General features: G+C 39.1%; 104 protein-coding genes and 5 tRNA genes (2 of these 109 only partly in view). 35 read left to right on the plus strand and 74 right to left on the minus strand.

Annotated elements, in window-relative coordinates:
* Window positions 1-96, minus strand: the 5' portion of a protein-coding gene (gene dapA / locus GJS41_RS02800) for a 4-hydroxy-tetrahydrodipicolinate synthase (protein WP_154245807.1). The gene continues 789 nt to the left of window position 1, outside the view; the window shows 96 of its 885 coding nt (coding positions 1-96); the start codon lies at window positions 94-96; the stop codon falls past the left edge of the window.
* Window positions 97-352: 256 nt separating this feature from the next.
* Between dapA and GJS41_RS02805 the strand changes: the two genes are divergently transcribed.
* Window positions 353-823: a peroxiredoxin gene (locus GJS41_RS02805; protein ID WP_370515606.1), complete on the plus strand. Its 471-nt coding sequence runs from the start codon at window positions 353-355 to the stop codon at window positions 821-823.
* A gap of 86 nt (window positions 824-909) precedes the next feature.
* Window positions 910-2,334, plus strand: coding sequence for a PhoH family protein (locus tag GJS41_RS02810; protein WP_154245808.1), 1,425 nt, complete (start codon window positions 910-912; stop codon window positions 2,332-2,334).
* Window positions 2,335-2,455: 121 nt separating this feature from the next.
* Here the strand turns inward: GJS41_RS02810 and GJS41_RS02815 are convergent, their stop codons facing one another.
* The gene (locus GJS41_RS02815) at window positions 2,456-3,550 is read right to left on the minus strand and encodes an AI-2E family transporter (RefSeq protein WP_154245809.1); all 1,095 of its coding nucleotides are present in this window, start codon (window positions 3,548-3,550) and stop codon (window positions 2,456-2,458) included.
* A gap of 269 nt (window positions 3,551-3,819) precedes the next feature.
* Here GJS41_RS02815 and GJS41_RS02820 point away from each other — a divergent pair, with 269 nt between their 5' ends.
* Window positions 3,820-5,274 carry a M48 family metalloprotease gene (locus GJS41_RS02820; protein WP_154245810.1) on the plus strand — a complete coding sequence of 485 codons (1,455 nt, stop codon included), beginning with the start codon at window positions 3,820-3,822 and terminating at the stop codon, window positions 5,272-5,274.
* 6 nt (window positions 5,275-5,280) lie between these two features.
* On the opposite strand, the gene GJS41_RS02825 is transcribed toward GJS41_RS02820, so the two are convergent.
* Entirely contained in the window at window positions 5,281-5,763 is a 483-nt protein-coding gene (locus GJS41_RS02825; protein WP_154245811.1) for a TlpA disulfide reductase family protein, read from the minus strand.
* 141 nt (window positions 5,764-5,904) lie between these two features.
* Here GJS41_RS02825 and GJS41_RS02830 point away from each other — a divergent pair, with 141 nt between their 5' ends.
* Entirely contained in the window at window positions 5,905-7,479 is a 1,575-nt protein-coding gene (locus tag GJS41_RS02830) for a hypothetical protein (RefSeq protein WP_154245812.1), read from the plus strand.
* A 23-nt stretch (window positions 7,480-7,502) separates the two neighbouring features.
* On the opposite strand, the gene GJS41_RS02835 is transcribed toward GJS41_RS02830, so the two are convergent.
* The gene (locus tag GJS41_RS02835; protein WP_154245813.1) at window positions 7,503-8,690 is read right to left on the minus strand and encodes a YihY family inner membrane protein; all 1,188 of its coding nucleotides are present in this window, start codon (window positions 8,688-8,690) and stop codon (window positions 7,503-7,505) included.
* Between the two features lie 68 nt (window positions 8,691-8,758).
* On the opposite strand from GJS41_RS02835, the gene arsC reads away from it, so the two are divergent.
* Genes arsC through GJS41_RS02855 form a run of 4 tightly spaced genes read left to right on the plus strand, consistent with a single transcriptional unit; the run spans window position 8,759 to window position 10,347 of the window.
* Window positions 8,759-9,112: an arsenate reductase (glutaredoxin) gene (gene arsC, locus GJS41_RS02840; RefSeq protein WP_154245814.1), complete on the plus strand. Its 354-nt coding sequence runs from the start codon at window positions 8,759-8,761 to the stop codon at window positions 9,110-9,112.
* 16 nt (window positions 9,113-9,128) lie between these two features.
* Complete coding sequence (wrbA, locus tag GJS41_RS02845; RefSeq protein ID WP_154245815.1) at window positions 9,129-9,722, plus strand: NAD(P)H:quinone oxidoreductase; 594 nt, start codon at window positions 9,129-9,131, stop codon at window positions 9,720-9,722.
* Window positions 9,723-9,733: 11 nt separating this feature from the next.
* Window positions 9,734-10,135 carry a DUF2069 domain-containing protein gene (locus GJS41_RS02850; RefSeq protein WP_154245816.1) on the plus strand — a complete coding sequence of 134 codons (402 nt, stop codon included), beginning with the start codon at window positions 9,734-9,736 and terminating at the stop codon, window positions 10,133-10,135.
* Window positions 10,132-10,347: a hypothetical protein gene (locus tag GJS41_RS02855; protein WP_154245817.1), complete on the plus strand. Its 216-nt coding sequence runs from the start codon at window positions 10,132-10,134 to the stop codon at window positions 10,345-10,347. Before GJS41_RS02850 ends, GJS41_RS02855 begins: the two co-directional genes overlap by 4 nt.
* On the opposite strand, the gene aroC is transcribed toward GJS41_RS02855, so the two are convergent.
* The 22 genes from aroC to ribF form a co-directional block, all read right to left on the minus strand.
* The gene (gene aroC / locus GJS41_RS02860) at window positions 10,344-11,444 is read right to left on the minus strand and encodes a chorismate synthase (protein WP_154245818.1); all 1,101 of its coding nucleotides are present in this window, start codon (window positions 11,442-11,444) and stop codon (window positions 10,344-10,346) included. The two genes, GJS41_RS02855 and aroC, sit on opposite strands and share 4 nt — an antisense overlap.
* A gap of 23 nt (window positions 11,445-11,467) precedes the next feature.
* The gene (gene aroA, locus GJS41_RS02865) at window positions 11,468-12,745 is read right to left on the minus strand and encodes a 3-phosphoshikimate 1-carboxyvinyltransferase (protein WP_154245819.1); all 1,278 of its coding nucleotides are present in this window, start codon (window positions 12,743-12,745) and stop codon (window positions 11,468-11,470) included.
* 44 nt (window positions 12,746-12,789) lie between these two features.
* Window positions 12,790-13,041: a hypothetical protein gene (locus GJS41_RS02870; RefSeq protein ID WP_154245820.1), complete on the minus strand. Its 252-nt coding sequence runs from the start codon at window positions 13,039-13,041 to the stop codon at window positions 12,790-12,792.
* Window positions 12,986-13,873, minus strand: a complete 888-nt coding sequence (trpA, locus tag GJS41_RS02875; RefSeq protein WP_154245821.1) for a tryptophan synthase subunit alpha — start codon at window positions 13,871-13,873, stop codon at window positions 12,986-12,988. Before trpA ends, GJS41_RS02870 begins: the two co-directional genes overlap by 56 nt.
* Window positions 13,873-15,084: a tryptophan synthase subunit beta gene (gene trpB / locus GJS41_RS02880; protein ID WP_154245822.1), complete on the minus strand. Its 1,212-nt coding sequence runs from the start codon at window positions 15,082-15,084 to the stop codon at window positions 13,873-13,875. Before trpB ends, trpA begins: the two co-directional genes overlap by 1 nt.
* Window positions 15,081-16,439, minus strand: a complete 1,359-nt coding sequence (trpCF, locus tag GJS41_RS02885) for a bifunctional indole-3-glycerol-phosphate synthase TrpC/phosphoribosylanthranilate isomerase TrpF (protein WP_154245823.1) — start codon at window positions 16,437-16,439, stop codon at window positions 15,081-15,083. Before trpCF ends, trpB begins: the two co-directional genes overlap by 4 nt.
* Window positions 16,432-17,439: an anthranilate phosphoribosyltransferase gene (trpD, locus tag GJS41_RS02890; protein WP_154245824.1), complete on the minus strand. Its 1,008-nt coding sequence runs from the start codon at window positions 17,437-17,439 to the stop codon at window positions 16,432-16,434. The genes trpCF and trpD overlap by 8 nt, the downstream gene beginning before the upstream one ends.
* Complete coding sequence (locus GJS41_RS02895) at window positions 17,423-18,034, minus strand: aminodeoxychorismate/anthranilate synthase component II (RefSeq protein WP_154245825.1); 612 nt, start codon at window positions 18,032-18,034, stop codon at window positions 17,423-17,425. Before GJS41_RS02895 ends, trpD begins: the two co-directional genes overlap by 17 nt.
* The gene (locus tag GJS41_RS02900) at window positions 18,031-19,596 is read right to left on the minus strand and encodes an anthranilate synthase component 1 (RefSeq protein WP_154245826.1); all 1,566 of its coding nucleotides are present in this window, start codon (window positions 19,594-19,596) and stop codon (window positions 18,031-18,033) included. Before GJS41_RS02900 ends, GJS41_RS02895 begins: the two co-directional genes overlap by 4 nt.
* A gap of 7 nt (window positions 19,597-19,603) precedes the next feature.
* Entirely contained in the window at window positions 19,604-20,638 is a 1,035-nt protein-coding gene (gene aroF / locus GJS41_RS02905; protein ID WP_154245827.1) for a 3-deoxy-7-phosphoheptulonate synthase, read from the minus strand.
* A gap of 425 nt (window positions 20,639-21,063) precedes the next feature.
* The gene (locus GJS41_RS02910; protein WP_154245828.1) at window positions 21,064-21,777 is read right to left on the minus strand and encodes a ParA family protein; all 714 of its coding nucleotides are present in this window, start codon (window positions 21,775-21,777) and stop codon (window positions 21,064-21,066) included.
* A 152-nt stretch (window positions 21,778-21,929) separates the two neighbouring features.
* On the minus strand, window positions 21,930-22,361 hold the full coding sequence (locus tag GJS41_RS02915; protein ID WP_154245829.1) for a type IV pilin protein: 432 nt from the start codon (window positions 22,359-22,361) through the stop codon (window positions 21,930-21,932).
* Window positions 22,361-25,591, minus strand: coding sequence for a pilus assembly protein (locus tag GJS41_RS02920; protein ID WP_195758321.1), 3,231 nt, complete (start codon window positions 25,589-25,591; stop codon window positions 22,361-22,363). Before GJS41_RS02920 ends, GJS41_RS02915 begins: the two co-directional genes overlap by 1 nt.
* A gap of 20 nt (window positions 25,592-25,611) precedes the next feature.
* Entirely contained in the window at window positions 25,612-26,157 is a 546-nt protein-coding gene (locus GJS41_RS02925; RefSeq protein WP_154245831.1) for a PilX N-terminal domain-containing pilus assembly protein, read from the minus strand.
* Between the two features lie 2 nt (window positions 26,158-26,159).
* Window positions 26,160-26,927, minus strand: coding sequence for a PilW family protein (locus tag GJS41_RS02930; RefSeq protein ID WP_154245832.1), 768 nt, complete (start codon window positions 26,925-26,927; stop codon window positions 26,160-26,162).
* 1 nt (window position 26,928) lies between these two features.
* Window positions 26,929-27,591: a type IV pilus modification protein PilV gene (gene pilV / locus GJS41_RS02935; protein ID WP_154245833.1), complete on the minus strand. Its 663-nt coding sequence runs from the start codon at window positions 27,589-27,591 to the stop codon at window positions 26,929-26,931.
* Window positions 27,588-28,067, minus strand: a complete 480-nt coding sequence (locus GJS41_RS02940) for a GspH/FimT family pseudopilin (protein ID WP_195758322.1) — start codon at window positions 28,065-28,067, stop codon at window positions 27,588-27,590. Before GJS41_RS02940 ends, pilV begins: the two co-directional genes overlap by 4 nt.
* A gap of 236 nt (window positions 28,068-28,303) precedes the next feature.
* Window positions 28,304-29,233, minus strand: a complete 930-nt coding sequence (ispH, locus tag GJS41_RS02945) for a 4-hydroxy-3-methylbut-2-enyl diphosphate reductase (RefSeq protein WP_154245835.1) — start codon at window positions 29,231-29,233, stop codon at window positions 28,304-28,306.
* A gap of 38 nt (window positions 29,234-29,271) precedes the next feature.
* Window positions 29,272-29,700: an FKBP-type peptidyl-prolyl cis-trans isomerase gene (fkpB, locus tag GJS41_RS02950; protein WP_154245836.1), complete on the minus strand. Its 429-nt coding sequence runs from the start codon at window positions 29,698-29,700 to the stop codon at window positions 29,272-29,274.
* Window positions 29,701-29,750: 50 nt separating this feature from the next.
* Window positions 29,751-30,287, minus strand: a complete 537-nt coding sequence (lspA, locus tag GJS41_RS02955; protein ID WP_154245837.1) for a signal peptidase II — start codon at window positions 30,285-30,287, stop codon at window positions 29,751-29,753.
* On the minus strand, window positions 30,287-33,100 hold the full coding sequence (ileS, locus tag GJS41_RS02960) for an isoleucine--tRNA ligase (RefSeq protein ID WP_154245838.1): 2,814 nt from the start codon (window positions 33,098-33,100) through the stop codon (window positions 30,287-30,289). The genes lspA and ileS overlap by 1 nt, the downstream gene beginning before the upstream one ends.
* Window positions 33,101-33,122: 22 nt before the next feature.
* Window positions 33,123-34,085: a bifunctional riboflavin kinase/FAD synthetase gene (ribF, locus tag GJS41_RS02965; RefSeq protein WP_154245839.1), complete on the minus strand. Its 963-nt coding sequence runs from the start codon at window positions 34,083-34,085 to the stop codon at window positions 33,123-33,125.
* A gap of 164 nt (window positions 34,086-34,249) precedes the next feature.
* On the opposite strand from ribF, the gene GJS41_RS02970 reads away from it, so the two are divergent.
* Complete coding sequence (locus GJS41_RS02970; protein WP_154245840.1) at window positions 34,250-35,062, plus strand: crotonase/enoyl-CoA hydratase family protein; 813 nt, start codon at window positions 34,250-34,252, stop codon at window positions 35,060-35,062.
* 40 nt (window positions 35,063-35,102) lie between these two features.
* A complete protein-coding gene (locus GJS41_RS02975) occupies window positions 35,103-35,723 on the plus strand; it encodes a hypothetical protein (RefSeq protein WP_154245841.1) in 621 nt (206 codons plus the stop codon).
* On the opposite strand, the gene murJ is transcribed toward GJS41_RS02975, so the two are convergent.
* Complete coding sequence (murJ, locus tag GJS41_RS02980; protein ID WP_154245842.1) at window positions 35,710-37,251, minus strand: murein biosynthesis integral membrane protein MurJ; 1,542 nt, start codon at window positions 37,249-37,251, stop codon at window positions 35,710-35,712. The genes GJS41_RS02975 and murJ overlap by 14 nt on opposite strands.
* 258 nt (window positions 37,252-37,509) lie before the next feature.
* Between murJ and rpsT the strand changes: the two genes are divergently transcribed.
* Both rpsT and GJS41_RS02990 read left to right on the plus strand, forming a co-directional pair.
* Window positions 37,510-37,770, plus strand: a complete 261-nt coding sequence (gene rpsT, locus GJS41_RS02985; RefSeq protein WP_154245843.1) for a 30S ribosomal protein S20 — start codon at window positions 37,510-37,512, stop codon at window positions 37,768-37,770.
* 126 nt (window positions 37,771-37,896) lie between these two features.
* Window positions 37,897-38,454, plus strand: coding sequence for a DUF2937 family protein (locus GJS41_RS02990; protein WP_154245844.1), 558 nt, complete (start codon window positions 37,897-37,899; stop codon window positions 38,452-38,454).
* On the opposite strand, the gene GJS41_RS02995 is transcribed toward GJS41_RS02990, so the two are convergent.
* Entirely contained in the window at window positions 38,446-38,886 is a 441-nt protein-coding gene (locus GJS41_RS02995) for a MarR family winged helix-turn-helix transcriptional regulator (RefSeq protein WP_227551236.1), read from the minus strand. The two genes, GJS41_RS02990 and GJS41_RS02995, sit on opposite strands and share 9 nt — an antisense overlap.
* A gap of 67 nt (window positions 38,887-38,953) precedes the next feature.
* Between GJS41_RS02995 and GJS41_RS03000 the strand changes: the two genes are divergently transcribed.
* Entirely contained in the window at window positions 38,954-39,316 is a 363-nt protein-coding gene (locus tag GJS41_RS03000; protein ID WP_154245845.1) for a VOC family protein, read from the plus strand.
* A 17-nt stretch (window positions 39,317-39,333) separates the two neighbouring features.
* Here GJS41_RS03000 and GJS41_RS03005 read toward each other — a convergent pair whose 3' ends face one another.
* Complete coding sequence (locus tag GJS41_RS03005) at window positions 39,334-40,449, minus strand: diguanylate cyclase (protein ID WP_154245846.1); 1,116 nt, start codon at window positions 40,447-40,449, stop codon at window positions 39,334-39,336.
* A 257-nt stretch (window positions 40,450-40,706) separates the two neighbouring features.
* On the opposite strand from GJS41_RS03005, the gene GJS41_RS03010 reads away from it, so the two are divergent.
* The gene (locus GJS41_RS03010; protein WP_154245847.1) at window positions 40,707-42,053 is read left to right on the plus strand and encodes a DUF1329 domain-containing protein; all 1,347 of its coding nucleotides are present in this window, start codon (window positions 40,707-40,709) and stop codon (window positions 42,051-42,053) included.
* A gap of 78 nt (window positions 42,054-42,131) precedes the next feature.
* Here GJS41_RS03010 and cgtA read toward each other — a convergent pair whose 3' ends face one another.
* From cgtA to rplU, 3 genes are all read right to left on the minus strand, one after another.
* Window positions 42,132-43,355, minus strand: a complete 1,224-nt coding sequence (cgtA, locus tag GJS41_RS03015; protein ID WP_154245848.1) for an Obg family GTPase CgtA — start codon at window positions 43,353-43,355, stop codon at window positions 42,132-42,134.
* A 191-nt stretch (window positions 43,356-43,546) separates the two neighbouring features.
* Window positions 43,547-43,801 carry a 50S ribosomal protein L27 gene (rpmA, locus tag GJS41_RS03020; RefSeq protein WP_154245849.1) on the minus strand — a complete coding sequence of 85 codons (255 nt, stop codon included), beginning with the start codon at window positions 43,799-43,801 and terminating at the stop codon, window positions 43,547-43,549.
* 3 nt (window positions 43,802-43,804) lie between these two features.
* A complete protein-coding gene (gene rplU, locus GJS41_RS11635; protein ID WP_154245850.1) occupies window positions 43,805-44,377 on the minus strand; it encodes a 50S ribosomal protein L21 in 573 nt (190 codons plus the stop codon).
* Window positions 44,378-44,717: 340 nt separating this feature from the next.
* On the opposite strand from rplU, the gene GJS41_RS03030 reads away from it, so the two are divergent.
* Together GJS41_RS03030 and pckA are read left to right on the plus strand one after the other, a co-directional pair.
* Complete coding sequence (locus GJS41_RS03030) at window positions 44,718-45,698, plus strand: polyprenyl synthetase family protein (protein ID WP_154245851.1); 981 nt, start codon at window positions 44,718-44,720, stop codon at window positions 45,696-45,698.
* 250 nt (window positions 45,699-45,948) lie between these two features.
* Window positions 45,949-47,544 (plus strand): phosphoenolpyruvate carboxykinase (ATP), encoded by a 1,596-nt coding sequence (gene pckA / locus GJS41_RS03035; protein ID WP_154245852.1) that lies wholly within the window; start codon window positions 45,949-45,951, stop codon window positions 47,542-47,544.
* A gap of 62 nt (window positions 47,545-47,606) precedes the next feature.
* On the opposite strand, the gene GJS41_RS03040 is transcribed toward pckA, so the two are convergent.
* Together GJS41_RS03040 and GJS41_RS03045 are read right to left on the minus strand one after the other, a co-directional pair.
* A complete protein-coding gene (locus tag GJS41_RS03040) occupies window positions 47,607-48,494 on the minus strand; it encodes a PD40 domain-containing protein (RefSeq protein ID WP_154245853.1) in 888 nt (295 codons plus the stop codon).
* Window positions 48,494-50,284, minus strand: coding sequence for a pentapeptide repeat-containing protein (locus tag GJS41_RS03045; protein ID WP_154245854.1), 1,791 nt, complete (start codon window positions 50,282-50,284; stop codon window positions 48,494-48,496). The genes GJS41_RS03040 and GJS41_RS03045 overlap by 1 nt, the downstream gene beginning before the upstream one ends.
* 154 nt (window positions 50,285-50,438) lie before the next feature.
* Here GJS41_RS03045 and GJS41_RS03050 point away from each other — a divergent pair, with 154 nt between their 5' ends.
* The gene (locus tag GJS41_RS03050) at window positions 50,439-51,602 is read left to right on the plus strand and encodes a bifunctional chorismate mutase/prephenate dehydratase (RefSeq protein WP_154245855.1); all 1,164 of its coding nucleotides are present in this window, start codon (window positions 50,439-50,441) and stop codon (window positions 51,600-51,602) included.
* A 112-nt stretch (window positions 51,603-51,714) separates the two neighbouring features.
* Window positions 51,715-52,074, plus strand: coding sequence for a carboxymuconolactone decarboxylase family protein (locus tag GJS41_RS03055; RefSeq protein ID WP_154245856.1), 360 nt, complete (start codon window positions 51,715-51,717; stop codon window positions 52,072-52,074).
* A gap of 15 nt (window positions 52,075-52,089) precedes the next feature.
* On the opposite strand, the gene hda is transcribed toward GJS41_RS03055, so the two are convergent.
* Genes hda through GJS41_RS03070 form a run of 3 tightly spaced genes read right to left on the minus strand, consistent with a single transcriptional unit; the run spans window position 52,090 to window position 54,475 of the window.
* On the minus strand, window positions 52,090-52,785 hold the full coding sequence (gene hda, locus GJS41_RS03060) for a DnaA regulatory inactivator Hda (protein ID WP_154245857.1): 696 nt from the start codon (window positions 52,783-52,785) through the stop codon (window positions 52,090-52,092).
* A gap of 3 nt (window positions 52,786-52,788) precedes the next feature.
* Window positions 52,789-53,358, minus strand: a complete 570-nt coding sequence (locus GJS41_RS03065) for a CDP-alcohol phosphatidyltransferase family protein (RefSeq protein ID WP_154245858.1) — start codon at window positions 53,356-53,358, stop codon at window positions 52,789-52,791.
* A 34-nt stretch (window positions 53,359-53,392) separates the two neighbouring features.
* Window positions 53,393-54,475 (minus strand): DUF2066 domain-containing protein, encoded by a 1,083-nt coding sequence (locus GJS41_RS03070; RefSeq protein ID WP_154245859.1) that lies wholly within the window; start codon window positions 54,473-54,475, stop codon window positions 53,393-53,395.
* Window positions 54,476-54,713: 238 nt separating this feature from the next.
* On the opposite strand from GJS41_RS03070, the gene GJS41_RS03075 reads away from it, so the two are divergent.
* The 4 genes from GJS41_RS03075 (at window position 54,714) to GJS41_RS03090 (ending at window position 58,006) form a co-directional block, all read left to right on the plus strand.
* Window positions 54,714-55,388: an OmpA family protein gene (locus GJS41_RS03075; protein ID WP_154245860.1), complete on the plus strand. Its 675-nt coding sequence runs from the start codon at window positions 54,714-54,716 to the stop codon at window positions 55,386-55,388.
* A 188-nt stretch (window positions 55,389-55,576) separates the two neighbouring features.
* Window positions 55,577-56,614 carry a phosphoribosylformylglycinamidine cyclo-ligase gene (gene purM / locus GJS41_RS03080; protein WP_154245861.1) on the plus strand — a complete coding sequence of 346 codons (1,038 nt, stop codon included), beginning with the start codon at window positions 55,577-55,579 and terminating at the stop codon, window positions 56,612-56,614.
* A gap of 32 nt (window positions 56,615-56,646) precedes the next feature.
* On the plus strand, window positions 56,647-57,294 hold the full coding sequence (gene purN / locus GJS41_RS03085; protein WP_154245862.1) for a phosphoribosylglycinamide formyltransferase: 648 nt from the start codon (window positions 56,647-56,649) through the stop codon (window positions 57,292-57,294).
* A complete protein-coding gene (locus GJS41_RS03090; protein ID WP_195758323.1) occupies window positions 57,278-58,006 on the plus strand; it encodes a DUF3108 domain-containing protein in 729 nt (242 codons plus the stop codon). The genes purN and GJS41_RS03090 overlap by 17 nt, the downstream gene beginning before the upstream one ends.
* 87 nt (window positions 58,007-58,093) lie before the next feature.
* Here GJS41_RS03090 and dcd read toward each other — a convergent pair whose 3' ends face one another.
* From dcd to apbC, 3 genes are read right to left on the minus strand one after another with little or no spacing between them, the layout of a single operon-like run.
* Window positions 58,094-58,660 carry a dCTP deaminase gene (gene dcd, locus GJS41_RS03095; protein WP_154245864.1) on the minus strand — a complete coding sequence of 189 codons (567 nt, stop codon included), beginning with the start codon at window positions 58,658-58,660 and terminating at the stop codon, window positions 58,094-58,096.
* 40 nt (window positions 58,661-58,700) lie between these two features.
* Window positions 58,701-59,012: a hypothetical protein gene (locus GJS41_RS03100; RefSeq protein ID WP_154245865.1), complete on the minus strand. Its 312-nt coding sequence runs from the start codon at window positions 59,010-59,012 to the stop codon at window positions 58,701-58,703.
* Window positions 59,013-59,019: 7 nt separating this feature from the next.
* Window positions 59,020-60,108 (minus strand): iron-sulfur cluster carrier protein ApbC, encoded by a 1,089-nt coding sequence (apbC, locus tag GJS41_RS03105; RefSeq protein ID WP_154245866.1) that lies wholly within the window; start codon window positions 60,106-60,108, stop codon window positions 59,020-59,022.
* Window positions 60,109-60,282: 174 nt separating this feature from the next.
* Here apbC and metG point away from each other — a divergent pair, with 174 nt between their 5' ends.
* Complete coding sequence (metG, locus tag GJS41_RS03110; RefSeq protein WP_154245867.1) at window positions 60,283-62,319, plus strand: methionine--tRNA ligase; 2,037 nt, start codon at window positions 60,283-60,285, stop codon at window positions 62,317-62,319.
* 30 nt (window positions 62,320-62,349) lie between these two features.
* A complete protein-coding gene (locus GJS41_RS03115; protein ID WP_154245868.1) occupies window positions 62,350-62,835 on the plus strand; it encodes a hypothetical protein in 486 nt (161 codons plus the stop codon).
* Here the strand turns inward: GJS41_RS03115 and GJS41_RS03120 are convergent.
* Genes GJS41_RS03120 through GJS41_RS03135 form a run of 4 tightly spaced genes read right to left on the minus strand, consistent with a single transcriptional unit; the run spans window position 62,832 to window position 67,512 of the window.
* Window positions 62,832-63,395 carry a hypothetical protein gene (locus GJS41_RS03120; protein WP_154245869.1) on the minus strand — a complete coding sequence of 188 codons (564 nt, stop codon included), beginning with the start codon at window positions 63,393-63,395 and terminating at the stop codon, window positions 62,832-62,834. The two genes, GJS41_RS03115 and GJS41_RS03120, sit on opposite strands and share 4 nt — an antisense overlap.
* 12 nt (window positions 63,396-63,407) lie before the next feature.
* Window positions 63,408-64,091, minus strand: a complete 684-nt coding sequence (locus GJS41_RS03125) for a HupE/UreJ family protein (protein ID WP_154245870.1) — start codon at window positions 64,089-64,091, stop codon at window positions 63,408-63,410.
* Window positions 64,091-65,803 carry a gamma-glutamyltransferase gene (gene ggt, locus GJS41_RS03130; RefSeq protein ID WP_154245871.1) on the minus strand — a complete coding sequence of 571 codons (1,713 nt, stop codon included), beginning with the start codon at window positions 65,801-65,803 and terminating at the stop codon, window positions 64,091-64,093. The genes GJS41_RS03125 and ggt overlap by 1 nt, the downstream gene beginning before the upstream one ends.
* On the minus strand, window positions 65,803-67,512 hold the full coding sequence (locus GJS41_RS03135; protein ID WP_154245872.1) for a bifunctional sulfate adenylyltransferase/adenylylsulfate kinase: 1,710 nt from the start codon (window positions 67,510-67,512) through the stop codon (window positions 65,803-65,805). Before GJS41_RS03135 ends, ggt begins: the two co-directional genes overlap by 1 nt.
* A 199-nt stretch (window positions 67,513-67,711) precedes the next feature.
* Between GJS41_RS03135 and rsxA the strand changes: the two genes are divergently transcribed.
* From rsxA to GJS41_RS03175, 8 genes are all read left to right on the plus strand, one after another.
* Window positions 67,712-68,293 carry an electron transport complex subunit RsxA gene (gene rsxA, locus GJS41_RS03140; protein ID WP_154245873.1) on the plus strand — a complete coding sequence of 194 codons (582 nt, stop codon included), beginning with the start codon at window positions 67,712-67,714 and terminating at the stop codon, window positions 68,291-68,293.
* Between the two features lie 8 nt (window positions 68,294-68,301).
* Window positions 68,302-68,862 carry an electron transport complex subunit RsxB gene (gene rsxB, locus GJS41_RS03145; protein ID WP_370515607.1) on the plus strand — a complete coding sequence of 187 codons (561 nt, stop codon included), beginning with the start codon at window positions 68,302-68,304 and terminating at the stop codon, window positions 68,860-68,862.
* On the plus strand, window positions 68,862-70,457 hold the full coding sequence (rsxC, locus tag GJS41_RS03150) for an electron transport complex subunit RsxC (protein ID WP_154245874.1): 1,596 nt from the start codon (window positions 68,862-68,864) through the stop codon (window positions 70,455-70,457). Before rsxB ends, rsxC begins: the two co-directional genes overlap by 1 nt.
* Window positions 70,454-71,518 carry an electron transport complex subunit RsxD gene (rsxD, locus tag GJS41_RS03155; RefSeq protein ID WP_370515608.1) on the plus strand — a complete coding sequence of 355 codons (1,065 nt, stop codon included), beginning with the start codon at window positions 70,454-70,456 and terminating at the stop codon, window positions 71,516-71,518. Before rsxC ends, rsxD begins: the two co-directional genes overlap by 4 nt.
* Window positions 71,511-72,170 carry an electron transport complex subunit RsxG gene (rsxG, locus tag GJS41_RS03160; protein ID WP_195758324.1) on the plus strand — a complete coding sequence of 220 codons (660 nt, stop codon included), beginning with the start codon at window positions 71,511-71,513 and terminating at the stop codon, window positions 72,168-72,170. Before rsxD ends, rsxG begins: the two co-directional genes overlap by 8 nt.
* Window positions 72,167-72,868 carry an electron transport complex subunit E gene (locus GJS41_RS03165; RefSeq protein WP_154245875.1) on the plus strand — a complete coding sequence of 234 codons (702 nt, stop codon included), beginning with the start codon at window positions 72,167-72,169 and terminating at the stop codon, window positions 72,866-72,868. Before rsxG ends, GJS41_RS03165 begins: the two co-directional genes overlap by 4 nt.
* A complete protein-coding gene (gene nth / locus GJS41_RS03170) occupies window positions 72,861-73,496 on the plus strand; it encodes an endonuclease III (RefSeq protein WP_154245876.1) in 636 nt (211 codons plus the stop codon). Before GJS41_RS03165 ends, nth begins: the two co-directional genes overlap by 8 nt.
* A gap of 109 nt (window positions 73,497-73,605) precedes the next feature.
* Window positions 73,606-73,800 carry a hypothetical protein gene (locus GJS41_RS03175; protein WP_154245877.1) on the plus strand — a complete coding sequence of 65 codons (195 nt, stop codon included), beginning with the start codon at window positions 73,606-73,608 and terminating at the stop codon, window positions 73,798-73,800.
* Window positions 73,801-73,860: 60 nt separating this feature from the next.
* On the opposite strand, the gene GJS41_RS03180 is transcribed toward GJS41_RS03175, so the two are convergent.
* The 19 genes from GJS41_RS03180 to uvrB all read right to left on the minus strand — a co-directional run bounded on the left by GJS41_RS03180 (window position 73,861) and on the right by uvrB (window position 98,048).
* Window positions 73,861-73,937, minus strand: a tRNA-Val gene (locus GJS41_RS03180).
* Window positions 73,938-73,985: 48 nt separating this feature from the next.
* On the minus strand, window positions 73,986-75,206 hold the full coding sequence (locus GJS41_RS03185) for a glycosyltransferase family 4 protein (protein WP_370515609.1): 1,221 nt from the start codon (window positions 75,204-75,206) through the stop codon (window positions 73,986-73,988).
* Window position 75,207: 1 nt separating this feature from the next.
* Window positions 75,208-76,719 (minus strand): heparinase II/III family protein, encoded by a 1,512-nt coding sequence (locus GJS41_RS03190; protein WP_195758325.1) that lies wholly within the window; start codon window positions 76,717-76,719, stop codon window positions 75,208-75,210.
* A 155-nt stretch (window positions 76,720-76,874) separates the two neighbouring features.
* On the minus strand, window positions 76,875-78,980 hold the full coding sequence (locus GJS41_RS03195) for a bi-domain-containing oxidoreductase (protein ID WP_154245879.1): 2,106 nt from the start codon (window positions 78,978-78,980) through the stop codon (window positions 76,875-76,877).
* Complete coding sequence (locus GJS41_RS03200; RefSeq protein ID WP_154245880.1) at window positions 78,980-80,119, minus strand: Gfo/Idh/MocA family protein; 1,140 nt, start codon at window positions 80,117-80,119, stop codon at window positions 78,980-78,982. Before GJS41_RS03200 ends, GJS41_RS03195 begins: the two co-directional genes overlap by 1 nt.
* 9 nt (window positions 80,120-80,128) lie before the next feature.
* Window positions 80,129-81,232 (minus strand): glycosyltransferase, encoded by a 1,104-nt coding sequence (locus GJS41_RS03205; protein WP_154245881.1) that lies wholly within the window; start codon window positions 81,230-81,232, stop codon window positions 80,129-80,131.
* A complete protein-coding gene (locus GJS41_RS03210; RefSeq protein WP_154245882.1) occupies window positions 81,229-82,365 on the minus strand; it encodes a hypothetical protein in 1,137 nt (378 codons plus the stop codon). Before GJS41_RS03210 ends, GJS41_RS03205 begins: the two co-directional genes overlap by 4 nt.
* A gap of 63 nt (window positions 82,366-82,428) precedes the next feature.
* Window positions 82,429-83,712: an O-antigen polymerase gene (locus GJS41_RS03215; protein WP_154245883.1), complete on the minus strand. Its 1,284-nt coding sequence runs from the start codon at window positions 83,710-83,712 to the stop codon at window positions 82,429-82,431.
* Window positions 83,699-85,462 carry a heparinase II/III family protein gene (locus GJS41_RS11640; RefSeq protein WP_154245884.1) on the minus strand — a complete coding sequence of 588 codons (1,764 nt, stop codon included), beginning with the start codon at window positions 85,460-85,462 and terminating at the stop codon, window positions 83,699-83,701. Before GJS41_RS11640 ends, GJS41_RS03215 begins: the two co-directional genes overlap by 14 nt.
* A 21-nt stretch (window positions 85,463-85,483) precedes the next feature.
* Window positions 85,484-86,746 (minus strand): UDP-N-acetyl-D-mannosamine dehydrogenase, encoded by a 1,263-nt coding sequence (gene wecC, locus GJS41_RS03225; RefSeq protein ID WP_154245885.1) that lies wholly within the window; start codon window positions 86,744-86,746, stop codon window positions 85,484-85,486.
* A gap of 10 nt (window positions 86,747-86,756) precedes the next feature.
* The gene (wecB, locus tag GJS41_RS03230) at window positions 86,757-87,878 is read right to left on the minus strand and encodes a non-hydrolyzing UDP-N-acetylglucosamine 2-epimerase (protein WP_154245886.1); all 1,122 of its coding nucleotides are present in this window, start codon (window positions 87,876-87,878) and stop codon (window positions 86,757-86,759) included.
* 9 nt (window positions 87,879-87,887) lie between these two features.
* On the minus strand, window positions 87,888-88,892 hold the full coding sequence (locus GJS41_RS03235; RefSeq protein WP_195758326.1) for an undecaprenyl-phosphate alpha-N-acetylglucosaminyl 1-phosphate transferase: 1,005 nt from the start codon (window positions 88,890-88,892) through the stop codon (window positions 87,888-87,890).
* 28 nt (window positions 88,893-88,920) lie between these two features.
* Window positions 88,921-89,880, minus strand: a complete 960-nt coding sequence (locus GJS41_RS03240; RefSeq protein ID WP_154245888.1) for a Wzz/FepE/Etk N-terminal domain-containing protein — start codon at window positions 89,878-89,880, stop codon at window positions 88,921-88,923.
* A gap of 10 nt (window positions 89,881-89,890) precedes the next feature.
* On the minus strand, window positions 89,891-91,339 hold the full coding sequence (locus GJS41_RS03245; RefSeq protein ID WP_154245889.1) for a capsule assembly Wzi family protein: 1,449 nt from the start codon (window positions 91,337-91,339) through the stop codon (window positions 89,891-89,893).
* Window positions 91,339-93,936 carry an SLBB domain-containing protein gene (locus GJS41_RS03250; RefSeq protein ID WP_195758327.1) on the minus strand — a complete coding sequence of 866 codons (2,598 nt, stop codon included), beginning with the start codon at window positions 93,934-93,936 and terminating at the stop codon, window positions 91,339-91,341. Before GJS41_RS03250 ends, GJS41_RS03245 begins: the two co-directional genes overlap by 1 nt.
* A gap of 13 nt (window positions 93,937-93,949) precedes the next feature.
* Window positions 93,950-94,747, minus strand: coding sequence for a 3'(2'),5'-bisphosphate nucleotidase CysQ (gene cysQ, locus GJS41_RS03255; protein WP_154245891.1), 798 nt, complete (start codon window positions 94,745-94,747; stop codon window positions 93,950-93,952).
* A gap of 159 nt (window positions 94,748-94,906) precedes the next feature.
* Complete coding sequence (gene rfaH, locus GJS41_RS03260) at window positions 94,907-95,410, minus strand: transcription/translation regulatory transformer protein RfaH (protein ID WP_370515610.1); 504 nt, start codon at window positions 95,408-95,410, stop codon at window positions 94,907-94,909.
* Entirely contained in the window at window positions 95,407-96,054 is a 648-nt protein-coding gene (locus GJS41_RS03265) for an ABC transporter substrate-binding protein (RefSeq protein WP_195758328.1), read from the minus strand. The genes rfaH and GJS41_RS03265 overlap by 4 nt, the downstream gene beginning before the upstream one ends.
* Complete coding sequence (gene uvrB / locus GJS41_RS03270; RefSeq protein ID WP_154245893.1) at window positions 96,054-98,048, minus strand: excinuclease ABC subunit UvrB; 1,995 nt, start codon at window positions 98,046-98,048, stop codon at window positions 96,054-96,056. Before uvrB ends, GJS41_RS03265 begins: the two co-directional genes overlap by 1 nt.
* Before the next feature lie 124 nt (window positions 98,049-98,172).
* Between uvrB and GJS41_RS03275 the strand changes: the two genes are divergently transcribed.
* On the plus strand, window positions 98,173-99,351 hold the full coding sequence (locus GJS41_RS03275; protein ID WP_370515611.1) for a pyridoxal phosphate-dependent aminotransferase: 1,179 nt from the start codon (window positions 98,173-98,175) through the stop codon (window positions 99,349-99,351).
* Between the two features lie 111 nt (window positions 99,352-99,462).
* Window positions 99,463-99,538, plus strand: a tRNA-Asn gene (locus tag GJS41_RS03280).
* A gap of 75 nt (window positions 99,539-99,613) precedes the next feature.
* On the opposite strand, the gene GJS41_RS03285 is transcribed toward GJS41_RS03280, so the two are convergent.
* The 8 genes from GJS41_RS03285 to uvrY all read right to left on the minus strand — a co-directional run bounded on the left by GJS41_RS03285 (window position 99,614) and on the right by uvrY (window position 107,711).
* Complete coding sequence (locus GJS41_RS03285; RefSeq protein ID WP_154245894.1) at window positions 99,614-101,608, minus strand: O-antigen ligase family protein; 1,995 nt, start codon at window positions 101,606-101,608, stop codon at window positions 99,614-99,616.
* 159 nt (window positions 101,609-101,767) lie between these two features.
* Window positions 101,768-103,879, minus strand: a complete 2,112-nt coding sequence (locus tag GJS41_RS03290) for a TonB-dependent receptor (RefSeq protein WP_154245895.1) — start codon at window positions 103,877-103,879, stop codon at window positions 101,768-101,770.
* Window positions 103,880-104,078: 199 nt separating this feature from the next.
* A tRNA-Leu gene (locus tag GJS41_RS03295) sits at window positions 104,079-104,165 on the minus strand.
* Window positions 104,166-104,198: 33 nt separating this feature from the next.
* Window positions 104,199-104,272: transfer RNA gene (locus tag GJS41_RS03300), tRNA-Cys, on the minus strand.
* 83 nt (window positions 104,273-104,355) lie between these two features.
* Window positions 104,356-104,431, minus strand: a tRNA-Gly gene (locus tag GJS41_RS03305).
* Window positions 104,432-104,589: 158 nt separating this feature from the next.
* A complete protein-coding gene (gene pgsA / locus GJS41_RS03310) occupies window positions 104,590-105,156 on the minus strand; it encodes a CDP-diacylglycerol--glycerol-3-phosphate 3-phosphatidyltransferase (RefSeq protein WP_370515612.1) in 567 nt (188 codons plus the stop codon).
* Between the two features lie 63 nt (window positions 105,157-105,219).
* Window positions 105,220-107,052, minus strand: coding sequence for an excinuclease ABC subunit UvrC (gene uvrC / locus GJS41_RS03315; RefSeq protein WP_154245896.1), 1,833 nt, complete (start codon window positions 107,050-107,052; stop codon window positions 105,220-105,222).
* 17 nt (window positions 107,053-107,069) lie between these two features.
* A complete protein-coding gene (gene uvrY / locus GJS41_RS03320) occupies window positions 107,070-107,711 on the minus strand; it encodes a UvrY/SirA/GacA family response regulator transcription factor (protein ID WP_154245897.1) in 642 nt (213 codons plus the stop codon).
* 69 nt (window positions 107,712-107,780) lie between these two features.
* Between uvrY and GJS41_RS03325 the strand changes: the two genes are divergently transcribed.
* Window positions 107,781-108,230, plus strand: coding sequence for a hypothetical protein (locus tag GJS41_RS03325; protein ID WP_154245898.1), 450 nt, complete (start codon window positions 107,781-107,783; stop codon window positions 108,228-108,230).
* 1 nt (window position 108,231) lies between these two features.
* Here the strand turns inward: GJS41_RS03325 and GJS41_RS03330 are convergent, their stop codons facing one another.
* From GJS41_RS03330 to GJS41_RS03340, 3 genes are all read right to left on the minus strand, one after another.
* Window positions 108,232-109,185, minus strand: a complete 954-nt coding sequence (locus GJS41_RS03330; RefSeq protein WP_154245899.1) for a DUF11 domain-containing protein — start codon at window positions 109,183-109,185, stop codon at window positions 108,232-108,234.
* Window positions 109,185-112,904 carry a hypothetical protein gene (locus GJS41_RS03335; RefSeq protein WP_227551237.1) on the minus strand — a complete coding sequence of 1,240 codons (3,720 nt, stop codon included), beginning with the start codon at window positions 112,902-112,904 and terminating at the stop codon, window positions 109,185-109,187. The genes GJS41_RS03330 and GJS41_RS03335 overlap by 1 nt, the downstream gene beginning before the upstream one ends.
* Window positions 112,901-115,343, minus strand: part of the annotated coding region (locus GJS41_RS03340; protein ID WP_195758329.1) for an OmpA family protein (this coding region is incomplete at its 5' end). The annotated region continues 1,201 nt past the right edge of the window; 2,443 of its 3,644 annotated nt are in view. The genes GJS41_RS03340 and GJS41_RS03335, both read right to left, overlap by 4 nt.

The following is a 115,343-nucleotide window of genomic DNA, read 5'->3' on the forward strand; positions in this document are numbered from 1 at the left end:
ATGCCAATCGCATAGTTTACGCAATGCATTTAGATCAATACTTTGATCGCTTTTCATTGGTGTCACAATCGCAACTATACTACCGCTTAACTTCATTTTGGCACTCGGTAAACTTAGGCTCATTAATAAGCAAGATATGGTATCGATGCAAGCCTTTAAAAACAAGCTTAAATAGTGGCTATTGTTGGTTTTAGTCATTAAAAATTTACCACTTGCTATCTATTTTTTTCTGACGTAGAGTTAAATTATGTTTTTCATTAGCGATCGTGCAAAAAACGTACAGGTAAGCAATTAAGAACATGGATACCATTACCAAATTGCTAAGATAAATTTTACACAAAAGAACTAACACGTGCCTCAAACTATAAAACTTAAAAACAAAGCCCCAAATTTTTCTCTGCCAGCTACTGGCGACCAAATGCTGTCTCTAAGCGATTTCAAAGGTAAAAACCTTGTTATCTATTTCTACCCAAAAGACAACACTCCAGGTTGCACTACTGAAGGGCAAAATTTCCGCGATCTGCATAGCGAATTCCAACAGCTCAATACAGTTATTTTAGGTGTTTCGCGAGACAGTGTTCGAGTTCATGAAAACTTCAAAAAGAAACAAGAATTTCCTTTTGATTTACTTTCCGATGCAGACGAAGAAATGTGTAATGCGTATGACGTCATTAAATTGAAAAAAATGTATGGCAAAGAATATATGGGCATTGAACGAAGCACTTTTCTTATTGATAGCGCTTCAAAACTGCAGGCTGAATGGCGCAAGGTAAAAGTTAAAGGACATGTTGATGAGGTACTTGAAGCTGTAAAAAAATTATAATAAAAGCCCGCTCTTTAAGTGCGGGCTTTTTTTTAACTTACAAAACCTAACTCAGATAATTAGCTATAACACAAAGAGGATAAAGAATGGTAAGAAAGAAAATCGATGGTAATAGATTATTTGTACTCGACACCAACGTTTTAATGCACGATCCAACCGCTCTTTTCCGTTTTGAAGAACACGATATTTTAATCCCTATGGTGGTCCTTGAAGAACTGGACGCCGGAAAAAAAGGTCTGTCCGAGACCGCTCGTAACGTTAGACAAGTTTCCCGTTATATAGATGATTTAATGTCCTCTGCAGAAGATGGCGAAGATCCTATGGTCAATGGTATTCATCTAGGCGCTTTACCGCAAATTGGCGATATCACTAAGCACGGAAAAATCTACTTCCAAATCAGAGAACACACGGATCGCCTGCCAGACTCTTTACCAAGCTCTAAAGCTGATAACACTATTTTAAATGTTGCTCTTGCCTTACAAGAAAAAGAACCCGAAAAAACCGTCACTTTAGTATCGAAAGATATTAACTTGCGAATTAAAGCGAATATTGTTGGAGTCCATGCCGAAGACTACTTTAACGACAAGGTACTTGATGATGTTGAACAGTTGCATACTGGCTATTACGAATTGCCCAATGATTTTTGGGACAACCATAGCCGTGATATGGACTCGTGGCAGGAAGATGGCCATACCTATTATCGTATCAAAGGGCCGCTGATTGAAGATTGGTTCACCAATCAATGCCTGTATCATGACGCCGATCATTTTGAAGCCATCGTCCGCTCTTTTGAAAATGATGATGCTGGTGAACCCACTGCCCTTATTGAGCTGCTTACTGATTATCGCACCGATAGTCATAATGTTTGGGGCATCACCGCCAGAAACCGTGAGCAAAGTTACGCTTTAAATCTTTTGATGGATCCTGAAATAGATTTTGTCACTCTGCAAGGCCCTGCTGGTACTGGTAAAACGCTGTTGGCTTTAGCGGCAGCACTAGAGCAAGCGATTGAGTTAAAGCGATACAAAGAAATCATTGTCACTCGAGTCACGGTTTCGGTTGGCGAAGACATAGGTTTTTTACCCGGAACCGAAGAAGAAAAAATGACTCCTTGGATGGGCGCCTTAATGGATAACCTAGAGGTATTAGCGCCATCAGATAATGACGAATGGGGGGCTGCTGCAACTCATGATCTATTGCGTAAGTGGGTAAAAGTTCGGTCACTGAACTTTATGCGCGGCAGAACCTTCTTGAATAAAATTATCATTATCGATGAAGCGCAAAATTTAACTTCAAAGCAAATGAAAACTCTGATTACTCGAGCAGGACCAGGCACAAAAGTAGTCTGCATGGGTAACGTTGCACAAATTGATACGCCCTACCTCACTGAAACCACTTCCGGCATTACTTATGTGGTGGATAGATTTAAAAACTGGGGGCATGCCGGCCATATCACTTTACAACGTGGTGAGCGTTCGAGATTAGCCGATTTTGCTTCGGATATTTTATGATCTATCTCTCACAATTAGAGATCATCAGCGTAAATGCTTATGACGTATGTATGTTTGGTGAACGATGTTGCGTTAGAAACAGTTAAATAATTTAACGATACTTTAGAACGATAAAATAAAGTTATATCGTTTTTGTTTCTTCATTGGACGCAGACTCATCTTGCCCCTCTCTATGCCCTTTTACTGCATCCAGTACCGCATTCACCAAAATGGCCAAGGGAATGGCAAAAAATACGCCCCAAAAGCCCCATAAACCACCAAACAATAAAATAGCACCAATAATAGCTACCGGGTGCAAGCTTACAGCTTCAGAGAACAATAACGGAACCAATACATTGCCGTCTAAAATTTGAATAATGAAATAGGCAATGGTCAGAATATAAAACGGTTGACTAAAACCCCACTGGAAAAAGCCTATCAACAATACCGGAATAGTGACAAGAGCCGCGCCAACATAAGGTATCAATACTGAAAAACCGACTAATACACCCAATAACAAGGCGTAATTTAGCCCCATGATGGCGAATGTAATGTAGGAGACAGTTCCAACAATGATAATCTCCATCACTTTGCCGCGAATATAGTTACCAATTTGTCGATTGACTTCACTCCAAACCGATTCAGCTAGTTGTCTCTCCTCTGGTAACCATTGTCCAAACCAACCTAATAAAAGGTTTCTATCTTTCAGGAAGAAGAAGACTAACAAAGGAACTAATACTATATAAATCAATAAGCTAGCAACACCAACTAAAGAAGAAACTGAGGCCGACAATAGGCCTTGTCCAATGGCTCCTAGCTCAGTTCCTACATTGGTAAGAATATCATTCACCTGTTCCGAAGAGACCACGTTGGGATACTTCTGCGGAAGCTCTAAAATTGCTTGTTTTGCTTTTGCGCCAATGCTTGGCAACTCAGAGACTAATAAGCTTCCTTGTTTCCAAATAAGCGGAACTAGCCCTAAAACAATGAGAAGCGTCACTGTAATAAAACCTATGAAGACTCCTAATACCGCCCAAATACGCTTCACCCCACGCTTTTCAATGGCGGTCACCACCCATTCAAGTAAATAAGCGATCACAAGAGCCCATAAGATCGGCGCCAAAATCTCGCCAAGCGTTAAAATAAAAACAAAACCTAACAACAACAACATAGACAGGACTATGGTTGCTGGGCTCGAAAAATTACGCTTAAACCAGCGAGTAAAGATTGATGTCATAAGTGCTACTAATAATGGTTTTTACATTTTCGTTAATGATTATAGTGAATAGCAGTATTGAATGAATAGTAAAAAATCTATTTTTGAACAAATACTTCAATATACTTTCACACATTTACCTATTTATACAAAAGACTATTTGAACTTTTTATGATTCAGCACCATCATATAGTGTAATGATTGAGTTAAAGTCTCATCCAATAAATTGAAGTGTTAAGTAAAGAGTTCCTAAATTAACTATTCTAGCCATTAAAATCGTGCTTAAAAGTATGTTGAAAACATTAATCAAAATTAGTTCCATCAGTTGCTTGTGCTTCGCCTTAGGGCTGAGCGCTCAAGTTGGTAATCAATTACCAAAACTGGGCGAAGCTGCTGGTGCGACATTATCCATTGCAAAAGAGCAACAAATCGGCGATCAAATCATGTCGCAAATTCGTGGGAGCCGCTTTTTAATGCAAGATCCATTGGTAAATGATTATATTCAACAAATAGGTTATCGATTAGTGGCCGCCAATCCAGACGCTTTGGGGCGAAGCTTTCGCTTCTTTATCATTCAAGAAGCAAGCATCAACGCTTTTGCCCTTCCTGGCGGTTATATTGGTATTCATTCAGGCTTAATCACTGCTTCACGAAGCGAAAGTGAACTTGCTTCTGTTTTAGGACATGAGGTGGCGCATGTCACACAAAGACATTTGGCTAGACGTTTAGAAAAACAAAACCAAATTTCTCTACCTACTATTTTAGCTTCTATCGGTGCTATTTTGGTTGCCACGCAAAATCCGGACGCAGGAGTTGGCGCTTTGTCCGCTACTCAGGCAGCTAGTCAACAATCTATTATTTCTCACACCCGAGATAATGAAAAAGAAGCAGACCGAATTGGGATTGCAATGTTATCAGGCGCTGGCTTTGATGTTAGGGCTGCAGCTGATTTTTTTGAAACACTTTCAAGGCAATCGCGTTATGTCCGTAAGCCTCCTGAGATTTTATTGACCCATCCCCTTTCAGAAAACCGCAAGAATGATGCTGAAAGACGCGCTAGACTTTATCCTAATGTAGAACATCAAAGCTCTATTGATTATCAACTAGTAAAAGCTCGGATCAAGAGTCTAGAAAATCAAAGTAACGAAGTTTACTTTTCTCAGTTTAAGAGCAAAGCCAATAAACCCGAATCAAGTATAGCTGATCAGTATCAATATGCCGAGTTACTAAAATCACGTGGCAACAATCAAAAAGCCATAAACATACTCGACAAGCTATATCAAAAGATGCCTAATAATCATATTGTGCTTTACAGTTTATCCGAAGCGCATTTAGCTAATAACTCTAGCAAAGCTGCGCTACCATTGTTACAGCAACAATTACACCGAAACCCTGGTAATACTAAGTTAGTATTAGCCACCGCCAATGCTTATATGTCAATGCAGCAGCCACAAAAAGCAGAAAGCCTATTACTCCGCTATGCCGACTTAAACAAAACCAATCCTAACTATCTTTTTGCACTAGCAAAATCTCAGCAAGAGTCGAATCATATCCCTGAAATGCATGAAACTACTGGGCAATATATGGTTCTTGTTGGTCAATATAAGAATGCAAAAAAACACTTTGAATTAGCGCTTGGACACTTTTCAGAAGATCCTTATGCGCAAACCCGAATTCAAGCTCGACTACAAAATGTACGGCAAAAGCTTCGTGAATTAATTGAAAATAAAAACCGCAGAAGTTGATTTTAACTAGTTCTGAGTATTCACCACTGAATTCTCAACTTTCCGGATAATTTCCAGCAAAGACTCTTTCGTTTGAGTGCCCAATAAGGGGCCTATCATCTGCCCTTGAGGCGTAAATAAATAATTAGCAGGTAACCCAGTTGGTCGCTCCATTGGTAAGTAAGGCATCGGTTCGCTGGCCAGCATAGGATATTGCATATTATACTTTGCTTTTTGTGCAGCAAGCTGTTGATTGCTTAATTTATCGTAGCTTACCGCCAAAACCTGCACTCCACTCTTATTCAAAGCATTCAGTTCAGGTATTTCTTTTATACATGGCGGGCACCACTCAGCATAAAAATTGACCAACAGCCATTGGCCTTTATAATCATCCAGCGACTTACCTTCTCCTGAAAGCAACTGAAACTGATTTACTGGCTGACAGGCTGCTAGCAAGATAATGGTTAAAAGAATAAATAGCTTGTTTTTAACTTTTGAATAAATAATCATAAAATCAGTGGCTTAGCTTTAAAAAAAGCCTCGTTTATTGTGGCAATATTAAAATTTATAAGGCATTATAAAGCTTTATTATGTGGCAACAAAGAGCCAATATTCCTCTTGAATGAATATTAGTTAATATTAAGGACGATCATGGATTCACTGAAGTTAACTTTCCCATCATTTCAAAGTGGGCAAGAATTTATTACCGAAACGGACCCTAAAGAAACTCAGGCATGGCTTGACCAACTCGCCTACGTTGAAACCACTCAAACCTTAAATGAACTTACCCGTACAATTAGTACCCTAAATCGTTGCCAGCAAAAATTAGCCCATCGTGAAAAGAACTTAGAAATTATTAGTCAAGGCTATTTAACCTTAAGCCGTCATATGCGTGAACAGCATGATAGGCACAAAGCTTTTGTCGATAAAGATCAATATAAAGCTCTGCATAAGCTCTCTACCGAAATGGCCTTTGGCTACAAACGGTTAATAGATGAGCTGACTGAACAAAAATTTTTAATGCGCAAGAATCGTTTAGCTGAAGCTATCAATTATGCCCAGCACTATCTTGGTATTATGCTTATAGAGCAATATCAACTGTACCAGCCTATTCCCAGTTATATTTGGCGTGAATTACATTTACTCTATGAATATGCTGAAAAATCAGGTTTTTCTGATAAGAAATTATCCAAAACTTTACCGGACGCTTTAGAACCTTGTCAGACCATTCGCCAAAGCTACGCCCGTAGCTGTTTAATGTCTGTGATTGATCCCTACCATGTGGAAGACAATCAACATTGGCAAATATTTAAATATCTTGCATATCACTCAAACCTAGCGGAAGTGACTGCAAATCTTAAAAAATATAGTCCTACTCGTTGTTTTGTTATTGATTTGTCCGATAACGACAAACCGCACATTGCTCATGATGATAATGACTACGACAACGATGAGCTAATTAGGCTTTTATTAACTAATTCATTGCTTGAAAATATTGAAAGTCAAATTGCCGAGTACGAAGCCAAGGGTAAACTGCCGGCTGAAGGTTTTTATCAGGGTATAGAAGCTTCTAATGCTTTAATTTTACTTAAGCGTATCTACGAATACTGTGATACCTATAAAGATCGAGAACACAGCCGATACCCGCTAATGACTCAAGTCGATACTGTTTGGGGATTACCTGCAATCAAGCAGATTTTAAATCATGAAGCAGCTTCAGAAAGCTCAATAAACTCTGTATCAAAATTAAAAGACGTGATTGGTGATAAATACAAAGCCCCGTTTAATTGGCTTGCGGTGAACCATAGTGAAGGTGGTATTTGTTTACAAAATAAAAGTAAGCAAGTTGAAGAACTTTATATTGGTAACCTAGTTATACTCAAGCGTTACATTAATAAGAAACCACAGAAACAATGGCAACTAGCCATCTCCCGTTGGCTACAAACGGGTACCCGTCGAGGTACTAGTATCGGTTTGGAATATATTCATGGCAATCTTGAGTTTGTTGAATACCTTACTAAAAGCAAGCAAGACAGAACCATTTCGCACGAAGTATTGCTAGTCAGGCCTTTTGATCAATCAAATCCATTTTTGATTACCGCAAAAAACCTAATTGGTGGTCACAAAATAATCCAAATCAATATGCAAAATGAAGCTAGAGAGCTACATTTAACGCATTTATTAGAAACCAATTCGAAAATCAGTATTTATGGCGCTAGATTTTAATTGAAGACTTTTATTAAACTTCTTTACTTCTTATCGGCCACACCTTTCAACAAAGGCACGCTTAACTCTTGATCTAAATGCAAATTTGCAGACTCAACCCTAGCAATTAAAACATCACCGCTATTAGCTGTTTCTTGACTGTTAGGTAAACGCCAATCCCCTCTTCGATAGATATCGGCAATAGTTAAATCTTCGCCATTCACTGTTAGGCAATAAGCTTCGTCCTCAAGCTTGGCGACAAAACTTAACTCGATCAGCTTATCAACCACGTTAAAAATGGTTTGCTCGTGCATCATTGGAAACTCTTTTTTTAACAATGATAAATTAACCGTAAACTCTGCTTTTTGTGCTTTGGCAAAAAACTGTGCCACTTGTAAAGCCGAAATAAAGGGATCTTGCGAACGCTTATAACTGACATCAAAGCGATGCAATGCATAACAAATTACTGCACCAAACAGTAAGATCACCCAAGATAAAAAGACCCAAAGGAAAAATAAAGGAATGGCAGTAATGGCACCATAAATAACTTCGTATGTAGAAAACTTGGTAACGAAAATGGCAAAGCCATATTTGGCAACTTCAAACAAAACGGCAGTGATTGAAGAAGCCAATAAAGCTTTTTTAAAGCTAACCCGACTGTAAGGCGTAATGGTATATAAGGCGGTAAATGCGAATACGATAAGGATAAAAGGCAAGCCAATGCTTAATATACCACTAATTTTATCAAATACAGGCAAAGCGGCGAACGAGGATGAAGCCAATAAGCTAGCTCCAATTAAGATTGGCGCCATAGTTAACATAGCCCAATAAGCTAACCACTTATGAATCCCTTGGCGTTTATTGGTCGTTTCCCAAATGGTATTAATCGATTTATCAATCGATCGCATTAATAATAATGCTGTAATAAATAAGAAAATAAACCCAATCGCAGAAAGATTCTTCGACTTAGAAACGTAATCATTCAAGTACTCTTGAACTGCCAAGCCCTTCTCAGGGAGTAGGTTTTTAAAGATTAACTCTTGAACTTGACTGTTTAATCCTTCAAAAGCAGGAAAAACCGCCATCAAACTAACCGCCACTGTCATTAAGGGTACTAGCGCCAACATGTTATTTAATGTCAGCTCAGATGCCATTGCTGTGCCTTTTTTCAGATTAAATTGGCTAAATACGAACTTTGTGAAAGCTTTTAGCCATTGCCACCTTTTTTCCATGCTCATTTGCGCCTAAAATAGCCCCATAAGATTTTTAACTATTAAATCATAGGACAAGCTAAAAAGTCATGAGTGAATTCAATATCTTACATAATCCTCGCTGCTCGAAATCACGTCAAACATTGGCACTTTTACAAGAAAATGGTGTTGAGCCAACAATTATCGAATATTTAAAAGATGCACCGAGTAAAAATAAAATTAAAACTATTCTTAAATTACTAGGTGTTGAGCCCCGCGATATTATGCGTAAAAAAGAAGCTGAATATAAAGAAGCGGGACTAAATGACGAATCGCTAACCAAAGAGCAGCAAATTGCCTTGATGGTGGAATATCCAAAAGTGATTGAGCGCCCTATCGTCTTCACCAAAGATAAAGCTGCTGTTGGCCGTCCGCCAGAAAATGTTCTTGAGCTTTTAAAATAAATTATAGGAATCTCACTTGAGCAAAATTTTAGTTTTATATTATTCACGTCATGGCAATACCCGGCAAATGGCACGGTTAGTTGCCCGTGGAATCGAAAAAGTTGATGGCTGCGAAGCTTTATTGCGCACTGTTCCAGAAATTAGCGCTGATCATGAAGCTACTTCTGATGATATCCCACAAGATGGCGATCCCTATATCTCTATCGAAGAATTACAAAATTGCGACGGTTTAGTGCTAGGTAGCCCTACTCGCTTTGGCAATATGGCGGCACCACTTAAATACTTTCTCGATCAGACGTCTGCCCAGTGGCTTTCTGGCGCCTTAATCGGCAAGCCAGCGTCGGTCTTTACCTCTACAGGCTCATTACATGGTGGTCAAGAAACCACTTTAATGACCATGATGATTCCTTTATTGCATCATGGCATGGTGATTACAGGCATTCCTTATTCAGAAACTGAACTGCTGAGCACGACAACGGGCGGCACCCCTTATGGAGCATCTCATGTGGCAGGCGGCGATAGTAAAAATGCAATTAGTGATGACGAAAAGAAACTGTGCATTGCACAAGGCAAGCGAATTGCCGAAATAGCTCTCAAGCTAAAACCTTAAAAGTGACTCATATGAATATTCACCTTAAAAAAGCGCTAAGAGCTCGTTTAATTGCCGTAGCTTCGTACCTGGCCATCGTTATAGCATTACCGATCTTTATTTGGCTTAATCACCAACATATGGCTTTCAAAGCGACTTCATTAATACTCTGGTGGTTACCCTTAACCATAGCGCTACCAGGAATGTTTAAAGGCAAAACCTACACCTATGGCTGGACCGGATTTATTATCCTACTGCCCTTCTTCTACGCCTTTTACTACATTATCGAACCCGATAAACTCTTTTGGTCAGTTAGCATTGTGGTTTTATCCATCATCTACTTCTTAACCTCTATGAGTTATATAAAACAATACGCATTATCACAAGGGATTAAAACTAATGCAGAGGCTAAGAAGGTTAAAGGGATAGAATGAAAAAATTTGAGCATCTAAAATTAGAATTAAAAGGGATGACTGTGAATGAAAGATTAGGAGTTTGCGGACTACTTGATGAGTGGGACAAAGCAGTAATAGCTAAAGATGCAAAAGCCATGATACACATTCTAATGGAAACTTTCCTGACGAAAGAGCAAGCTAAAGAAACAGTGAATGCGTTGCTGAAAAATCCCGAGTTTTATGGGTATTAAAGTTTTATATCAAACAATCCCTTATAAGCCCTAAACCTCAAAAAATGATCACATAAAACTAACGCTGCCATGGCTTCTACAATGGGCACTGCTCTTGGTAAGACGCAAGGATCATGTCGGCCTCTTCCATGAAAAACAGTTTCTTCACCTTGGGTGTTCACTGTAGCTTGTTCTTTAATAATAGTGGGCGTTGGCTTAAACGCAACTCGAAACACAATGGGCATGCCGTTAGAAATTCCGCCTAATACACCGCCGGAATTGTTGGTTTTTGTTTTTACTTTGCCATCTTGATTAATAAAAACATCATTGTGATTAGTTCCTGTTTCGAGTGTTCCGGCAAAGCCAGAACCAATCTCAAAGCCCTTGCTAGCATTAATCGCCATCATAGCTTTAGCTAAATCAGCTTCAAGCTTATCGAATACCGGCTCGCCTAAGCCAACGGGGACTGAATTAATTCGACACTCAACCACGCCACCTAAAGAGTCACCAGACTTTCGGGCTTTTTCAATACGCTCTATCATTTGTGCAGCAAGATCTAAATCAGGGCAACGCACCGCCGTTTGTTCTATGTTCGCGGGATCTATTTGTGATGAGTCTATATCTAAAATCAAGTCATTCACTGACTTAACGTAACCGACAATATCCGTACCTAATGCTTTAGTTAAGATTTTCTGGGCAATTGCGCCAGCAGCCACATGCCCTGCAGTAATTCTGGCTGAACTTCTTCCGCCACCCGCAACATCACGAATTCCGTATTTTTCTTGGTAAGTAAAATCAGCATGACTAGGACGATAAATTTTAGCCATTTCTGAATAATCTTTGGATTTTTGATCTTGGTTTTCAATCATTAAACTGATTGGAGTTCCTGTAGTGATCCCATTAACAGTCCCCGATAAAATCTTAACTTGATCTTTTTCATCGCGACGAGTGGTAATTTTACTTTGCCCCGGACGACGCTTATCCAAAAAAGGCTGAATATCTTGTTCGGTAAGCTCTAAACCCGCCGGACAGCCTTCAACCACAACGCCGATAGCCTTGCCATGTGACTCACCCCAGTTAGTAACTTTAAATAATTTTCCGAAACTATCGCCTGCCATGAATGCTTCTCTTAATAGTTAATTTAAATTTCTTTTGTGACAATACCAATCTGTTCAAGGTATTGCCAATAGTGTGGAAATGATTTTTCTACTGCTTGCGCGTCTTCGATTATAATTCCTGGGACTTTTATTCCCAGCAATGCTAATGACATCGCTAACCGGTGATCGTGACAACTTGAAACCTTTGCCGCGGATAATTTTGCATTACCCATAATCTTTATAAAATCTTCACCATAGTCACATTCAACGCCGACTCGCTTTAATTGCTCACATAAATCCACAATCCGATTGGATTCTTTAAAAGCCAAGTGAGCAATATTAGTAATATAAGTTTCGCCACTAGCAAAAGCTGCGATAACCGCAAGCGTTGGAACTACATCAGGCATATTACCCATAGCAACAGTTACTGCTTCTAACGGCTTAGTATAAGAAACGACTAAGTCATCACCTTGACGCTTAACTTCTGCACCCATCGCCTCTAATACTTGTGGGAATTTTGCCTCGCCCTGTACCGAGTCAAAGTCATAATTTTTAATTTGAATTGTCGTTTCAGCAATTAAAGCTGCCGCCATAAAATAACTGCAGGAAACCACATCACTAGCAACATTTATGGTAGGAGCTTGTAATGCTTGTGAATGTTCGATTAAAAACTCTCGCTCAGATAAGCGTTCAACTTTACCTGAAAATTTTTCTATCGCTTTTAAAGTTAATTCAATATAGCTTTCAGAAACAGGGTTGGACTTCAGTTGAATCAAAGTGTTTTTATTGGCTTTGAAAGCTGCTATCAATAAGCCGCTTAAAAATTGACTAGAACGTGAAGCATCTAACTGACAGTTTCCGCCGGCTATTGGCCCAGACAACTCTATCGGTAGATAACCACTGTTTGACTCAACCTTAACCCCTAGCTCTGATAATGAATCTATGATTTCCTGCATCGGTCTGGAGCGCATCTGTTCGCTAGCATCAACAATCACTTTTGCTTCAATAGTTGCGGCGACTGCCGTGATAAAGCGACTTAAAGTTCCACTGTCCTGACAATTGAGCTGTATCTTATGTCGCGGGCTAAAATTACTAATTCCTGTAATTTGAATAACCTCATTAACGCGCTCTACTTTGGCCCCTAGAGATCCAATGGCTGCTAAAGCCGCCCTAATATCTTCATTATCAGGAACATTGTTTAAAACCGTTGTACCATCAGTAATAGCTGCAATAGCAATATACCGGTTAGCTAAGTACTTACTACCAGCTATAGAAACCGTTGGTTTTGTTATATTACTGCTTACTAGCTGCCTAGCTGCCAAGTGCCCACCTACTTTTACTGTCGCTTTTTTGTTATGTTTATTTATTACGCTTCTTCTGGTTGCAGAGCCTCGAAAATTTCAGCTAACTGCTCAACGTCACGATCATTTAATCCATCTGACTCCACTGCGTCTTCTACAAACAAAGCAAACTCAGCGAACCATTCAAGATCATTTAAATCCCCTTGTGGAATTAAATCCACCATAGGGATCAAATAACCTACTAAAAATAATTTCTCTTCTTCAACTTGTTGCTCCATGCCCAACAGTTGTTCTTTGATCGTTTCCGCTATCGACATTGATAAGCCCTTCTCGAATTAAGTTACGCGCCTGATGGGCTGCGGTCGCTATAGTTTTAGCGTATTTCGCAATGGCATCAAGCATAATGTGTGGCTCATTATAGTATTGATTAATGATCTTCACTAGAGCAGAACCGGTAATTACGCCATCAACACCAGCTTCAGCGGCTTGATAAACATGTTCAGCTGTTGATATGCCAAAACCTTGTACTAATGGAGCACTATTAAAGGTTCTTAGTTTTTCCAAAAAATCGGTTTTAGCCTGATTGGCACTCACCTCTGTTCCGGTAATACCTTTACGGCTTAAGACATAAGTATAACCTTGTGAATGCTTGGCCACTTGAGCCAGTGTCTCATCGGTTGCATCCGGCGGTGCAATAAAAACCGTATCGATATTATGAGCAGCTGCCTGCTCGGCAAACAATGAAGCTTCTTGAACAGGACAATCTGCCACTAAAACTGAGTCAACCCCTGCTTCTTTCGCCATTGCGTAATAGTGGGAAATACCTTGGGCAAAAACTAAATTGGCATAAGTTAAAATTCCAATAGGGATATCCGGATATTGCATTCTAACTTTCTGAATTAATATAAAGCCATCTTTCAAACTAAAGCCATTGTCTAAAGGACGCAAGCTGGCTTCTTGAATCACAGGACCATCAGCAACCGGATCGGAAAAAGCAAAACCCAACTCTAAAGCATCCGCCCCACTTTCTATTAGTTTTTCAATAATTTGGAAAGAATGATCAAAAGTCGGATCGCCAAGCAATACAAATGGAATATAGGCTAATGCATTATTAGCTTTTTTAGTTTCAAACATCTTTTGATAACGCATTAGTTACTACCTCTTTGCGCAAGCTCATCCATAACCATGGTTAAATCCTTATCGCCACGACCAGACAAGTTCAGCAGAATATTCATTGGCTCAGTAGCTTCCTCGGCAAGCTTTTTCACATAGGCAAGCGCATGGGAAGATTCCAATGCAGGAATAATACCTTCGGTTCGTGAAAGCTCTTGGAAAGCCTCTAAAGCTTCATCATCACTAATGCCGACGTATTGAGCACGTCCTGTTTTCATTAAATGCACATGCTCGGGACCTACTGCAGGATAATCTAAGCCCGCAGATACAGAATGAGACTCCACTATCTGCCCTTCTTTAGTTTGCAAGGTTTGAGTTCGAGCACCATGGATAATGCCTTCAGTACCTTTAATCAAAGTTGCGCCATGCTCTTTTGAATCTAAACCTTTTCCTGCTGGTTCAACACCAATTAACTGCACATTTTTTTCTTTGATAAAATCCGCAAAAATACCAATCGCATTAGAGCCGCCGCCAACACAAGCTACAACGGCATCGGGCAACTGACCAATTTGCTCGAGCATTTGCTGCTTTGCTTCTTCACCGATAATTTTTTGATAAGTCTTTACCATCTTCGGAAATGGGTGTGGACCCGCAGCGGTTCCCAATAGGTAATGAGTAGAATCGTACGAAGCTGCCCAATCTCTTAAAGCCTCATTAATCGCATCCTTTAAGCTACCGCTACCGTTATCAACAGCGATAACATTTGCCCCCATTAATTTCATTCGAAAAACATTAGGCGCTTGCCGGTCAATATCTTTACTGCCCATATAAATAGTGGCTTCTAAGCCTAACAAAGCGCATGCCAAAGCCGTTGCTACTCCATGCTGGCCGGCACCAGTCTCAGCGATAATTCGGTTTTTACCCATACGCTTTGCTAGTAAAGCCTGCGCTAAAACTTGGTTAGTTTTATGCGCGCCACCATGCAATAAATCTTCTCGCTTTAAAAAAACGCGGACACCATTTTGTTTCGCGAAACTAGAGCACTCCGTTAGCGGTGTTGGACGGCCAGCATAATCATTTAATAACCCAGTCAATTCGGACTGAAATTCATGATCGGTTAAAGAGCTTTCAAATGCTTCTTCAAGCTGCTGCAAAGCCGGCATTAAAATTTGCGGCACAAATTGACCGCCATATTGCCCTATATAGGCACCTTGAAACTCATATTGACTTTCTACTGCTGTTGTCATCTTGAAAAACCTTTTACTTTACAATTTTTAAATAAGTTATCGAGCTTGTTTGGACACTTAATTCCTGCTACCGACTCACTACCACTACAAATATCTAGCTTGCTAAAACCCAGAGATTTAAGCTGTGCTACATTATCTGCATCCAAACCACCAGCTATTCTAAACATGGCTTTATTTATCTGTATTTCCTCGCTTTCTAACAGTCGCCAATCAAAGGCCTCGCCTGTTCCACCTTGCTGTTCTTTAACTTGTGTATCTAATAATATTTCTGAAAGATTTTTATAATTTAAATTGGGCAAAACACCATCAACATGAACCACTTTAGATATAAAAAAATCACCGCCCAACTCCTGTCTTAGCTCATCGATTAACACTTGAGACTCATCACCATGCAACTGCACACCATTTAATCGATACTCAGAGATTTTATGTAAGATAAAATCCTTAGTTTGATTTTGAAAAACACCAATCAATGGCTTCTTTTTAGCTGATAGAAGCTGCTCGACTTTGCGCTTAGACTTATCAGCAAAAATCACGCCAATACTTGAAGTTGCTAACTTATCAACCAAAGACAGATCTTGCTGATTGGTTAGTCCGCAGATTTTGATATCTCCATAAACCAACTCAGCACAAGCCATTTCAAGATTCTCTTTGGACATCAATGAAGAACCAACTAAACAAGAGTCCGCATATTGCGATAACTCCAAAACGTCTTGGTGAGAATTGATACCTGACTCAGTCACAATCACTCTATCTTTAGGAATTGAATCAAATAACTGCTTGGTATTGTCTAAACTTGTCGATAAATCTTTTAAATCTCTATTGTTAATTCCGATTATTTCAGCGCCTAAATCTATTGCTCTTTGCAATTCTGCTTTATCATGAACTTCCGTTAAAATATCTAACTGATATTTCTTTGCTTCTTCAGCGCAAACTCTATATTCCTCATCAGTCAAAACTGAAAGCATTAATAAAATAGCATCCGCGCCATAATATCTTGCTTGCCTTATTTGCTTAGGCTCTAAAATGAAGTCTTTACACAGAACTGGTTTATCCGTATTTTTTGCTACGTATTCGAGGTTCTTATAGCTCCCTTGAAAGAAACGTTCTTCAGTTAATACTGATATCGCATCTGCATATTGATTGTAGATAGGAACTATTTCGGTCAAATCAAAACCGTCTCTAATAAGTCCTTTTGATGGAGATGCTTTTTTGCATTCCATAATAAAACCAAATTGTGGTTTTGATAGTGCTTGCATTAAACTTCTTGTACTTTTTTCAGTAGGCACTACATCTTGAGAATTGGTTACCAATTGTCTTTTATAATTAACTATAGAGGCTAAGACATTAGACATTTGATTCCTCCTTAATGAGCTCTAAATGCTCTTTTACCTTGCCCGATAGCATAGTCTTTTTTGCTAGTAAAACCCCTTCTTTTAAAGACTCAGCTTTATCATTTAAAAAAAGCAATGCGCCTGTATTGGCTGCAATCATATCAGTATGAGCTTCAGTACCCTTGCCTGCTATGACTTCTAACGCTGCTGTTAAATTATCTTCAATAGAAGCCACTTTTAAATCATCTATAGAGTATTTTTGTAAGCCAAGCGCCTCTGGAGATATCTTCATTTCAGTAATATTGCCATGATTTAGCATGACAGCGTAAGTATCGGCATGTAACGCAATTTCATCTAATCCTGCGCCATGAACAATCAAAGCTTTTTTAGTGCCAAGAATATTTAATATTTCTGCAAAAGGTTTGCAGTACTTTTTATCATAAACGCCAAGAAGCTGGACTTCAGGCTCAGCCGGGTTTGCCAAAGGACCAATTAAATTAAAGATTGTCCTAGTTTTTAATGACTGTCTTATAGGCATCACATGCTTCACGCCATGATGGTAATCAGGGGCAAATAAAAAACAAAAATTAGTTTTATCCAGCAGTTCTTTACTGGCCGCTGGAGATAGATGGGTATTAATACCTAGCGCCTCCATCAGATCAGATGAACCGCACTTGGAAGAAACAGAACGATTTCCATGCTTAACGACTTTGACTCCAAGCGTAGCTGCGACAAAAGCTGAAATAGTCGATACATTAATCGTATTAAAGCCATCACCTCCAGTACCACAACAGTCATTAGTCACATAATCGGTTTTCGGAAATTTAACTGCTCGCTTTCTTAAAGCATGCGCGGCGCCTGCAATTTCTTCTACTGACTCTCCTTTAGTCTTCAGGGCTGCCAATAATGCTGCCGCTATTGGCATTTCTACTTGACCTGCTAATAATTCATCAAAAGAATCATTCGCCTGCTCAAAGCTTAAACTTTGCCCTTGATAAATAGTTTCAAGCATTTGCAACATGAGAAATTTCTCCATTGGTTTTATGATTCTTTATAACTGCTTTAAAGTTATCGAAAATATTCGAGCCTTTTAAAGTCATAATGCTTTCTGGATGGAATTGCAGTCCAAATATTGGGTAATCTTTATGCTCTATGGCCATAACTTCTCCTACCTCAGAAGTAGCCGTGACAGTTAATTCTTTGGGTATATTTTTTGCAATTAAGGAATGATATCTTGCTACAGAAATATTATTGCCCAAGCCTGAAAATAAAGCCGAGTCTAACAAATCAATCAGTGAACTTTTCCCATGAATGGTTTTTTTAGCATGAGTAATGCTTGCATCCATAGCTTGCGCAATGACCTGATGGCCTAGACAGATTCCAAGTATTGGTTTTTTGTCATAAAAATCTTTTACTAACTGTAGGCAGTGCCCTGCATTTTCTGGGTTAGATGGGCCTGGGGAAATAATGATTGCATCATGTTTTAAAACCAGCGATCGCATTTGTGAATAATCAATATCATTGCGACAAACTTTCACTTCAATATCTTGCGCATTTAATTCGTATCGAAGGTTATAAATAAACGAATCATAATTATCGATTAATAAAACTTTCATGCCGCCACCTCAGAATCGCAAGTAACACTCAAGCAGGCACTAAGCACAGCCTTTGCTTTATTATCAGTTTCTTGCGCTTCATCACTAGGTATAGAATCGAAAACGACCCCAGCGCCAGCAGTAACGGTCGCCACATTATTTTTAACGAGGGCTGAACGAATAATGATAGCGCTATCAAATTCATCATTAGCATTGAGCACTGCAACTGCCCCACCATAAAAACCACGACTTTTTTGTTCATAATCGCGGATGATTTCCATTGCCTTAATTTTCGGAGCGCCGGTTAAGGTTCCCATATTGCTGCATGCTTTATAGGCATCCAGAGAATCGATCTCTTCTTTTAGAACACCTTTCACCTCTGACACGAGATGCATCACATGCGAATATTTAACAATCTTTTTTAACTGAGTTATTTTGCGTGAGCCATTGCGAATAATTCGCGCTAAGTCATTACGAGCCAAATCTACTAACATCATGTGTTCAGCCGCTTCTTTTCGATCTTCAATTAATTCATATTCAACTTGTGAGTCACGTTCAAAATCTATAACATCATTTTTAAATGCACGTTTTCGAGTTCCCGCAATTGGATATAAGCTTACTTCCTTTTGCGGTGTGACTTTAAGACAACTTTCTGGGCTTGCTCCGAACAACTGTTTATCGCCAAAGTTTAAGAAATACATATAGGGACTTGGATTAGAACTGCGCAGCTTTTCATAAGCAATAATTGGTTTAGGACAATCAAGCTGATAATCACGCGATAAAACCACCTGAAACACATCACCATCAATAATATGCTTTTTTGCCTGTTTAACTTGTTTTTTAAACTCTTCATCCGATAAATTAACGGATACTTTATTTGAAACAGTGATCTTTGGCTCTTGAGCTTCGCAGTGTCCTTCTTGCAGCAGCTCTTCTTGCAGAGACTCTTCTAACTGAGTTATGTTAAGTCCTAATCTAATATCGTTAGTAGCATTTTGACCGAAGCCTTTGACGATAATTTGTGCTGAGTTGTTATCCATTGATTGAATAAGAAGTTGATCAGCCAAATAAAAAATATAGTCCTCGTAAGATTTGTTAATCTTAGGCAAAGCTTCAAACTGATCCACCAGATCAAAACTAAATGCACCTAATAATAGTGAAGATTCATCGTTTTCACGGTTACCTGTTTGGATAGCCGATTGAACTAATTTCAAGACGTCTAAAATACTGGATTGGCCTAATCGCTCATCTTCATCGGTAACAATTGGCAATGGATTTAAAACAAGCTCTAAACACAATTCAGTTTTTTTAACACTAAAATCACTCAGTACGTCTGTATCTAATCGCTGCAAGAAAGCGACACCATTGTCATTAAGAGCAGTTAGCATTACTCGATTGTTCAGCGCCTTAATTTCCACTGCGCTAGATATCGCGATAATGCTTTTTCTATGAGCTTGAGTGCCAGCTTCAGCCGTTTCGAGTAGCGCGGTATGCTCTTTTAGTCCCTTATCACAGAGTCTTTTATACACTTCTAAAGGACTTAAGGATAAACTGATTTTTTTAACCAAAGTATTAACTTGCATTACAACCTCAAACTGCTGCTGACAAAGGTTTAAAAGTACGGCCGCTTGCTTCAATGAATGGTTTAAGCTGTTGTAGTAACTCAGAAAAATCCGTTGGCGACAATGCTTGAGCAGCGTCTGAAACCGACTCTACAGGTCTTCTGTGGCACTCAATAATAAGGCCATCAGCACCACAAGCCACTCCAGCCTTAGCCATTGGTGAAACTAAGTTTCTAACTCCAGTACCGTGCGAAGGATCAACGATGACTGGTAAATGACTTTTTTCTTTAATATAAGCTACCGCATTTAAATCTAAAGTATTTCTAGTCGCTGTTTCAAAAGTGCGAATACCTCTCTCGCAAATCATTACGTTAGGGTTGCCAGTAGCAACAATGTATTCCGCCGCTAATAAAAGTTCTTCGATAGTCGCAGATAAACCGCGTTTTAATAGAATTGGTTTTTGTGTTTCACCAACTGCTTTTAGCAAAGAATAGTTTTGCATATTTCGTGCGCCAATCTGGATGGCTGAAATATGATTGGCAACATCATCTAAATCTTTAATATCCATCAATTCAGTAATGGTATCTAAGCCTGTTTCTTTACCTACCTGCTCCATGATTTTCAAACCGTCAACACCTAAACCTTGGAATGAATAAGGGCTAGTTCTAGGCTTAAAAGCGCCGCCACGTAAAACCGTAGCACCAGCAGATTTCACGTATTGCGCGGTCTCTAATAACTGCTCTTCGCTTTCAATAGCGCATGGTCCGCCCATTAAGGCGAACTGCTGAGAGCCCACAGGGGTATTTCCTAACTGAATAACCGTATCTTGTGGATAAATTTCTCGACTAACCAGTTTATACTTACTTAAAACAGGTTTTACTTTCTCAACTTGAGGATATTTCTCCAAATTAAGCGCATCCAAGATTCGCTCATCACCTAAAGCGCCTAAGACCGTTCTTTCGACCCCAGGCATGTGTAGGGGCTGTAGGCCGGCAGTTTCAATTTCATGCAATACTTCCTTAGCTTGGGCATCGGTTGTATTGGCTTTTAATATAATAATCATAGTGTTTTCCTGACTGTAAATTTTAAATAATGTTTCAAATAGGCATAAAAAAACCCGCATTCTTTTCGATATGCGGGCTTTGGAATGGATAGTTTTATTAAATAAAAAACTCCCGAACAAAAGCCCGCGTTAGCCATAGCCACCAGCAATGCATTAAGTTGTGAGTTGTTAGTTGTTTCATAAAATTTTTTATAAAATTAGTTCAAAAAAAAAGCCCGCTTTATGCGGGCTTTATAATCTTTTCTGTTAAACACATTTTCTGTAAACATAAAGTTGCCCGCTACCTACGTAACGTGCCACCAAGAAATATTTGCGTTTAATCTTTTCATTCCGCTAATCTAAAGTAATAGATATTTAGGGTCAAGCTTTTAATTCAATTTATTTTACTTTTATCTTAAAGCTCTTCAATATCACGCCTGAGGTATTTAATTTTTACCTTTGGCAAACTTTTCGACTTGCGCTTCGGTCTTGATCCGATGACTGCCCTGCTTATCTAAAAGACGCTCAATACCGGAAGTTAAAGACCAGATCTCCACTTTAGCTGCTTGATCATGCCATTCAGCTACTGTCAGGCCTTGAGCGAAAGAGTCTAAATAGGCCACTCGATTACCTAATTTTACTGGTAAGGCATCAATTTTCAATAACTCTTTAGCTTCATTAACAACCGCTTCTGCTGAGTTGGTTCTTACTCTATAACGATTCCAACAAAGGCGTGTCTCTAGATGTGTGTTCGCCTTTTTCGCTTCTTTCACAATCTCGGCTAAGTGTTTGGTTGACCAGACTTCCACTTGCGAAGGACTTAAAGGAATTAACGCTAAATCAGATAACATCAATACCGCGCGAGTAATATTAGTAATTCTGGGGTGACCATCAATTAAAATATAATCGTAATCATCAAGGTTATCTCTCACTAATTTTTGTAACTGAGTTAGGTTTTTTGCTGTTTTTACCTGCATATTCTCAATTACATACTTCTCATTACGAATTTGATACCAAGTTTCTAGCGAACTTTGCGGATAGTCGGTATCAATCATTAAAACATTAGAGCGATCGGATAAGGTTGACGCTATATTTACACACAGAGTTGTTTTCCCTGCGCCACCTTTCATTTGTACAAAACTCAAAACTTTCGCACGCATTACTTATCCCCTCTTTCTTGTTTATTGATAGGTCATAATTATTCTACATCGGAAATGTAGATTGGCAAGTATCGCCAGGGATTTTTACGCTAAATAATTGATAGTTAAAGAAAAGCCCCAGAAATGGGGCTTTAAAAAATATTGTATACAATTTAACAAGTCGAACCTGACTCAGGCCAGCAAGTTTTACCATTCCAACCTTTATTGCCAGCTTGGTCAATAGAAATAGCACCGTCTGAAGCTGGCTGAGAACCCGTTGGGCTTGCCGTAATGGTATATGTTGAAGCTGTTACATTACTGATTGCTACAGTGTAATAAGCCGAGCCTCCATCAGCTGGTACTTGAGTAGAAAATAAGGCATTACTAGCACCAGTATAACTAAAGTTGTTATTTGCTTTAAAGCGCTCAACCGCTTGTGAGGCAGCTAATACTGCCCCCATAGCATCAGCACGCTTAGAGCGAATCACCTGATTCTGATACGAGGGTATAGCGATAGCTGCTAAAATAGCAACTGCCGCCACCACTATCATAAGCTCAATTAAACTAAATCCTTTCGAGTTCTTATTAATTGATTTAATGCTCATTATTTCTTCTCTCTCCATTTAACGGTTCTAACGCCACCTTTGTAGAAGTCACAATCATCACCTGTACATACTGTCTGAGTACCAACCAGTGTAGCAATTGAGGTGTCTTCTGGGAAGAGGATCGTCACACCTGGAGCAATACCTACATAGTTAACATTTGTATATCTATCTGTAGGATCTGCTAACAATCCTGTTTCAAAGGCTCTTACAGATGGAGCTCCTTCTAACAGACTAACACCGTACAAGCGGTTCACAGTAGAGCTCACACCGCAGTTTGCACCCTGCGCCGGAATAAAGGTTGTAAAGAAGATGTTAAAATCAATGGTGGTGCTGTTCGCTAACACTTTCTCACCAGAAGCTAGCTCTATATACCAACCCACATCACCAGCGGCGATAATATCATCTAACTCGTAAAAACTCGTTTCACCATTAGCATCAGTAGTACCCGTAGTAACATCAAATAATTTATTCGGTGTAATAGGATCATTATCATTCGCCGCTTGGTCTCCAGTTATCTCGCGATCAAAGAAAGCGTAGAATTTATCCACTGAGGTATTATTTTTAGGATCACTTCTATGGCCAGTACCAATGGCTACTGTGGCAAAACTTACTCCTTTATAGTCCGCAAACACCACATCCGGTTTAGAATAGAAACGATAAGAACCATCTGAGTCAGCACCCACATCTGCTAATAAATCAACTGTAGAGGTAGTAGTGGTTAAGTCTGCACGGTATATTTTACCACCTACATCCGCAGCATAAATACTATCAACCACTTCATCATTATTCAGGTCAATAAAAGTTAAATTAGAAGCAATGCTATTGCTAATCACACCCGTTCCAATAAGCGTCGTTGCAGAAATGCTAGCAGGAACACTGGCGGTACTTTCGTAGAAAGGTAAGCTATAAATGGCGTTGCCTTTAATACCTGCACCAGGATTTATTGCATTAGTGGTATCATCATAATAAGTATCAAAACCACCAGGGAATACAAGGCGTTTTTCATACTTATTAGTATTGTTAGCCGGTAATTGTACAATAACGGGCAATGACCATGACTGAGCCAGATTCGTAATAGTTGCTCTATTCTCAGTATCGCCTGCCTTGTTATACCCCAGTTGCCCAGTAGTTAAATCAAATTGATCAGATACCGTATATAACATTTGTGGAGGGTTAGTTTCACTACTGACATCCATCGCATAGATATTATTACCGCCTCTTCTCATACCAAAGTACAAGTGGTGCTTTTGATTACCTCCGCTGTCAACAAAGCTGTGTATGTGCATTTGTCCATCTAAACCGTATTGGCGCTCGACATTAGTAGGATCTAACGATTGATCTGATCTCCAAGTTTCTACTTTATTCAATAATTGACGAGGGAAGAAAGACCAAAGTTCATCACCTGTTGCTGTGTCTATTGCATGTAAATAACCTTCATTAGTACTGATAAAAGCAACAGTTTTGTTGGTATATTCTAAAATTTGTGGACGTGAATGCAGAGCATCACCAAAACGATTAGTACTACCGTTTACGCGATCTCTTATCCAGTCAAAATTTTCTTGAGCTATATCTTTTGTTAATAAGCTATTTCCAAACAAGGTTTTGAGAACGTTTAAGTTTGTATCATTTACATAAGTCTTAGTAAAAGTTTCTGTTAACTGATTAAGACTGTTCGAGTTTAAGTTACTATAGACTTTAGGAGTTGTGCCAACAGAAATCTTTGGCATGGCACCACCTAAAGCAATCTCATTACCATCGGCCACAATAGGGTTATTAGGATCTGTGTAGTCCTTGACGAACCAGTGGCTTTCAGCAGTATCTAAGAAAGTACCATTATTTACATCAACTGCCACAACGCCGTTAGCATCTACTATATTACCTTCTTTTAAGCTGTACTTTTTTAAGTTACCAGACCAGGTTTCTTTACCTTCTGGTTTAAACATCGCCATATATAAATCATTACTATGCTTCAAACGATTGCTTTGGCTTAAGGGAACACTTGGAGCTACAAAAGAAGTACTGTCCTGAGTCGACAATAAAATATTCTTGAATACTTGTGCTAACTCTTTTGCATCAGTTGGTTTGAAGAACAATTTCTCGCCATTTAATGTTGATGCTGTATTTTCTAGAAATGTCTCAGCAACGGTATCATTCAAAGCAAAAGCTACTGTAGATGTATTAATGGTTGAGCCAGGAAAATTACTTTTAACGTCGTTAACAAAATAGTGAGCCGATAAATCTTCCGTACATTCTTTACCGTAATTTGTAGCGTTCGCACCACCAGAGTCACTGTCATCACAAGTACCAATGATTTTTTCCACACTACTATGGGTATTACTGTCAAAGGCTGTCGGTGTACCATCCGTCAACAACACAATCGAGTTATTAAAGCCACAAGCACCATCTAAAATTGGAGACGGCACAGCTGAGCCATTTTGAGTATAAGAGCCGCCTAAGTATTGAGTTGCTCTATAATAACCCTCTGCTGTTGGAGTTGATGCAACGGGCCACATCTCAAAAATTGAATTAACTAGAGTATCACGATGAGTTTCCCCGCCCGTGACTTTGCTTAGTGGTCTAATTTGCTCAATTAAATCAACATTTGGATTTCTAGTGTAATAATCGCTACCCGTTGCATAAGTCATCATACCAATTTGGTCAATATCTCGAGTCACGGTTGTATCGGCTAGAAAGTCGTAGATAGCTTCTTTTAATTGCGTAATACGGTTGTCTTTATAATACCAACGGTATCTTTCATCTTTGTTTAACCGACCTAAATTCTGCTTCTCATCAATATACCCAGGGAAGACGTTCCAAGGAACCCAATCTAGCCAGTAATCTACGCCATCATCTTCGTACCAGAATACTTGAAGGTGTGGATATCTCGCTTTTGGATTTACCGACGGATCTGGTAGTAAAGCAACAGCGTCATCGAAGGTAAAGTTATTCTTGGTTACCGTCCACTCTTTGACAATAAGCTCATCTTCAGAAGCAACAACATCACCATCTCCATCGACATGAATACCGTCACCATTAACAGCGAAGTACTCTCGTCCGTTGGGATAAAAAGCCATGGAACCTGATAAATCAAGAACCAACATCATATTCGCTGTTTTAGCTTCACCAAAGAAAATCTCAATGTCTTCAGACATTGCAGGAGAAGCTACCATTGCGGATATAGCACCCGAAATAGCGACTAACTTTAATTTTTTAAATAAATTACTAAACATTTTAAATTCTCCTGTTTCTATTAAGAACAAGCTGAAATCAATAGTGACCATTGATCAATTTGGCTGGCTGTTTCATCGGCATCAAGGGCTGCATCGCCATCTTTATCTAACCAACCTTCACCATCATGTTCAAAGACATTACAGCCGATAGTATTATCCGAAAACAAACCCGATGAATTACCAGTACACTTCTGGGCTTTCAAACACTCTTTGTATTCGGTTTTGGTTTGCGCAAGTAAAATGCCACCTGACTTATCGATTGAGGTAGGCGTTGTACAATTCATTGTGACTTTACCTTTCTCGTCTAAACACGTATCTAAAGTCGCATTAGGACTAAGCGTTACGGCTTGAGCCAAAATGGTTTGGTCGTAACGATAACTTTCAATAGTGGCATTATTGGCAGACTGTGCGCTATGAAAAGTTACACTTTTCTCTTGAACATTTGCTGACTGCTTTTCAGATAAGATTCCTGAGCGCATAATCGCAAGCCCAACTACCGTCAATGCTGCCAATAAAAGCAAACTCGTTAATAAAGAAAAGCCGGATTTTTTTGTTGACAATATCATAATTAAATTCCGAAATTCGAAGTAAATGGTTTATTTAAGACAACTACTGTTGACTCATATTTCAACCTGACCCTTTTATCATTAGAAGTAACTGTCTTATCTAAAAGCTCTATCGTTCTAGATGTATCATTGCTAGAAGTATTGATATCTGAACTAACAATCATGCCAAATCTGACGCTGTGAACTCTTGATCTATCGGTAATATTTGACGCTGTAACATATTCAATTCCACTGGATGTCACTTGGCCATACAGTACTTGAAAGTTTTCCACGTTAGAAATAATAGGCTGGTTGTTGCAAACTAACTCTTTGCTACCATTCACACTGTAGGTGTTAGTAATAATAGAACCTCCTGCAACAGCAGTACCATTACAGTCAGCAGAGTCAACTCCAGTTGTGGAGCAACCATTATCAAGATCAGAGTTGTCGCATGACTCATATTGTAAGCTAATAGAGTCAGATCCGGCGCCACCATCTAAGGTAGTAATGGTAGCAGGGAAAGGACTAGACAATGTATACGCTGATGAATTGTTATTTGCCCAACCAGCTTTGGCTATATCGTCTTTTAATAAACCAAGCGCCAACTGTACATCTGATTTAGCATTTAACAATCCTTGACTGGTTCTGTTGGTTTGAGTGCTGGAAAGATACACTGTAGCTGCTGCTGCGATTAACAACAATCCTAGAAGGCCACCGACCATCAACTCAACTAAAGTAAAACCTTGTTGGCTTTTTATATTAGGTAATGATTTTGCATCCGTTATTTTCATATTAAGGCACCAACTCCACAATTACACAAGAAAACCCTTTATCCACACCTGTCGCCGCCACTTGAGCAGCATTAGCTCCTAGCTGGGTTTGGCAGCGAGTATTCTCAATTTCCACTTCACCTTTTCTTAAATCTTGTTCCCAAGCGACGTAAACCGCCATTTTCGAGCCCGGGCTACAATTATCTGAGTCGTCTGCACCCGCATCTCGATCAAAACAAGTAGCACCAATTGTCGCGCTTTTCATACCAGAGTTATCTAAAGCTAAACAGACTTGATCAATATCGGACAATGCTAGTTCACGAGCTGTACAAGAGCCGGAGCATTGATTTGATGCTGTATAAGGCGTGGCTCCAGCCTGACACCATTGATAGTAAGAACCTGACGTACCGTTATTAGTATAAGGATTAGCTAATTCGACTGTATTACCGTCAGCGTCAGTACCTGAAACAGACTCAGGTTCAGTAGCAAAATACTCTCGATTTGCTCGAATCTTACTGGTCGCATCCTCAATAATGGCCACAGCTTGCGAGCGTGAATAACTTTCTTGGGTCGTGGTTAAAGTTTTAATCTGAATAGCCGCAATTCCCAACATCCCGATAGACAAAATCAAAATGGTAATAAGGACTTCCAGCAGAGTTAAACCCTGAACTTTATAATTCATCATGAGCAAGTTGCCTCAGTAATTCTAATTGAACCCGATGGGGCAACATCAACTTTCTTGCCTTTCTTATTAGTCCGACAAAAAGTAACGCCATTAGTACCCCAATGATTAGTACGGCTTTGCCCTGCTGAGTTAAAAACAACAGTCCCCGTGGCAGATGAAGAATCAACGCTGATGCTTTTTCCCACTTCATTTTGCTGATAAATTTTGATAGCAGGTGTTGCTGTTTCATAAACTTCCCAGCCCCCAGACCAGCCAGAGCCTGAATTAGCGAGTGTAACACTGGTATTACGCTTTATAGCCTCAGAGCGGGCAATTGAAAGACTAGAATACAAATCATTGGCAGAAGCCGTTAATCGATTTGAATCCACAAATTGAGATAAGCCGGGCACTGCAAAAGCAGCAACTACAGCAATTATAGCCGTTACTATCATTAGTTCTGGCAAGGTAAAAGCTTTACTTTTTGAATTTAAACTCATTTGCTTAACATCCATCCTAAAATTTTTGGTTTTAGCTAAGTTTTATCACCAATGCTTAAGCCACTGCAAAGCTAAAACATCTTTATTTTGCTAGGATGTTTATACCGTAAGTGATTGTAAATAACAGTGAAATTTGGATGAAAGGTATTAATTAGATGATAAACGGCAAAAAAGTATGTTGAAACCATGAATACACAATAAACTCAATGCATTACCTGACTTAATGACCGTTGTTTCTAGCGTAATTCTGCGGGTAAGACAAAAACGATGTTTTCTTCAACGCCATTGGACTCCTGAGTAGTTTTTCCACCATTTTTTTCAAGAAACTCTATCACTTCTTTTACTAGAACTTCTGGCGCAGAGGCTCCTGCAGTCACTCCAATCGTAGAGATACCTTCTAGCCACTCTTTTTGTATCTCTGTTGCATTGTTGATCAAGTAAGATTTACGGCCTTTATGGACAGCTAACTCTTGTAATCTTGAGGAATTCGATGAATTTTTGGCACCAACTACTAAAATTAGCTCACACTCTTTAGCCAGTTGCTTTACCGCATCTTGACGGTTTTGAGTGGCATAACATATATCATCCTTTTTGGGGCCTTTAATACTTGGAAACCTTAGCCTTAATGCTTCAACGATTCTTTGGGTGTCATCCACTGACAAGGTGGTCTGCGAAACATAATAAAGCTCGCTTTCATTATTCACACGCAATTGATGAACATCTGCAATATCTTCAATCAGATAAATGCCCGCGTCAGTATTATCATACTGGCCCATAGTTCCTTCTACTTCTGGGTGCCCTTTGTGCCCAATCAAGACACACTCTTCACCGCGACGGCTATGACGTGCAACTTCCATATGCACTTTAGTCACTAATGGACAAGTAGCATCAAAAACTTTTAAATTTCTTTCTTTAGCATCTTTGCGAACCTGCTGTGAAACGCCATGTGCACTAAATATCAGGGTTGAGTCGCGCGGTACATCGTTTAAATCTTCGATAAAAACGGCACCTTTATCGCGCAAGCCATCGACCACAAATTTGTTATGCACCACTTCATGCTTTACATAAATAGGCGCACCAAAGATCTCTATAGCACGATTAACGATTTCTATTGCTCGGTCAACGCCAGCACAAAAGCCACGTGGGTTGGCTAAAATAATTTCCATTGATGTTATCTCTAACTTTTCAAATAAGTTCTAAATGATTATTTAACTTCTAAAATCTCTACTTCCAAAATGATCTCTTGGCCCGCTAAAGGATGATTAAAATCAACTTTTACTGAGTGACCTTGAGTTCCGCATATCATACCAGGAATGGAGCCTCCGCCCATTTGTTCAAATGCGACAATGGCGCCCTCTTCTAGCTTTAGATCTGCTGGAAACTGATCAATATCCATAAAGTGTATATTATCTGGATTTTCTGGACCAAAAATATCGCTGCCTGCTAATTCAAACTTTTTAGTTTCACCCTGCTGCATGCCAATCAAATGCAACTCTAATGAATTGGTTAGACTACCATCACCCAAAACAAACCATACAGGTTTGCCGTCAACTCGAGTAGAGTCTGCTGCTGAACCATCTTTTAATAATACATTAAAATGAACTAATGCCTTTGAGTCAGTTTTAATCTGCATTTATCGATCTTCTTTTACTATTAATTTCTTAACCATTGATGAGTCGCTTTTTAATTTTTAGTTTCAGGGTTCTTAATTGAATCTATTATCAAGAGACCAACGCCAAACAAAATAACGCTATCGGCAATATTAAACGTTGGCCAATGCTTTTCTACACCATCCCAAATAATATACCAATCGATAAAATCAATGACCTTACCGTCATTAAAGATTCGATCATAAATGTTACCGAAGGCGCCGCCTAAAATTAATGACAAACCTATGTTAACAAGCTTATTTTGTTTTGGTGTTTGCCACATCCAAAAAATTAAGGCGATAACAATAATAATAGGCAAAACAATTAGCATAAAAGTCCAGCCTTCAAATGAGCTGAACGCTGCACCTTCATTGTAAGCCAGTTTAAAATTAAAATAAGGCATGACTTCGATAACTGGCCCATAAAAAGCAGGCGCCAACTCTTTATCTGCCCATTGCTTTGTCCAATAATCAGCTACAAAAGCAATCACCGTTAACCAGAGCCAAACAAAACCTGACTCTTTAATCGGTAGTAACTTTATTTTGCTTTTAATACTATCTATAAAGCTCATTAAGCGAACTTCCTTACTTCGCCATCGCCTACTACATTTTCAACGCAGCGATTACAAATAGTTGGATGTTCGGTATGAGATCCAACATCTTCACGCGACACTTCCTCACGATAGTGCCAACAACGCTCGCACTTTTCATTATCCGACTTTTCAATAACTAAGCTTAGCCCTTCTAAATCAGTAACTTCGCCTTCTCTCGACTGCTGCAATTTTGCTTGAGAAGTGATGGTTACAAATCGAATTTCATCTTCAAGTTTAGAAAGCACTTTAAACAACTCATCGTTAACACACAGCGTAACTTCTGCTTCTAATGAACCGCCAATAACACCATCTTTCCTTTTAGCCTCTAAAGCTTTATTCACTTCAGTTTTAACCGCAGCAATAGTTACCCAGTCTTGCTGCGAAAGGGCTAGTTTTTCAGCAGCAAACAAACCTTGATACCATTCAGCCACGAATACATTCGCTTCGCGTTCACCATCATTAGCTGCAGGAATATGCGGCCAAATTTCATTAGCAGTAAAACTTAAAATGGGCGCCATCCAACGCACTAGAGCTTCTACGATATGATACATAGCGGTTTGACAAGAGCGCTGTGCTAATGAACCATTTTTAGCAGTATATTGGCGATCTTTAATGATATCTAAATAGAAAGACCCCATATCAATCGAACAGAAATGTTGGATTTTTTGCGCTACAATCCAGAAGTTATAATTGTCATACGCTTCCACAATGTCTTGTTGCGCTTTAAGCGCCTTATCAACAGCCCAACGATCCAAAGCAACCATGTCTTCTTTGGCAACTAAATCAGTTTTAGGGTTAAAACCCTCTAAATTGGATAATAAGAATCGCGAAGTGTTTCGGATACGACGGTAGCTATCGCCGGTTCTTTTAATGATTTCGTCTGAAACTGCCATTTCTCCACGGTAATCCGCAGAAGAAACCCACAGGCGTAAAACGTCCGCGCCGAATTTATTAATCACATCTTTAGGTGCTATAACATTACCTAGAGACTTTGACATTTTTTTGCCGTCTTTATCGACCACAAAGCCGTGCGTTAAACAATGCTTATAAGGTGCCTCTTCATAAATTCCAACAGAAGTAAGCAGCGACGACTGGAACCAACCACGGTGTTGATCAGAACCTTCTAAATATAAATCAGCAGGACGATTTAAATAATCACGCGCCGCTAACACACAATAATGAGTGACCCCTGAGTCAAACCAAACATCTAAGGTATCATCAATTTTTTCGTATTTATCAGCATCAACTAATTCAGCAGCATCTAAATCGTACCAAGCTTGAATACCACTTTCTTCAATTTTTTCTGCCACCTTTTCCATCAGCCCAGCTGAATCAGGATGCGGCAAGCCTGTTTGTTTATCAGTAAATAAACACAGCGGAACGCCCCAAGTTCTTTGACGAGAAATACACCAATCCGGACGCGACTCCATCATAGATTCGATACGTGCTTCACCCCACTCAGGTACCCACTTAACCTTTTTAATTTCTTGCATGGCAGTAGATTGCAAAGCATTTTGCTCCATTGAGATAAACCACTGCGGTGTAGCACGAAATATCAGTGGGGTTTTAGTGCGCCAGCAATGAGGATAAGAATGGTGGAATTTATCCTGATGCAACAAGCGCTCTTTTTCGATTAACAAATCAATAACAGGCTGGTCGACTTTATAAACATGCTGACCTTCAAAAATTGGAGTTTCGTCATTAAAAACACCATTGGCCATCACGTAATTTAAAACACCTAAACCATATTTTTTACCTACAACAAAATCGTCAGGACCATGATCGGGAGCTGTGTGTACCAAACCAGTACCGGCATCTGTGGTGACATGCTCACCACAAATCACTGGCAAAGTCTTATCGTAAAAAGGATGTTGCACTTGCAAATTTTCCAGCGCAGAACCTTGGCAAGAGCCAACTACTTGATACTCTTCAATGCCAGCTTCTTGCATAACACTTGCAACTAAAGCTTCTGCTAAAACGAAACACTCATCGCCGGCTTTAACTAACTGGTACTCTAACTCTTTATGCACCGTTACCGCCTGGCTTGATGGTAAAGTCCAAGGAGTTGTCGTCCAGATAACGACCGAAGCTTCACCCGTTAATTCCGGATTACCGAACGCAGTTAAGAAGTGTTCTTTATCCGCTAGAGGATAACGCACATAAATGGAGAAGGATGTTTTGTCTTGATATTCAACCTCAGCTTCTGCTAATGATGAACCGCCAACCACACTCCAATACACTGGCTTAGCATCTTTTTTCAGGTGATTATTTTTAACTAAACGAGATAAGGCACGAACAATGTTTGCTTCAAAGCCGAAATCCATAGTCAGGTAAGGATTATCCCACTCACCTAAAACGCCCAAACGAATAAAGTCTTCTCGCTGCGCATCCACTTGTTTTTGCGCATATTGACGACATTTCTCGCGAAATTCGGCATGAGAAACTTTAACGCCTGCTTTGCCTACTTTCTTTTCAACATTGTTTTCAATCGGTAAGCCATGACAATCCCAACCCGGAACATAAGGTGAATCAAAACCGCTTAGAGTTTTGCTTTTTACCACCATGTCTTTAAGAATTTTATTTACTGAGTGGCCAATATGAATATTACCATTGGCATATGGAGGGCCGTCATGCAAAACAAATTGCTCGCGCCCTGCACGCGCTTTACGAATTTGTTGATACAAATCGTTTTTTGCCCATTGCGCAAGCATTTTTGGTTCGCGTTGCGGTAAATTACCTCGCATTTCAAATTGCGTTTTCGGTAAATTCAAAGTGTCTTTATAATCACTCATTAGTATTCTCAGTATTTACTTTTCAGTATTGATTTTTAAAATAATGTTTAGCTGTTTGAATATCTTTTTCGATCTGCTCTTTAAGCAAATCTAAGGTTGCAAACTTTTGTTCATCCCGAATCTTCTTTAGCGGTTGAACTGTTAATTTTTTACCATAAATCGACTCGGCAAAGTCCAACAGGTGTATCTCTAACCTTTCTCGATAATCACCCAAGGTTGGTTTAACACCAACATTGGCAACGCCTTTCAAACTTTCATTACTGTTAGTATTAGCGTCAACAATGGTAACTCGAACTGCATAAACACCTTTTAGTGGGCTTTGCAGCCTTTTTAAATTTATATTGGCAGTAGCAAAGCCTAGCTTTCTGCCCTGCTTTTGACCATGGGCAACTTTACCGGCTATTTGATAGCTTCGACCAAGTAATGCCTCGGCAATATCAAAATTGCCGCGGGCAATTTCTTGTCGTACTTTGCTACTACTGATACGAACTTTCCCTGTCAATTCACCATTAAGGGGAAAAGTCACCGACTGATTCGCTTCAACCACAAAGTTATAGCTTTTTAATAGTTCAAAATCGCCTTTTCGTTGATGTCCAAATCTAAAGTCATCACCAATAAATAAATGCTTAACCTTTAGTCTTTCGACTAATACTCTGCGTACAAAGTCTTCCGCAGAAAGGTTGGCCAACTCCTCGGCAAAGCGCAAACATAAAACAAAATCGACGCCCAACTCTTTTAAAGCTTCAATTTTATCGGTTAATTTAAATAACCTTGCTGGCGCTTCAGTTGGACAAAAAAATTCTTGTGCATGAGGCTCAAAGAGCACCACCACACTTGGCAAGTTCAAATCATTAGCTTTAGCCGTTAAACGCTTAATAATGGCTTGATGCCCTAAATGCACTCCATCAAAATTGCCAATAGTTCCCACACAACCCTTAGTAAAGAGTTGTTCGGGGCAATTATAAAGTCCGCGTAATAGGCGCATTCAATAGATTTAAAGCAAGGTCAAAGCGGGCAATTATAGCCATAAATGACGCAAGAATTAACCTTTTAATCATAAGAATCAGCTTAAGATGGCAAACTTATCTTCATTATGCCATTATCTTGCCTAAAGCTTTTTATTTTCCTATATAAATTAAAGACTTAAACATGACAGCAAAAGCTAATCCGCAAACTGAAAAATCGGCCAGAGTGCTGCTCAAGATAGAGCAGCAAATTGCTTGGGTGCAGTTAAATCGAGCCAATAAAAGAAATGCCTTGGATCTAGCTATGTTCGAGGCGATCCGAGATTGCCAAAAACTAATAGCCAAAGACCAGTCTATTCGAGCAGTCATAGTAGCCGGTAATGGCGAAGACTTTTGCTCAGGCTTGGATATTAAAGCGGTCATGAGCAATAAATGGAACGCGATTAAATTGCTATGGAAATGGCTACCAGGTAATGCCAACTTAGCGCAAAAAGTTTCTGTGGGTTGGCGCCGGCTTAAAGTTCCGGTAATAGTCGCGATCCATGGGCGTTGCTGGGGTGGTGGTATGCAAATAGCATTAGGGGCAGATTTTAGAATTGCCAGTCCCTCCTCTTCCTTATCCATTATGGAAACCAAATGGGGATTAATACCGGATATGGCTGGAAATCTAGCGCTACGAGACTGCATGAGCAAAGATCAAGCCATGAAGCTAAGCATGACCGCTGAAGAAATAAGCTCGCAACAGGCGCTAGAACTCAATTTAATCACTGAAATATCCGAACAACCAGTTGCAGCGGCTAAACAATTAGCAGAACAAATCAAACAACAATCTCCTGATGCCATCAAGGCGATTAAGAAACTATTTCATAAACGCTGGCAAGATTTTGACCGTTATATTCTGGCCAGTGAAACCTTGTCTCAGTGGCGAATCCTATTGGGCAAAAACCAAACTATTGCCGTTAAGCGTCAGTCCGGTAAAAACATCGAATATAAATAATTTGGACGCACAACCGTAACGAACTACCAGAGCAAACAATATGAAAAAAATACTATTAGCCGTCATCTCAGTTGGCCTTCTAGCCGCCTGCGAAACTCAAATGAAATCTAAAAAACATAACCCTAAGGATTTAAAAACAGCACGAGAAGAAACTAGAACAAAAGCTGATACTGCGATGCAAGACGCCTATTTTCAGAGCCTTATCCTGCAGTGTGGCAAAACCTTTGTTGGTAAAACGGTATTCCCGGATGATCCGAATCATGATTTTGCAGGAAAGACCTTAGTTGCTCACTTGCAGTCATGCACAGACAAAGAAATACGTATTCCTTTTCAAGTAGGCGAAGATAAGTCTAGAACCTGGATTGTTACAAAAACCGAACAAGGCTTATTATTGAAGCATGATCATCGACACAAAGATGGTACTCCAGACGAAATCACTATGTACGGTGGTTACGCAGGAAGCTACAAAGGCTCTAAGGGAGCTCCTTTCAAGCAACACTTTTTAGCCGATAAATATACCGCCAAACTAATTCCAGCAGCCAGTAGCAATGTTTGGACCATTAGTTTAGACCCAGAAAAGATGCAACTCACCTATGACTTAGAAAGACACCAAAAACCTAGGTATAAGGCCATATTAAATGTGCAAACTAGTAATGACTGAGTTTAAAATGTTTAGGACGAATCCCCATTAGGCTCAAGAGTACACAATAGGAAACAATAGTTGCACTAATAGTTGCTATAATCATACCAATAGCTTCTATCCGACTCCAAGCTTGCCATTGTTCGATACTAAAGTCGAAATACCATAATCCGACTAGTAAGAGTCCACTAGCAATAACTAATTTTAAAATCCAAAGCGCAGTTGATTTCGAAATTTTTAACTGATCATGCTTATGTAAATAACGGTACAATAATATGGCATTAATAAAGGCTGAAATACTGGTAGCAATGGCTAAACCTACATGACCAAAAGGTTTAAATAAAGCCAGGTTTAAAACAATGTTACTGACCACGGCAATGATACCTATCTTCACTGGCGTTTTAGGATCTTGGCGAGAATAAAAGCCTGTCAAGAAGACTTTAACCATCATAAAAGCAATTAAACCTAGCGAATAGGCTTGTAAACTTTGGCCAGCTTTGAATGAGTCATGTGCGTCAAAAGCACCATGTTGAAATACGCTGATCATAATCGGTTCTGCAAGCCACAATAAGCCCATAGCCGCAGGGATCCCAATCATTAATACCATGCGCAACCCCCAATCTAAGGTGCCAGAAAAATGTTGCATATCATTCTTTGCAAAATACTTAGACAAGGTTGGCAGCAATACCGTCGCAATCGCGATGCCGAAAATGCCTAAAGGAAATTCCAACATACGATCCGAATAATACAACCAAGAAATACTGCCCTCTTCTAAGAAGGAAGCAATTTGCGAGTCAATCAGTAAATTAATTTGGCTGACCGATGCGCCAAAAATAACGGGTAGCATTAATTTGAAAATTCTCTGGACAGAGGAATCTTTCCAAGCCCAGCGAGGCTTTGGCAAATAACCAGCTTTCCATAAGAAAGGAAAAAACAATAACAGCTGCAATATGCCGGCAATAAAAATACCCCAAGCTAAAGCAACATTGGCGTGTTCCATATGCGGAGCAACAAATAACGCCATACCAATAATGGATAAATTCAGTAGCACTGGCGCAAAAGCTGGCAGCGCAAATTTATTCAAGGTATTCATCACAGCGCTGTACATGGCCACCAGCGAAATAAAGAAGATATAAGGAAAGGTAATTCTTAATAGTTCCGACGCGCGAAAGAATTTTTCTGGATCAGTATGATAAAAACCATAACCAAAAATTCCCATTAACAATTGAGGGACTATAACCCCAACCATGGTAATTAAAAATAAGAAACCACCTAGAGTTCCTGACACTTTACTGAGTAATAAAACCGTTTCTTCTTTAGTGCGCTTTTCATGATATTCAGAAAAAACTGGCACAAAGGCGGTGGCGAAAGCGCCCTCACCAAATAAACGACGCAAGAAGTTCGGAATTTTTTGGGCCAACAAGAATATATCGGCACGCCCTTCTGCACCAAGCAAATTGGCTAAAACAATATCTCTTGCCAAACCCAAGAATCGAGACATCATGGTCCAAAAGCTAACGATAGTGCTTGATTTGAGTAAATTTGCCATTCTGGCTTCTCTTTGGGCTTAGTAAGCTCTGATTATGACGGCTTAATATTTATATTTATTGAAGGCAAGTTTAAGGCAAAATGGAGCGCCTCACCAGCCAATCCAATCAATTGCCAGACAATTGCCATAATTTTCTTTAAATCCGCCAGAAAACTGCTAAATCGGAGCGATTTTTCTTGAAAATAAAAGGAATAACCGGTATATTTCGCGACCTTGAATTTATGTATTTTTTCGTGAAACCCTTTTAGGAGAAACACCTTGGCTAACATCAAATCTGCCAAAAAGCGTGCAAAGCAAGCTGAAAACCGTCGTCAACACAACGCTAGCCGTCGTTCTATGTTACGTAGCTACTTAAAGAAAGTAGTTTATGCCATTGAAGCTGGTGATAAGAAAGCTGCTCAATCTGCATATGAGCGTGCTGTACCAATGATTGACGTAGCTGCAAACAAAGGCTTAATTCACAAGAATAAAGCTGCACGTCATAAGAGCCGTTTAAACGCGCGTATTCAAGCGCTATAATCTAGTTTTTCTATCTAAAACAGATTAGAAGCAAAAAGAATATAAAAAGCCGCACTGGGTTCCAGTTGCGGCTTTTTGCGTTAAGTTGAATTTGCTCGCTAGGTTTTATTATTTATCAGTGATAAGGTGACTCTAAATTTAGAGCCCGCTTATACTGCAAAAATTATTGTGAAAAAACTCCTTAACTACTTCAAATTAATCACTTTTTCAGTTTTAGTTTTAATAGGCATTCAAGCACCTGGTTTCGTTTCCGATTACGGTAAAAATTTAGATGCTCGTCTAGCTGAATCTAAACTCTCCATCACTCCTTTCCAAAATACAGCCGATAAGCACTTTAATGGCAATATAGATAAACTCATCAATCATTACAATAATAATGGCGATCAAGTGTTAATCGAGGGTGGTGAATCAATTAGCCAAGTATTAATGCGTCATAAACTATTACAAGAAGCTCATGCCAGTTTTAAAGCCTCTACTTTTGCTAGTTATCAACACACTCTGCTCAACCCTATTGCAGATATTCGTCAGCAGGCTTGGGATAGCTATGATTTCCAGGTTTTATTGAATAAAGAAGCATTACTGTTTGGTTTAATTTTTGCTCTGATAATTATGAGCATTGTTGAAATACTGATGAGTCTTTTGGGGTTACTAAAAAGAAGAAATAGCCGAAGTTCATTAGTTTAATAGCTCTAATAAGGTTTGCAACTCGGTTTGCTGCTCTGCATTCAATTGGCTAACCTTGTTCACGATTCTTTCAATCCTTTTAGTTCTAGTTTGCTCCATCAAAACAATACTTTTACGAGTCGCAGAAACAAAAACCACTCTCTGATCCGCGCGCGACTTAGCTTTAATCACATAACCTTCTTTTTCTAGACTTTTCACGGTACGAGTAATAGCTGGTGCACTAACCTGCTCCATTGATGCGAGTTCATTCACCGTTTTCGAGCCGGTATAAACTAGAATAGAAAGAATCGACAATCGCTCAGGCGTTAATCCTGAAGTTAGATCATTTTTGCGAGCATCACGCAATATATGAATACTGAGGCTGTGTAGTTGATTGGCCAGCTGATTTTCTAGCGTATCAGACATCCCTTCTGGCAGATTTAAGTTTGACATTGGTTAAGTTTTGAGGAATTATTTAACAGAGGTTAAATATATCTTATCTTAACAGGACAGAAAAGCAATGATTACTGGGATTCAGCAAATACATGTACAAGTAGAAGACATTAACCGGGCAATTGATTTCTATCAAAATACTTTAGGCATGCCGTTAATGATGTCCTTTCCCGAACAAAATATGGCTTTCTTTGATTGTGCGGGTACACGACTTTATTTAGGAAAAAATCCTGAATATGAATCAAAAGCATTTATTTATTATCAAACTTCAAATATCGATAAAGCTTATCTACAACTTATAGATAAACAGGTTTCTATTATAAAAGAACCTATGATAATCCATAAAGCTGATGACTCTGAAAGCTGGTTATGTGCCTTCAAGGACTCAGAAGGAAACACATTGCATTTAGTGCAAGATAAAAGAATTTAGGGGGGGGGTTAAACTCATTATAGCGTTTTTTCTTGCCATACCACTTGATCGCGGCCATTGTTTTTAGCTTGCAACATCCGATCATCGGCCAAAGTTATAATGGATATTGGATCGTCAGACTCAGTAGGACATTCTACAATACCCGCGCTTAACTTCAGATATAAAATTAAGTTTGGCCGTACTTCGACTCCTTGTGATAACTCTTTTCTGATCTGAACCATAATATTCAATACTTCTTCTTTAGTATGATTTGGATAAAAAATCACAAACTCCTCCCCTCCCCAACGAGCCACTTGAGATGATCTTTCTGCACGCTTTAACAAAACGTCTGCAACTGCTTGCAACGCCAAGTCTCCAATCGCATGGCCAAATTTATCATTAACATTCTTAAAATGATCAAAATCCATGAAAACAAACGATAACGGACGTTTTGATTTACAACTTTTAGCAACTTCAGCGGGGAAAACATGCTCAAAATAAGCTCTATTTTTTAAGCCTGTTAAGCTATCAGTTCCAGAATATATGACTAATTTACGAGCTCTTGATACAAAGCTATATGCAACAAGGGTAAATAAAATCAAAATGATAATTCTAGCTACTTGAATATACCAACTAAATGCACCATATTCTGCAGACTCTTGAATAAGACTGGATAAATCAAAACGATAGTCGAAGAATAGTATTAATAAGAAGTACTGCGCTATAGCCAGCACACCAGCAAATAGAGTAATTTGCGGATTGAGCCTTAATGTTGTGGAAAAAATTAAAACCCCATATATTTGCCAAATAACTAAGCTATTTGTTGCTATTAGCGGGTTGCTATATATCGCAACAAGAAAAAGAACCAGAGAAACGACCGAAATATCCAGAGCAGTTAGAACCCAACCAACGGCATTTACATGAATTTGCTTCCTAATTAGCCAGTAACTAAATATCGCGATAATGCATGCAGATAAAGCTATGCCTAAAGAAATAATGACTTCAGCCCGATTATCTTCAAAAACAAAGTACAGAATAAATGGAATGAGTCCTATTAAAGAATGAATAGTAACTCGAATAAGTGCAATCAAACGTTCGCCAGAATAGTTTGCCTCTAACAACAAAGTATCTGAAAAGCGATTTCTAACGTTCAAAACCTCTCCTTATGTCCTTTTCCTCAATTCGCAAACAGTTCTATTTAATTGCGAAACATAATACCTTTTATCCTAAAAGCTATGCAAGCCATTGATTTTATTAAATTAGAATAAAATAAATCATTAGATTAATTTATACATATAAGTTAACACGCTAATCCGAATTGTAAAATTTCTCAACACTCATCGTACCAGTGTAGACATCTCTATTTATGTGTATAAAATTACGCCCGTTTCCAATTGTACGAGAGTAAATCATGAAAAACATAACATCTATAATTAGCTTAGTAGCGCTAACCTTACTTAGTCAAGCTGGGTTCGCAAAAGTTGATGAAGCCGCTGCAGCTAAGTTAAAGGGTGAGTTAACTCCTATCGGCGCGGAGCGTGCTGGTAATGAAACCGGTACTATTCCTGCCTGGACTGGTGGAATTCAAACTGCTCCAAGTGAATACAAAGTTGGTGATCACCACCAAGACCCTTTTGCCGATGAAAAGCCTCTGTTCGTTATAAATAGAAAAAACTTAGAGCAACATAAGGATAAACTATCTGCAGGCCAGATAGCTATGTTTAAGAACTATCCTGACTATAAAATCCAAGTTTTCCCGAGTCATAGAACTGCTTCTTATCCACAAAAAGTCTATGACTATTCGATTAAAAATGCAACTCAAGCTACTTTGAGCGATGATGGCGCTGGTCTAAAAAGTGCACAAGTAGGTGTGCCCTTCCCTATGCCTAACAGTGGTTTAGAAGCCATTTGGAACCACTTAACTCGCTATCGTGGTGAATCAGTTAAAGGCGAGTACTTACAAGTAGCAGCGCAAAAAAATGGTAGCTTTACACCATTTAAGTTCACGCAAGAGACATTGCAATTCTATGTACAAGAGCAACCTGAAAAGAACGATTTTTTATTCTTGTATAAGCAACGTGTAACGGCTCCATCTCGAAAAGCGGGCGAAGTCGTATTGGTGCATGAAACCTTAAATCAACTTAAAGATCCTCGTCGTGCTTGGAGATACGACCCAGGTCGTCGAAGAGCTTCTCGTACTCCTACTGTTGCTTACGATGCTCCTGCATTAGGCGCTGATGGTTTAGCTACAGTTGATAATTTCGATATGTTCAGTGGCTCGCCAGACCGTTATAACTGGAAATTAGTTGGCAAGAAGGAAATGTATGTCCCTTATAATGCTTATAAGTTGCACAGCAAGAACCTTAAGTATGAAGACATCATTCAGCCGGGGCACTTGAACCAAGACTATACACGTTACGAATTACACCGCGTGTGGGTTTTAGAAGCCAATTTAAAAGAAGGCGAAGACCATATCTATTCTCGTCGCACCGTTTACTTAGACGAAGATAGCTGGCAAGCAGTATTAATTGACCATTATGACAATGATGGTGAATTATGGAGAGTGGCTGAAGCACACGTTATCAATTACTACGAAGTACCAGTTCTTTGGAGTACCGTAACCAATATCTACGACTTAAAAGAAAAGCGTTATGTTGCTCAAGGTTTGAATAACCAAGAAGAAATGTACAGCTTTAACGATGAAGAGTTTAAATATAAGCAATTTACTTCATCAGCTTTAAGGCGAGAAGGAAGATAAGCTAATTCTCGTATCAATAAAAAAGCCGCGGCTAATCTAATTGCCGCGGCTTTTTTTTGTTTTGGTTTTGCTTATAACTTACTGCTTGTACTCGATTTCAACACCATCTTCTTCAAAGCTGTCGCCGTCTTCAAAATGTTCGTCATCCCAGTCATCATCACCGGCTTCAGGTTCAACATCAGACAAATCATTCCAAGCTTCATCATCAGAAACTTTAGACTCACCTTGAGTAGGCCAGTTAAACTCTTGAGTCACGTCTTCACGTTCAAACTCGCGTACTTCAGGGTGCTCAATAAGATATTCCATAATGTCATTACAGATCACTTGAGTGCCCTCTTTTTTCACTGCCGACATTTGATAAACAGGGCCATCCCAATCGAGACGCTGCAAGAAATCATTTACTTTTTCTGTGACTTCTTCTTCTAGCATCAAATCGGTTTTATTAAAGACTAACCAAACGGGTTTGTCTTTTAGGGAAATATCTTTGCTATCAGAATATTTATACAGCTCATTCATGATGCCATTAAAATTAGCCACAGGATCCGACTCGTCATAAGGCAATAAATCAACAATATGCAACAAAATTCGGGTTCGTGCTAAATGGCGCAAAAAGCGAATGCCTAAACCAGCACCTTCTGCTGCACCTTCAATCACACCTGGAATATCCGCCACCACGAAGCTTGACTCATTATCAACCCGCACAACCCCTAAATTCGGAATTAAGGTAGTAAAAGGATAACCTGCCACTTTCGGCTTAGCTGCCGATACTGCTCGTATAAAAGTCGATTTACCCGCGTTTGGTAGACCTAACAAGCCCACATCCGCAAGGACTTTCATTTCTAAGCGCAATTCGCGGGTTTCACCTTTAGTACCGTGGGTAGCTTTACGCGGCGCTCGATTAATCGAGCTTTTAAAGCGAGTATTGCCTAAACCATGGAAACCGCCTTTGGCAACCAGTACTTCTTGCCCTGGCTTGGTCAAATCACCAATGATTTCGCCAGTCTCTAGGTCAGTTATTTGGGTGCCGACAGGTGCTTTAAGGTATAAATGCTCACCTTTCGCCCCCGTCATATTATTACCTTGGCCATTTTCACCACGCTCTGCTTCATAAAAGCGAATAAAGCGGTAATCGACTAAAGTATTTAATTCAGGATCAGCCATCACAATGATGCTACCACCATCACCACCATCACCCCCATTAGGGCCACCGCGCTGGACAAATTTTTCACGTCTAAAGCTAACAATGCCGTTACCGCCATCGCCTGCTTTGACTTTTATGGATACTTCATCGACGAATTTCATAGAGTCATTGTGCCATATATATAATAGTCAGTCATTGCGATTGGCTTTAGCCGGCTCGCAATCTAGATTTTCGATAAAAATATTATGAAGATTACTCTGCTCATATAAGAGCTTAAAATAACCTGCAAAAAAAAGCCCCGACAATTGCCGAGGCTTTCTCATCTCTTATAAAGAGGTTAAGCTAATTCGAATTAAGCGTCGATAGAAACAAACTTACGGTTGTTTTTACCTTTAACTTCGAATTTAACTTTGCCGTCAGCTTTAGCAAACAAAGTATGGTCACGACCAATACCTACGTTAGCACCAGCGTGGAAACGAGTACCACGTTGACGAACAATAATAGAGCCTGCAGAAACTTCTTCACCACCGTAGCGCTTAACACCAAGGCGTTTACTTTCGGAATCGCGTCCGTTTTTAGTACTACCACCAGCTTTCTTATGAGCCATCGTTTACTCTCCCATGAATTCTTTAGCTTGAGCGATCCAGTTATCACGCTCAATACGACCTTTGAAGCTTAACGCTTCGTCAAATTTAGCGATATCTTCAGCTGTCCATTCTGCGATTTGCGCAAAACTAGTGATGCCTTTATCTGCTAATTTACCTACGATTACAGGACCTACGCCTGAAATACGAGTTAAGTCGTCACCGTCTGTTTTCTTAGCTGCTTTTTTTGGAGCTGCTTTCTTAGCTGGAGCTTTTTTCTTAGCGCCGCCAACAACGATGTCGTTAATTTTAACTTCGGTGAACCACTGACGGTGGCCCATTTGTTTCATGTGGTGCTTACGACGCTTGAACTTTAAGATTTTAACTTTCTTAGCACGACCGTGATTTACCACTTCAGCTGAAACAGAAGCACCTTCTACTAATGGCTGACCTAAAGTCACGTTATCGCCATCAGCAACCATCAATACTTCTTCAAAATCGATATTTGATCCAGTTTCCGCTTCGATCTTCTCTAAGCGTACTACTTGACCAGCTTTAACGCGGTGTTGCTTACCACCACTTTTGATTACTGCGTACATATTTATTCTCCGGTTAACGACCTTTCTGTATCTCTCAACAGAATGGTTAATATGTATAGCTACTTTTAGCCTAACTGAGTAAAAAACTAAGATAGACCGTTTGAGGGCGCGAATTTTAAGGGAATTAACCCTCTGAGGCAAGTGCTATCTACTAAAATAACCAATAAAAATAAGGATTTTCTTCATTTTTTGAAGAAACATCACTGAAGCAGGTCATATCAGCAATAGAATCCTTAATAAATAGCCGTTTAGGAGCAATTAGCACTTGACCAAATGTTCCACTCTCACTAGGATTGCGAGGCATTTTAATGATAAACAATCGACAATTCCAGCTGCAGACATGATGACACTTGAGCAAATCCGCGCTTTAGTAAAAAGCGAATTTGAAAATACTAACCAAATTATCTTGGATCGCCTCCAATCGGATGTGGTTTTGGTTAACCAAGTGGGTCAGTACATTGTCGCTGCTGGCGGTAAACGATTGCGCCCCATGTTACTGTTATTAGCGACTAAAGCGCTTAAGTTTCAAGAAGATCCTAAAAAATCTCAGTCTATTTTAGCCGCTGTCATCGAACTTATTCATACTGCTACCCTATTGCATGATGACGTTGTTGATGAGTCTGATTTACGTCGCGGACGCGAAACTGCAAATTCCATGTTTGGCAATCAGGCCTCGGTGCTAGTCGGCGATTACCTCTACAGTCGTGCTTTCCAGATGATGGTTGAAGTGGGTGAAATGCGCGTTATGGATGTTTTATCGGACACCACCAATCAAATTGCTGCCGGCGAAGTATTGCAACTGATGAATGTCAATGATCCCGATGTGACCGAAGCCAGTTACTATGAAGTGATAGAGCGAAAAACGGCCATTCTATTTGCAGCCGCTACTCAACTGGCTGCAATCTTAAGTGGTGCTGATCAAAAAATCGAACTGGCACTCAAAGAGTACGGTATGCAACTCGGTATAGCCTTTCAGTTAATTGACGATGCACTGGATTATGCTGCCGATACTGAAGAGCTAGGCAAAAACGTTGGTGATGACTTAGCAGAAGGCAAACCAACCTTGCCATTAATCCATGCAATGGAGAATGCCGATCAAGCTGGCGCAGAATTGATTCGTAGCACCATCGAAAATGGCGGTTTGGATAATATGGATGCGATAATGCAGATTATCAAATCCACCGACTCAATTGCTTATACCTATCAAGCGGCAGAAAAAGCCGTGGAAAAAGCTTTAAACGCTCTATCAGTTTTAGAGCCTTCCGTACATAAAGATGCATTAATCGCGATTGCTAAATTATCTTTAAGACGCTCTTCTTAACAACAAATAAAAACAACTCAATCTTTAACTAGTCCGACCATAAGCCCTTAAATCTATTGATTTATTCGGCGATTTAACCCCAACCAAGTTTTTATTGCATTGCGATGCAAATAATTATTATTAAGGCTCGCGCCTAATAATTTTTTCTGAGATAATGTTGCGCAATTTTATATGTATTGATTTTGCAATCGTTTATTAAGCCTAGGTTGCTTCGGTACGATGATTTTGACGACACATTCAGGAGTGGAGAATGTCACTTGACCTTAGCCAATATGGCATCAGCAACGTTACAGAAGTTATCTATAACCCTTCTTACGAACTATTATTTGAAGAAGAAACTCGTGCCGACAATCAAGGTTATGAGCGTGGTGTTATAACTGAATCTGGCGCCGTAAACGTAGATACAGGCATTTTCACAGGCCGCTCTCCAAAAGATAAATACATTGTAATGGATGATGTAACTCGAGATACCGTTTGGTGGTCTAAAAACGGCGTTAACGATAACAAATCCATTTCGCCTGAAGTGTGGAGCGATTTAAAATCTTTAGTTACAGAACAACTTTCTGAGAGTCGCTTGTTCGTGGTTGACGCTTTTTGCGGTGCGAATGAAGACACTCGTTTAAAAGTTCGTTTTATCACCCAAGTTGCATGGCAGGCTCACTTCGTCAAAAACATGTTTATTCGTCCTTCTGATGACGAGTTAGTGGAGTTTGAACCTGACTTTGTGGTCATGAATGGCTCAAAAACCACTAATCCTGATTACGAAAAGCATGGCTTGAACTCTGAGAATTTTGTTGCCTTCAACGTAACTGAAAAAATTCAGTTAATTGGTGGTACTTGGTACGGCGGTGAGATGAAAAAAGGTATGTTCTCAATGATGAACTACCTGTTGCCACTTAAAGGTATCGCTTCTATGCACTGCTCTGCTAACGTTGGCAAAGATGGTGACACAGCAATCTTTTTCGGTTTATCCGGAACGGGTAAAACCACCCTTTCAACTGATCCAAAGCGCGCTTTGATTGGTGATGATGAGCATGGCTGGGATGATAATGGTGTATTCAACTTTGAAGGTGGTTGTTATGCAAAAACCATCAAGCTAAGCAAAGAAGCTGAGCCAGACATTTACAATGCAATTCGTCGCGATGCTTTATTAGAAAACGTAACTGTCGATGCCGATGGTAAGATCGATTATGACGATAATAGCAAAACTGAAAACACGCGCGTTTCTTATCCAATTTATCATATCGATAATATCGTTAAGCCAGTTTCAAAAGCTGGTCATGCAAAAAAAGTCGTTTTCTTAACAGCTGATGCTTTCGGTGTATTACCACCAGTTGCCAAACTAACGCCTGAGCAAACTCAATATTATTTCTTGTCAGGGTTCACGGCAAAATTAGCCGGTACAGAACGTGGCGTGACAGAACCAACTCCAACATTCTCATCATGTTTCGGTGAAGCTTTCTTAAGCTTACATCCGACTCAGTATGCAGAAGTTTTAGAGAAACGTATCTCTGATGCTGGCGCAGAAGTTTACTTAGTAAACACCGGTTGGAACGGAACAGGCAAACGTATTTCTATCCAAGATACACGCGGTATTATTGATGCGATTATGGATGGTTCAATTGAGCAATCTAACTTTACTCAATTACCTTACTTTAACTTAGCCATTCCAACAGAACTAACGGGCGTTGATACCAATATCTTAGATCCTCAAGATACTTATGCGGACAAAGTTGAATGGGATGCAAAAGCTAAAAAGCTCGCCGGTATGTTTGTTGATAACTTCAACCGCTTTGCCGACAATGAAGCAGCTCAAGCATTGATAGCTGCGGGTCCTAAGGCCTAACAATATTGTCATTCTCGCGTAAGCGGGAATCATTAAAAAAGCCTAGCTAATGCTGGGCTTTTTTATTTGCGGCTATAAACTAAGGCCAATCGATTAGTTATTTCGTCAATAGCCAAACGACTGATGCTATTAACCCCTAATTCTTTTAGATCTATAATTTCAACTTTTTGCCCGGCATCCATTAAATACAGCTTCGAATCTTCTCCAAAGATGACTTCTTTTTCGCTAAGCCAGGCATAGTCTTGCACACCCTTAGGCAAAACGATTCCTGTGTCGTGACTATCATGATTACCATCTAAAATATAAATACGGTGCTTGCCCTCTTCTTCTACCGTATAGCTGACTTTGTTTTCAGCTATACGATGAAACGAACGTCCAATATTTTCTGCTAATACTGTAGGTTTTCGATTTGCGTTTGTAGGAAGTACTTGCAATGTCATGACATCACCTAAGACAAATACAGCGGCATTTTTGTCGTCTAACCAAGCATGGTAACCAATCGGTTCAATTGCCGTAGTAAAGGTTTTTTGTTCACCTGCTTCTATAGATAGCTGATTAAGATATTGCTTGCCATTGTCATCCGCGACTCCAATAATGGTCAGGAGTCCATCTTGATAAGGTGTTGGTGAATATTCACTAGAGTCTGGTGAGTTAGAGATATTTTTAAATGATTCTTGAGCGAAACTATAAGCCATAATATCAGTTTGCGACTTGCCACTCTCATTAGTGATACCACGAGTAAAATAAAGTACTTTTCCATCATTAGAAAACTTTGGCTGGTTGTCGTACCCATCCCTTTTAGTCAAAGGTTTAAAATCAACGGTTTTATTGTTGGCTTTGGAAATTAGTTTACCTAGATCCAAAATACCGATATCTGTTGTAGGTAATGAATGAACAGACAGGTTGTAAAACGCAAATACGAAAACGAGCAGTATTTTCAATAATGTCATTACTTTAAATCATCCGCACTTTGTGCCATAAAGCAAACCACAATATCGCCTGCTTGGCGGTCACCAACCGACTTATTTAAAGGGATTCTGTGCTCTTTAAAAATGAACGGTGAATCACTTTGAATTGCATAATGCCTAACATTTTCTGAAACTAATACAGCTCCAGGCTCAGCCATGCTTTCTAAACGGGCAGCGAAATTCAAGGCATCGCCCTCAATATCTAGCTGATCTGTAATTTCATTATGAGTAATTTTTACATCTCCAATATCCAAGCCAATTCTAACTACAAAGCCGGCCCCATGCAGAACTTTTTGCATCATGGCTGCACAACCCAAGGCATGATTAACCGTAGAAAAGGTCGCTCTTAATGAGTCGCCTTCCATATTTGGATAACTTGCTTGCCATTGTTTCATTACGGGTTTTAATAATCCGCGGAATAAAGCAAGCTTTTCAGTTCGTTCGCGATTATCCCAATTTGAAAAACCTTTTAAGTCGGTAAATAGCACAGCCATACGGCGCATTTTTGCATCACTGTCTTGCTCTGATAGCTCTAGTAGTTTTGGCCAATAACGATCTTTGATACCTTGCATCGATTCTCGAATTTCAGATTGAAGACGACGTTCCGATTGCAAGCTAATTTGGATGGACTGCAACTTATCCGCTTCAAGTTGTAGGCTTGATTCAAGCATTGAAGGATTCAAACCGCCAGTATCTTCTACCACCATAACCACAATCGTATCGCCGGGCTCATTTCTTATTTCTCGAATACGTAATTTACAGCCCCAGAAACTTGCTTCTAAGTGCTCAATCAAAAATGGCAAGGTCGCTAAATCTTGATAAGATAAAAGTCTTTGGTAATAAAGCTGAAAGCTGATTTTATCAGCGAACAACTTTTCAAATTGATTGCGAGTATAGTGCGTATATTCACGTCCTTTTTGATCCCAGCTAGCATGAGTACATTGAACGCCTCGAATAGACCAACCTTTTGTTTGCACTTGCCACAGCTTTGCTGAGCTCAAGTCAACCCCATCAAGTTTTGCTTTTGAAAGATTAGCCTCACGCAAATCAACGCCCTTCATTTCACTGCCCGAAAAATTAAAGTTAGTTAAATCTTGTTGAGATAAATTACAATTATTCAAAATGCTTCTAGTAAAAATTGTACCATGTAATTCACAGCTAGAAAGATCAACGTCAGATAAATTAGCGCCGTCTAAGTTGGCGTCAATTAAATTGACATTGTCGAGGTTAGCGCCGATCAACTTAGCTCCACGCAAATCTATCCCCTCTAGATTTTGACGTCTTAAGTCAGCACCAGATAAGTTGGCATTTTTTAAATTCTGCCCTCGTAAGTCCTGCTCTTTAAAATCAACATTTGAAAAATCTGCCTGGTGGCACATTGCGGTCAAAAAATTAGCCTGTAAGACATTGGCATGACTTAAATTAGCTTGATAAAGATTGGCAGCAATTAGTTTTGCATTGGTCAAATTGCAATAGCATAGGTTAGCTTGTGTTAGATCAGCTGCAATCAAAATAGCATTCTTCAAATCAGAATAGGATAAATTACTTTTCTTAAAACTAACTTCAGACAAATCGTAATCGGATAAATCTAAGCCGCGAAGGTCTAAACCTTCTAAGTGCAATTTCTCTTTAGGGTGCTGTTGACGCCAGGCATTCCAATCCACTGCACTAGTCAATAAAATCTTACTTAGCTCTTCGCTAGTTAGCTGATCGTTTGAGTTGTTTTCTTGATCTTCATTCGCACCGAATGAACCGGAATCTTTAAGCTCCATAAGACATACGTATTTTGATTTAACTATCCGCCATTTATAGCATAAAGTGGCTTATTTTACGAAATAACTTTATTAAAACATTGACATAGCTGAGCAGCGAATCAACAATCTAATGACTCTTGGCCACTTATCATTTAAGCGCTTTTTACTTCTTATGGATAATCAACAACTATTAATGCTCAGAGAAGCTATCGGTAAACTGGATAAGTCTTTACTGGATTTGTTTGCACAAAGGCGGGCCTTAAGTCTGCAAGTCGCCGAAGAAAAATACAGTAAAAAGATGAGTATTCGCGATCAAGCGCAAGAGCAGAAATTATTAAAACGGTTGTTAGGCGATGCCAAACTTCTAGGGCTCGATACATCTACCACACTCAGCTTATTTCATAAGATTTTAGATGATTCAGTGCGAACTCAATATGATTACTTTCTGGCGCAAGAAACTGATTTCAAAGTTGATGGCAAACTGGCTGTTTTAGGAAGCAAAACCTCCTATTCAGCTATTGCTGCGAGGAACCACTTTTCCACAAAACCCTACTCTTATGAGCTGCATTACTTCGATAATTTTCAAACAATTTTCTCTGCAATAAAAAACGGTGATTGCGACTACGGGATCATTCCTATTGAGAATACTTTTTCAGGTAATATCCCAGAAATCCATGATTTGATCCGTGAGTTTGAGGTGAAAGTTATTGGTGAAGAAAAATTAAGAGTAAAGCATTGCTTAATAGGTTTAGCAGGGGCTCAACTTAAAGATATTACTGATGTTTACTCACACCCTCAAGCTATCATTCAGTCTAAAGATTTTTTAACAGAATATAGCCATCTGAATGCCCACATGCGCAATAGTACTAGTTCAGCATTAAAGTTCATAGAAGGACAAAAACAAAAGTCCTTAGCTGCCATCGCTAGTGAAGAAGCAGCATTGGATTCAGACTTACAAATTATTGCCAATGGTATAAATAATTATCAAGATAACTTTACTCGCTTTATCCTTATAGCTAAAGCCGCAATCCGCATTCCAGAAGCGGTACCCGCAAAAACCAGCATCCTTATTACTACTCAGCAACAGGCAGGCTCACTAGCCGATTGTTTGAATATTCTCAAGCAGTACCAGATAAACATTACTAAAATTGAATCCCGGCCTATTATTGGCAAGCCGTGGCAGGAACGTTTTTATATTGATTTTGAAGGTAATTCAGAATCAATGAAGGTAAAAAAAGCCATTCATGAGCTTGAGTTAATGACCCATGACTTACTTATTTTAGGCTGCTATCCGTTGCACGACATTTCTGCCACCAATCTCGAACAGTTGCCTTAAGGCTATCAGCCAATAGCCTATTCCTATAGCTACGAATAAAGTTTACCTAGACTATTGGCAATAATTATTATCGGCAGTACAATCCGATTAACCTTTTTTAACACTTACAATTATGCATCCTTTTGAAGAATTTAGAGCCAAGCGTTTAGCTGGCAATGAAGCCGCTTTAGACACTAACAGTCTTTTAGTTAAGCGCTTATTTGGACTGGATAAAACGGCTTATGGCGAAGGCGCTTTAGATAAAAAAACTAAAGAACTGCTAGGGTTGGTATCCTCAATGGTTCTGCGCTGCAACGACTGCATTGATTACCACTTAGAGCAAGCGGTCAAATTGGAGTGGGATCGTGACGAGATTGATGAAGCCATGGGCGTAGCATTATTAGTCGGCGGCTCTATCGTGATTCCACATTTACGTCATGCAAAAGAAAGCCTAGAGTTTTTGTTCAATGAAAAAGCTGCTGCTGAATCCTAACCTTTTAAAGTAGAGCTATAAGCCTAAAACTTCTTTAATAAAAGGCTTAGTAATTTTTCGTTGTGCTTGCAAGGATGCAGCATCTAATTTAATGATCGACTGGGTAAGGCTATTGAGATCTCTTTGCCCTTTCACCAAAAGGTAAGCAGCCAAATCTTCCGTTAGCATTAAGCCTTTTTCTTGAGCTTTTTTTTGTATGTAAGCCTTTTTACCTTCATCCGATAAAGGTTTTATCTCATGGATATACATGGAACTTAAGCGCGACTTTAAATCCTTTAACTGTATATCAATCCCGGTTGGAGCTTCATTTCCGGTAATGATGAGTGTTTTACTTTGATCTTTGAGTTGGTTATACAAGTGAAAAATAGCTTCCTGCCAATCGAGTGCATTAATTTGCTCTATGATAGAGCTGATGTCATCAAGACAAACACAATCAAACCCCACAAAACCGCTCAGTAATTCAGGTGTCAAACCTTCAGTATCTAGCGGTAAGTAAGCTAAGTTATAATCTTGGAAATCACTCGCTTGATGAGCGAGCGCTTGCAGTAAGTGCGTTTTGCCAGAACCTTTGATTCCATGGATGTAGATAAAGTCGTTTTTGGATTTTGATAGAGCCCGCAAAGCTGACAAAAGGATAGCATTGTCCCCTGCCATAAAATTATCAAAGGTGGCGTTGACTTTTAATTCAAAGTCCAAAGGAATTTGTAGCATGAGCTAGATACTATTGGTTGTTTGTTCAGACTTTTTTGCAAGATAGGCCTGTCGGCCCAACCACAAATAGTGAGCTCCACTAACAATACAGGTTACGATAATGACCCATTCAAGTGCACTCAACAATTGCGCATCAATGGCATACCAAGCCATACTAACTAGAATCAATAGCACCAACAAAATCAATAAAGCCGTATTCCATTTAGAGATTAAAGAGGGTCGCATTTCATAACGGCCGTAAGTGAAATGGAACCAAGTCGCACCGCTTATAATAATGATATCTCTTATGGTTGCGACCCAAAAAAGGCTCCAAGATATATGTCCTTTCATCGCCAGTAATAACAAGGCAACAAATAGCAACATTTTATCCGCTAATGGGTCTGTAATTGAGCCAAATCGACTTTGCCACTTGAAACGCTTGGCAAGCAGTCCATCTAAGCCATCGGATGCCCCTGCTACTAGAAATATGATTAAGGCAAACTCATAGTTTCCTCGCAGTAAATACCATATAAAAGGCGCTATTAAGAGCACTCTTAAAATAGTGATAAGGTTAGGGATTAGGCTTAAACTCATGCTTAATAATATTTATGTTGTTTTGTCGAAATCTTTAATCGCGCCAATTATACACTAAGGGCTGCAGATTAATGGACGATTCACCATCAGGATCAGCAGCAGTTCGGCGCAAATTATTACTCATTTGCAAAGCATCAATCAAGTATTGGGTCGAGGATTGCAGTCCTAGCCTAAAAAGCACTTCATCTTCTTTGACTTCAATGGCGTCCACAGAGCTCACCATACTCAAATTCTTTAGGATATTTTGAGCTTTTGCATAAGCTTCGATGCCAGTTAAGCCTTTAACTTTTAAGTAATCCGTTTCAATTTGGTTACTTAATACCACTGCCAACTTTAGTGCTAAACGATCAGCAACTCTATTCACCATTTTCGCCACCACTTGTTGGCTAGAGCTGCCGCTGGTGGTAAAGCTCATAGCATCATTACCAAAATCTACGCGCCAACTAGCCTGCCAACCATTGCGACCTTGCGATAAAGCTCCCATCGCAATATAGTCTGCATCATAACGCCTTGAAGCACGTCTTACTGGTTCTGCAAATTTACCCCAAACATCAGCGGCGGAAACGGCTGATTGATCATCTAAATCCATCAAAGGCAATATCACAGGCAATCCCCGTTGGTAAGCTTCTTTACGCACAGCAATGGCAGCAGAGTCTTGTCCATCGGCAGATATACCGCGTTGACCGTTTACGTCTTTAGCAATCCAAAAAACGCCTAAAGGACGATTTTCATTCCATATTGGTTGAGCAGAATCTTTTAATAGATTAGTTACCGCGCCAGGCTCAAAGCTAACTTTCAACAATAAGGGTTTTCTATAGATTTTTTGTTCTTCTAAACTAAGCTTTTGATAGCTATATAGGCGCATATAATCAGAAGCATTATCAATGCTAGCTTTTATCGAAGCAGAGTTAAGAACCTTCTCGTTACCACTAGCACGCACTAACACCTGCGCAAACGCATTCCCTAAGGCTCGATTTCTAACTTCTGTGGTTTGGTCCTTTACTGGCCAACTGGCCGTGTATAAGTCTTTCATCACCTTTGCTTCAATCGGCATGCTCGCTAAAGCGACCAATAAACCGGCAACAAACACCCATATAAACTTCAAGCTTTTATCCATGAAGACCCTATCATTTATTAGCTTAGAAACATTGAATGACGTTATTCTAACAGTTTTTTAATAAGACGCTAGAAATAGCTAGTAACTGCTATAAGTTAATGTAAACTTTGATTATGAATGTGAATTCTTTAGTGATTTCCTGAAAACCTTAAAATAAGCTATTCAGTGATTCAGTTCAGATAAAATTCAGATTTGCTTGCTTATAATTTGAAAAAAATGAAATACAAAGAGGAAAACCATGAAAAACCTTAAGAAGCTAAAACCTATAGCCATTGCAACTAGCGTAGCAGTGACCCTTTCATTAACTTCTGGTTGTACGGTACTCGATCCTTACACAGGTGAAGAAAAAACCAGTAAAGCAGTAAAGTATGGCGCTATTGGCGCGGTTGTTTGTGGCATTATTGGTTCTACTCGCAATAGCAAATCTGCCAGAAACGCAGCACTTGGCTGTGGTGCTATTGGTGCAGGTGTTGGCGCTTATATGGATAATCAAGAAAAAGAGTTGCGCGATGAGCTTGCTGGTACTGGCGTTGGTGTTCAACGTGATGGCGACCAAATCAATCTAATTATGCCTGGCGATATCACCTTTGAAACTAATCGCTATGACATTAATGGTAATTTCTTACCTGTATTAGATTCGGTGTCTAAGGTTCTGTATAAATTCACTGATACCAAATTAGAAGTAGCAGGTTTTACCGACTCAACTGGCTCTGAAAGTTATAACCAAGAACTATCTGAAAGACGCGCCTCTAGCGTTTCTAACTACTTACGCAGTAGAGATGTTGCTGGCGAACGCTTAAAAAGCGTTGGCTTTGGTGAGGCCTACCCGGCCGCTTCTAACGATACCGAATCAGGTCGCTCAAGAAATCGCCGTGTGGAGTTAACCATTATCCCGATTCAACCGGCTGGATAAATCGATTCGTAAAACAATATACCGTTTCATGATCGTTAAAATCTTTAATAGATGATTCAAAGAGCGCTTAAGGCGCTCTTTTTTATTGGAATTGCGCAGGGATTAGTGTCGACCTTATCCGCAACTTCTAGTAAAATTGCCAACCAATAGAGGTTCAGCCTTCAATTCAATCAAATAATGGAAATCCAATGAGTGACAAACAATCTTTAAGCTATAAAGACGCTGGCGTAGATATTGATGCAGGAAATGCTTTAGTTGAACGTATTAAAGGGATCACAAAGAAAACTTACCGCCCTGAAGTGATGGGTAATATCGGTGGTTTTGGAGCTTTATTTGATTTGCCTACTGGTTATGAAGAACCTGCTCTAGTGGCTGGCACCGATGGCGTAGGTACCAAATTACGCTTAGCCTTGAACATGAAGAAACATGATACCGTTGGTATCGACTTAGTCGCCATGTGCGTTAATGATTTGATAGTGCAAGGTGCTGAACCACTATTCTTCCTCGATTACTATGCTACCGGCAAATTAGATGTGGATGTGGCTGCGGATGTCGTTGCAGGCATTGGTGAAGGCTGCGTACAATCTGGCTGTGCCCTAATTGGCGGTGAAACTGCAGAAATGCCTGGCATGTACGAAGGTGACGATTATGACTTGGCTGGTTTTTGCGTAGGCATCGTCGATAAAAAGAAAATCATCGATGGTAGCAAGGTGAAATCTGGCGACGTATTGTTAGGTTTAGCTTCGTCTGGCCCTCATTCAAATGGCTATTCGCTGATTCGTAAGATTTTAGAAGTCTCCGGCGAAGACGTTAATCGCGAATTTGAAAATGGTAAAACTCTAGGTGAAACCTTATTAGAGCCTACTCGCATTTATGTAAAACCATTACTACGCCTATTCAAAGAAGTAGAAGTCAAAGCTATTTCGCACATTACTGGCGGCGGTTTACAAGAAAACTTGCCTCGCGTGATGCCAAAGACCAGTAAAGCCATTGTTGATACTAATGCTTGGAAAATGCCAAAAGTCTTCGAATGGTTGCAAGAAAAAGGTAATGTGGATCGCTTAGAAATGTACCGTACTTTCAACTGCGGTATTGGCATGATTTTGGTCGTTTCTGCAGAAAACGCTAACAATGCCAAAGATCTATTGGAAACTTTGGGCGAAACCGTTTATCGCGTTGGTGAAATTGCCAACCGAGATGGTGATGAAGAGCAAGTCATTCTTTAATTCTCGTTTGTTTAGGTTAACTTAAAACAAACATGATATCTGTATCTGAAAAGTCCATTGTCGTCCTAATTTCCGGCAATGGCTCCAACCTTCAAGCCCTTATCGATGCGCAGTCGCAAAGGCTTTTTAATGGTAAAATCAAAGCTGTTATTTCTAATAAACCCAATGTTTATGGACTTGAACGAGCAGAAATGGCCAATATCGATGCGGTTTGTGTTGATCATACAGAATTTAACGATAAAGCTGGTTTTGAAGCCGAGTTGGTTAAAACCATTGATGCTTATCAACCCGATCTGGTGATTCTTGCCGGGTTTATGAGAATTCTTAGTTCAGACTTGGTTCAGCATTACCTTGGCAAAATCATCAACATACACCCTTCTCTATTGCCGAAATATAAGGGATTACATACCCACCGGCAGGTATTAGAGAATGGCGATAAAGAACATGGCACCAGCGTTCATTTTGTAACAGCAGAATTAGACGGTGGTCCAATTATTGCCCAGAGGCGAGTAAAGGTTGATGAAAATGATACTGAACAAACATTGGTGGAAAAAATCCAGCAGCAAGAGCACCAGCTTTACCCAGAAGTGGTGGCTTGGTTCTGTGCCGAAAAACTCACCTTCAAACTCTCAGAAGACTCAGCAGCAGCTCGAGCAGTATTCGATGGCAAGGTTTTATAAACGTCTTATTTGGGTTCAAGTCGGCTTACTGATTTTATTATTCGGTATCCCAAAACTGATTGCGGCCGAAACAGTACAAGAACTAGCAATGCAACCTTATAATATTGAATATGACGTAATAGCCAAAGGCGATAAAGTTGGTAACGCCTCGCAAAGCTTAGTCCAGTTGAATAATGGTCAATGGCAAATCGCCATGCAATCAAAGATCAAGTATTACTTCTTCAAAGATAAACGCCAAGAAACCAGCCGCTTTGATTTTATCGATGGTAAAATTTTTCCTGTTCAATACCAAAGACTGGCTGACAGCTCCTTTAAGGATTCAAACTTGCTGCAACAGTTTGACTGGCAAACAGGGCATGAAACCGGTTCCTATAAAGATAAAAACTGGGAGTTGGTTTTACAAGATGGCGTACTAGATCAGCTAACTCAACTGATCTCATTACGCAGCCAGTTAATGGCACAAAAACCTTTAAAGCCGATTGTTATCAGTTATCGAGGCGGTTTGAGAACACATCAATTTCAAGTGATTGGACAAGAAACGCTTAAAACTAAAATTGGTGACATCGAAACAGCCAAAATTCAATTGAACGAAAAAGGTGGAAAGCGCCAAACCAATTATTGGTTTGCGTTAGAAAAAAGTATGTTGCCAGTGCAAATTCAACGCATAAAAGAGGGAAAAGAAGAAGCGAAACTAGTCATTAGCAAGTGGTAACCCTAATACCGCTACAGATAAAAGTGGTTTTTAGTAATCACTAAAAAGCCTGCAATAGCAGGCTTTTTTATGTACTTATAAAATGTTTTATGTCTTTGGTAAAGTTACACCAGTTTGCCCTTGATACTTACCGCCACGGTCACCGTACGAAGTCTCACAGATTTCATCCGATTCAAAAAACAACATTTGCGCAACACCTTCATTAGCATATATTTTTGCTGGTAAAGGCGTGGTATTTGAAAACTCCAGAGTCACATGCCCTTCCCACTCTGGCTCAAGAGGCGTCACATTTACAATAATCCCACAGCGAGCGTATGTGGACTTACCCAAACAAACCGTTAGCACCGAGCGTGGAATTCGAAAGTATTCAACCGTTCTAGCTAGGGCAAAAGAGTTGGGGGGAATAATGCAAACATCCGATTGAACATCAACAAAACTATTCTCATCAAAGTTTTTTGGATCTACCACACTCGAATGAACATTGGTAAAAATCTTAAACTCATTTGAGCAGCGAACATCGTAGCCATAACTTGAAGTACCATAAGAAACGATACGTTGATCATTTTGGTGGCGAACTTGACCTGGTTCAAACGGCTCAATCATGCCCTCATTTTCCGACATACGACGGATCCACTTATCTGATTTAATGCTCATGTTTAATTCTCATGTTATTTTTCATAATTTATTATCTTGCTTAATCTACCCAATGCTCTTTAGAGATTAGCTTGCTATTTTTAAATTTCAAATCACAGCCGGCAAATGTCATCACTCCGCTGCTTAAATATAGTCCTGCCGAAGTTTGCTCTTTATTCATCACAAAACCACTTTCAAATTTTTGCCCTTCCGCCTCAATCATTCCTATTGATGCGCCAATTTCAAATCTTTCACAAAACATTGCCGTTTTACGCTGTGCATCATCCAAATAATAATAGATCCCAATAAAGCCTGTAATAAAAATCATGGCAAAGAATAAAGTCCAATAAAATACCTTTAATGTTTTATTCATTGAATGACTAGCTGTTTTCTATAGTTATCGTCGGGAAATCCGCTCTAAACTCTTTTTCTTGCAATGAAAGTTTTGCTGTAAGTTTCAAGGCTATCTTTTTGTATTTATTAGATATTTCACTTTCTGAGTCTTTAACTAAACTAGGCTGTCCCTCATCAGTATCTTTGCGTATCGCTAATGCCAATGGCAAACTTCCCAACAGTTCAACACCAATTTCATTCGCTAGTTTTTCGCCGCCACCAGCTCCAAAAATATGCTCTTCATGCTGGCAATTGGTACAAGTGTGCATTGCCATATTTTCAACTACGCCTAACACTGGCACCGAAACTTTGTTAAACATGCTAACAGCCTTGCGAGCATCCGCTAATGCAATATCTTGCGGCGTTGTAACAACTACGGCAGCCGTAACTGGTATTTTCTGCGCCATAGTCAATTGAATGTCACCTGTACCCGGCGGCAAGTCGACAATCAAATAGTCTAAATCTTGCCATTGCGTATCATTGACTAGCTGTTGCAAGGCGCCGGATGCCATAGGCCCACGCCAAACCATCGCTTGCTCAGGTTTTACTAAATACCCAATCGACATGGATTGAACACCATGAGCTTCAACAGGATAGATGGTTTTCTTATCTGTTGATTCAGGGTGCTTTCCTTGAGCACCAAGCATAATAGGCATACTAGGGCCATAAATGTCCGCATCAAGGATCCCAACTGTCGCGCCTAAATTTTTTAATGCCAAAGCAAGATTCACGCTAGTGGTTGATTTGCCTACACCGCCCTTGCCAGAAGCTACTGCGATAATGTTTTTTACACTCGGCATTGCTTGTACTTTAGCAGGATGCGAGTGAGCATCAATATTAATGCTACAGGTCAATTTATAGTCTAATTGGTCACTTGTATCAGCTAGATAGGTTGAGATTTCATCGAGTAACAAACTCTCATAAGCACCTAGGGGAAAGCCAAAACGCAGCTCTATCGTTACAGAGTTATCTTTAATTTCGATTGTTCGAATATTTTTCGGCTGGATATGAATATAACCAAAAAGCTCGGATTTGAAATTATGTAGTTGCTCGGAAATTTGTGTTTGCTCGACCATTAAACTTTATGGGAAATAATTATCGCTTGATGGCACAAAGTCTAAGTCTTTTGCCCTTGAAAACCAAGTTGCTTTACAGTATTTCACCAATTAATTAATGAAAAAAATAGCAAAAACCAGTATATTTGCCGCTATTGCACTCATAAAAGCTAAATCGCTAATAAAGCTCAGAATATGACCACACAAAATCAACGGAAAATCCTTGTGACCAGCGCTCTACCCTATGCCAATGGCGATATCCATATTGGGCATTTACTTGAGTATGTTCAAACCGATATTTGGGTAAGGTTTCAAAAGTCACGTGGGCATGAGTGCTATTATGTTTGTGCCGATGACACCCATGGAACGCCAGTCATGTTGCGCGCACAAAAAGAAGGTAAAACACCTGAAGACTTTATTGCTGAGCAACAAGCCAACCATGAGCGTGATTTTGCAGGGGCATTAATTGAGTTTGATAACTTTCACTCTACTCATAGTTCTGAATCGAAAGAATTAACTCAAGGCATTTACCTGAAGCTTAAAGAAAATGGTCATATTAGCTCTAAAACAATCAATCAGCTGTATGATCCTGAAAAAAACATGTTCTTGCCGGATCGTTTCGTTAAAGGCACTTGCCCAAAATGTGATTCAGAAAATCAGTATGGTGATAATTGCGATAATTGTGGAGCAACCTATAACCCAACGGATTTGAAAAATCCTAAATCGGCAGTATCCGGCGCAACTCCAGTACTAAAAGAGTCAGAGCACTTCTTTTTCGACTTAAAAGGCTTTGAGTCCTTTTTACGAGAGTGGCTCTCTAGCGATGGACATGTTCAATCTGAAGTCCAAAATAAGATGAACGAGTGGTTAGATGATTTACGCCAATGGGATATTTCGCGCGATGCGCCCTATTTCGGTTGGGAAATCCCAGGTGAAGAAGGAAAATATTTCTACGTTTGGTTAGATGCGCCGATTGGTTATATGGCGAGTTTTAAAAACCTCTGTGATAAAACAGATGGTTTAAACTTTGATGACTATTGGCAACAAGGCTCTGATGCTGAGATTTATCACTTCATTGGAAAAGATATTATTTACTTCCATACTCTATTCTGGCCTTCGGTTTTAAAAGGCGCGGGCTATAGAACCCCTACCGCGGTTTGGGCTCATGGGTTTGTGACGGTTAATGGTCAAAAGATGTCTAAATCAAAAGGCACTTTTATTAAAGCTAAAACTTATCTAGAGCACCTGAATCCTGAGTATCTTCGTTATTATTATGCCGCTAAATTATCCAGCAAGATTGATGACTTTGATCTAAATCTTGAAGACTTTGCGCAAAGAGTAAACTCTGACTTAGTAGGCAAACTCGTCAATATCGCGAGTCGTTGTTCTGGTTTTATCACGAAACAATTTGATAGCAAACTCAGCTCAGAAACCATTGAGCCAGCATTGCTTAAAGAGTTCACAGATTCCTCGGAACAAATTGCCAAACATTATGAAGCTCGTGACTTCGGTAAAGCTATCAAATTGATCATGGCGCTTGCAGATAAAGCTAACGCTTATATTGCTGAAAAAGAGCCATGGAAACTTGTTAAAAATGAAGCCACTAAAGCCGAAGCACATTTAGTCTGTAGTTTGGGTATTAACCTATTTAAAGTGCTTGTGACTTACTTAAACCCTGTTTTGCCGGCACTAGCAGATAAAGTGCAAGACTTCTTGCAATTAGACAATATGAACTGGGATAGTGCGCAAGAAGTTTTAACCGATTATGAAATCAATAAATTCAAGCCAATGATGCAGCGCATTGAAATGAAGTCTGTAGAGAAGATGGTTGAAAACTCTAAAGAAGATTTAGAGGCTGAAGTTGAACAACCCTCTAAATCAAAATTATCTGATCCGATTAAAGATGAAATTCAATTTGGCGATTTCGATAAAATTGATTTGCGAATTGCTAAAATTGCTAAAGCTGAACATGTTGAAGGCGCCGATAAACTGCTTAAATTATTACTAGATTTGGGCGAAGGCGTTACTAAGCAAGTATTTGCGGGCATTAAATCAGCATATAGCCCTGAAGATTTAGAAGGCAAGTTAACTGTTATGGTGGCAAATTTAGCTCCTAGAAAAATGAAGTTTGGCATGTCTGAAGGTATGGTTTTAGCGGCAGGTCCGGGTGGCAAAGAATTATGGATTTTAAATCCTGAAGATGGCGCTCAACCTGGTATGCGTGTTAAATAACTATAAATAAAAAGAGTTAAAAGAGAACATATGACAGCAACTACCCCACTACAAACTGCACCAGTGCAAACCGCTGGAAGTAATGAAGTGACTCAAGAGCTAGTCACCCAGATTCCTAATTATGGTCTTACTTGGGCGCTCTACATAGGCCTAACTTTTTTAATGGTTGCTATTATTTGGTACCTTATTCGCAAGTGGCACTTTGTCATTAAATGGTTTATGGCTTCGACCATCTTTGCTGGTGCGCTAACTCCTGCCCATCCAGCTGAAGGAGTCGCTAGTTACTCTCCATTAATTCTTAATGCTGTAGTTAATTTGTTTGACGGCTATAAAACAGAATTTATTGATAGTATTAAAACGCTAAGTATCGTTTGGGCTACCATCTTTGCTATTGGAATAGCCGTATGGATATTAATAAAAAAATTGAAGAGTCCAAAAGTGGAAAAGCCGACCAACTTAGACGCTGTAATGGCAACTCCTATAGAGCCAACCATAGACGATTCGAAAAAAGATTAGTTTACTAATCCTCTTAATTGATAAACCCCTTGAGTTTTAAGAGTAATTACAATTTTTCGCTCACCATTGTTTTTGAAATACCAACCATGAGTACCGGCGAAAGGGACTGTAATAGTTCCTTCTGATTGACTTGCTGAAGCTATCGTATAACTTTCAAAATAACCGCTATCATCATTGGCTGGTTCGCCATGGAAATCAAAATAAATTTCGCCTTGGTTAACTGTCCACTGGTAAGTCAATGATTGATACTGTTCTAAATAAAATTTATATTCCAAGCCACTGCCCGGATCAACCTCTAACCTGATTTCATTAGACTGAAAACCGGTTTGGTCCCCCTCTTGATTGTTAGCTTTTTGTTTATTGGCATTGGAAACTGTACTTGGTTCACCTATATCGGCTAACTCTGTCAGGCCTAGCCGCTTTCCAATTCCTAAAGGATCAATGTTGTATTCAGCTGGCAGTATCATCGTAACAAGCAAAACAATAGAAAGCATTATAGCTATTATAATAGCCTTTAATAAGCCTTTTCGGGATAAAGTATCTGTAGTGTCTTGTGTCATACTAAACCTAAATTAATTAATAACGTAGCCGGTTAATTGAAAGCCCACGAGCATAAACCCAAAGCTCATTAAGAGAGTATTCGAAAAGTTTGACCAGCGTTGAAAAGAGCTAAATTGTCGCCAATAACTAATGGCAATTAAAATAAAAGCCAATGCAAAAAACTGACCAAATTCAACGCCAACATTGAAAGCCAGTAAATTACTCAGCAATCCATTTTCTGGCAAAGAAAATTCTTGCAGCTTGGTTGCTAATCCAAATCCGTGAAAGAGTCCAAAAATTAAAACTGCAACTTTAGTATTAGGTTGAACTGAAAATAGTGTTTTAAATCCACCTAAATTTTCAAAAGCTTTATAAACAATCGATAACCCTATAATAGCATCGATAAGATAAGCATTTACTTGTATCTTAAAAAGAACACCAAAGATCAAAGTTACGCTGTGGCCGATTGTAAAAAACGTAACGTAGAGCAGTATGTCTTTAGGCTTAAATAAAAAGAAAATCACTCCAAATAAAAAAAGCAAATGATCGTAACCAGTAACCATATGCTTTGCGCCAATATAAAATAAAGGGATAATTGCAGGCCCATCTAGATCACTTAAAAACTTTTGCGTGTTATCGTCAACTCCATGGGCTAGAACATCTAAAGATGATATCAATAACAGTAAAACACAAAGTGTTTTGAATATTTTTAACATCAATAGCCTTCAGCTTTAGCATTCGGTCTGCGAGGATCAGGCGAACCATAAATATAATCCTCTACTTGTATCGATTGAGTGGAGCCCATTGTGCTCGACTGCCTTATCTTATGACCTTTTGTTTCAAGCAACTTTATCGTGTCTTGATTAATACTAGGTTCTACAAACAACACATCGGGTAACCATTGGTGATGGATTCGAGCTGTATGAGTAGCTTCTGCAACATTCATATCATGATCAATAAAGTTCACAATTAATTGCAATACAGTCGTGATAATCCTGCTGCCGCCAGGACTACCTGTGACCAGCTTTAGTTCACCATCTTTCAAAAGCATGGTTGGTGTCATGGAACTTAGCGGCCTCTTATTGGCTTGAATTGAGTTAGCTTCTCCACCAATCAAGCCATAAGCATTTGGAGTTCCGGGTTTCGCTGAGAAGTCATCCATCTCGTTGTTTAACAAAATACCAGTACCCTCAGCTACGATGCCGGAGCCGTAAGAAAAGTTTAACGTATAAGTATTAGATACCGCATTACCCCACTTATCCACCACAGAATAGTGAGTCGTATCAGGGCTTTCATAAACTGGTACAGAACCAGCTTCGATTTCTGCCGACGGCGTTGCCTTTTTAAGGTTTACTTTTGCAGCTAATTGCTTGGCGTATTTTTTACTGAGCAACCAGTCGGTTGGCACTGGAAAAAAATCTGTATCACCTAAATGTTTACTTCTATCAGCATAAGCCAGCTTCATTACTTCAGACAAAAGATGAATTTCGTCTGCTGTGTTAGAGCCTAATTCCGTTACAGGAAAATTCTCTAAGATATTCAACATCTGCACTAAATGGATTCCGCCTGAGCTTGGCGGCGGCATGGTGAAAATTTCATAGCCTCGATAAGTTCCTTTAACCGCAGCTCTAACTTTTGGCTTATAGGCTACTAAATCTTGCATACTAATTATGCCACCATTACTCTCCATATCAGCGACTAAGCGTTTAGCGATCTCACCTTCATAGAATGCTTTTTTGCCATGTTTTTTTAGCTGCTTTAAAGACCAAGCTAGATCAGGTTGTTTAAAAATTTCACCTTTATGATAATAGCCGCCATCAGCTTTATAAAATGCCTTGCGTGTGGCTGGAGATTGCAAACGTGAATCTCTTCTTTGCAGGTTACGAGCAAGATCCCAGCTTACTTCAAAACCTTCTTCGGCCAATTTAATAGCTGGAGCAATAACTTGCTCCCAACTCATAGTTCCATATTCTTGCAGAGCTAAATCTAGACCGGCCACAGTCCCTGGAACACCCGCTGATAAATGACTAAAACGAGCTTTACGATTATCCACATTACCGTCAGCATCTAAAAATAAATTACGATGAGCTTTTGCAGGCGCCATCTCACGATAATCAATGGCGATATATTCTTTTTTATCTTTCAGGTAAACCAGCATAAAGCCACCACCACCAAGGTTACCAGCGCGAGGGAGCACCACCGCCAAGGCTAAGCCAGTAGCCACTGCTGCATCAATCGCATTACCACCTTGCTGTAAAATATCTCGGCCCACCCTACTGGCAATGTATTGTTGGGAGACGACCATACCATTTTCCGCAACTAAAGGGTGATGGATAGACTTATAATCAATAATACTTGGGGTTTGCTGTTCTGCTCCTATGGCAAGCATTGGTAGCACACAAAAGATACTAAAAATAATTTTTTTCATTATTTGATATATCCTAGCTGTTCGAGTTTCAAAATGACCTTATGGGCAGCATTATCAGGACTGGTTTCTAAGGTCGGGATCACTAATTCTGGCTCATCTGGAATTTCATATGGGTCACTTATGCCTGTAAACTCTTTAATAATTCCAGCTCGGGCTTTAGCATAAAGTCCCTTTCGATCCCTACGTTCACATTCTTCTAAAGGTGTATTCACGAAGACTTCTATGTAGCCTCCATAACCATTGATCAATTCTCTGACCTGTCTGCGAGTTTTTTCATAAGGTGCAATCGGTGCACAAATTGCAATACCGCGATTTTTGGTGATTTCAGAAGCAACAAATCCAATTCTTTCGATATTCAAATTTCTGTGCTCTTTAGAGAAACCCAGCTCACTAGAAAGATTTTTCCTAACAATATCGCCATCCAATAAAGTTACAGGCCTATCACCCATTTCAAGAAGCTTCACCAATAAGGCATTAGCAATGGTAGATTTTCCAGAACCAGAAAGCCCTGTAAAAAAAACTGTAAACCCTTGTTTATGTCTTGCCGGTTTTGTTTTTCTGAGCTCCTTTATTACTTCAGGGTAAGAAAACCAAGTTGGTATTTCCAATCCCTGACGCAACCTTCTTTTCAATTCTGTACCAGAAATATCCTCTGTGGCCATTTCAGGAGAAATTTCATTGGAAGGCAGATATTCACTTTTCTCAGGAACATAAGAAACCTTTTGAAACGGTATCATCTTTATACCCAATTCGGATTGGTGCTTTTTAAATAACTCTTGCGCATCATATGGCCCGTAAAAGTCTTTTCCTTCAGAATTTTTCCCTGGTCCAGCATGATCGCGTCCGATAATAATATGGCTACAGCCATAATTTTTACGGATTATTGCATGCAAAAGTGCTTCACGAGGGCCAGCCATTCTCATTGCCATCGGCAACAGACTCAAAGCCGTAGTTTGTTCAGGATAGTATTTCAATACATGCTCATAACAACGTACTCTAGAGTAATGGTCGATATCACCAGGTTTAGTCATGCCTACCACAGGGTGAATCAATAGATTTGCTTGAGCATCTTTAGCAGCTCTAAAGGTTAACTCTTGGTGTGCTTTATGTAGCGGATTGCGAGTTTGAAATGCAACGATGTTTTGCCATCCTACTTTTTCAAATTTATCTCGTAATTGTTTTGGTGTATCTCTAAGCGCTTTATAATCATAGTGAGTTGGTAATTCGATGCCTTTAATGTGACCACCAAGATACCAGTCACCGGCTTTGTTAAACAAATAATCCACCGCAGGGTGAACCTCATCCGTCGTTCCAAAAACTTTTTGCGCTTCAACCTCTTTGTCAGGCATCCACTTACTATTAATCTCCAAAATAGCCAGCACTACACCTTCAGGATCGCGCAATGCTATCGAGTCCCCTAACGTAATTTTTTTGGCAAACTCATCAGTAATATCCAAGCAAATAGGTAATGGCCATAAAACTCCATTAGAAAGAGCCATATTAGTTACGACACTTAGATAATCAGCTTCTGACATAAAGCCTTGTAAGGGAGAAAATGCTCCATTCAATAGCAATTCCAAATCGCAGACTTGTCTTGCTGTTAAGTCCCAGTCCAGTAAGTTTGCGGATTGCTTTTTTAGATAATGCTTCTGGTTAACATCAATTAGATTAACCAACTCATTTTGATAAGGAAGATTTAAATGACTCATAATTATAATATTCTTTAAAGACAAAAGTATCTTACCAGTATTTATGTGTCTAAAGTAATGATAATTTAAGCAAGTTAAAGCTCTTATAACAGGTTGTTTCACAAAGCCCTATCAAGCATAATAGCGACTATCATTTGTGGCTTTCATTTAATTCAGAAAGTCCACAAAAAATCGATTAAAAACAAATGATTAGATTTCAATGAGCGAATACCTATTACTTTTTATTGGCACTGTTTTGGTCAATAATTTTGTGCTGGTGAAGTTTCTAGGGTTATGTCCTTTTATGGGCGTATCCGGCAAGCTTGAGACCGCCATAGGAATGTCCGTCGCCACGACTTTCGTGCTTACCCTAGCCTCTGCTTCAAGCTATATCGTCAATACCTATATTTTAATCCCCCTTGAACTAGAGTATTTACAAACACTTTCCTTTATTTTGGTTATCGCCGTGATGGTTCAATTAACTGAAATGATTATTCATAAAACGAGCCCAATTCTGTATCGCCTTCTTGGAATTTTTTTGCCATTAATCACAACCAACTGTGCAGTTCTTGGTGTTGCGCTGCTAAACGTCAATGAAAGCCATAATTTCATTGAATCGATTATTTATGGTTTCGGCGCTGCAGTTGGCTTTTCTTTGGTTTTAATTCTGTTTGCCGCCATGCGCGAGCGCCTAGCTGCGGCAGATGTACCCATGCCATTTAAAGGCTCAGCCATCGCAATGATCACTGCGGGTTTAATGTCGCTTGCTTTTATGGGCTTCACTGGCTTGGTTAAGTTGTAGGTGGGTAAGTGGATTTAATAACTGCCATTATTGTGTTTGCCGTATTAGCTCTAATTTTTGGCGCGGTATTAGGCTTTGCAGCAGTGAAGTTCAAAGTTGAAGGTGATCCAATCGTTGATCAGATCAATGATGTTCTACCGCAAACGCAGTGCGGTCAATGCGGCTACCCTGGCTGTAAACCCTATGCCGAAGCCATCGCAAATGGTGATGAAATCAATAAATGTCCACCAGGTGGTGAAGCGGGAGTAAAAGCATTAGCTGATCTGCTTGGGCGTGAAGCTATCCCGCTGGATGAAGAACGTGGTGAAGAAAAGCCTCCTCGAATAGCCTATATTCGTGAAGATGAATGTATCGGCTGCACCAAGTGTATCCAAGCTTGTCCCGTCGATGCCATATTAGGCGCACCCAAGCTCATGCATACCGTAATTGTCGATGAGTGTACTGGTTGCGATCTTTGTGTTGAGCCTTGCCCTGTCGATTGTATTGATATGCTGGAAGTCCCGCAAACCATCTCTACTTGGAAATGGCAGCAACCTGAGTTAGACATCAATTTCAAGGAGGTAAGCTAATGGAGCGTTCTAGTTATCCTTCTGAAATACCCATTTTTGAGTTTCCTGGTGGGATACACCCTCAAGAAAATAAACAGCTTTCTAACCGATCACCAATAGCAAAGCTGCCCTTAGCCAAAGAACTGGTTATCAACTTAAAAGGGCAAGCCGGTAACCGATCGATTCCTTGCGTAGCAGTTGGCGAGCAAGTTTTAAAGGGTCAATTAATTGCAAAAAGTGATGGTATTTTTAGCAGTTATCAACATGCCCCAACCTCTGGCAAAATCATTGCTATTGAAAAAAGACCGATTGCACACACTTCAGGCTTAGAAGATTTGTGCATAGTTCTTAGCGCTGATGGCGATGAGCGGTGGGTTGAATTAAGCCCAGCCGAAGACTTCACAGCCTTATGTAGAAAACAAATCCTAGCCAGAATATTTGAATCAGGAATTGTTGGCTTAGGCGGCGCTTCTTTTCCTAGTCATATCAAACTACAACGTGAAGATGGCATCGACACCTTGATTATCAATGCGGCAGAATGCGAACCCTATATAAGCTGTGACGATCGCTTACTACAAGATAATACTGATGAAGTTTTAAAAGGCGCGCAAATTATCTCGCATCTTTATAAAGATTTAAACATCATAGTAGGCATAGAGGATAATAAGCCTAGTGCTATTGAAGCGCTAAAAGCTGCACGAACAAAACTAAGGATGACCTTTGATATTGCCGTAGTCCCGACTAAGTACCCGAGTGGTGGAGAAAAACAATTAATTCAATTAATTGCTGGCAAAGAAGTTACCCATGGTAAGTTACCCGCCGACCTAGGCTTAGTGATGCATAATGTCGCGACTTGTTTTGCTATCTATGAAGCTATTATCCAAGACAAACCGATTACTGATCGAGTGGTGACTCTTACTGGTAAGGCTTGCGGTAAACCGGGAAATTATCGAATCCCGATTGGTACCCCAATAAAACATTTGTTAGAAAGCACGCAAACCCTAAAGAGCCAAAAACTAATTATGGGCGGCCCCATGATGGGTTTTGAAATTCAGTCCATTAATGCAGGTATAGTCAAAGCTACTAATTGCATTATCATGGCTGATAGCAATGAATTAAAACCCGAGCAAACCTCTTTGCCCTGTATTCGCTGTGGCGAATGCATGAACGCATGCCCTGCTTCACTGTTACCACAACAGCTTTATTGGCACGCAAAAGCAGACGAATTTGATAAAACTGAAGAGTATAACTTATTCGACTGTATTGAGTGTGGCGCCTGTGCTTACGTCTGTCCTAGCGATATTCCTTTAGTACAGTTTTATCGCTACGCAAAGTCCAATATTCGTAATAATCGGGTAGAAAAAATAAAAGCTGATAATGCCCGCGAACGTCATGAAGCGCGTTTAGATAGAATTGAAAGAGTTAAACTTGAAAAAGCTGAGAAGCATCGCAAAGCTGCGGAGGCAAGACGTAAAGCGGCTGAAGCCTCTGGGCAAGCTGATGCGAAAAAAGCTGCAGTAGCCGCAGCTTTGGCTAGAGTTCAAGCAAAGAAAGAAGCCAATCATGAAGCTAGTAATTCTCATCAGGCAGATAAAACCAAGGAGCCAAAGGCGTGATCTTATCTTCACCTTTTGCTAAAAAGCCAAACTCAGTCACTGCTGTAATGCTCTGGGTTATTGTCGCATCATTACCAGGACTTGCCGCGTTAATTTACTTTTTTGGCATTGGAGTCTTAATCAATATTAGCATTGCTTCTATAACGGCTTTAGCGACAGAGGCTATAATATTACGCATTCGAAAACGTCCAGTTAGCGCGACTTTAATCGATGGTAGCGCATTGTTAACTGCTTGGTTAATAGGCTTAGCACTGCCGCCACTACTTCCTTGGTGGATGACAATCTTAGGAACCTCTTTTGCAATTGTTTTCGCCAAACAGGTTTACGGTGGCTTAGGAAATAACCTATTTAATCCAGCAATGGTAGCTTACGTTTTACTATTAATCTCTTTTCCAGTTGAGATGACTGCTTGGATACCACCTACAGAATTAGCTGGGCAAAGTTTAAGCCTCGCCGATACTTTTTCATATATATTTACCGGCACTAGCAGCCAAGGCTATGACATCAACTTTATTCGGCAAGGGGTTGATGGTTTTACTATGGCAACGCCTCTTGACCATGTGAAAACAGAGTTATCCCAAGGATACAGAATTCAAGAAATCAAAGTCCATGAAATGATGACGGGATTATCGGGCATCGGCTGGCAGTGGGTCAACTTGGGATTTTTATTTGGCGGTGTCATCTTATTATTCAGGAAGGTGGCTGCTTGGCAGATCCCAGCTGGTGTCTTGCTAGGCATCTTAAGCATGAGCTTGATTTTAAATGTGCTTAATCCTGACGCTTATCTTAGCCCTGCATTTCACTGGTTTGCTGGTGCAACTATGATGGGCGCTTTCTTTATAGCAACCGATCCAGTTACCGCTTCGACCACAAAAAAAGGTCGCTGGCTATTCGGTTTAGGCATCGGAGTCATCACGGTCTTGATCCGCACATTTGGCGGCTATCCTGACGCTATCGCTTTTGCAGTTTTGCTGATGAATATGACGGTACCGATGCTCGACTACTACACCCAACCTAGAACTTATGGACATACCAAAACAAAAGGAGTGTCCAATGAGTAACTCTAGTTTACTGGGTAAAATGATAACTCAAAATGGCTTCATCCTAGCTGTGTTTGCAACTGTTTGCGTCGGGTTGATAGCAACCACCTATTCCATCACTAAAGATACGATTGCTGGCGAGATGAAATCGGCTCTGGCAAGAACTCTGAACGAACTGGTTGACGCAACGCAATATGATAACGATGTCTATCATGACTGTATATTGATACCAGGAAGCGAATTACTTGGCTCAAGCGAGCCCTTGATGGCTTATAGAATGCGCAAAGATTCACGACCTGTTGCCATTATACTGGAGTCTATCGCACCTAACGGCTATAGCGGAAAAATAAAAATGGTGGTGGGTGTTTTTTACGATGGCTCCATTGCAGGAGTAAGAGTGACCGCCCACAAAGAAACTCCCGGACTTGGTGATAAAATTGATATCTCAAAAAGTGACTGGATAACTTCTTTTAATGGTTTATCTCTTGGTAATACATCGATATCACAGTGGAAGGTAGCAAAAGACGGCGGTCAATTCGACGCCTTCACCGGAGCAACCATTACCCCAAGAGCAGTTGTGAATCAAATTGCAAAGACTCTTGAATTTTACCAAGAGAATAAAAGCTGGCTTTTTAATCAGCAACAAAGTTGTAATTCAAAGGATAGCAAATGATTCCAGAGTCACAACAAATCATCAAAAATGGTTTATGGTCAAATAACCCGGCACTAGTTCAATTACTAGGTCTATGCCCTCTCCTAGCAGTCAGTAATACCTTTATTAATGGCTTGGGACTCGGCATCGCAACGACTATGGTTCTGGCAGGCTCTAACGGTTCAGTATCATTAATCAGAAACTTTATCCCAAAAGAAATCCGCATCCCTATTTTCGTCATGATGATCGCTAGTTTTGTGACTAACATCAGTCTATTAATGAATGCCTATACCTATGACTTATTTTTAACCTTAGGTATTTTCATTCCCTTGATCGTGACCAACTGTGCAATCATTGGACGCGCAGAATCATTTGCCTCGAAGAATAAATTTCTCCCTTCACTACTAGATGGACTGATGCAAGGGCTAGGGTTCACAGCGGTATTGTGTCTACTAGGCGTTGCTCGAGAATTGGTAGGACAAGGCACACTATTTTATGGTGCAGAGCAATTATTTGGCGAATGGGCAAAGAACTTAACCCTATCCTTTTACCTAACAGACTCTAAGTTCTTATTCGCCATACTACCGCCGGGGGCTTTTGTCTTTTTAGGTTTAATTATTGCCTGGAAAAATAGCATTGATGCTAAGTCAGAAAAAACCAAAAAGGCTTCAAAGCAGCAGTCAGTAGAGCAGGCTTCTGAGGTTTTACTCAATGAATAAACAAAAACGACAAGAAATTTTTGAACGTCTAAGAACACAAAACCCAAACCCTGAAACGGAACTAGAGTACAGCTCAACTTTTGAATTATTAATTGCCGTCATCTTATCAGCGCAGGCCACAGATGTTGGAGTTAATAAAGCTACTCGAAAATTGTTTCCGGTGGCAAACACTCCAGAAACAATCTATTCGCTAGGAGAAGACGGGTTAAAAGAATATATAAAAACCATCGGACTGTTTAATAGCAAAGCTAAAAATGTTATTTCATGCTGTAAAGACTTGATTGAAAAACATAACTCTACTGTTCCGGACACACGAGAAGAGCTAGTCGCATTGGCAGGTGTGGGTAGGAAAACTGCCAATGTAGTATTGAATACAGCCTTTAGGCAAGTTGCCATGGCCGTTGATACTCACATAGATAGAGTTTCAAATAGAACAAAAATTGCACCAGGCAAAACTGTTCGAAAAGTTGAAGATGCCCTTTTGAAATTTGTTCCAAAAGAATTCTTATTAGATGCTCACCACTGGCTAATTCTACATGGACGGTACACCTGCATAGCTCGTAAGCCTAGGTGTGGCTCCTGCATAATTGAAGATTTATGTGAGTTTAAAAATAAAAATATAGACTAAATAAATTGTTACTATTACGTCATCATTAAGAAACATTCATTTAATATACTCTTTGAAAGGTTACAGAGACTTTCACCCCATTTAATAGAAAATATAAAGAGATTAAACAATGAACAATATTAAGGTAAAAGCAGTAGCAGCTATTTTCATTACAGCATTAAGTTCTGGATGTAGCTTCCACGTAGATAAAGGTAGCAACGCCGATACAATTCATGAGAATACACGCACTGCAGTAGATGTATGTGGCGGCAGTGATCGAGTTAAATCTGTATCGTTAGAAGGTTATACGTGTAAAGCTGAATAAATTGCCATGTTAACTATACAGATATAAAAAATGCCGCTAAAAAGCGGCATTTTTTATATCTGGTAGTCGCGAGTGAATTCGAATCACCGACCCCCACCATGTCAAGGTGGTGCTCTAACCAGCTGAGCTACGCGACTATATTTGAGGTCGTGATTCTAGCATAAATACTTTTTTTCACAATATTCTTATACTAATTTCTCAAGAATTTTAATCATTTTTGAAGCAAGCACCTTACGATCATATTGCTTTGCCGACTCATATGAAGCACTCTCAAATATAGCATAGGATTCATTGTCATTAGCCAAAGTGGTAATAGCGTCAGCAATCTGAATTTCATTTTCAGCAGCGACTACTAATCCAGAGTTTGCCTTTTGAACAATTTCCGTAGCCTCTCCAGGAGGAGCAGCTATTATCATTGGCAAACCCATTCCCATAGATTCAAATATTTTAGAGGGAATCACAGTTTTAAAAAGAGGAGTATCTTTCAAGCTTATTATAGAGGCATCACATAAGCTCCAGAGTTTTGGCATAAGATCCTTTGGCTGACGAGGTATCATAACGATATTATTTAACTGGCTTTCAGCGACTAATTGCTCAATACGAGGTCTATCAGCTCCACCGCCTGCAAATAGTACGCGAATATCATCTCGATCTTTCAGTAAACTTGCAGCATCAACTAACTTATCTAAAGCATGGGCTAGCCCATGAGTACCAACATACCCAGCGACAAACTTACCTTCTAAGTTAAACTCTTTAGCAAATATAGGGTCTTTTATTTTTCTAGGAGAATATTGTGCTAAATCAACGCCATTTAAGACAACATGAATTTTATCAATATCAACTCCCCTTTCGATTAATTCAGATTTAAAGCTATGAGTTACTGAAATAATAGCGTCTGCTTGACGATATAAAAACATTTCTATTCTTTCTAGAATGTTTATTACCTTACTTTTTTTCATAGCCCCAACGGCAGTTATCGAGGCTGGCCAAATATCCCTTAACTCGAAAACAAAAGGGACGCGCTTGAACTTAGCCAAAGCCCAAGCAGAAATCACAGTAAAAAATTGTGGCGAAGTACCCACGACAATATCAATTTTTTTACTAAACAACCCAAAGAAAAAGCTACTTATCATAAAAGAAACGAAGTCAAGAGTGCGCTTTAAAAAGCCTTCATTTGCAGTGATATAGGTTTTTACTCGCCATATTTCTATACCTTCTATTGACTCTTTTGATAACCATTTGTTTTTATACTGTGGAAATACTTTTCCATCAGGAAAATTAGGAGCACAAGTAATCACGGTTACTTTATGCCCTTCCTTTACCCACTCTCTTACATGCTCATAAGTCCGACTTGCTGGGGCATTACCCTCAGGAGGAAAGTTATCGGTCAAAAATAATATATGCACTTTACTTTAATACCCAACAAAAATTAATTTCTGACTTTGGACTTGTAAATTCAACCTCTAGTACTTTATTCTCAATCGATTGTCCAAATTCGGGTGACCAGAACGCGCTTTTCAAAAGAGCCTTTGTTTTAGATACGTCACACTCTAACTGAAATCTATCGCCAATTATTAGTAGTTTGTTATCTTCTAAAGACACATCCAACCTAGGGTGTATAAAAAATCTAGCCACAGCGTTATTAAATGCTCCATCAAGCTCGTCAAAAACAGTTAGTCCATTCGGGTTTAAAATAAGTCCTCTTTTATGAAAGCAACCAGAAAAAATCGACTTATAGCCATTATGAGAAGCCTCGAAGACTATAGCCCCTTCTTTACTATATGCTTTTCTATTGGATACCCTTGCTCGCTTTGCAACACGAAAGCCACTCCATACTTGCGAAGAGTCCTCGCCATTAACTTCCACAGTATTATGCGAGCAAGTTTTACGCTGTAAAAGTCGGTTTGAACTTAAGCCGTATTCCGAGGTACCAGTATTCACAAACACACGCTCTTTACCGATTGACAACTCGAAAGACAAGGTATCCGCGTGAGCATGACCAGGAATATAATCTGGACCTACATTGGCAGCATCAAAAATAACTTTAGCCCCATTATTGGTAGCAACCATATAACCGCTTTTTTTACTATCTACATGATTTAATTGATTGATATCTAGAGATTTACATTTAAAACCCAATTTGTTGGCATAGACTTTTATTCGCTCAATGCATGGGGCAATAGCATTAGCTGAATCATTAAAAAAGGAAACTTCTTCATCAGGGTGCTTCATCAATTCCATAAACTGAAGCATTTTAGGAATATACAACTCTAAAAGATATAGAATTTTTGGGCTGATTTTAGCAGGATAAGATTGATATAAATTATACATATCTAACATATCAACAAGTATGAGAGAGTGATACATCGGGCTCAGCTCAAAGTTTGCTCCATCCTCTAGAATTTGCTCGGGTATTTCAGCAATTAGTCCCTCCTCAGCAATTTTTAGCCATCTCTGGTTATCCAAAACAACGCCTGCGAAAAGAAGGGCTTTAAGGTTTACAAAATAGTGGTTTCCTAATAAATGCTTTTCTAAGTCATTCGACAAATAGCTCGCCTGTTCAAAAACGCTTTTAAAAATATTGCTATCTAGCGGCAGTCCAGCCAACCAAGCTTTTAATATATTAGCCACACGTAATGAAGTAGGGTAAGGCTCCCAACCATTGCCAAAACCTGTAGGGTTTTCGGCAATCCAGCGCTGCAACAACTCTATATGAAATTGATTCTTTTCTAGGCCGTTTACTGCTAGCAAATCTTCAAAATAATGAAGGTTATAAACCCATAGTTTGCTTGGGCTTTCATTGTTCCAATCTCTAGGCAGTTGCAGCTTTTTTGTTTTATTTAAAAAAGTTGCCTCAAAATTATGATTGATTTTTTCTTCGTACAATCCTACATGTATCCATTGCTTAGCTTGGGTCATGTCCCTTATCGAAAAAAGATCAGTAACTTTAGGCTTGCTAAACTTTCGCAATATTCGGTGATAAAGTTGCTGCCATTTCAAATACTTAAGAGTATTCAATAGTAATAAAAACTTATGCATAAAAATATAGGGAGTCAAGCTCCCTATTCCCTTTATTATCTCAGTAATTCTGCTATATCGACCGAAGCCCTAGCCACCTCAAAAATTTCTTCTTGTGGTATAGGGCTTTGCCCACCGTTTTTAACAGCATCCATAAATGCTTTAGTACAATTAGATTGACCTTTATCTTGCGACCAAAGGTTCATTTTTGTAAAACCATTCCAGCCAAATCCAGTGAGCTTTCTAAAGTTATCAAGCTGTAAAGCAGCATGATCACAAAACACTTCAACTCGTTCTTTAGGGAAACTTTTACCGCCGTTAGCAAAGTAGTGTATTGAGCCAACTGAGCCGTCCTCAAAAGATAGGGTGATAATCGCTTTATCTTCTGTGATATCGATAAAGTCATTCTCCCCCATTTTTATTGCTTGAAAAGATTTAATCTTAGAGCCAGCTAAAAATCTCATTAAATCAATATAGTGACATGCCTCCCCTATTATTCGACCACCACCAACCACCGGATCTTGGGTCCAATGTTCTTTAGGTATATCCCCGGCATTCATTGTCATAATAAATGTCTTGGGACAAGCTTTTGTATCAAGTAATGACTTCATCTGCTGAACTTGTGGTGAAAATCTCCGGTTATATCCAACCATCATCATAGTCTGAGAGCGCTCTTGAGCAGCTTCAATAGCATTAATTTCATCATGAGTCAGCGCCAAAGGTTTTTCTACAAATACATGCTTATCCTTTTCTAAAGCTGCTATAGCTTGAGGCGCGTGCAGATTATGCTGAGTGGCAATAACTACTGTATCAGTATTGCCATCTAGCGCCTTATCAATATCAGTAGAAGCATTTGCGAAACCATTTTTCTTTCCATGATGAACAGCACTAACCCCTCCGCTAGTGACTAGGCTTGTCAAGTTTGCACCGGCTTGTTTAAATGCTGGAATTAATACACGAGAGGCATAATTACCACCGCCAATAAAAGCTACATTCCCTTTTGAGCCTTCAAAATTAGCAGCCTTGATAAGTTGAACAGTGTCTTCAGTTAAGTCACCATCCGATTCAGTATAGTCAAGCACGATACCTAATGAGGAGCGGTCATCTAATTTTTCATACGCTGCTTTAGCATCATCTATAGCAAAACGGTGACTAATTAAAGGTTGAACATCAATCGTACCTGATGACATTAAATCAAGAATAGCCTCAAAATTACGCTGTTCCGTCCAACGAACAAAGGCAAATGGGTAGTCTTTCCCTTTATCTTCATACTCTTCATCATAGCGACCAGGCCCATAGGAACAAGATACTTGGAAAGTTAGTTCTTTTTCATAAAAATCTGCACGACTTAGTTCAAGACCAACAACTCCCACAAGCACTATTCTGCCGCGCTTACGGCTCATTGTTGCGGCTTGATGCATAATATCGTTACTTTTCGAGCTGGCAGTGATCAAAACCGCATCAACACCTCTACCTCTTGAAAAGGCATCTGCAGCTACCAAAGGATCTTCACCTTTAGATAAATCAACGACTTCTGCACCAAACTGCTTAGCTAACTCACACTTTGCGGAATCAAAGTCTATACCTAAAACTCTACAACCATTGGCTTTTAAAATTTGTACTGCTAATAGTCCGATTAAGCCTAGCCCCGTAACAACAACGGTTTCCCCTATAGTCGGGTTAATTAAGCGTATACCCTGCATAGCAATTGAGCCTAAAACTGTAAATGAAGCTGATTCATCATCAACATTATCAGGTACAATAGCCACTAAGTTTTGCGGGACACGGACCACCTCAGCATGATTACCATTAGAAACAACACGAGTTCCATTCTCAAAGCCTGTATCACTTCCATCAAGTACAATCCCAACGTTACAATAGCCTAAAGGTAGTGGTTGATCTAATTTTGATTTAACAGCGTCATAAGTAGCCGAAAGTCCGTCAGTTTTAGCTTTTTCTAAAACCATTTTTACTTTATCAGGCTGTGAACGAGCTTTCTCAATCCAACCAGCCTTACCGAAATCTACTAGCATTCGCTCTGTGCCAATAGATACTAAAGTTTTGTTAGTCTTGATATTGACATGCCCTGATTGTACTTTTGGGTACGGGATTTCATTAAGTTGCATCTCACCCGTTTTGAGATCTTGGAATATTTGCCGCATTAGAGTCTATTCTCACAGTGAACAATTGAATTAGTATCAAGAGCTTCTTTAATTTTTAACACCAGAAGTCCTGTTCCTCGGATGTACTCAAGTGATTCACCTGAAGTATCATTTTTATGTGCATTATATGAATGTGTAATATTTGCGCTATGACCGTGGTCACGGTGGAATAATTTTCGATATTGCTTTTTGTCTACAATATCCAAACTTAGATTTTCAAAGTCACGTAACGATGCAAGTAAGTCCCCTTTATGCACATTGAGGTACTCTCTAACACCTTCAAAAGTATGTCCCTTTGCAGAAAAAGTTAAAGCTGCCTGAGAGCCATCGGCAAAAGTTATTGATATCGCAAAGTTAGATTTAGCTTCATTAGCAATTGCCGGACTAATAGTACACGGGAAAGCATTTTCTAAACCAACCAAGTGAATACATAAATCTGACCAATGACACAAATTGCCCATGACTCTTCCGCCTTCAGCTTCAGAAAAGTACCAATGATTATCGTCGATCTCGTGACCAGCTATAAACCAGTTCATCATTATATTGCCTGGCTGCAGCTTTATTTCATGTAAAAGCTTTTCAAACAGCTTACTTTTCGGCCTATTAAAACCCATGAAAACGCGGCTCTCTGGGTGGGCTAACATTGCTTTTTCCAGCCGAACTAGTTGCTCATAATTAACAATATGAGGTTTTTCTATATGTACATCCTTCCCTTTTTCTATTGCCTGAATAGCGTATTCAGCATGAGTAGAGTGGTTTGATGCTATGTAAACCACTTTGATACCAGAGTCATTAAGAACTTCATCGTATCTAGCTGTGGCGCAATAAGCACCGTACTCTTTTGCTAGAGATAAAGCTTTAGCCTTATCGGTATCCAGCGTATATTTAATCTTGCCTTCAGTTTTTTTGCTTACATAATGAGCAATTGTAGAAAATGCAAAATTACCACAACCTATTATGGCGACATCTCCGTCTTTGCTACCCTTTTCATTTATCCACCTTTCACCATCAAATGATGGGCTTGCCTTCATATGGTACTGTGAGCGAACCTTCTTGAAAGTTCTCTCTAAACCATACATTGATACGTACCTAGTAACTTTTTTCAGTTTAAAAAGTAATGGTTCTTTTGTGTAGTCCATCTCGATACCTTATAGATTCTTAAATACTTGTATTGTTTCTGCTTTAACTTTTTCCCAACTATAGCTATCTTCAAATAGTGTCCGTGCTTTTTGACACATATCTAAATAACTACTCGGCTCAGAACAGATAGTTGAAATAGTTTCAACGATAGCTTCAGCATCACCGTAAGCTGTAACCACACCGCACCCAACAGACTCAACAGGTTGCGAAACCTTAGCTTCGCTATTGATAATAACTGGACGTCCAACAGCAAGGGATTCGGCCAATTTGTTAGGTGCTGCAAAAATATTAATAATCCGATGAGGGCTGTAATGGGCAAAAACAAAATCGCACTGCGCTGTTAAATCTAAAACCTGATAGTGATTTAAAAAACCGTGATATATACAATTTTTATGCTCGGCTATTTTTGCCATTATATCTGGACTACCTTCACCTGCTATATGAACTTCATAATTATCATTGTTATTAGCTATATCTAATAATGTACCGATCCCCCTTCCTTCATCCAGCCAACCTGCAAATACAACCTTTATCTTGGAACAGTTTAAGCCGCTATGCTTCTGCTGACCTGGGTCTACAGGTGTGTTTTTAATAACCGTTATCTTACTTCGGCAAAACGCGGGTAAAGCATCTGCTCTAAACTGCTCTGGGACTAAAGTTGAGGTAGCATATTTTACAATCAACCCTTCAAAGAAGTTAAGTATTTTATTAAAAAAAGATGGTAACGGATATCTCTGTCCAAAGTTATCATGGATATTATACAGGGTCGATATTTTATTAAATAGACCATAAACGAATACCGCGAAAAAAGACTCCACATCAGAAAAGTGTATAACTTCGGGCCTCTCTTTTTTTAACGTTTTATAGGCCCCTATATTATAGCGAATCACGCCTTTTAGATAAGTGAATAAGCCAGCGCCATTAAGCATCGGGTAATATTTACCTACACGTTTTACCTTCAGACCATCCCATTCATCTTTTTCATCCAACCCTTCATCGCGGTAAGCGCCAACGAATAGTGTCTCAAAACCCAACTCTTCGGCAACTAAAGCCATTCGCTTAACCCTGGGGATTGGTTTACTTGAAGTTCTCAGTAACAAAATTTTTTTCATTGCTTTACCTTAAGAGACAACATAGAAAGAAGAAAAACTACTAACGATGTAATCATTATAGATGTATAAATTGTAAAGCCCGTAAAGTTAAGAGTAAACATTGTAATTATACCCACTAAATACGTGGCTCCTTCCAAGTATGGTTTATTAAACTTATAGAAATTTGCAAATAAAATAGATGAGAAGAAGAACACACCTACTTTTACTGATTTTAAATATACCTCAGCTAAATCATAACTATAACTGTACAACGCGGTTATTATTGGCAACAGCAAGATATCGCTAAAATAAAAAAGAATATTGACGGATACAACTATTAAAAGTAACTTCTTGAAACTCTCGCTAATGTTTACTCTTGCTAACTCAATATATGAAGCAAAAAGAGTATTGAATAAAACACCAAACACTGGCACTAGTGAAAAAGAAACTAAAAATATATTATCGCTTTCACTTCCCACATCGACTAACCACCTTGGTAGAACGACTAAAAATGCACAAAGACTGGCTGAAATAGAGAAAGGGAAAAGGATCTTGATTCTACTCTTATAACCATTGAAAAGTTTCTTTTCAGTGACTCTTGGAAATTTATAGTAGAAAGTAAAAGTAACTACTAAAAGAAATATTATGGAGGACACGCCAATCAAATACCATACATATGACTCATTAAGGCCCACAAAATAATAAAGGCTAGTCATTAAAGCTAAAAGCAGCATAAACCGTACAAAACTTAGTTTAAAAAAACTGCGAGCACCTTTTTTAAAACCATAAGTATGATTAAAATAGCCATACAAGTAATCAAGCAAGGACTCACTTAGCTTGATAGTGATGGAAAAAAAAGCAACATAAAAAGCCACTTCATAATACTTCAAAAGCATTAAAGAGAGGGCTGATGCAACAACAACATTTTTTAGTCTAAATTTTATGTCGCCTCTAATGTCATTACCTATTGGCCCATAAATATTTACATATTGCCTTTGCGCCATGTATGAAACTGAAAAAAGCACACTGACAATAGCAAATGACTGGGATAATAAAGCGGCCAAACTTAAGTTTGTTAAAGAAAGTAGCTGTATAACCAACACAGGTAAAAATGCCAAGCAGGCCTGCCCGACAAAAGCACTTAATCTACTCATAGATACCTTATTATTTTAATACTTAAATAAACGTTATATTCAGTCGGCTCTAGTTTAACTTGCTTAGCATTCATGTTTATGATTCTGCTTCCTAATTATTAGAAGGTTATATAAGGCATAAAAGACAATCAAAAGCCCTCCATTCAAAAGAAATAAGTAAAAAGAATAATTGAATGGCATATAACAGAACACAACTATAAAAATTGATACTGAAAAAGGATTAGGTTTAGAAATTATCATTCTTTGCAAAAAACTTAAAAATATAAATGCCAACGCTGGAACAATTACGAGACCGCCGTAGCCTGCATTTACATAGATATCTAAAGGAGCTCCGAGTACAGCGTTTCCCTGTTTTGAGCCGCCTAGTAAAGAGTGGAACTGATTTGAAAAACCTTCCTGTGTTCCTGGTAATAAAATGGACAAATCGGATAACCACAAACTAAAAGGGTCTAGATCAATATTCTGCAAATAATCTATTAAGTGTACATTTTCGCCAGGCACCGTCGTGAATATACGAGTAGTAATATTTAATATCAGATCAATAAATGACTCCAACAAGCCACTATCTTCATTTGTTCGCCCTAATAATAAATTTATGCCAAATAAAATAAATAGCAACGCTACAAAAAAGATAACAATGTATTTACTAGAGATGCTTTTACCGATTGACTTATACTTAAAATAAAAGCCTAATGCTGTAGATATGAACAAAACTAAAATGGGCATTCTCTGCCCACCCATTACCATAGAGAATAAAATAACAGCGAACACAACAAATACATACTTATACCTGTTGGGACTGTTAAAGCAAAGTGTCAACCAAACAATAAAAGCTGGCGCATAAATATCTCTTATCTGCTTTATTAAACCAGGTGCAAAATAACCAGCTTCACCGGAAGAAATTGTTTTTCTTATATCAAGAAGAGCAAAGGCTCCTGCAAAGTGTCCTTGTACAATCCTTGTGTACACTAAGTAAACAAAAGCCAAATTAATTAACAACAAGAAAACAGTGGAAAAATTTGCAAAGGTTTTGTTTTTACTTTCTAAACTAGAAAGACTAAAAATTTTCAGCCCTGAATTTGAGACGTTTCTTGCTATAGCCCAAATAAAAAAGACCGCAATAAAATTTATTATTGAAATTTCCAATAAAAGCAGCTCAGAATCTTGCATGGATATTGAGCAAAGAAGGAATGCGCCAATAGTGTATATAGCAATGCCAATAAAGTAAGAGTCATAAAGAAAAATGCCTTTATTTGTCGTTTTGATTATTACCAGAATAGCAAGAACTATAATCGTTAGTATAATTGCACTAACAAGCAAGAACAAAAATAAGTTACTTGATAACAAAATCCAGGCTGCCTTCGTTTTTCAAATTTAACATTAGCTTATTTAATTCAGTACCAGATTTATTGCCGTAATCTTCTATCAAACAGCTTTGTTCTTTCTTAATATTATCTAAATTCAAAATATCACTTTCGGCATATGGACTTAGATATAGTGTAAATAACAAACCTTTTTCGGCCTTCCAACTATCGTGAATGGTTAAACCCGCCTCGGTTAAACAAAAGCGTCTTTGATGAGTAATATCTCTATCTTTATAAAGTAAAGATACACTACTAAGCTCTTGCTCTAGTAAGCTACACTCTCCCATTTCTACAGTTCTGAAAACTGAGCCGCTTTTAAAATCAGCTCGTGTTCCTGAATTGTTCATTATCACATTATGTGATAATGAACTTAAATATTCCTCTCTCAGCCTAATATCTGATGTGTAAGGCGCACAACCTCTCTCCAAAACAATATCGTCACCGCCCTTAAACAACCAGAAAGAAAGCATATCATCATGATCATGTGGGGCTCGCTCCTTCAAGCCAGCTTTTCCGTATCTAATAACGGCTTTATAGGAATCTTTTGTCATTATTAGAAAAGGATAAAGCTCTTGGAAAGGTTTCTGACTTGGCTCTTCCGTTAGTTTTGGTATAGCTCTCATCCCTATTTGCTCAAGCACTGCGGAATAAATTGTATGAGCGGTTTCCTTTGACCTCCAATCAAAATATAAGTTACAACTACGAGAAGACTGTCCAAAATTTAATACTTGCCCACTATCTGAATCACCAAAAATTGGTAGTAAACCCTTTTTACTCGATATTAAAGAAAGAGAATTAACTAAACGATTTATCCGTTCACTAACTTCTTTTTCCATATCGTCAAAACTGATAAATAAATATCCTATTACAGCCAAGTCAACACATAATCGATGATACACAGTGCTATATTCTAACTGTACTCCATCATTTGGAAATTGTTGAATAAGCAATTCATTAAAAACCTTCTCTGAATAACTTTGCTGTTTTAAATAACTAACAACAATTTTACCCACTTCAGTAGCCAAATAATGATTACCAGGGATATCACTAATTTCTGGATATAGCTCCAGATAAACATCATGTTTTGCAATTAACTGTTCTAATAAAGAATTCAAGTCATGATGTTCGTTAGCTTTAACTAAAAGGTATACAAAAGCGAGATTCACTAACCGAATAGCCACCTCCATTGAACTAATCCAGTTAACGCCTTTTAAAAATGTATTTTGGTCACTCCATAGCTTTAAATGACTATAAACATCATTTATATCCCACTCACCATTTGTGCAAAGTAAAGCTTTTTCTACCAACCATTGTAAACGACTTTTTTCCCAAGGAACTTTTACATCGCAAGTTATGTTCGACAAAACAAAGTCGATATCAAACGAATTGGCGTTAGAATTCCACTTATAGTCATGAATAGAATCATAGTGAAATGTCTCATCTGACTGTATATCCACATTACCATATCCTAAACAAGGATAACCTTTATCTTTATAAGCATTAACTCTTGTCAGTAAATAAGACAATTGCTCATTACTTAATACTGGGTTAATAGAAGAACTTTGTTTGCTTTGAAGCGAAATTTCAGCCTTATTTAGTTTTGCTTTTAATAAAGCGCTTCCAGCACGATATAAAACTTTCTTGTTAAGCTCGACATTAATCTTCTTTAATAAAAAATCAAAGGGCGACTCTGTCACCCTTTTCACTAAATACTTAACCCTAGAGATATTCACTCATTAATCCCGATTGTACTATTACCAGATACCTTTTGTATCAATTATAAAATCTATGTTAGGCCGGTCAATTTCTTTAAACTCTTTATGATCTACCAACATTACAGCTATATCAGCTATTTGCTCTGATTCCTGTATATTAGATAGCACAAATTTCTCATTAACATTTAAGTTATCTATATTTGGCTCTACCGCAATAACTTTACCAACATGTAACTCTGAAAGTTTACGTGTAATTGACATAGCAGGACTTTCGCGAAGATCATCTATATCAGGTTTAAACGCGAGACCAAAACAAGCAATAATAACATCAGCTGCACTTTTGCTTGGGTTTTTAAGTAAAAAATCAGCAATAGCAAGCTTTACTTTATTAATTACCCAGTCAGGTTTTGTATCGTTAATTCTCCGTGCGGTATGAATAATTTGTGCTTCTGATGGAGTTTTGCTTACGATAAACCATGGGTCTACTGCAATGCAATGGCCCCCAACTCCAGGACCTGGTTGTAAGATATTTATCCTAGGGTGTCGGTTAGCAAGAGAAATTAGTTCCCACACATTAATATCTAATTTATCACAAATAATAGAAAGTTCATTTGCAAAAGCTATTTGCACATCTCGACACGAATTTTCAGTTAGTTTTGCCATTTCAGCAGTACGCGCATTGGTAGTTACACACTCACCCTCAACAAAAATTTTATACAGCTCAATAGCTCTGCTGGAGCACTGGGCCGTCATTCCACCTATTACGCGATCATTTTCAACTAACTCGCGAACAACATGACCAGGCAAGACACGCTCAGGACAGTGAGCAACATTGATATCTGCATCCTCACCTTTATGCTGGGGAAAAGAAAGGTCCTCTCTAGCAACAGCTAACCACTCTGCCATTTGTTCTGTTGCACCCACTGGCGAAGTTGATTCTAGAATAACTAGGTCACCTTTTTTCAATACAGGGGCAATAGCATTAGCAGCTGATCGAATATAGCTTAAATCAGGCTCAGGAATTTCACTGTTAGAATCTTTAAAAGGCGTTGGAACGGCGATTAAAAAGGCATCAGCTGGCTCAGGTTGAGTTATAGCCTTTAGATAACCTTCTGTGACTGCTACATGAACAATCATGTCAAGCTGAGGTTCAACAATATGAATTTCACCTCTATTAATTGTATCAACTGCATGCTGATTAACATCAACACCAACAACTTGCTTTTTACGTGAAGCAAACATAGCTGCTGTTGGTAAGCCTATATAGCCAAGTCCGATTACGGAAATAGTGTTAAATGACATTAGAGATTCCTTAAAATTTATTTGCTAGCGCATTCAATATTCTTTCACAAGCTTTGCCATCACCGTACGGATTATGTGCATAGCTCATTTTGTTATATTCATCTTGTGATGTTAACAAAGCATCCAGTGCATCCCTTATAAGACTCGTATCTGTTCCAACAAGCTTTACAGTTCCGGCTTCGACAGCCTCAGGCCTTTCTGTGGTATCCCTCATAACTAGAACTGGTTTACCTAGACTAGGAGCTTCTTCCTGAATGCCGCCAGAGTCTGTTAAGATAATATAAGAACGATTCATCAAATAAATGAAAGGCAAGTACTGCTGAGGTTCAATTAATTTAATATTGTCAACGCCCTCTAAAATACGGTTTACGGGCTCTTGAACATTAGGGTTAAGATGTACAGGATAAACTATTTGAATATCCTCATGCTTTTTAGCAGCATCAACCAACGCTTCACAGATTCGTTCAAAACCACCACCAAAACTTTCTCTACGGTGTCCCGTAACAAGTATCAATTTTTTATTTTTATCTAAAAAAGGAAATTTCTCAGCCAGCTCTGAAGATAGCACAGTATCATTATCAAGCTTATCTTTTATCATGAACAATGCATCAATTACTGTATTGCCTGTAACAATGATTGATTCATTATCATAGTTTTCATTTACTAAATTATTCTTACTCGTGTCTGTAGGAGCAAAATGAAATTGAGTGATAGCACCTGTCAATTTACGGTTAGCCTCTTCTGGCCAAGGAGAATATATATTCCCGGTTCTAAGGCCCGCCTCTACGTGACCAACCGCAACTTGCTCATAATAAGAAGCCAAGCTGGCAGCAAAGGTTGTAGCTGTATCACCATGTACCAGTACTATATCTGGCTTAAACTCTTTTAGTACCGGAGTAAGCTCTAGTAATATTCTAGATGTGACCTCCGGTAGGGTTTGTCCTGCTTTCATAAGGTCAAGGTCATAATCTGGAGTTATTTCAAAAAGCTCCAAAACTTGATCCAACATTTCTCGATGTTGTGCTGTTACACATACTTTTGCATTAAACCGCTTATCATTAGCAAAAGCATGAACTAAAGGCGCCATTTTAATAGCTTCGGGACGCGTGCCGAAGACTGTTAAGACTTTCATAGGAAGTATTTATTTCTTTTTAAACCTGTGTCGGAGGGATAATAAGTAGTTATAGATAAAAAATGTTAGACTTATCATGATAAGGCTCAAATACTCAGGTAACTCTTGAACTGTCATGACGTAACCTATAAAACAAAAAGCCAAACTAATGATAGATATAAATATAAGAGCTTGTCTTGAGTTTAAACCGATATCCATAAATACATGGTGCAAGTGCTCTCGATCAGCAACCAAAGGGGATTGGCCACGTCGTAATCGCCTAAACATAACCGCCAACATATCTATTAGAGGAACGGCAATAAACCATAAAGCATGCGCTGGTGGTATCAAAGACTGTCCCTCGGGTTGACTAAACACAATCAGTAACCAAGAAACAGTTAGCCCAAGCATCATACTTCCAGCATCTCCCATAAAAACTTTATTTTTGTTGGTAAAAAAACTTAAATTAAAAAACAAGAAAACCACTATTGCAGCAGACATCGCTCCAGTAAGTAATATAAAGTCAGGGCTTTTAATTAGGAGACCTATGGCTATTAAACTAATGAGCGCTAATGTGCCTGCTAGACCATCAATACCATCGGTCATATTAAATGCATTAATCCCTGCAACAATTGCAAGTATTGAGATAACTCCAGATAAAGAGCCCGTCATTATCACTCCAGAGCCAAACAAATCCCCGAGAGAAGCGATATGTATTCCTGTACCAAAAACCAAGATTGAAGCTATTAATATTTGAGCAACGAGTCTTATTTTTGCACTTAAGTCATAACGATCATCTAAAGCACCAATTAAGACAATTAGGGATACAGATACTAAAATCAAATTAATATGTTGGCTACTTTCCAGATATAAACTGACAGATGTCATTGTTGCAAGGTAAATTGCCAACCCGCCAACCAAAGGAACATTGCCTGTGTGCTTTTTGCGATTATCTGGCGTATCTACCAAGCCCCAATTTACAGCTATTGGTCTTAATGCCAAAACAGCAAAAAAACATACAACTGTAGCAACCATCCAACTTATATGCATAAATCCAATCCTTCTACTTTTTGCTATCCTTAAAGTAATTTAGCATTAATACTAACAAAACTGATAAGAAAAGCCCCAAAACAAAGCCTAGTACAACTATTAATGCTCTTTTTGGCTTAACCTTCTCTTCTGGTACTTTTGCACTACTTACTGTCTTAAAAATATACTCGTCTGAAACTTGTGCTAGCATTTTTGTTTTATGTTGCTCTTGAATCAGCTCACTAAAGACTGTTCTAATTTCAGCAATTGATGTTTGACTGATTTGTTTCTCCAAATATTCAATACTTTGATTGGCATCATTAAGTGCGCGTACTTTCATAAAGTTGTTAAGGTCTTGAATTATTAAGTCTGTCCATTGTTTTGCGATTATCGGAGAATAGTGAGTTATAGCGATATTGATCAATCCCGACTCTTTATCTTTACTTATACTTAAGCGCTTTTTAAACTCTTCATATAACTCCCAGCTTGTAGGCTCTACAGTTTTACCTTTAGGTGCTTTGCGGACCCACTTATGTTCGGCTTCGTTATATAGACCTTGATCGTAAACTAATTCATTAGTTGATTGTTCCCATTTGGTAGCTGCAAATAATGGAATTGCCAAGTTATGTTTGCTAATAAAATTTTCAACAAAGCCCCAACTTTTCATAACTTCCATGGCAATAACAGCATCAGTTGACTCATTTCCACCAATGTTGATCCCTGCTAAAGAAGCGAGACCTCCAAACTGTCCAGCCAATGAAGCCAATTTCCCGCCGCTACCACTACTGTTATTAGGTTGAACTACAGCTGAAGCTTTATACTCATTGGGTAAGTATAAGGCCAATGCTACAGACGCCATTGTACAAAATAGTGTTATTGCAATGACGATCCATTTACCCTTCAAAATAATAGAAAATAGCTCTCTCAAATCAATTTCATCATCTTGATAAGACTGCTGGGCTTGATTGAAAGGTTTATTGTATTCGTTATTCATGGATAGTTTGTTAAATCTCCATAGTCAAAGACAAACTAAGATTATATTTGTCTTTTTGGTTGCCGAAACTGTCGACAGTTTCATTTTTTGCTTCGATTTGCAGTCCAATCAACCCATACTTTGTGGGCTTTTGATATTGAAGCTCAAATTGATTAAAGTTGATATTTCGATTATTGATGCTATGGATGCCAAAGCCGTCACTATTTAAATCAATTTTAGCTAAACGAAATTTATAACGGTCACCATTTTTATGGGTAACTAATAATCCGAACGCCAAACTTTGCGTATCATTATCATAAGTAGAGCCTATACTTCGCCCATCCGTACGATAGCCTGTTTGATAAATACTATTATTGTATGTCACATTTGGGGCAAATTCATTTTCAGAATCTGCGTACTCTAAATAAGACTTTATAAAATATTCGCCAAAGAAAAAATTTCTGCTATAACCGAATTGATAAACTTTTCTTGAAGGTAAATAACCAGCCTCATCCTCGCCAATCAGCTGTCCATATACTGAGCCTAATTTATTTGGTAAGCGCCATTTAAAATCTACTCCAGCCAACTGATTCCCCGGCTCATTACTCCTATCCGAGCCGCAGCCGCCAGATAATTCATCACAGTTATCCCTTCCGATTAGTAAATCAAAAAAATTACCCAGATCATTAGGTCTCCCTTGACCAGCCCATTGAGCAGTTCTTCTCAACACAATTTCCAAAGAGTCTATGGGCTTAAAATTAACACTCATTCCTAATAGTTTTGCATGGGGAATAAAACGGTCACTTTCTAACTGCCCCGCAAACGCATTGAAAGTCCATGGGCCGATCCAGGACAGCCATTCGCTTTCAAATGGATCTGAGTAATTTCTTTGGACAGAGATTGCTGGAACGGGCCTTGCATTATTCGAAAGTATTAAAGAAGAATCCCAGCCAGGACCCCACCACCTTTCTTGAGCTCCAAGCGAGACAACCCAATTACCCCAGATACCTGCAACGTAAGAGTTATCTAAGCGTTGTTCTTCTCCATCTATAGGGTCTAGTGTTCGAGTAGCTTCAATATTCCAAGCAAAGTTTTTCCTAACACCCGTAGTCTTAGAAGTGATTTCAGCTTTTTCGCGTCTATCATCACCAAAGTGACGTAAGATTTTTCCTTGATTACCTGCTTTTAAACTCAAGTAGCTGTGCGTATCTAGCTTGGTTTCAAATCGACCTTTACGTTTTACCCGCTTAAAAACTCTTAGTTGAGCTTCAGTTAGGTTATCAACATTAGCATTATTCAAATCATTTAGAATTGGTGCCCACATTAACGGCCATGTAGAAACAGGGACTCTAATAACTCCAATATCCGATAAATATTCAATATCAGCTCGAAGCCAAGCATCACGAGTATCAAGCCAAGGCTCAGATTTAATCTGACCTGTTAGCAAAAGCAATAATGTAATAACTAGAAATTTATTCATTAGAAACTATTTACCGCCGCGGCACCTAAAGCTAGCTGATAAACAATAGAGCTTACTTTCGACCAAAGCTCTAAATTATCCACACGAGAAGTATCCAGAGGAACAACAATTGTATCTCCAGCTTCCATATTAAAATCTGAATGATTTAACCAATTATTTGCATTCGGTAAAACAACAGAACCATCTGCTTTAACAATATAAATAGCATCAGAATTAGAAGTTTCTTTTTCACCACCACTCCTTTCAATATAATCATCAAAATCTAATTTTCTATCGTATAAGTGGGAGGTAGGAACCTGTACTTCACCAACAACCGTGACCTCCTGGCGATGGCTAGGAATAAATAAAGAATCGCCATCTTTTAATGCCACATCTTCTATATTACCCTCAAGTAAACCTGGAAGATTAACTACTAAACGACCGGTTGCTTCTGTAGTATCCAGAACATCAATCAAAGACTGAGCAGATGCACCACTTGTAGATTTACCTATATTAGTATTTTCTAGCTCTGCTGTAGCAATATCTTGTCGCAACCTTTCCTTTAACTTTCGAAGTTCTTTTTCTTCGTATTCACGTAACTCTTTTCTAGAAAAAACCGCAGCTTTTAATGATCCATATTGATTAATTCCACCAGCTCTTTCAATTAATTGAGTTAAAGTTTCCCCTCGTTGGATTCTGTATGTGCCAGGAAATTTTACTTCACCAGAAATTTCAACATTTGAGAAGTCTCGGTATTCAGGAGTAACTTTTATTTGCAACTGGTCATGAGGTTGCAGCTTATAACTTACAGCTCCTAGAAATTCTTGCTGTAGATCTATAGTGATATGATTAATCTTTGCTTCTAAGGGATCATTTAAGTCATACCGAGTTACTTCTGCCTCGATGGCATAGGCTGATTCAACTAAACCACCTGCAGCATGGATTAAATCTACTGAAGTCATTTCTAAGGTTAGCGGGTATTCTCCAGGAAACTTCACTGCCCCAGATATAGTCACCACTTGTGCTGGCAAGTTTAAATTAGACTGAGCTTGAAGCTGAGTTACAATATTCGCGATATATTCATTCCTAATTTCGATGGCCACTTCATCTTTATTAATTTTGACGTTTTTTGCTTGCTGCGAGATATTCTTTGCTTGACTTAATTCTTTTTGCTCAAGCTGAATTTGCTTGATTTTTTCTTCAGTCGCTAATTCATCAACAGCATTACTCAATACAATAATCACATCACGAGGCTGCAATAATATATTTTCATCAGCGCTCTTATCATTGAATATTTCTAATAAACTTACTTTTAATGGCATAAGAGCTTTGGTATTTTCTTTTTCTCGTATCAATAATGCAAAATTTAAATTAGCATTAGCCTTCAATACATTTGCTGACGGTATTACGTCTGAAACTCGAATACCTTGTTTCCAACTCTGCATTCCGCCACGATAAACATGCCCCTTAAGCTCAACAATATTCTCTTGCTTCTCAAGAACAGGATAAATTTTAATCAAGTCTCCATTGCGAACTTTTTGATTCTTTCCCTGACTAACCTTTAGGTTAACATCAACCACTGTCATAGAACCATTAGCATCAACTCTTTGCACTCGGGTTGCTTCTTCTGCCGCATTAGGTAATAAGCCACCAGCTAAAGCCACCAATTCAGCTATTGTGTGCTCATTCTTTAACTCATAAATAGCTGGGCGAACAACCTCGCCAGAAACCGAAGCAGTCTTTTTTACTGAAGGTATGAATATGACATCTCCGGCTTGTAAACGACGGTCACGGCGAGTATCACCCTTTAACAACAGATCATATAAATCGATGGTACTAATCAACTGACCATTCCGTTTAAGTTGAATATTTCGTAAAGAGCCAATTTCTTTGATGCCGCCACTAACATAAAGCGCATTTAAAATAGTAGATAACGACGATACGGTATAAGCTCCTGGCTTATATGCCTCACCCAGTACAAAAACTTGAATAGAACGCAGCTCACCCATCGAAATATTGGCTTGAACACCAATGATTTGCTCTTGGATTTGACTGTTTACATTATTCTTTAGTTCTGTATAACTCAGCCCCGCCACATAGATAGGACCTAGATTAGGAAATTGAATTGCTCCTTGTCTACCTACTTGCAATTCATAACTTGAGTTTTCCTTACCGTAAAGCTGCACTTTAACCATATCTCCTGGACCAACAATATAGTTAGCCGGTACAGGAATGTTGCCAACAGGTGTATAAGTTGTCGGCTCACCAGCAAATAAGTCATAGCCAAACTTTTTTAAAGGCTGATCGACTTTTGCTAGTTGTTCATTGGTTTTTTGAAGCTTGTTTTTCTTTAAGCCAATCGAGTTCTCGCCTTGAGTGCTTCGAGGTAAAACTGCTGGCGTCTGTACGTCCAATAAAGTTTTATCGGTATCAGTTTGCTGCTTAAGGGATGCACATAAAGAATCCACATCATAGCCTGCAGCTCTAGCAGCTTGCCTTTGCGCTTCAGTTGCGCCTTCACATAATCGTTTAGCTTGTGATAAATCTGGACTATTAGCTATCACAAACTGTGACGATATGGTAATCGCTAATATGGTGATTTTTATTAAACACTTCATTGTCATTCTACCCCTAAAACCCTTTCACTATAAAATACGGATTGAGTAATGATTCTTTTTGGTTGTACATTAATTCTTTATTGGTTTCATAATTTAGGCATTCACCGCCAGCATATTTTACGACAGCATGAGCCGCTGCAGTATCCCACTCAGAAGTAGGTCCTAATCTAGGATAAATATCTGCTTTGCCTTCAGCAATAAGACAAAGCTTTAAAGATGATCCCATTGAAGCTAACTCATAAGGTTCAAGTTGCTGTATATAACTCTTAAATTCCTGAGATTGATGAGAGCGGCTACCCATAACCTTTAAAACCGTACCTGTAAAATTCTTTTTTACTTGAATACTGAAACACTCATCATTACTCTGCTGCTTCCAAGAACCCATTTCTTGAGCGCCATAATAGCAAGTTTCTAACACTGGTGCATACACTACTCCAAGAATGGGAACGCCATCAGAGATTAGCGCGATATTTACCGTAAACTCGCCATTCTTCTTAATAAACTCTTTAGTTCCATCCAGCGGATCAATTAACCAGTACTTATTCCATTTTGAGCGTACTTCCCATTCAATATCACAGGACTCTTCTGAGATGATTGGGATATCAGGGGTAAGACTTTTTAACTTACTGCAAATTAATTTATGCGAAGCGAGGTCCGCTTCAGTCAATGGAGAAGAGTCTGATTTAGTTTCAACAGAGAAATCTTGCTGATAAATATTTAAAATCTCTTTACCTGCAGACTTTGAAATTGCAATTACTTCTGTAAGAAGTAATTGGATATGAGGCGAAGATGCTGAGCTTTTCAAATCCATCGTTATTATAGTTTAAGGTACGCTACCGCCCTTAGGTTATGGCTCCCAAATGCCCAAGTAGAAATGCATATTACGATGCACGCAAATTTTTCGATTATTATAGAGGGTTATAGATCCATATGAAACCTAACTTCTGTCATAAATTTGTCAAATAAGCATTTATTTTTCAACTTTCATGACATCTTGGTTGGCGACTTCAAGTTTGATGGTTTTACTAAGGATATTCAACAGGATAATTGAGCGCTCTTCATCACTAGGGGATTGGTAAATACCTTCAAATTCCTTAAAGGCACCCTTAGTGATAATAACCTTATCCCCTTCTCGTGGAGCATTGGTTTCGAGCATATTACTATCAATAATTCCAGTATCAAACTTCAACTGCTGGACCAGCTGCTCAGGGACTTTAGCAACATCAATGCCAAACCTTACAAAGTCTCTCACACCTCGAGTAGAACGTATTTTGCTCCAATTAATATCCTCATCATCTAGTTTGATAAAAATGTAATTGCTGAATAATGGCTCATTGACCATTTGACGCCTTCCTCTAACTATTTTTTCTAACTCAATAGTTGGGTAGAAACACTCTACATCTTGATTTTCCAGATTTTCCTTAGCCCTTAATTGCTGCTTAGGTTTGGCTTGAATAAGATACCAGTAGCTCACGGTTCAACATCCAACTGTTTTAAAAATTCTTGGTATTTCCCTTCTAGTAAACTTATTAGTTGTTGAACTCCTTGCTCTTCGACCAAGTTTCGATACTCATTTTGTTTTAATCTAATAAAGCTTATCCCTTTAAATCTAAAGTCATAGATAACCCATTGTTTTTTATGAAAATAAATTTTCAAATCAAGATAAATATTAGGAAAGTTATCGATTACCAATTGAACCGTAAGCCAGCCTTTATTTTGCTTTTTATTAAGCTGAACTTTGCTTGCTAACGGCTTTTGACCGTTATATTGTTGGAATGACTCAAACAGGTAACGTTTCATAGTAATAAAATAAGCATTAATCAGTTGCTGCTTTTGATCTGCATCTACAGATTTCCACAGTTCTTTGCCTAAAATTGAACGAATGGTTAACTCTGCAGACCAGCGTGACATCAATTCTTTATCTATGAACTCCATTAAAATATCGGTTTTAATCGGTTGTGGATTACTTTTAGCAAAAGCTTCAATTTTGTTAAACTCGCCCTGAAATTCTTGAATAATTTGCTTTTCTAGGGTTTCTGAAAACGCAATAGAATGGTTTGCAAACATCAGCAACAAGGCTAAAAGGCTGGTTTTTGTCAATTTTAATAATAGTTTCATCATGAATTCCTGATGCTCAACTCTCGCAATTTTGCGATCTTGTCACGAGTTTGCGCAGCTTTTTCAAATTCTAAATCTTTAGCAAAACCAAGCATTTGGATCTCTAACTCACCAATTTCTTTAACAATTTCGCTCATCGACTTAGCGGCATAATGTGCTTCCTTCTCAGCTACTTTACGAGAAACAGCTGCATCACGCCCTGTATCCATCACATCGGTGATTTTCTTAGAAACACCTTTTGGTGTAATGCCATGCTCTTGATTAAACTCTTCTTGAATCTTACGACGACGGTTAGTTTCCCCAATAGCCCTTTCCATAGAACCTGTAATTCGATCAGCATATAAAATGGCTTTACCTTTTAAATTACGGGCTGCACGGCCAATGGTTTGTATCAAGGAACGTTCAGAGCGTAGAAAACCTTCTTTATCGGCATCTAAAATGGCTACCAAGGATACTTCAGGCATATCCAAACCTTCACGTAATAAGTTGATACCAACCAAAACGTCAAACTCCCCGATACGTAAGTCACGAATAATTTCCATTCTTTCGACCGTATCAATATCGGAATGCAAATATCTGACTCGAACGCCATGCTCGGATAGGTAATCAGTTAGATCTTCAGACATTCGTTTGGTTAGTGTAGTTATCAACACTCGTTCATTAACCGCTGTACGCAGAGTAATTTCTGATAGTACATCATCAATCTGAGTAGTAACTGGCCGGATTTCGATTTCAGGATCAATCAGACCTGTAGGCCTAACTAATTGCTCTACAATTTGTCCATTATGCTCTTCTTCATACTTCCCAGGTGTTGCCGAAACAAAAATCGTTTGCGGGGTTATCCGCTCGAACTCCTCAAACCGCAAAGGTCGATTATCCAATGCAGAAGGTAGTCTAAAACCAAACTCTACTAAGGTTTCTTTTCGCGAGCGGTCACCTTTATACATAGCACCAATTTGCGAAACTGTAACGTGCGACTCATCAATAATCATCAAAGCATCAGGTGGCAAATAATCCAGTAAACACGGCGGCGGCTCACCTGGTTTTGCTCCAGATAAAAAGCGCGAATAATTTTCTATCCCAGAGCAATAACCCAACTCTTGCATCATCTCGATATCAAATTTCACCCTTTGCTCTAAACGTTGAGCTTCAACCAACTTATTCATCTCATATAACTGAGCTAGACGTTCTTTTAATTCTTCTTTTATTTCCTCGACCGCGTCTAAAATAGTTTGTCGAGACGTCACATAGTGACTTTTCGGGAAAATGGTTACCCTAGATAAATTTTTTAGAACCTCGCCCGTTAATGGATCAAAGGTTTGAATAGATTCAACTTCATCATCAAATAACTCTATTCTTATAGCATTTTGCTCAGATTCGGCAGGATAAACATCAATTAAATCACCCCGCACTCGATAAGTTGCACGCTCTAAATCAAATTCGTTACGGGTATATTGCAGTTCAGCTAGGCGTCTTAAAATAAAACGCTGATCAATTTGATCACCTATCTTTAAATGCATCACCATACTATGAAACGCTTTAGGGTCACCAAGACCATAAATAGCTGAAACAGAAGCGACAATAATGGCATCTCTTCGCTCTAATAAAGCTCGCGTAGCAGATAGCCGCATCTGCTCAATATGCTCATTGATTGAAGAATCTTTTTCAATAAAAGTATCCGAAGAAGGAACATAGGCTTCTGGTTGGTAATAATCATAATAAGAAACAAAGTATTCAATGGCGTTATGCGGGAAAAATTCTTTCATCTCACCATATAATTGAGCGGCCAAGGTTTTATTGGGAGCCATGATAATAGCTGGCCGTCCTGATTGAGCAATGACATTAGCAATGGTATAGGTTTTACCTGAGCCAGTTACCCCAAGTAGAGTTTGATGTGATAAACCATCTTCTAAGCCCTCCAACAATTGCGCGATCGCTTTAGGTTGATCGCCTGCGGGTTCAAAAGGTGACTCAATTTTAAAATCTTGACTCATAGCTTATTTTGGCTTGGGTGCAACACTAACTTGGAGTATGATTGGCGCTATTGTCGCACATTGTTTGGCGGCATAGAAAACTATTTACTTTTTTTGACATTAGTTATTATTTTGAGGACTTATCGTGACCATTAAGCTTTCTGATCGCGTTCAACTAGTAAAACCATCCCCTACTCTAGCCGTAGCCGCTAAAGCTAAAGAACTAAAACGCCAAGGGCGAGATATTGTGGGCTTAGGCACAGGAGAGCCTGATTTCGATACTCCTCAGCATATTAAAGATGCAGCAGTTGAAGCGATTGGCAATGGCGCCACAAAGTATACGCCAGTAGATGGTACCATTGAATTAAAAGCTGCGATTATCGATAAGTTCAAGCGCGATAATAACTTAAATTATGAGCCCAATCAGATTCTAGTATCTTGTGGCGGCAAGCAAAGCTTCTACAACCTTTGCCAAGCATTATTAAATGAAGGCGATGAGGTTATCATCCCTGCTCCTTATTGGGTGTCATACCCTGACATGGCAATCTTAGCCGGCGGTAAACCAGTCATCATTGAAACCTCCATAGAACAACATTTAAAAATTACTCCCCAGCAATTAGAAGCGAATATAACTGATCAAACGCGCTTATTTGTTATAAACAGCCCAAGTAATCCTACTGGTGTTGCATATACTCAATCTGAGCTGAAAGATTTGGCTGATGTTTTATTGAAGTATCCTGATATTTTAATTGCTACTGATGACATGTACGAGCATATCCTATGGAGTGATGAGCCATTTGCGAACATTTTAAATGCCTGTCCAGAGCTTTATGAGCGAACCATAGTCTTAAACGGCGTCTCTAAAGCTTATGCCATGACCGGCTGGAGAATTGGTTATGCCGGAGGGCCTGTGAACTTAGTTGGAGCCATGAAAAAGATTCAATCGCAAAGCACCTCTAATCCTGCAGCACCAAGCCAGGCTGCCGCTGCTGCAGCACTAGCTGGCGATCAATCCTGCATAATACCCATGCTTACTGAGTTCAAGAAACGTCATGATTATTTAGTTGCAGCTTTAAACAATATAGAAGGTGTAACTTGTTTGCCGAGTGATGGTACTTTCTATGCTTTCCCAAATGTTCAGGGTCTCATTAATAAGCATAACTGCGAATCGGATTTAGACTTAGCTGAACTGTTGATTGAAGAAGTAGACTTAGCGTTAGTTCCAGGCTCTGCCTTCGGCGCACCTGGTCATATGCGTTTATCCTATGCTGCCAGTATGGAGACTTTAGAAGAAGCTGTGGCTCGATTGAAAAAAATGGCCTAAAAAGCAAAAAAATTCATAATAAAGTATTGACCAAAACCCGAAATATGTCTATTATCTCGCCCCGTTCAGAACTTATTATGTATAACGTAAAAGTCTGACAAACGACATAATTCCCCTTTAGTTCAGTTGGTAGAACGGTGGACTGTTAATCCATATGTCGCTGGTTCAAGTCCAGCAAGGGGAGCCATATTTTAAAGGCCTTACAGCAATGTGAGGCCTTTTTTATTGCTTTTATTAAATACCTAACTCATTGAATAGTCTTTTATAACCCTCTGCTAGCTTTTATAAGAGCCAGCTGGTTTTGATATTTTGCTGCAGAGTCATGTTTCCCAATACCTTTAAGCATACTAATGATTTTTTCATAAGAATTAACATAAGCGGGATGAACCTCTATATTTTTCTGTAAATAATCAATAGCTCTTTGTTTTTGATTAATTTTAAACGCCGCTACTGACATATTGTCAAGAGTTTCAGGCTTCATCGATAATAGCCCAAACTTCTCTTTATCTAAGCCATTCAAGATAGCCCCTAATTTTTCCGCTCGCTGCAACTCTGTTTCTAAAATTAGTTCATTATAATAAGAGCGGTAATATCCTGGCGGCTCAAACTCACGAACTTTTAGAATTAACTCTGATGCCTCTTTAAAACGTTTTAGCTTTATCAATCCATAAATTTTATTATTAATCAACACAGCATCCGTAGGAGCAAGAGGTAAGTAGCTGTTGGCAACTTTAACTGCACTGCCAGGTTTTGAATACATATACTCTCGAGATACTCGCTGTGAAAACCATTTAAACATTGGGTGATGTCCAAAGGATCCTGAACCAAAGTTAATTTCTTGCTTCCAATCATTTGCTTTAACCTTACTATTAAATTCAGACAGTTTAGAATTCCATTTAAGATTTAAACTAATAACTACTAGTGCTACAACCGAGCTTAGTCCAAGCAAACCGATATTTATATTTTTAGGTAGCACATAAGGCTTAGCAGAAGCCAATATGATAGCAATATAAGTCGTAATGATTAAAATAGGCGTTTGTAGTTGCAAGGGGAAACTGAACATGCTGGTAATTGCCATACCGCCAATAGCAATAATTAATGATAGCTCCTTAAGCCCGGTCCACCCTTCTTTAAACAAAAATCTAAAAAATAGAAAGCCAAGCAAAATCCAGGAACTTATCATTAAGATAGAACTAGAAAACCCCAGCTCAGCTAGAGTTTGCAGGTAATCATTATGTGACGAGCGAATAGTATGTGTTCTACCATTGGAAAAGCTAGCTGAGTGATGGTAGTAATTACCCAAACCAATGCCATAAACGGGTCTAGATTTAGCCATTTCAAGAGTGCCATCCCAGAGTTGAAAACGAATAGTAGATTGCTCACCTTCTATATTCGAAGCTCTAGTAACAACTTTATCTGCGCCTTGCTGAATTTTCTCCCAAAATGGTTTGACTCCATCATTACTGACATTGATTAATACCAACAAAATAATTATCGCAATAACACCATGTTTCTTGTGCTGCTTAGAAAGTGTTGGCACGTCTTTTTTCACAACCTTTAAAAGCAAAAAAACCAAGCTTAATAGTAATAATTGACCAATAACTGATAACCAAGCGGCTTGTGTTTGCGTATAAAATATAAAGACCAATAATAATGAGCTGGTTATCGCATTAAGAAATAGCCATTTGCTGTTTTTTGCCGTATCAGTAACAAATAAATACACTCCTATGGGCCATGTTAAGACGGCGATCTGAGCAGCCATATTTTTATTAGCAAAAGTTGACGCTGGCTTAGCAGCTTGTTTGACAATATCAACCTGTAATAGATACTGAATAATACCTATAGAAGCTAACAACAATGCTCCCACTACAAACAACTGTAAAATTAATCGTTGGTTTGACTTATCCCTAATTTGAAATACTAAAAAAGCAAGAGTAAGCCCAGCGCTCCACTTCGCTAATTGATTAATGGCAAAACCATGATTATCAGACCAGAACGTACTAGCGAAACCAAGCATAAAAGTAATATAGAGTATTATTGCTAATGGATGTAATGAGACTCTTAAGCTATTTTTGCGATTTAGTAATAGGTAAGCAGCTGCTCCTAAAACAATCAGAATCTGAGCAGCAAAAGCTTTGGTAAACATATGCTCTGCAAGATTGGCCTGATTAGAAGGTGCTAGAATCACAGCCAAAGGTAATAATAAACCTATAAAGTAAGCCCAATATTTCTCTTTATTATTAAGTGATTGGCTCAATTAGTGCCCCTAAATATGTCAGTTAGTATGAAAAAGAGCTTAACAAAGCTAGCCATAATAATTAAGCGCTTTTTAATAGGTATCAAATTAAGTATATAAAAAGTGGGAACACTAGGAGTATAAAATGATATATTTTTTATCTTAAGCTCTTTAATAAAATTAATACTTATATTTGACTCCAACCGTCAAATTGCGCTCTTCCCCTGGAAAGTAACGTTCGTTACCAAAGGCAAAATCGGCACGAGTTGCATAGCGTTTATCAGTAATATTTCTGACTGTTAAAAAGAATTTGAGTTCAGGCTTTGGTTCCCAATTTAGGCGTAAATTAGATATTGTGTGTCCTTGATAAAAATTACTATTAGCAGCATCGGTGTAATAATCATCCACATGAACTAGTTCCAATTCGGTTTGCAAATTCGAATTTATATCCCAAAGTAATCTACTGTTAAGCAGCCAACGTGGAGCAGTATCAATATCATTGCCAGCCACAATCACTTCACTATCTCGCATAACCTCTCGATCAAAGTCGTATTGATGCAATCCATAACTGACAGAGGTTTGCCAATTCAGTGCATCATGCACATCTATTGCTGTCGCAATTTCTATCCCTCGATGGGAAGTTTTACCATTCGTGACGTTGAAACCATCAGCGTCACGGAAGAAAAAATTTCTCTTGTACATGGTGTAAGCAGTAACTTCAAACTGATAGTTGTTTTTAATATGGCGCCAACCAACCTCGAGACTATCCAAGGTTTCTCCATCGGCTTCACCTACGGTTTGGTTTCTTTGTAATCGGTATAAATCTGTGGTTTGAGGTGCTCTAGCCCCCCGCGCCAATGAAGCAAACAGGAAATCAGCCTGAGTTGCCTTATAAATTGCAGCTAATTTACTGGTCACTGTAGTGAAGTCATCCACTCGATCTGCTGGTCGCAAAAAGCGGCCAATAATATCAGAATCGGTTTTGTTGTCATAACGATACCGGCTATGATTTATTCGAACTCCCGCTTGCAATTGCCAATCTTGAGCAGGTTGCCACCTTAGGCGCGCGAAAGGCGCAACTTCATTCGAAGTAACTCTATAGTCGTAATGTAAGCCTTGAGTAAAACTAAACACATCTGGAATTGATTGAGTTTCAGTTAAGCTACCATCGGAGTATTCCCAATCAAGACCAACTAGCAGCTCTAAACGCTCATTAAGACTTCTTCGAAACTGACTCAAAAAGCCTATTGATGAGTGATTATTTTCTTCTAATGCTTTTGAAGGCAAAAAGTGCATTAAAAAACTCATTTCAGCCCAACGTGCATAAGGTGTAATGATGGCCTGCCAAGCTCCGAAATTATGAATATCGAACTCAGCGCTTATTAGAGCGTGTTCCAAATCACGAAAGGCCTCCGGATTCGGGTTAGTACGACGCAGCAACTCATTTTCAAGGGCGTTATCACCAATTACGAAGCCTGCTGTTTCTTGCTCCAAATGATGTAATGACAAACGAAGCCTCATATCGTATTCAGGAGTAGAATAGCCATAACCGAACTGCCCTTTTACTTGAGCGACTTCAGATTCGTCCCGATAGCCTCCATCTTGAAAAACCTGCAGCCCGGCAATGATTCCGCTGTCTGTATTTGCTTTACCTGCTTGCCAAGAAAAATCGTAGCGATCAAACTCTGATAAAAACAAGTTAACTGAATTATCATGAATCTTTAGAGGGTCTGCTGTAAGTACATTAAAAATACCGTGAATAGCATTCGAACCATAAGTCACATCACCAGGGCCTCGCACCACTTCAATTTGTTTAGCAAGCCCAACTTGGGCATCAAGTAAACCATTCACGTTCGCAAATCCGGCACTACGCAACGGAATTCCATCTTGGAGATATAAAAATGAACCAGCACCAGCTCCTCCAGTAAACACAGGAGAGCGTATAGCCGTCAAATGTTCTTGTCCCGAGCCTTGCTGTACGAAAACATTTGGCAAACGATTCAATAAATTTGCTGGATGCAAAGCATCCAGCCGTTCCAACTCTAGCTCGGTTAAATGACTTATTGAAACCGCTTGCGATGTTTTTTTCGACGGATTTCTTTCTACAGTTACGATGATAATATTAGTCTCATTATCTTGCTCACTAGTTTTTTCAATAGCGCTAGATTCACTCTCACCATCATTTTGCGGAGAAGATTTAACTGACGCAGTGGTGCCAATTAGAAAAATTGCAAATAAACTATATAAGAAAGTTACCGATTTAGATTTAAGCTGAGATATAAAAGTATCCAAACAATATGACCTAGAGATTAATTAGATAAGCTACAGATAAAATATAATAACAGAGAGACAATTGATACGACGAATAAATTCAAATTAGTAGTTTTTAAACTAGATATGGCAAATAAATAACCATGTTAATTACTTTAAAAAGTCAATTGAAATCATATGGACAAAAAAAAGCCTCGCTTAAGCGAGGCTTTGTTCATAATGGTGCCCAGGGACGGACTCGAACCGTCACGGTGTTGCCACCGGGGGATTTTAAGTCCCCTGCGTCTACCAATTTCGCCACCTGGGCATCAGATGACTGGTTCATATCAGTTTTTTAAAGTGGAGGCTGAGGCCGGAGTCGAACCGACGTCCACGGATTTGCAATCCGCTGTATAGCCACTCTACCACTCAGCCACTCAGCCTAAATCTACTTCATTGCTTCAAAGGAAGCGCTGATATAAAAAACCTCGGTCAATTAGCACCGAGGTTTTTGAATATGGAGCGAGAAAGGAGGTTCGAACTCCCGACCCCAACCTTGGCAAGGTTGTGCTCTACCAGCTGAGCTATTCTCGCGTCTTTGTGGCGTGCATTTTACTGCGAAATCATATTCTGTCAACACAAAAAAGCAGTTTTTTTAGCACTTTTTTTATTGCTTCAACAAGACTAACTAAATCATTGAAATTAATGATTAAAAGTTGTCCGTTTGAGGTGCTAGCAACAAAGAGAAGCTATTATCCGTCTTTCTTTTCGCTTGTCAAGTGAGGCCATGCAGCTCTCAAATAAGTTACCATAGACCATAGTGTCAATAATGCTGCAATCCACATAAACAAGTAACCCGCTTGTTTAGGTACATTGAAAATATCTGGTGAAGACAGTAGTAATAAGAAAATAGCGAATAACTGGCATACTGTTTTGAGCTTACCAACCCATGAAACTTGCACCACTGCTCTACTACCCATTTCAGCCATCCATTCTCGTAGAGCTGATACCGTAATCTCACGACCAATAATTACCATCGCAGGAATGGCTAGCAGCACAGTTGCTTCTCTCTCAACTAATAATATCAATGTGATAGCAACCATTAATTTATCCGCGACAGGATCTAAAAAAGCGCCAAATGGTGATTCTATTTTTAATCGGCGCGCTAAAAAGCCATCAAAAAAATCGGTAGCAGAGGCGATACAGAAAATGGATAAGGTTATCCAGCGCGCTTCAATAGTGTCGATGTAGAAAAACATGACAAATAAAGGCAGTAAAGCGATTCTAAATGCTGTTAAAATATTAGGCAGATTCCACACTGCAAAAACCTCAAAATTGAAAGTCGGCCTGGCTATTCTAACTCATTGATTCTCAATATAAAGCTAACCATGCAAATAATCGTAAATATTTTGCGCTATTGACTCACTAATGCCAGGAGCTTTAGCAATATCTTTTACGCTAGCCTTTTCAACTTCTTGCCATCCTCCAAAGTGCTTTAGTAAACTTTGGCGTCTCTTTGCGCCCACACCCGGGATTTCTTCTAATAAAGATTTAGTAGCTGACTTTTTACGTTGCAGCCTGTGTTTACTAATAGCGAACCGATGAGCTTCATCGCGTATATGCTGGATAATGTGTAACGCTTTACTTGACTCAGGCAGTACCGTGGGGCGATGTTCACCTACAAACCATAATTGCTCCATGCCCGCTTTTCTATCACTGCCTTTTGAAACCCCCAGTAACAATGATGTATCAATACCCAGCTCATTGAATACTTCCTCTGCTTGAGATAGTTGTCCTTTACCACCATCAACAATCACTAAATCGGGGAATGTTTTACTTTCAACTAACAACCTTTGATAGCGCCGGGTTAAAGCCTGTTTCATTGCAGCGTAATCGTCGCCGCCAGTAATACCTGAAATATTAAAAATCCTATAATCTGCACGTTTTGGTCCTGCATCATCGAAGACCACGCAGGATGCGACCGTTTGATTGCCTTGGGTGTGGCTAATATCAAAACATTCCAGTCGTTTTGGTAACTTCGATAAACCTAGTGCTTGCTGTAGCTCAGACAATCGTTCAAACATATTGGTTTTACTGTTAAGTTTCGATCGCAAAGCATGAATTGCATTTTTCTTAGCAAATGTGACCCACTCTTTTAACTGGCCTCTATGTGGTGTTTTGAAGATTATTTTTCGATCATGCTCTTGGGTTAACACCGATTGCAGCAGTTGATAATCTTCATGACTATTTTGCACAAGAACGGTATTAGGAACTTCTGCGCCAGATAAATAATATTGACGCAAAAAATTTTGTTCAATTTCTGCTAAATCAGTGCCCTTAGGAATTTTAGGGAAATAACTTTTATTGCCAACTATTGTCCCTTGTCTAATAAACAAGACCAAGGCACAAGCTACGCCCGATGCGTACTCAACTGCTACAGCATCCAAATCTGATGAGTTACCGCTTATAACTTGTTTTTGAATGACATGTCTTAAATTCTTAATTTGATCTCGATATCTTGCAGCTTCTTCAAACTCCAAATTTTCAGAAGCCAAATCCATTTGGCCTTGCAACTTTTGGATAATAACTTCACTTTTTCCTTGATAAAACTGACGTATGCTATGGATATCTTCGGCGTAATTTTCTTTTGAAATATAGTTTACGCAAGGTGCACTGCAGCGCTTTATTTGATACTGCAAACAGGGTCGAGTTCGATTGGCAAAATAACTATCTTCGCATTGCCTAATACGAAAAGTTTTTTGCACTAACGATAAACTCTGCCTAACTGCCGCCGGGTTTGGGAAAGGGCCAAAATAATCACCTTTTTGTTTTTTAGCACCTCTATGATAGACCAGTTTTGGATAATCTTCTTTTGAAAGAAAAATATACGGATAAGACTTATCATCCCTAAATAAAATATTAAACCTAGGTTTATGTTTTTTAATCAGGTTGTTTTCAAGAATTAAAGCTTCAGTTTCTGTTTCACAAATTGTAGTTGTAATATCATCTATCAGTGTTACTAATAGTTGAGTCTTTAAAGAACTGTGATTCTTTACAAAGTAGCTTTTAACACGGTTATTAAGATTCTTTGCCTTACCCACATAGATAACTTGACTATCAGAATCAAGCATACGATATACACCAGGCTTAGTGCTTAAGTGTTGTAGGATTTTTAATATTTTTTCAGGGATGAGATGAGTCGTTTTATCTGGCATAAATTTGCCAATGCTTTTTATACTTGCGGTTCAATAATTTTATAGCGTAACGCCAAATGTGTTAAGCAAACATCATTATCCACATCCAACTTTTCAAATAATCGATACCGGTAACTGTTAACTGTTTTGGGGCTAAGGTGAAGTTTCTCAGATATCTCTTGTACTTTCTCTCCACGAGTAATCATAAGCATCACTTGCATCTCGCGATCGGATAGTTGATTAAAGGGGTTTTCATCTTTTTGCTTGAATTGTGATAGTGCCATTTCTTGGGCAACTTCTGGGGCTAGATATACTTTGCCACGGCTAACTGAGCGAACAGCTTTAATCATTTCATCTATATCGCCACCTTTAGTCAAATACCCCATGGCACCAGCGTTTAAAAATTGAGTTGGATAAGGCTCAGAAATATGAGCTGTTAGAGCAATGATTTTGACATCAGGATCAAAGCGTAGCATTCTGCGCGTTGCTTCTAAACCACCAATACCTGGCATGTTAGCATCCATAAGTACTACTGATGGTTGAAACTCTCTTTGCTTTTTTAATGCTTCTTCGCCTGTTTCAGCTTCAGCAATCACATCTATCCCGTCTTGATCGGCCAATAACCGTCCCAAACCCATGCGGACTAAATCGTGATCATCGACTAACATTAATTTGATCATATAGTGCTTGCCATAAAACTTGATTGTTAGTAGATTACTGAAAATAGTATTCTCAATCAAGCCGTATTCATGAAAGCATATTTATTCGCTGCTTCAACTCTTTTTTTTAGTCTCCACGTTTCTGCAGAAAGAACCGTACAAGAATGCATGGATGTAAAAGACAATGCTAAAAGATTAGCTTGTTATGATTCTTTTTTTAAAAAACAATCATTAACTCTTCCAACAGAAAATACTAAAAAAGCACCTCAAAAAACTGAATCTTTATTTGGTTTAGAGCAACAAATAGCTGCTAGGCAACCTAACCAACTAAATTTCAAATTGCAGGGGAAATTTAAACGCTGGAAAAAAGGAATGAAATTAAATACTGCAGAGGGGCAAATATGGCTAATAAAAGGTAGGCATAATATTTATTACCCGATAGAAGACCCAAAAATAATTATTAGAAAAGGAAGTCTTGGCTCTTACTTAATGAACATTGAAGGCCTTAATACTACTTTCAAAGTTAAGAGAGTTAAATAATTTAAGGAGTTACTGACCAGGTTCCTGTTACGATATAAGTGACAGTGCCACCACTAGCAACATCTATTGTCTCATTTATAGAGCCTGCCCCACTATCAGTAGCGTTTGCAGTCCCACTGATACATGAACTGTCTGTTGTAGCTGAGCAAGACCAAGTAACACTGGTTAAGTTTGTAGGAATAGCATCCTCAACCAGTACACCATTTACATCAACTCCCCCATCATTAGAAACAACGATCGTATAAGTAGTTGTTTCGCCAGGCGTATAAGTTGTGCCTGTATCGGATTTTGAAACAGCAATATCAGCTCCACAATTAACTAAGATTGCCCAACGAGTTGTATTATCACTGTTTTTAATTGCCCCTGTGTTAGTTCTTGAGATGCTATCAAAACGCCCGGTAAATTGGATGGTTCCAGCTCCTTCTAACTCATTAATACCGGGTATCGAGACATCTGGAGTAGGACCTGTTGAAAACTGAGAGGTAGATCCCATGTCACACCCTGTTAAGACATTACCTACTAACGAGCCACTACATAATGTCGCAGGACCAGTACCTGAATCTGTCGTTTTACCAAAATCACTTTCAATTAAGCTCATGCTTTGACCAGTACCTAAATTAAAAGTCAGGGTGTTAAGGTCAAGTTGATAAAATAAAATAATTGGATCGGTTACCGTTTCAGAAAAAGTAAAGCTGCCTGTTAATGCTCGTCCGGACTGGCGAACATAACTATAACCTGGTGCAACTCCAAATTCAGTACCAAAAATTTCAGGGTGAATAAAAGTACCATCATTAGCAGCACTAAAATTTGTTGCCGCAACACTCATGGCGGCTGTAACCGTTATACTTCCATTACATGCCGTCCCTGAAGTGCCTGATGTCCAAATGACATCCTCATACTCTGCCATTAGTGAAAAACTTGCCAGCAATAAGCAAGCGGCAAAACACTTTTTCATTAGTATTTACCAACGAAATTGATAAACCAACCATCATATTCAAAATCGAGATTAGATAAGTCATCACTAAAGTCAGTAAAGTTATAACCTAAGCCTACTTTGAAGTTTTCTGTTAAGTGATAATCTGCACCAATCAACCAACCTTGACGTTGATCTCTATTCTCTTTGGATTTTAATAGGCGGTATTCTGCTAAGGCATCCCACTCTTTGATTAAGTGATAGCGCGCTTGTAATGCATATAAGTCTACCGTGCTTGAGAACCATGGCCCTGTACCTCTTCCTTGTCTAACCTCACCTTGACGATGAGCCACTTTGGCCGCTAACTCCCACTCAGGGCTAATACGATAAAGGCCTTCTAAAGCAACAATGTTAGAGCGCTGATCTGAACCTGCTGTTGTTTGCGCCAATGTGCGTAGGTCATACAAATAAGTATACTTACCCAGAAGTGCCCATTTATTATTATTAACTGGACGATAGGCAAACCCTAGGTTTGCCTCCGTAAATTCAGCGTTTTGAGCTGGATCATTTAAATCTTCTGTATCAGAGTAATTAACTCGAGCGGCTAATCGCCAATCTTGATCTAAGCGATAAGAAATTCGATTAGTAGTAAGCCATTGCTCTCTATTTTCAGCACCAGAGTCTTCTCTATACTCAAGTCTAGAAGTCCAATCAAGATCTGGGGAACGATAACTACCGCTTATTGAACCAGCTTGACGATCTATCACCCCACCATTGATATTTTCCAGCTCACCATCTTGTAGATTAAAACCGATATTCCAACCCGTACTAGGAATAAAATCCACCCCAAATGTGTGGGCCAATCCAGTTTCCTGTGGTGCTTTCAGATGTTGGCTTTCATTGTAAATAGTTACCTGATTCGATACACGCCATCTTTGTCCTAAAGTAATTCCATCAGTAATACTAGGTCCAAAAACACTGTTAGTGGTATCGGTTGAGTAAGTATAACGTCCGTAGATACTATAATCATTATTCACAAAGTAATCAGCGGTTAAACTTGCCGCATCACCTCGGTGACCAGAACTGTACTCGGCGCCAATGGAGGAGCGCTGACCAAACAAGTAGCGAGTACCTACCGTAATCAAGTCATTGTTATCGTATGTTCCACCGTCATTTTCTAAGGTAAATTGGCCAGTAGTATATAGATCCCAAGTTTCACCAATTCTATGGTTATAACGTAATGCTCCTAGCATTGCTGAAGTTGAAGTGCCGGCAATGGTTTCTTCCAGCTGACGAACTTCGGCAGTTAATTGAGACTTCGGAGTTATTTTATAATCCAAATTCACTTGCGCCTGCTCTAACTTATTATTAGCACCACGCTCATATTCACTAGCTCGAGCAGATAAAGTTAAGTCTTTGGTAATTTGACCAGTAACTTCTGCACCAGTCTCAATGGTTTCTTCGTTTAATGTTCGACGAGCTACCGAGAAACCAGCTTCGGTTTCACGATGCCAAGCGCCAGCAGTAAATTCATTCTCACTCCAACCTAACTCTTTAAAGTTAGCTCTAGCCTCAACCGAATAGGCATCGCCCTTTTTACCAGAAACCTCATCAATAGGATCTGGTGAAATAGGAGCGAAACTAAAACCACCATTATCCGAGAAAAAGCTCGCGGCTTGATTCGCTGTAGTAGATGCATTTTCTAATTTTAAATAAGTACCTCGACCTGCTTGTAAAGTAACATCTATACCTTGCAATTCGTAATCATCGCCCGCGCGATTTTCATCAACAAAAGTACCGCCAATAGCAACATGTTCACCTAGCCATACTTTTGCTCGACCACCAACCGTAGTGTCATCCGGATTAAAGCCGGTTGGCAAATATTCATAGTCGACTAATAAAATATTATCGAAACCGTCGAGTGGCTCATCACGAATAATAGTATCTATATTTTGACGCGAAATTTGGCTAAGAGGGCGTGTTAAAATAATCCGCCCCTGAATTTCATCAATCTCGTAATCCGCACCTCTTTGTAGGGTCACAGAACTTTCTACTCGGCCAGTTGTGTTATCATGAATTTCTAAAACAACTCGGTCTGAACCTGGCAAAATATCGCTATTTCGTAGGTAATAAAGACTACCCCCGGTACCTAAGAATTCATTATGACCGAATGCAGTTTGAGCTTCTGATGCAAAAGCTTTTAGCTGAGTCTTAGACTCGCCTAGTTCTGTTGTCTCTATCGAGCGCCAATTAATGGCAGCACCATAAAGTGAGCGTGAATATTGAGAGAACTCATTTCCAGTAATGCCGGTATTAAAATTACCCCAAATGGCCTGACTCTTATCCCAATCAACACGAATATAGAATTTACCTTGGGTATCAACATCACGATAAACGTTGGAATCATCACCATATACAGGGTAATAACGATCAGGATCTAGGCGTCGGAAAACGTCTTGTGGGTCTTTATCTAAGAAACCCTCAAATAAATCACCAATTTCACGCTCGCGAGTATCCGCTTGAGCCGTGATTAAATACTTACCTTTAATCTTACCTTTTAAGTAAAATGCCAAGCGACCATTAACTAAAAAATCATCATCAAAAGTATCACCATCATCCACAGCTTGAATACTATCAGAAACATTATTTTGTGATGCGGTAATGTCAGCTAACGCAACCATAAACATGTATTTACCGGTCACATCGACCGCTAATTCTTTAGCCCCATACTCAGTGCCATCACCAATTCCAACATTAAACTTGTGCATTCCAACTGGTAATAAATATTCCGTTACGAATCGACGCTCTAGACCAACAGGGATTCTTTGCTCGTTAACGGTAATTTGTTGCCCTTCAGGGATATCTTGACCGAAAATACGAACTCTTGAACCATAAATTGGAATGTTTTGTTGACGTAAATTGTTATTGCCAAAAGTTTCACTTTCAATCAAGTCATTTGCAATTTGCTGTTCAGTTTGCTGCTCTGAAACATTTCTTACCGTGTTGCCCGCTACTCTCGCTAAGTTAGACTTTTTCTCTTCTTCTGAAACTAACAGTAATGTCTTTGGATAGGTTTCATCCATCCGCCCTTCTTTATCATAGGCTCGAATTAAATACTGTAATTGTTCACCTAGTGCTAACTTTCGATCTAGAGTGAGAGAACCATCCCAACCATAACGACCATTATTTTGAACTGTAACATCGACAGTTTTTAAAGGGGTAATCAGATCAGTATCCGCACCATCAAACAGTACAATTTCTAGCTTTTCGATAAATGCACCATAGTTATTGTAATAACTAAAGTTGACATCTTCAGAAATTTTTTCACCATCAAAAGCAACAGTAGCAGGACCATTAAGGTTTAATGAAGCACGAGTTAAAGCTGGGTCTTCAGTAGCCCATAATAAGCCGCCATTTTTCAGCTGTATCATCATCTGAGAATTAACATCTACCCTTTTCTGATCCGGGGTAAAACCCTTTTCGCTATAGGTATAAACTTCTTGATAAGTGACATCAACGCGTCGATTTTTACTATGCGCGGTCTCATCATTGCCTTTTACTTTTGGGCGTTCTTCACCCAAACTAGTAACACGGAAAACCAAACCATTTTGTGTTCGGCATTCTCCTTCTACACACTCATACTTTTTTGCTTCTTGTTCAGTTTTTTCTTCTTCCGCCGAAAAAGCTGCAGGAACTAAAGTGTACAAAATTGCAGACAGGCCAAATGCCATCACAGGCTTACTATTTAATAAAATTCTCATAGCTCACCTCCTTCAATAACTGCGAACTCTCTTGAAGATGTTTCCACTCTAACCTCATCTACATAGGATTTATCAACTTGCTTAATTAATTCAGCATAAATACTCTTAGCTCGACGTAGACCTAATTGATAATTGTAGTCTTTGTCCGCACGGATATCAGTATGACCAGCAAGCCTGATCGCACCGCCACCATTTTTATTTAAATAGCCCGCAATATTCTTTATTAATGAGCTATAAGTTGGTTTAACATCTGCTTTGTTAGTTTCAAAGAAAACTGAGCCTAAAATTACGCGTTCTCCAATGGTAATGATTTCTCGGCCAGCAACATGAAGTTCTGGAGAAGCTATTAAAGAAACCTGCAACTCTTCATGTAACTCTGGCTCTACTAAATCCAACAAAGCTTCCCTAACTCTTTGCGCACGGTCAAAGGCAATAGCTAAACCGCCACCATGACCATCAATAGTGATGGTTCCTCCTTGGTACTTATTAATTGCATCTGCCATATCAACTAATGCTTCTTGATACTGAGGCTTTATTTCTGCACTGTTGTCATCGAATAAAATCGTACCTAACTCAATCTCAACCGCTTCAATACCCCTTACTTTAGGTTTAGTTTCTGGAATCTTAACGCCAAAGTCGAAACTGGTTGGTAAACCTTGTGTCAAACGCTTAACTCTTGGATTTTCTGTAGTGAACTCAGAACCTTTTGGTAAGGTGGCAGGGTCAACTTTCATAATAAAGTTTTGACCGCGACCAAAGTCAGCTACATCTATTGCATTCAAGTGGAAGCGACCATAAGCATCAGTTTCAATAATTAAACCTTCAACTGTTGCAATTCGGACGCCTGGGATACCGCGCTCTTGAATACCATGATTGGTAATAATGAAGTCAACTTTATAGTTGCCCTCAATCAAAGTAACTAACCTCTCAACACTTAGTTTTTGTGCTGATAAACCTCTAGCTAGATCGCCAGTTGAATTACTGGTGACTGTACCATCCGCGGCCATGATTAACTCAGAACCTTCTGCCGTTGTAATCACAACACTGCTAGTAAACTTTGGTTCAGTCATCATTTGACTAATAACTACTTGATGATTGCTTGCTGGATCCATAGACGAGTTTCTACCAGACAAGTTCTCAATAGTAATTCCGTGATTAATAGGCGCACTTGCATCGGACAATGAAACAGGTCCATTACCAACATCCAAAGTTGTAGAGTTAGCAATATAAGCTGACTCATCAATGCCGCCGGTAACTTGAATACCTGTCGCCGTAGCATCATCTTGCCAGCCATCAGCGTCACGGTCATTGAAAACCTTACCCAGAATTGTCGATTGTTCGAAATCAGGATCAGCGCTCATCAAGATAGCTACAGTTGCCTCATTCGAAACTGTTTGACCTGCAAACTCAGCAACCACCGTGTTAACTAACTCACCACGAATGGCTGTTGCACCAATACGCATCATGTAGGTAATAACCACAGTTTCACCTGCAGCAACATCAACCCCATCAAAGCTGATTGGACGCCCTGCTGTAATTACATCATTGGCTGGATTCAAGTCATTAATAGCACCTGAACCTTCGACATAGTTCATACCCAGAGGTGGCGTATCAACTAAACTGATGTTCGAAGCATCAATCTGACCAATATTTTCTACAGTCACGTTGTAAGTGACGAAGTCTCCTATTGAAGCTTGACTGACGCTAGCAGTTTTAACCAAACGAATTGCTGGTATTTCGATAACTCTTATTGTAATGGTTGCTGTATCACAATTAGTTGGGTTAATTATCTCGCAAATTTCGTACGTAATAGTATAAACGCCACCTGCTGTTCCTGGTGGAATTGATACAGTTCCATCACTAGCAATAGTTGCACCAATACCAGCATCATCTAATACCGTTACTGTGATTAAGCTTGGATCAATTGCAGCGTCATTCAAGGTATCATTATCGAATGCATTTCCTGCATCGCCACCTGTCACCCCACTGATTGGATCCGCAGTGAAATCATCGTCATTAGCAACAATAACCGGAGCTTCAACTACAATAATAACAGTAGCTGTATCACAATTAGTCGGATTCAATATCTCACAAATCTGATACTCTAATGTGTAAGTTCCAGCTGCAGTTCCTGCTGGTACAGTAATTGTTCCATCAGTATTTACTGTTGCACCTGAACCACCATCATTAGTAACTGTTAGGTTGACCAAAGTTGGATCAAGCGCAACATTATTAAGAGTGTCGTTATCAAAGATACTTCCAACAACCCCTCCATCAAAGCCATTGATTGGTGTAGCACTGAAATCGTCATTAACAGCATCTATAACTGGTGCAATAACCTCTACAGTTACATCAGCAGTGTCACAATTAGTCGGGTTAGCAATTTCACAAATTTCATAACTGATGACATAAGTTCCTGCTCGAGTATTAGCCGGTACT

The sequence above is a fragment of the Kangiella sp. HZ709 genome (assembly GCF_009674675.1).
Lineage (GTDB): Bacteria > Pseudomonadota > Gammaproteobacteria > Enterobacterales > Kangiellaceae > Kangiella.

Excerpts from the sequence above, each read along its gene's own strand:
- murJ (WP_154245842.1), bottom strand. The coding sequence starts at position 37,251 with ATGGCAAATTTACTCAAATCAAGCACTATCGTTAGCTTTTGGACCATG.
- GJS41_RS03195 (WP_154245879.1), bottom strand. The coding sequence starts at position 78,980 with ATGCGGCAAATATTCCAAGATCTCAAAACGGGTGAGATGCAACTTAAT.
- GJS41_RS03210 (WP_154245882.1), bottom strand. The coding sequence starts at position 82,365 with ATGAGTAGATTAAGTGCTTTTGTCGGGCAGGCCTGCTTGGCATTTTTA.
- GJS41_RS02920 (WP_195758321.1), bottom strand. The coding sequence starts at position 25,591 with ATGTTTAGTAATTTATTTAAAAAATTAAAGTTAGTCGCTATTTCGGGT.
- rsxA (WP_154245873.1), top strand. The coding sequence starts at position 67,712 with ATGAGCGAATACCTATTACTTTTTATTGGCACTGTTTTGGTCAATAAT.
- ispH (WP_154245835.1), bottom strand. The coding sequence starts at position 29,233 with ATGGAAATTATTTTAGCCAACCCACGTGGCTTTTGTGCTGGCGTTGAC.
- GJS41_RS03240 (WP_154245888.1), bottom strand. The coding sequence starts at position 89,880 with ATGAATAACGAATACAATAAACCTTTCAATCAAGCCCAGCAGTCTTAT.
- GJS41_RS02915 (WP_154245829.1), bottom strand. The coding sequence starts at position 22,361 with ATGAGCATTAAATCAATTAATAAGAACTCGAAAGGATTTAGTTTAATT.
- uvrC (WP_154245896.1), bottom strand. The coding sequence starts at position 107,052 with ATGCCAGATAAAACGACTCATCTCATCCCTGAAAAAATATTAAAAATC.
- GJS41_RS03235 (WP_195758326.1), bottom strand. The coding sequence starts at position 88,892 with ATGGTTGCTACAGTTGTATGTTTTTTTGCTGTTTTGGCATTAAGACCA.
- GJS41_RS02925 (WP_154245831.1), bottom strand. The coding sequence starts at position 26,157 with ATGATATTGTCAACAAAAAAATCCGGCTTTTCTTTATTAACGAGTTTG.
- GJS41_RS03000 (WP_154245845.1), top strand. The coding sequence starts at position 38,954 with ATGATTACTGGGATTCAGCAAATACATGTACAAGTAGAAGACATTAAC.
- GJS41_RS03125 (WP_154245870.1), bottom strand. The coding sequence starts at position 64,091 with ATGTTAAAAATATTCAAAACACTTTGTGTTTTACTGTTATTGATATCA.
- uvrY (WP_154245897.1), bottom strand. The coding sequence starts at position 107,711 with ATGATCAAATTAATGTTAGTCGATGATCACGATTTAGTCCGCATGGGT.
- GJS41_RS02900 (WP_154245826.1), bottom strand. The coding sequence starts at position 19,596 with ATGCAAGTTAATACTTTGGTTAAAAAAATCAGTTTATCCTTAAGTCCT.
- GJS41_RS03090 (WP_195758323.1), top strand. The coding sequence starts at position 57,278 with ATGGCAAGGTTTTATAAACGTCTTATTTGGGTTCAAGTCGGCTTACTG.
- GJS41_RS03135 (WP_154245872.1), bottom strand. The coding sequence starts at position 67,512 with ATGAGTCATTTAAATCTTCCTTATCAAAATGAGTTGGTTAATCTAATT.
- uvrB (WP_154245893.1), bottom strand. The coding sequence starts at position 98,048 with ATGAGTCAAGATTTTAAAATTGAGTCACCTTTTGAACCCGCAGGCGAT.
- GJS41_RS03050 (WP_154245855.1), top strand. The coding sequence starts at position 50,439 with ATGGATAATCAACAACTATTAATGCTCAGAGAAGCTATCGGTAAACTG.
- rpmA (WP_154245849.1), bottom strand. The coding sequence starts at position 43,801 with ATGGCTCATAAGAAAGCTGGTGGTAGTACTAAAAACGGACGCGATTCC.
- trpA (WP_154245821.1), bottom strand. The coding sequence starts at position 13,873 with ATGCGTTATCAAAAGATGTTTGAAACTAAAAAAGCTAATAATGCATTA.
- GJS41_RS03115 (WP_154245868.1), top strand. The coding sequence starts at position 62,350 with ATGACAGCAACTACCCCACTACAAACTGCACCAGTGCAAACCGCTGGA.
- GJS41_RS02835 (WP_154245813.1), bottom strand. The coding sequence starts at position 8,690 with ATGGAAAAAAGGTGGCAATGGCTAAAAGCTTTCACAAAGTTCGTATTT.
- GJS41_RS03055 (WP_154245856.1), top strand. The coding sequence starts at position 51,715 with ATGCATCCTTTTGAAGAATTTAGAGCCAAGCGTTTAGCTGGCAATGAA.
- GJS41_RS03190 (WP_195758325.1), bottom strand. The coding sequence starts at position 76,719 with ATGACCCAAGCTAAGCAATGGATACATGTAGGATTGTACGAAGAAAAA.
- GJS41_RS02855 (WP_154245817.1), top strand. The coding sequence starts at position 10,132 with ATGAAAAAATTTGAGCATCTAAAATTAGAATTAAAAGGGATGACTGTG.
- trpD (WP_154245824.1), bottom strand. The coding sequence starts at position 17,439 with ATGTTGCAAATGCTTGAAACTATTTATCAAGGGCAAAGTTTAAGCTTT.
- dcd (WP_154245864.1), bottom strand. The coding sequence starts at position 58,660 with ATGAGCATTAAATCAGATAAGTGGATCCGTCGTATGTCGGAAAATGAG.
- GJS41_RS02975 (WP_154245841.1), top strand. The coding sequence starts at position 35,103 with ATGAAAAAAATACTATTAGCCGTCATCTCAGTTGGCCTTCTAGCCGCC.
- aroC (WP_154245818.1), bottom strand. The coding sequence starts at position 11,444 with ATGGCAGGCGATAGTTTCGGAAAATTATTTAAAGTTACTAACTGGGGT.
- wecB (WP_154245886.1), bottom strand. The coding sequence starts at position 87,878 with ATGAAAGTCTTAACAGTCTTCGGCACGCGTCCCGAAGCTATTAAAATG.
- GJS41_RS02830 (WP_154245812.1), top strand. The coding sequence starts at position 5,905 with ATGGATTCACTGAAGTTAACTTTCCCATCATTTCAAAGTGGGCAAGAA.
- GJS41_RS03045 (WP_154245854.1), bottom strand. The coding sequence starts at position 50,284 with ATGGAGCTTAAAGATTCCGGTTCATTCGGTGCGAATGAAGATCAAGAA.
- GJS41_RS02930 (WP_154245832.1), bottom strand. The coding sequence starts at position 26,927 with ATGAAAATAACGGATGCAAAATCATTACCTAATATAAAAAGCCAACAA.
- ggt (WP_154245871.1), bottom strand. The coding sequence starts at position 65,803 with ATGAAAAAAATTATTTTTAGTATCTTTTGTGTGCTACCAATGCTTGCC.
- aroF (WP_154245827.1), bottom strand. The coding sequence starts at position 20,638 with ATGATTATTATATTAAAAGCCAATACAACCGATGCCCAAGCTAAGGAA.
- GJS41_RS03200 (WP_154245880.1), bottom strand. The coding sequence starts at position 80,119 with ATGGACTACACAAAAGAACCATTACTTTTTAAACTGAAAAAAGTTACT.
- GJS41_RS03265 (WP_195758328.1), bottom strand. The coding sequence starts at position 96,054 with ATGAAACTATTATTAAAATTGACAAAAACCAGCCTTTTAGCCTTGTTG.
- rsxG (WP_195758324.1), top strand. The coding sequence starts at position 71,511 with ATGAGTAACTCTAGTTTACTGGGTAAAATGATAACTCAAAATGGCTTC.
- GJS41_RS02850 (WP_154245816.1), top strand. The coding sequence starts at position 9,734 with ATGAATATTCACCTTAAAAAAGCGCTAAGAGCTCGTTTAATTGCCGTA.
- GJS41_RS03165 (WP_154245875.1), top strand. The coding sequence starts at position 72,167 with ATGATTCCAGAGTCACAACAAATCATCAAAAATGGTTTATGGTCAAAT.
- GJS41_RS03100 (WP_154245865.1), bottom strand. The coding sequence starts at position 59,012 with ATGAATAAAACATTAAAGGTATTTTATTGGACTTTATTCTTTGCCATG.
- GJS41_RS03325 (WP_154245898.1), top strand. The coding sequence starts at position 107,781 with ATGAAAGCATATTTATTCGCTGCTTCAACTCTTTTTTTTAGTCTCCAC.
- GJS41_RS03040 (WP_154245853.1), bottom strand. The coding sequence starts at position 48,494 with ATGACATTATTGAAAATACTGCTCGTTTTCGTATTTGCGTTTTACAAC.
- GJS41_RS03065 (WP_154245858.1), bottom strand. The coding sequence starts at position 53,358 with ATGAGTTTAAGCCTAATCCCTAACCTTATCACTATTTTAAGAGTGCTC.
- GJS41_RS02870 (WP_154245820.1), bottom strand. The coding sequence starts at position 13,041 with ATGTCGATAGCGGAAACGATCAAAGAACAACTGTTGGGCATGGAGCAA.
- GJS41_RS02895 (WP_154245825.1), bottom strand. The coding sequence starts at position 18,034 with ATGAAAGTTTTATTAATCGATAATTATGATTCGTTTATTTATAACCTT.
- lspA (WP_154245837.1), bottom strand. The coding sequence starts at position 30,287 with ATGAGCTTTATAGATAGTATTAAAAGCAAAATAAAGTTACTACCGATT.
- ribF (WP_154245839.1), bottom strand. The coding sequence starts at position 34,085 with ATGCGCCTATTACGCGGACTTTATAATTGCCCCGAACAACTCTTTACT.
- GJS41_RS03075 (WP_154245860.1), top strand. The coding sequence starts at position 54,714 with ATGAAAAACCTTAAGAAGCTAAAACCTATAGCCATTGCAACTAGCGTA.
- purM (WP_154245861.1), top strand. The coding sequence starts at position 55,577 with ATGAGTGACAAACAATCTTTAAGCTATAAAGACGCTGGCGTAGATATT.
- trpCF (WP_154245823.1), bottom strand. The coding sequence starts at position 16,439 with ATGTCTAATGTCTTAGCCTCTATAGTTAATTATAAAAGACAATTGGTA.
- GJS41_RS03250 (WP_195758327.1), bottom strand. The coding sequence starts at position 93,936 with ATGAAGTGTTTAATAAAAATCACCATATTAGCGATTACCATATCGTCA.
- GJS41_RS03070 (WP_154245859.1), bottom strand. The coding sequence starts at position 54,475 with ATGGATAAAAGCTTGAAGTTTATATGGGTGTTTGTTGCCGGTTTATTG.
- purN (WP_154245862.1), top strand. The coding sequence starts at position 56,647 with ATGATATCTGTATCTGAAAAGTCCATTGTCGTCCTAATTTCCGGCAAT.
- GJS41_RS02995 (WP_227551236.1), bottom strand. The coding sequence starts at position 38,886 with ATGTCAAACTTAAATCTGCCAGAAGGGATGTCTGATACGCTAGAAAAT.
- rsxC (WP_154245874.1), top strand. The coding sequence starts at position 68,862 with ATGGAGCGTTCTAGTTATCCTTCTGAAATACCCATTTTTGAGTTTCCT.
- GJS41_RS02825 (WP_154245811.1), bottom strand. The coding sequence starts at position 5,763 with ATGATTATTTATTCAAAAGTTAAAAACAAGCTATTTATTCTTTTAACC.
- apbC (WP_154245866.1), bottom strand. The coding sequence starts at position 60,108 with ATGGTCGAGCAAACACAAATTTCCGAGCAACTACATAATTTCAAATCC.
- cysQ (WP_154245891.1), bottom strand. The coding sequence starts at position 94,747 with ATGGATTTGAAAAGCTCAGCATCTTCGCCTCATATCCAATTACTTCTT.
- GJS41_RS02815 (WP_154245809.1), bottom strand. The coding sequence starts at position 3,550 with ATGACATCAATCTTTACTCGCTGGTTTAAGCGTAATTTTTCGAGCCCA.
- GJS41_RS02970 (WP_154245840.1), top strand. The coding sequence starts at position 34,250 with ATGACAGCAAAAGCTAATCCGCAAACTGAAAAATCGGCCAGAGTGCTG.
- GJS41_RS03245 (WP_154245889.1), bottom strand. The coding sequence starts at position 91,339 with ATGAATAAATTTCTAGTTATTACATTATTGCTTTTGCTAACAGGTCAG.
- GJS41_RS02820 (WP_154245810.1), top strand. The coding sequence starts at position 3,820 with ATGTTGAAAACATTAATCAAAATTAGTTCCATCAGTTGCTTGTGCTTC.
- rplU (WP_154245850.1), bottom strand. The coding sequence starts at position 44,377 with ATGTACGCAGTAATCAAAAGTGGTGGTAAGCAACACCGCGTTAAAGCT.
- arsC (WP_154245814.1), top strand. The coding sequence starts at position 8,759 with ATGAGTGAATTCAATATCTTACATAATCCTCGCTGCTCGAAATCACGT.
- fkpB (WP_154245836.1), bottom strand. The coding sequence starts at position 29,700 with ATGCAGATTAAAACTGACTCAAAGGCATTAGTTCATTTTAATGTATTA.
- GJS41_RS03030 (WP_154245851.1), top strand. The coding sequence starts at position 44,718 with ATGATGACACTTGAGCAAATCCGCGCTTTAGTAAAAAGCGAATTTGAA.
- nth (WP_154245876.1), top strand. The coding sequence starts at position 72,861 with ATGAATAAACAAAAACGACAAGAAATTTTTGAACGTCTAAGAACACAA.
- cgtA (WP_154245848.1), bottom strand. The coding sequence starts at position 43,355 with ATGAAATTCGTCGATGAAGTATCCATAAAAGTCAAAGCAGGCGATGGC.
- GJS41_RS03330 (WP_154245899.1), bottom strand. The coding sequence starts at position 109,185 with ATGAAAAAGTGTTTTGCCGCTTGCTTATTGCTGGCAAGTTTTTCACTA.
- GJS41_RS03175 (WP_154245877.1), top strand. The coding sequence starts at position 73,606 with ATGAACAATATTAAGGTAAAAGCAGTAGCAGCTATTTTCATTACAGCA.
- GJS41_RS02940 (WP_195758322.1), bottom strand. The coding sequence starts at position 28,067 with ATGAGTTTAAATTCAAAAAGTAAAGCTTTTACCTTGCCAGAACTAATG.
- GJS41_RS03335 (WP_227551237.1), bottom strand. The coding sequence starts at position 112,904 with ATGAGAATTTTATTAAATAGTAAGCCTGTGATGGCATTTGGCCTGTCT.
- wecC (WP_154245885.1), bottom strand. The coding sequence starts at position 86,746 with ATGTCATTTAACACTATTTCCGTAATCGGACTTGGCTATATAGGCTTA.
- pckA (WP_154245852.1), top strand. The coding sequence starts at position 45,949 with ATGTCACTTGACCTTAGCCAATATGGCATCAGCAACGTTACAGAAGTT.
- GJS41_RS03010 (WP_154245847.1), top strand. The coding sequence starts at position 40,707 with ATGAAAAACATAACATCTATAATTAGCTTAGTAGCGCTAACCTTACTT.
- GJS41_RS02910 (WP_154245828.1), bottom strand. The coding sequence starts at position 21,777 with ATGCGTGCGAAAGTTTTGAGTTTTGTACAAATGAAAGGTGGCGCAGGG.
- GJS41_RS03120 (WP_154245869.1), bottom strand. The coding sequence starts at position 63,395 with ATGACACAAGACACTACAGATACTTTATCCCGAAAAGGCTTATTAAAG.
- ileS (WP_154245838.1), bottom strand. The coding sequence starts at position 33,100 with ATGAGTGATTATAAAGACACTTTGAATTTACCGAAAACGCAATTTGAA.
- hda (WP_154245857.1), bottom strand. The coding sequence starts at position 52,785 with ATGCTACAAATTCCTTTGGACTTTGAATTAAAAGTCAACGCCACCTTT.
- trpB (WP_154245822.1), bottom strand. The coding sequence starts at position 15,084 with ATGACAACAGCAGTAGAAAGTCAATATGAGTTTCAAGGTGCCTATATA.
- metG (WP_154245867.1), top strand. The coding sequence starts at position 60,283 with ATGACCACACAAAATCAACGGAAAATCCTTGTGACCAGCGCTCTACCC.
- GJS41_RS02810 (WP_154245808.1), top strand. The coding sequence starts at position 910 with ATGGTAAGAAAGAAAATCGATGGTAATAGATTATTTGTACTCGACACC.
- pilV (WP_154245833.1), bottom strand. The coding sequence starts at position 27,591 with ATGATGAATTATAAAGTTCAGGGTTTAACTCTGCTGGAAGTCCTTATT.
- GJS41_RS03205 (WP_154245881.1), bottom strand. The coding sequence starts at position 81,232 with ATGAAAAAAATTTTGTTACTGAGAACTTCAAGTAAACCAATCCCCAGG.